This is a genomic window from Halopenitus salinus (genome assembly GCF_042662125.1).
GTDB lineage: Archaea > Halobacteriota > Halobacteria > Halobacteriales > Haloferacaceae > Halopenitus > Halopenitus salinus.
Genome location: NZ_JBHSXL010000003.1, coordinates 55,398 through 168,565, shown reverse-complemented (window position 1 = coordinate 168,565; position 113,168 = coordinate 55,398). Strand labels below are relative to the sequence as shown.

Genomic DNA, 113,168 nt, shown 5'->3' with positions numbered 1-113,168 from the left:
CGCCCGCAGGCTCCGGTACAGCTACGACCTCGAAGCGGATCATCGGGCGGGTCGCGAGCGCTTCGACCTGTACGGCCTCCTGGCCGTCGAGAACCAGCGGCAGTTCCTTCACCGGTCGATAAACTGGGCCAACCACGAATCGCGCGAACACGTGTTCGTTCGCCGGAGTTCGACCGTCTCGCCCGACGAGCTCGATCGCCTCGTCGAGACGGGACACGCGATCGCCGACGACCGCATCGAAGCCGACGAGACCCATCAGGTGACCGAGTTCACCTTCGTGACCGTTACGCCCGAGATTCCGGATGACGTCCGCTCGTACGTCGACGGCTTCAGGGATCGGACCCTGCTGCGCTTCGGATACTACGGCCACTACGAGGTGAACCTCGCCGTCGTCTCACCCGATCGAGAGGACGCCGTCGCGAGCGAACTCGCGGCCGTCGTCGAGGCGTTCACGCTCTGGGAGGACGGAACGTCCGCGGAACGAGGATCGTCGACGGAACCCCGAGGAACACTCTCCCGCGTGGCGAACTGGTTGCGAAACCGAAACTGAAAATGGGGACGTAAAAAACGGTGGGGACGTCCGCCGGTGGCGGACGAGATCGTCGTCAGTCGTCCTCAGTCGTCGCCCGGCTGCACCGAGGTGCCTCCCTTTCGCGCGCTCGTGATGTTGGCGTAGCCGATGCGCACGAGCGACAACGCGAGGAAGATGAGGACCAGTCCGAGCACGATCTGAACGCCCGAGGAGATCATCGACCCGAGGCCCTCGGCTCCGCCCTGGATGATGTTCAAAAGCAGGTTCTCATACAGCGTGATCCACGCGAGGCCGAGCACCGTGATCGTGACCATGATCGCCATCGGTGCGCCCGTGCTCACGAGCTGTTTGGAGCGGTCCCAGTTGGCGAGCCAGACGGTGCCGGTCAACAGCGCGAGCGCGGCGAGCAGCTGGTTCGCGCCGCCGAAGAGCGCCCAAAGCGTCGCCCACTGACCGGAGATGACGAGCAGGTACGCCAGCCCACACTGGATGACCGGATTCGTGTACCGCCCGCGAGCGAACGCTCCGATTCCGCCGGAGAGCCCGGTGTCGACGCCGCTTCCGGGGGTTCCGACGATCTCCTCCATCATGTATCGGCCGAGCCGTGCCGCCGTGTCCGTGGAGGTGAGGAGGAAGCTCACGAGCACGAGCGCCATGAACGGTGCCCCGTACGCTTCGGGGATCCCGAAGCTCGTGAGGATGATCCCGCCGCCGGCCGCGAAGTTCGGCAGCGCGCCGCCGATCCCGCCGGCGGCGGCGTCGGAGGCGAATCCGGCCACGGCGAGCGTGACGATGGCGGTCGTCGCGAGCAGTCCCTCGGCGAGCATGCCGCCGTAGCCGATGAGACGCGCGTCGCTCTCCTTGTTCAGCTGTTTCGCGGTCGTCCCCGAGGAGACGAGCGAGTGGAACCCGCTTATCGTCCCGCACGCGATCGTGATGAACAGTAGCGGGAACAGCGGGTAGACGCCGACCGCGTCGACGCCGAAGAACCCCTCGAAGGCGTTGATGCTGTCCGAGACCACGAGCGGCTGCGTGGACGTTCCGAGAAGCGTTCCCACGATCACCGCGAGGAGCGCACCGCCGACCCCCGCATACAGCAGGAACGACGAGAGGTAATCACGCGGCTGCAACAGCACCCAGACGGGAAGGGCGCTCGCGATCGCCGCGTACAGGAGGATCACCGGGATCCACGCGGCGGTGTTGCCGCCGAGCACGCCCGCACCCGGGATCCAGGTGCCCGTTCCGCCCAGCAGAACGATCGTTCCGGCGGGGTGGGACCCCTCGGCCAGCTCGAACAGCGCGAGGGGGTACTGAATGCCCACCCACACGCCGGCGAAGACGCCGGCGACGAAGAGGACCGTTCCGGGAATGAGCGGCCCGTCGAGCTGATAGAGGTACACGCCGAAGAGGAACGCCAGCCCGATGTACACGAGGCTGGCGGTCGCGGCCTGCGGATACGCGTTCAACACGATTCCGACCACGAGCGCGAAGACCCCCACGACCAGGATGATGGTGAGGAACGCGAACCAAAGCAGCATGTTCTTGCCCCCCTCGCCGACGTACTCGCCGATGATGTAGCCGATCGACTTCCCCTCGTGTCGCACGGAGCTCGAAAGCGACATGAAGTCGTGCACCGCGCCCATGAGCGGATTGCCGATCGCGACCCACGCCAGCGCCGGGAGCCACCCCCAGATCGCGCCGGCCGTTATCGGGCCGACGATCGGAGCACCGCCGGCGATGCTCGAGAAGTGGTGTCCCAGTAACACCGGCTTCTTCGAGGGGACGTACTCCTGTCCGTCCTCGTATTTATGTGCCGGCGTCTCCCGGTCGTCGTCCAGATCCACGAACTGCGCCAGATACCTCGAATACGCCAGATATCCGGCCGAGAAGGTCACTAACGACGCGACGATGAGCCACAGTATCTGTACCATAGGTGTACTCGCATCCTAATTGTGTGAAAAACCCTTATAATCATTATGGTGATGGTGAACACACACCGGTGTCGGATTTATCGATCCCGGTTCACCGGTATCGGGAGTTCTCGCCCGGATCCACGCCACCGAAACGCCGACCTCCCGTCACACGCTCGCCGTCGCCTCCGCGGTCTCCACCTCGATCCCGAGTTCGGCCGCGATCTCCTCGAGCAGATCGCCTTTGATCTCCGAGACCCGCTGTTCGATCGTGGCCGCTATCGGCTCCGAGAACTCCGATCGGATCCGCTCCAGCCGGTCGCGTTCGGTGCGGTGTCGCTCCCGGAGGTAGTCGGCGCCGGTCCCGGTCTCGTCGTCGTCCGGCTTGGGCGCCACCTTGTTGATGACGAGTCCGTCGACGGAGAGGCCGACCGCCTCGAGCTCGTCGATCGCTCGGCGGGACTCCTCGATCGACAGCTCGTCGGGGTTCAACACGAGGTGGAAGGCGGCGTTCTCACGGAGCGTCCGTCCCGCGAACTCGAACTTCTCCTTGCGGTCCGCGAGCCGGGCGATTATGGGGTCGTCCTCCAGTCGTGCCCTGGCCTTCCTGTCGCCGATCGCCGCCTTCTCGAAGAGGTCGACGCTCTCGCGGCGCTTGTCGGCGAGCCGGTCGATCCACGACTCGAGGAACTCCGGCAGCGCCAACAGCCGGAGCGTTCCCCCCGTCGGAGAGGTGTCGAAGACGACGCGGTCGTAGCCGTCGCTCTCGCGCATCACCTCGATGAACCGGTCGAAGAGCGCCGCCTCGTAGGCGCCCGGCGTTCGGTGGGCCAACTCGATCTGTCTGTCGATCTCGTTGACGATGGCCGGGCTCACCTGATCGCCCATGGACGAGCGGATCTCGTTCATGTGGCGTTCGATCTCGGCCTCCGGGTCGATCTCCATCGCGTGGAGGTTCTCGTGGCCCTCGACCGGCGTGGGCTCGTCGCCGAACTCCTGGTCGAAGACGTCGGAGGTGCTGTGGGCCGGATCCGTGGAGACGAGCAGGGTCGAGAGGCCGCGTTCCGCACACTTCAGTCCGTAGGCGCTCGAGACGGTCGTCTTTCCGACCCCTCCCTTGCCGCCGAAGAAGACGAACTTTCGCATCGTCAAAAGTGGTACTGTTGGCCCTTGCGTTCGATGAGCGATCCGCGGTCCCACATGCGACGCTCCCACGCAAGGAACTCCTCGGAGAGGTACGGCAGGAGCTCCGCCGTGTAGTACGATATCGGGCTCGGGATGCCGAACGCGTCCGCGAAGCAGGCGAACATGAACACGTCCGCCGCATCCTCGGCCTCCTTTTCGATCTTCTCGAAGGACGGGTGCTCGATCATTCCGTGATAGAGCCCGTGGAGCCACTCCTCGACCGTCTCGAGGTACGTCTCGATTCGTTGCTGTAGGGTCATGTGTGTCGTCCTCGCCCTCCGGCGGTGATCGCCTCCCCCGCCCGGCGGCGCAGTCAGCTATTCGTAGGCCGCTATCGTGGATAAACGTTCGTGTCGAATACCTCGTCGGTTCGACGACGATCGAAAGATCGTGGTCGATCGGAAGCTCGCGGACGATCGGAAGCTCGCGGACGACCGGAAGGGTCAACTTCGCGTCCGCGGATCGAACGGACGTGACAACGCGCTCGACCGCGGACGGTCCGGATCTGGGAATCGTCCTCGCGGGCACCTCCTCCGGCGTCGGCAAGACGGTGGCGACCCTCGCGACGATCGCCGCCCTCGAGGACGCGGGCCGCGAGCCGCTCCCGGCAAAGGCGGGACCCGACTACATCGACCCGAGCCACCACGCCGTCATCGCCGAGCGACCCTCCCGAACGCTCGACACGTGGATGCAGGGTACGGAAGGCGTCCGGCGAAACCTCGCTCGCGGGGACGGCGACGTGGCCGTTGTCGAGGGGATGATGGGCCTCTACGACGGCAGCGTCACCTCGACGGCGGCGACCGCGGCGGCGCTCGGCCTCCCGGTCGTTCTCGTCGTCGACGCGAGCGCCGGGATGGAAAGCGTCGGCGCGACCGCCCTCGGCTTTCGCGAGTACGCCGACCACCTCAGGCTGCCCGAGAACGTCCGAGACGCGACGGAAGCGCCGCGCGTCGAGGTGGCCGGGATCATCGCCCAGCGCGCCCACGGCGGCCGCCACGAGTCGGGGATCCGCGAGTCGCTTCCGGACGGGATCCGATACCTCGGGCGGATCCCGCCCGCGGAGGACCTCGAGATCCCCGATCGCCACCTCGGGTTGCGAATGGGTGACGAGGCGCCGATCGACGGGGAGACGCTTTCGTCGGTCGCCGCACATCTTGACGTCGAGGGGCTCCTGGAGGTCGCTCGCCGCCCGATCCGTCCGGATCCGGTCGGGGCCCCTGGTGTGTCCGGAACCGCTGGCCACGAGGGTGGTGAGAACGGAACCAACGACGGCGCGACGGAACGACCGACGATCGCCGTCGCCAGCGACTCGGCCTTCCGATTCGTCTATCCCGCGGTGCGCGAACGGCTCGCCACGAACGCGACGATCGCTCCGTTCGCGCCGGTCGACGGCGACGACCTCCCCGAGTGTGACGCCGTCTATCTGCCCGGCGGCTACCCGGAGCTCCACGCGGACGCGCTCGAGCGCTCGCCCGCGATGGAGACGATCGCAGCGCGGGCCGCGGAAGGCGTCCCCGTCCTGGGCGAGTGCGGCGGGTTCATGGCCCTGGCCGAGTCGCTCACCACGGCCGAGGGGGAGACCCACGAGATGGCCGGTGTCCTTCCGGGACGCGTTCGCATGTGCGACCGGTATCAGGCGCTCGATCACGTCGAACTCGAGGCGACGCAGGACGCTCCCACGGTGCGGGCGGGCGAGCGCCACCGCGGCCACGAGTTCCACTACTCCGACCACGCGCTCACGCCGGAGGGTGACTCGGCTACCGACGTCGACGTCGACGCCCGGTTCGCGTTTCGCGTACGGCGCGGGGACGGTATCGACGGCGACCACGACGGACTGACCGAGTATCGGACGGTCGGCACGTACGCTCATCGCCATGCGGCCTCCGGCGCGTTCGATCGCTTGATTGCAGCCGCCAAGGAGTGATCGAGACGTTCGTAGGGGTCGAGTGATCGGGACGGGTGCGAAACCGGAGACCGAGTGATCGATGCGCAAGGACCGACAGGACAAGGGATACAGTTATTTATCCGCTCGATCGATCATGGCATATGTTACACGCCGAAGGCCCGTTGCTCACGCTGGATCTGAACGAACGAACGGCGACGCGGACCGACATCGACGACGTTCTCGAGGAGTTCATCGGCGGTCGCGGCGTGGCGACCGCTCTCGCACACGACCGGATCCCGTTCGACGCCGACCCGTTCGGCCCCGAGAACCGTGCCTACCTCTCCATCGGCCCGTTCCAGTCCTCGACCACCTCCTTCACCGGCCGGATGTCGATGACGGCCGTCTCGCCGCTCACCGACGGGTTGGTTTCGACCAACGCCGGCGGCTACCTCTCGCGAAACTTCGCCGGGACCGGCATCTCGACGCTCGAGGTGACCGGCGAGAGCGACGAGCTCCTGATCGCCCACGTCACCGACGAGGGCGTCGAGTTCGAGGAGGTTCCGGAACTCGAGGGCGCGACGGTGCCGGAGGTCTCCGAACACCTCGACGAGACGCGCGGTCTCGGTCCCGAAAACTGCATCACGATCGGCCCGGCCGGCGAGAACCTGGTTCGGTTCGCCTGCGTGATGACCTACGAGTCGCGGGCGTTCGGCCGGGGCGGACTCGGCGCGGTGCTCGGCTCGAAGAACCTGAAGGCGGTCACCTTCGAGGGGGACTCCCACCCCGAGATCGAGATTCCCGACCCGCCGGCGATGGACATCCACCGCGAGGCTGCGACCTCCGACGACCTGTTCCGTCGCCAGGGGACGACGAGCGGCACGGAGTTCATAAACGAGAACTTCGGCCTGCCGACCCGGTACTTCGAGAGCTCCACCTTCGAGCACGCGGCGGACATCGGCGGCAACGCCGTCGAGGAGAAGAAGTACAAAAAGGAGGCGTGTTCGCAGTGCGCCTACGCCTGCAAGCTTCCCACCCGCGACGAGGAATCGAGCGTGGAGACGGAGGGGCCCGAGTTCGAGACGGTCTACTCGTTCGGCTCCTGTCAGGGAATCGGAAACATCGTCGACGTGATGCGCGGCAACGAGCTGTGTGACGTGCTCGGCCTGGATACGATCTCCGCGGGCGTCACCGTCGCGGCATACCTCGCCAGCGAGGACGAGTTCGGCAACGCCGAGTTGGCCCACGAGATGACGGAGAAGATCGCCTACCGCGAGGGGCTCGGCGACGATCTGGCGGAGGGCGTCCACCGCGTCCACGACCAGCTCGACGTCGGCGACTACACGGTCAAGGGCATGGAGTTCGCGGCCCACGACGGCCGCGTCATCCACGGCCAGGGACTCTCGTATGCGGTCTCGAACCGCGGCGGCGACCACATGTACAGCCAGATCCACGGCGAGGAGTACGACGGCGTCATCGACCACGAGGGGACGCTGGGCAAATCGGAGCTGCTCGTCGAAAAGGAGAATCGCTGTGCGATCCGCGATTCCGCCATCGTCTGTGCATTCGCCGACGACTACGTCACCGACGAGCGGCTCGCGAAGCTCCTCGGCGTCTCCTACGAGGAGCTCCTCGAGTTGGGTGCCCGCACCATCGAACGCGAGCGCCACTTCAACAACCAGCGCGGCAAGAACGTCGAGGACGACACGCTCCCCTACGAGATCCCCGACCTCGAGGAGGCCGTCCAGGAGTACTACGAGGAGCGCGGACTTCGCGAGGACGGAACCATCCCGAGCGACCGGATCGAGCCGGTCGCGGCCGATCTCGGCGACTCCTCGAGTCCGGCCCCGGCCGACGACTGATCGAAGCGGCGAATCACCGACTCACGTTCCTTTTCGATCGAACACGAGACAGTAGCAGTGGTCGTAGCCGTAGCCGTAGCGTCCCTCCTCGACGACCGCCTCCCCTTCCTCCTCCTCGAACCCGACGACGATCTCGGTTCGGAACCGGTAGCCGTCGGCGCGGTCGATCGCCTCGGCGAGGTCCCACGCGAGCGTCGTCACGGCGGGACCGGCTCGCAGGTTCGAGGCCTCGACGACGACCGTGGCGTCCGCGGCGAGGAGGTCGTTCACGGCCTCGAAGGCGTCGGTCATCGCCTCGAGGTACTCCTCGTAGGTTCCATCCCCGCGGTAGTTGTCGAGGGGATCGGTGTCCGTGCCCTCGAGCATGTACGGCGGGGCGGTGTACAACAGATCGGCGGAGGGCGGTACGACTCCCGAATCACGGAACGCCGCATCCCCGGCGGTCGCGTCGCCGACGGCGACGTGGAATCCCTCGTCGACGCCGGTCGCCGCGTCCTGATCGTGCTCTCTCGCCCGGCTCGACGGGCCTCGATCGCGATCCGTGGCGAGCCGATCGCGGACGTATTCGACGCGTCGCTCCTCCAGTTCGATCCCGTACGCCTCACGCTCGAGACGCCGGGCGGCTCGAAGCGTCGTTCCCAAGCCGGCGAACGGATCGAGGACGGAGTCGCCGGGATCGGAGAACTCCTCGATGGCCCAATCGGGGAGCGCCGGCGGCGAACGGACGTCGATCTCCGCCCACTTCGGTAGGGACTCCGGATCGCCGTGCGGAAGCGTCTGAACGGTTCGTGTTCGCACGAACGGGGATTCGCCGGCGAACCCCATAAACGTCTCCGAGGGCCCCGTGACGGCCGGACGATCGTGGTCGCTACGCCGTCGCCTGCTTCGTGGAGACGAGTTCGATCACGTCGCGGTGGGAGAGCGCGTGGTCCTTGCCGACCTGACGGTCGCTGCGGCAGTCGATCCCGTGCAGCAGTCCCTCCCCGATGTCGGAGTGGATGTGATAGGCGAAGTCCTCGGTCGTCGACCCCTCGGGCAGGAGAAAGCAGTCGCGGAAAACGCCCTTCTCGTCCCTGGGACCGTTCGCCGATCCGGGGAAGACGGCGATGCAGCCGAGCACGTCGAAGACCGCGGCCTCGAGACACGACTGGACGCCCGTCCCGCCGTACTCCTCGAGGAACGTTCCGATCCGATCGAGTCCCTCTCGCTGTTCGGCGGAGACGTCCGCGCGGATCTCGAAGTCGTCGTCGCCGGCGACGTAGTCGACCGCTCCGGCCTCGTCGGCGTTCTTGAGTGCTTTCTCCGCGTGCGCGCTCGCGGGTACGAAGGTGAGGTGATCGTAGTCGGGGTCGGACGTGATCTCCTCGAAGTTGCGCTGTGCTTCGGGAGTGTCCATCTTGTTGGCGGCGACGACCATCGGCTTGGTCCGCTTTCTGATCTCGCGGGCGAGGCCCTCCCGGTCGGCCGCATCCCAGCTGTCGGCGTCGAGTTCGAGCCCCTCGGCGAGGATCGTCTGTTTGACCCCGTCCGGCGTGATCCCGAACGCGGAGAGCTGTTCGGCCAGGTCCTCCTCGATCGCGGCCTCCGCGCCGTGGTACCTCGTGCCGTGTTTGTCGATCCCCTTCTCGAGGACGTCGAGGTACCACGCGTCGAGCTCCTCCTCGAGGAAGTCGATGTCCTCGCGGGGGTCGTGTCCCTCGGTCGGCTCGCCCTCGATGTCGGTGGTACCGGAGAAGTCGACGACGTGGACGAGCACGTCCGTCTCGTTGAGGTCGCTCAGAAACTGGTTGCCGAGCCCGCGACCCTCGTGGGCGCCGGGAACGAGCCCCGCGACGTCGACGAGTCGAACGGGAACGAAGCGCGTCCCCTCGGTACAGACGCCGACGCTCGGCGTGCACGTCTCGTCGAACTCCGGCGCCGCACACGGCACGCGGACGTACGCCTCGCCGACGCTCGGGTCGATCGTGGTGAACGGGTAGGCCCCCTCGGGCACGTCGTTCATCGTCGCCGCGTTGAAGAACGTCGATTTGCCCACCGAGGGCTTGCCGACGAGTCCGATCCGGTAGCTCATGGAATTCCTGCGGGGCGGTACGGTAAAAACGGCGCGAGAGCGACCGCCGCGTGGCAATCGCTCGCGTACACCCCGTGGCAACCGCCCGCATATCCCCATTGACGATCGGCTACGTACTCCCCTGTGACAACCGCTCGCGCACGCCGCGGCGAAGAACAATCGTTAAAAGTCGCGGTCGGGTTGATACGCGTATGGCTGGAACCATCGAAGTGCTCGTCCCCGGCGGGCAGGCCAACCCCGGCCCGCCGCTCGGCCCGGAGCTCGGGCCGACGCCGGTGGACGTGCAGGACGTCGTCAACGAGATCAACGAGGAGACCGCCGCCTTCGACGGGATGGAGGTCCCCGTCACCGTCGAGTACGACGACGACGGCTCCTTTAGCATCGAGGTCGGCGTCCCGCCGACTGCCGAGCTGATCAAGGACGAGGCCGGCTTCGAGACCGGCTCGGGCGAGCCGCAGTCGGAGTTCGTCGCCGACCTCGACGTCGAGCAGGTCAAGACGATCGCCGAACAGAAGTCCTCCGATCTGCTGGCCTACGACACGAAGAACGCCGCCAAGGAGATCGGCGGAACCTGCGCCTCCCTCGGCGTCACCATCGAGGGCGAGGACGCCCGAACGTTCGACGACCGCGTCGACGACGGCGAGTTCGACGACGTCCTCGAGGCCTGATCCGACCGACTCGATCACGTCCAACGCTTCCGTTTTCCGACCTCCCCGTACGTTTCCACACTTTTTCCGCACTTTCCTCGCACTTCCCTCGACGTCCGTCAACGCGGACGCCGACGTCGGGAGGTTCGGCCCGGTCAGCCCGGAAAGTAGAACACGAAGAGCAGAAAGAAGGTGATCGCGGCGGCGACGGCGACCACGACCGCGTACCAGATCGCGGCCAGAGCGAGGACGATCCGACCGTCGAGTCCGTCGCTCGAGGGGTCAAAACGACCGATCGCCGGCAGGACGACGGCGAGGATGACCCAGACGACCGCGGGATACCCGACGGCGACGAGGAACGTCCACCGGAACAGGGAGCGGCCGCCGATCCCGCCGCGAACGACGACCGCCCCGAGGAAGACGGCGGTCTGACCCACGACGACCGCAGCCATGAGGATCACGTAGTTCAGGACGTATCGGTCGGTCGGCCACTCGCCGATGGCGTCTCGAACGCTTGCGGCGGCGAGCACGGGCAGACACGCCGCCCCCGTGAGCAGCCAGACGAAGACCACTGCGACGATGGGACCGGTCCAGGAGGGCACGACCTCGGATCCGCCGACCCAAATAATCAATCTTGGGGCGCGCCCCATCCGGCCGGTCGATGGGCCTCCGAGCCTGTCGACGACTCCCACGCGCGCCCGCCCTTCGACGGGTTTAAACGACGCGTGGAGCAACGCTACGGTGAGACAGGCTTCGCCTGTTTCACTGACCCGTAGGAGCGTCCTGCGTACTACGGAGGTGAAAAATGGCAGACACAATAGAGGAGGCAGTTTCTCGCGCACTCGAGGAGTCACCCGAGCGGAACTTCCGTGAGACGGTGGACCTCGCGATCAACCTGCGCGATCTTGACCTCAACGATCCGTCGAATCGCGTCGACGAGTCCGTCGTGCTGCCGGCTGGAACGGGACAGGACACACAGATCGTCGTCTTCGCGGAGGGTGAAACCGCCGTCCGCGCGGCCGAGGTCGCAGACGAGGTTCTCGACTCCGAGGACCTCGAGGACCTCGGTGACGACGACGACGCCGCAAAGGACCTCGCCGATGAGACCGACTTCTTCATCGCCGAGGCAAGCCTGATGCAGGACATCGGTCGGTACCTCGGTACCGTCCTCGGTCCTCGCGGCAAGATGCCTACCCCCCTACAGCCGGACGACGACGTCGTCGAGACAGTCAATCGGATGAAGAACACGGTGCAGCTGCGATCGGGTGACCGGCGCACCTTCCACACCCGCGTGGGTGCGGAGGACATGGACGCCGAGGCCATCTCGGACAACATCGACGTCATCATCCGCCGTCTCGAGGCCGACCTCGAGAAGGGCCCGCTCAACATCGACGGGATCTTCGTCAAGACGACGATGGGTCCCGCAGAGGAGGTGCCCGTATGAGCTCCGCGCGGCGAACCGAGACCATCCCCGAGTGGAAAAAGGAGGAGGTCGACGAGCTCGTCGACTTCATCGACTCCTTCGCCTCGGTCGGGATCGTCGGCGTCGCCGGTATTCCGAGCCGCCAGCTCCAGGCGATGCGTCGCGAGCTTCACGGCTCCGCCGACCTGCGGATGAGCCGCAACACGCTCGTCGTGCGCGCGCTCGAGGAGGTCGACGAGGGCGTCGAGCAGCTCGCCGAGGACGTGAGCGGCCAGGTCGCCCTCGTGGGCACGAACGACAACCCGTTCGGGCTGTTCAAACAGCTCGAGGCCTCGAAGACGCCGGCGCCGATCAACGCCGGCGAGGTCGCCCCGAACGACATCGTCATTCCCGAGGGCGACACCGGGGTCGACCCCGGTCCGTTCGTGGGCGAGCTTCAGACGGTCGGCGCGGCCGCCCGGATCCAGGAGGGCTCGATCCAGGTCACGGAGGACTCGACCGTGCTCGAGGAGGGCGAGGTCGTCTCCGAGGACCTCGCGAGCGTCCTCACCGAGCTCGGCATCGAGCCCAAGGAGGTCGGACTCGATCTGAAGTCCGTCTACTCCGAGGGCGTGCTCTTCGAGCCCGAGGAACTCGCGATCGACGTCGAGGAGTACGCGGCCGACATCGAGTCGGCCGCCGCCGCCGCGCGCAACCTCTCCATCAACGCCACCTACCCGACGGCCCGCACCGCCGGAACCCTTCTCGCGAAGGCGTCCGGCGAGGCGAAGTCCGTCGCGTTGCACGCCGAGATAGAGAGCCCGGACGTCGTGCCCGACCTGATCGGGAAGGCCGACGCCCAGCTTCGCGCGCTCGCGGCGCAGATCGACGACGAGGAGGCGCTCCCCGAGGAGCTGCAGGGCGTCGACGCCCCCGCAGCTGACGCGGACGCCGACGAGGAGGAGGAACAGGCTGATGAAGGATCGGACGCCGAGGAGGCCGACGACTCCGACGCCGCCGACGTCGAGGACGATGACGACGGCGACGACGGGGACGCCGGCGACGGTCTCGGCGCCATGTTCGGATAACACACGGAGATTACACCAATGGAATACGTTTACGCTGCGCTCATCCTGAACGAAACGGGCGAAGAGATCAACGAGGACAACATCACGTCGGTGCTCGACGCCGCCGGCGTCGACGTCGAGGAATCCCGCGTCAAGGCGCTCGTCGCGGCCCTCGAGGACGTCGACATCGAGGACGCCATCGAGACGGCCGCCGCCGCACCCGCCGCACCCGCCGCGGGTGCCGCTGCGGGCGGCGCCGCCGAGACCGGCGGCGACGATGACGAGGACGCCGACGAGGACGCCGACGAGGCGGCCGAAGAGGAGGAAGCCGAAGCGGAGGAGGACGAGGACGAAGGCGACGGCGGCGAGGGCCTCGGCGAGCTGTTCGGCTGAATCTCCGAAATCCGGAACGCGCCTCCGCGGCGCCCGAACGTGCGGCTCGTTCCTCACGAAACGCGCATTTTTGTGCGATCGAACGACGAGCGACGCCGTCGTCGATCGAGAGTACGGCGATCGGGCTACGGTGAACGGACGGGACAGCTAGTACACGTACTCGTCGGCGGTGATCTGGGTGTAGTTGCCCCGTAGCTTGCGTTTGTGCCACTTGTAGGACAAAAGCAGCTTCGTGGCGCCCCAGCCGGCGGAGTAGCTCCGCTTCAACAGGTCGCTTCCCGTCTCGGCGGCCAACATGACGTCCGCGGTCTCGATGATCCGGTTCCAGTCGCTCGGCGTGTACTCGCCCACCATGTCGGCCATCGTGACGTTTCGCAACACCTCGTCGCCGATCGCCTCCTTCCAGCGTCGGTTGTACGCCGACAGATCCCCCTCGCCGGCGAGTTCCCCGGCGATCGCGCCCGTTCGGACCGCGACGTGGTCGCCGCCCTCGTGGAACGCCGAGGTGGTCCCCATCGCGCCGCCGGCGACGGCGATTCCGGCCTCCGTCGGCGAGTCGATCGGCCGCGTCGAGGAGATGGCGTAGGTCTCCGTGCCGCCGCGTTTCCCGGCGTCCTCGACGAGCGGGAAGTCCTCGAGGTCGTACTCGTCGCCGTACTGCCACTCGAGCAGTCGCTCGACGTATTCCGAGCCCTTCGGGATCGACTCGTCCGCCGGTCGGAGGAGCGTGTAGTCCTCGCGGTCCGCCACGTCGTCGATGTCGAGGCCGATGGGCATCGTGAGCCCGACGCGACAGACCCGATCCTGGTTCGGGAACACCCACGGATAGGCCGTCTCGCCGGGCATCACGCCCCACCAGAAGACGATGGCGTCCTCGAACTCCTCGTAGAGCTCCTCGGGGAAGCGTCGGTACTCCTGGTAGGCGATGTGGTTCGCGTCCCTGGAGGCGAGCCGCTTCGAGGCCGCCGACTCCTCGGGGAGATATCGATCGAGCACCCGGTTCGTCACCGTCCGCTGTGGACCGTCGGCGAGGATCAGGAAGTCGGCGCCGACGTCGTCCCCGGAGGCGAGTCGGACGACGTGTCGAGGATCCGAATCGGATCCCTGCCCGCCGCGACCGCCCCTGGAGGGATCGACGGACCGATCCGTCTCGACGTCCCGGACCGACGCCTCCACGCGGTAGGTCGCGCCGGCCGCCTCGGCGCGCTCCCTGAGGAAGTCGTCGAATCGGGCCCGGTGGAAGGTGTATCCGAAGGCGTCGTAGGAGGAATCGATCCCGGTGTGATACAGGCTACAGCTCGCATCCGGCCCGCGGAAGTCAGCCCGTTCGAGCTCGTTTTGGACGACGCCGTCGGGGAACTCGTCGGGATGGATTCCCATGATGTCGACCCAGTAATCGAGGATGCCGGCCGCGTCCGTCGAGTCGGGGCCGAGCCCCTCGCGGTCGGCGCGCGGGACGCCCTTCTCCAACACGAGCGCGTCCGCACCCGCGCTCGCGGCCGCGTGTGCCGCCGAGGCGCCGGCGGGGCCGCCGCCGACGATCGCCACGTCTACGCGTTCCATACTCGGAGAGGACGCGCTCGGGCTATTAAATCACCGGACGGAATCCGACCCCTGAACGAGGACGGATCGCCGATCGGCGTGGGAGTCCGGACGGGCACCACTCACAGTTCACTCGAGGCGTCGACGGACGCTCTCCGCGTGTGCCTCCAGCCCTTCCGCCTCGGCGAGCGTCGTGATCGTCTCCGAGAGGTCCGACAGCGCCTCGCGATCGAGCCGCTGAACGGTCGACGAGCGGAGGAAGGTCTCGGTCGACAGTCCGCCGTACCGCTTCGCGCCGCCGTTCGTCGGCAGGACGTGGTTCGGTCCGGCCGCGTAGTCGCCGGCGGCGACCGGCGAGTAGGGCCCCAGGAACGCCGATCCGACGTTCGAGATCCGATCGAGGAGCGCCTCGTCCTCTTCGGCCTGGATCGAGAGGTGCTCGGCCGCGTACTCCTCGGCGAAGAGCACGGCCTCCGACATCGAGCGGGCGAGGAGGACGCCGGAGGCGTCGCCGGAGAGTCCCTGCCGGATCGTTTCCGCGCGCTCGCGCTCGTCGATCGACGCCGCGAGCGCCGCCGTGATCGCCTCGGCGGTGTCGCGGTCGTCGGTCACCGCGACCACGGACGTGTTCGGATCGTGTTCCGCCTGTGCGAGCAGGTCGGCGGCGACGAACTCGGGGTCCGCGGTCGCGTCGGCGAGCACGAGCACCTCGCTCGGGCCGGCGAGGAAGTCGATCTCCACGTCGCCGCGCACCTCGGCCTTCGCGGCCGTGACCCACCGGTTGCCCGGTCCGACGACCTTCTGGACCGGGGTCACCGTCTCGGTGCCGTAGGCGAGCGCCGCGACGGCCTGTGCGCCGCCGACCTGATAGACCGCGTCGGCGCCGGCCTCGTGGATGGCCGCGAGCGTCACGGGGTTGATCTCGTCGGCCGGGGGGGTCGCAACGGCGACGTGATCAACGCCCGCGACCGTCGCGGGGACCACCCCCATGATCGCACTCGAGGGGTAGGCGGCGGTGCCGCCGGGGACGTAGACGCCGGCGTACTCGATCGGGCGGAACCGTCGACCCAGCTCTCGGCCGTCGATCGTCTCCCGCTCGTCCTCGGGCAGTTGGCGTTCGTGGAACTCGCGGACGTTCGCGGCCGCCTCCCGGATCGCCTCCAGTCGGGGATCTCCGGCGTCCTCGAGTTCGTCGTGGGCGCGCGCCGCCTGGTCGGTGACGTCGACGTTCCCGACCGCGACGTCGTCGAACTCCTCGGCGAACTCGCGAAGTGCGACGTCGCCCTCCGCTCGCACACGCGAGACGATCTCGCGGACGTCCTCGCGGACCGCCTCGACGCCGGCGTCGCGCTCGAAGAACGCCCGCCGCTCGTCGGGCGACAGCTCGGAGACCTCGCGGACGGCCACCGGCCGGTTCTCGGGGTCGTTCATACCGCCGCTGGGGGACGCGCCGAAAAAGGCGTTCCGGATGGGGGGATACCGTCGGGGCGAGTGTTCGGACGCCGTCCGGGCGCCGTCCGGGCGCCGTCGTTCCGTCCCGGCGCCAGCGTTTCAAAGCGGTTAGGCGCGAAGCCTTAACACGTATCGCGACCGATCGATCCACGATGGGCGTCCCCGACGGAGTCACCGATCGACGCGTGAGCCGGGCCGAGCTGGCCGTCTTCGTCTCGGGCGTCGCGAGCATGGGCCTCGAGATCCTCGCCGGACGGATCGTGGCGCCGCAGTTCGGCAGCAGCATCTACACGTGGGGGACCATCATCGGGGTGTTTCTCGCCGCGTTGAGCGCCGGGTACCTCCGCGGCGGGAAGCTCGCCTCCCGGCGTGCGGAGCCGGCGCGGTTGGCGCGACTCCTGGTGTGGACCGCCGTCTGGGTCGCCCTCCTCGTCTTCGCCGGCGACCTCCTGTTGCGCTCGACGGTGGCGTTCCCGCTGCCGAGCCGTGTCGCCTCGCTGCCCGCCGTCGTCCTGCTGTTCGGTCCCCCGACCTACCTGCTCGGGTTCATCAGCCCCTACGGGGCCGAGCTGTCGCGCAAGGGGGGCCTCGGCGAGGCCTCGGGCCACGTCTACGCGGTGGGAACGATCGGCAGCATCGTCGGGGCGTTCGGGACGACCTACCTGCTCGTCCCCACCCTCGGCGTCGACGCCATCGGGTTCGTATTCGGGGTGCTCCTCGTCGCGACCGCCGCGACGCTGGTTCTGCCGTCGCCCTCACGTGAGTCGATCGTCGCCATCGGCGGCGCGTTCGTTCTCCTCGTCGCCGCCGTATCGACCGGCGCGGCCGGCGTGGCTCCGGAGGGCGAGATCGTCTACCAGACGCAGACCCCCTATCAGCAACTCGAGGTCATAGACAGCGGTGACACTCGAACGCTGTATCTCGACGGGCAACGCCACAGCGCGATGGACCGCTCGGATCCGACCCGACACGTCTTCGAGTACACCCGCTATTTCCACCTGCCGTACCTCTTCGCCGAGGACCCCGACGACATCGACCGGGTTCTCTTCGTCGGCGGCGGCGGGTTCACCGGGCCAAAGCGGTTCGCGGAGGAGTACGACGCCACGGTCGACGTCGTCGAGATCGACCCGGAGGTGATCGACGTCTCGAAGCGATACTTCGCGGTCGAGGAGTCCGACCAGCTGCGGATCCACAACGACGACGGTCGACGGTTCCTCCGGGAGTCGAACGAGACCTACGACCTGATCGTCCTCGACGCCTACAAGAAGGACAAGGTGCCCTTCCAGCTCACCACGGTCGAGTTCATGGAGCTGGCCGACGACCGCCTGAGCGAGGACGGGATGGTCTTCGCCAACGTCATCTCCGCCCCGAGCGGCCCGGCCTCGAAGTTCTATCGCGCCGAGTACGCCACGATGGACGCGGTCTACCCGCACGTGTATTCGTTCCCGACCGCCGGAGGAACCGTCATCCAGAACGTCGAGATGATCGCAACGAAGAACGAGACGGTCGTCACGGAGGAGACCCTCCGCGATCGAAACGCCCGCCGTGACATCGGGATCGACCTCTCCTCGGAGATCGGGAACTACCGCCGCGAGGAGGACGTCGGAGACGCTCCGGTGTTGCGGGACGACTACGCGCCCGTGGACGCGCTCCTCGATCCGATGGTGGGCCAGCGGTACGTGATCGACGAGGCCGGCGCGGTCGAGAACGCCTCGAGCGACTCGGCCTCCTCGAACGATTCGGACGTCTCGAGCGGCGAGGATGATCCGGCACGAGTGGTGGTCAACGCCTCCCCGGCGGCGCTACGGGCACGTCCCGCCCACGATCAACGCGGACGTCCCGCCGAAGGCTGACCTCGGGGCGAGCGGGCTGCACTCGGTGCGGATCCGGGATTCGCGACGATCACGCTCAAGGCCGACCCGCTCGAACCCCGACTCGATGGACCACGAGCTGCTCGGCTGGCCCGAGGACGAGCCCGCGCTCCGGCTCGACTACCGGGCGTTCAGCTACGCGGGCAAATTCGCGACCGGGAACGCCGGCGTGGCCGTGTTGCGCGCGGCTGATCCGGGATCCGTCGCTCCCGGCTGGGAGCCGGACCCGTCGCTTCCCGACCCCGCCCCGCGTCGGGACGAGGACGAGGAGGGGAAGTCGGGCGAGTCCGCCGAACTGGCCGAGGACGTGATCGCCGCGGTCGCGTTCAACGCCGATCGGACGGAGCCGGGGACGCTTTGGATCCGATACGTCTCGGTCCACGCGGCGCGCCGCGGCGAGGGACACGCACCTCGTCTCGTCGCGTTCCTCGTCGATCGCGCATGCGATAGAGGCTACGAGCGGCTCCGGATCGGGGTGAACAACCCGTTCGCCTACGAGGCGCTCTACAAGGTGGGGTTCGCGTTCACCGGACGGGAGACCGGCGTCGCGGAACTCGTCCTGGAGCGACCGACGACCGAGCCCGCCGATCGCGATCCGGAGACCTACCGGTCGGGGCTGGACGTCTATCGCGACCGGCAGCGGGGCGATCCCGAGGCGTCGTTTCTCGAGGCACGCGTCGGGACCGATCCGCCGGCTCTCGTCTCCGAGGTTTAAGGCGTCGCGGCGATTCCCTCCGGTCGATGGGTAACGCCGACCTGCGTTCGCTGGCGTCGATCCGCGAGATCGAGTTCGCGGAGATCGAGGGCAGCGTCGTCGCCGTGGACGCGCACAACTGGCTGTACCGATACCTGACGACGACCGTCAAGTGGACCCGCGACGAGGTGTACACGACCGGGGACGGGACGGAGGTCGCGAACCTGATCGGGATCGTCCAGGGGCTCCCGAAGTTCTTCGAACACGATCTGGTCCCGGTCTTCGTCTTCGACGGCGAGGTGACCGAGTTCAAGGACGCGGAGATCGCGGACCGCCGCGAGAAGCGCGAGGCGGCCGAGAAGCGACGGGAGGCGGCCGAAGAACGCGGCGACGCGGTCGAGGCCGCACGCCTGGAGGCACGGACACAGCGGCTCACCGACGTCATCCAGGAGACGACGCGTGGGCTCCTCGAACGGCTGGACGTGCCGATCGTCGAGGCTCCGGCGGAGGGGGAGGCACAGTGTGCGCACATGAACGCGGTCGGCGACGTCGACTACGCGGGCAGCGAGGACTACGACACGCTGCTCTTCGGGGCGCCGGCGACCCTGCGACAGTTGACGAGCAAGGGGAACCCCGAACTGATGGAGCTGGAGGCGACGCTCGGGGAGCTCGGGCTCACGCGCGAACAGCTCGTCGACGTCGCGCTGCTCTGTGGGACCGACTTCAACGACGGGATCTCCGGGATCGGGCCGAAGACGGCGGTCTCGGAGATCGAGGAGCACGGCGATCTGTGGGGCGTCCTCGGGGCGCGCGGCGAGACGATGTCGAACGCGGCGGCCCTCCGGGAGCTGTTCCTCGATCCACCCGTCGACGAGGACTACGCGATCGACGTCGACATCGACCCCGACGTCGAGGCCGCGCGACGGTACGTCACGGAGCGGTGGGAGGTCGATCCCGATGAGGTCGAACGCGGCTTCGAACGGATCGAGGACACGTTGGTCCAGACCGGGCTCGACCGGTGGACCTGACGGTTAAGCCGGATTTAAAACGTCGTGTTACGCCCCACATAGCGTATATTCGGCTAAATCCGGGTTGAGAAACTCGACCCCTCATTACCCCTCCGGACACATGGTCGAGTGCAATGTTCGAAACCGATCCGACCCTGCTGGTAGCGTTGACGAACGAGTTCGCCGCGACGTGGACGAACGGCCTCGCAGACGCGGTCGCGCTCGCGGGACCGCCCTCGGATCTCCCGTCGGCGGTTCCCGACTTCGTGGGCGACATCCACGACGCGATCCGATCGTTCTCCCCCGGTGACGGCGGGCTCGGCGAGACCATCCGCGATCTCACGCCCGGCGGCGGCGAGGGCGGTCCGGCCGACGCCGGAAACGGATCGAGCGGGGCATCCGAGGCGGCGAACGGCGGCGATGGCCCCAGCGACGAATAGACGTCGGCGTAGCCGGTTGTTCCCGGTGTCGTTGACGAATGAGTCCCGGTGTCGTTGACGAATCCGGGCACAGCCGGTGATCGATACGGACTCGAACCGCAATCGTTCTACGTGCGACCCTCCGACTGCCGGGCGTGACGACGTGGATCGAAAACCCCGAGGGCGGACGCGACCGGGGGCCGCGCGGGCTCGCTCGCGCGTGGGTGGAGGTGCTCGTTCGGCCCGCGCGGTTCTTCCGACACGGGGTGAGCCCCGGCGATCAGGCGCCCGGATTGACCTTCGCGATCGTCGTCGCGGCGGCGTTCACGGGCGGTTGGATGGTCGCCGACCCGGCCGTCATCCCCTCGATCGCGGGATCGAATCTCGCCTCCGCGGCGGTCACGCTGCTCATCGTCGCCGTCCTCGGCGCGCCCGTCGGATTGCATCTGACGGCGGTTACGGCGGTCCTTTCCGTGATCCTCGCGAGCCTCCGGCGGACGGAGTCGGGGGGGATCGGGTTCGGCGATCGCGGCGGCGTGAGCGAGACCGTCCAGACGATCGCGTACGCCTCGGCACCGTTCGCGCTGGCCGGGCCGCCGATCCCGGCGGTGCGGATCGCGTGTGCGATCTACGCCACCGCGCTTCTCGTCGTCGGATTTCGGACCGTCCACGGGTTCTCGTGGGTTCGAGCCGTGCTCGCCTCCATCCCGCCGGCGCTGATCGGCTTCTGGGTGGGGTACCGCGCGCTCGCGTCCCTGCGGATCGTGTTCTAGAGCCGAACCGAAACGACGAGCCCGTCGCCGAGCGGCACGACCGCGGTCTCGAAGTCGGGATCCGAGCGAACGTGCTCGAGGTACGCGACCGCGCCCTCGAGCGAGGGGTGTTTCGACGTCGAACGTTCCGACTCCGAGACCCGACTTTCCCCCTCGAGGGCGTCGACCAGATCGTCCGGTCGAACGGCCCCCGTGTGGAGGACGTTGTCGGCGATCACGACGGCGTTCTCCGAGAGCTTTCCCCGAACCGCCTCGAACCCCTCGACGTATCTGCTGGTTTCGTGGTCGAGCAGGACCAGATCGAAGGGGCCGTCGTACCGCTCCACGATCTCGAGCGCGTCCCCGTGCTCGAAGGTCGCCCGGTCTTCGAGGCCGCCGCGCTCGAAGTAGTCGCGGGCCTGCTCGAGTTCGTCCGCGTCGAACTCCGTGAGAACGATCCGACCGTCGGACCCGATCGCGGGGGCCATCCAATAGGCCGAGTAGCCGAAGCCGGATCCGAACTCGATGGCCGAGGACACCCCCCGCATTCGAACGCAGAGCCGGAGGAACGCGCCGACCTCCGGACCGACGGTCGGGAACCTCTCGCGATCGGCACGAGCCTCCATCTCCTCGCGGACCGCGTCGGACTCGGGGGCCGTCAACTTGAGGATCCGGTCGACGGCCTCCGTGTGAAGGATGGACATGGAACGTCCGTCGTCGGTCGGCGATCGCCTTGGTCGTTTCGCCGGTTCGTCCCCCGATCGTCGGGGTATGTCGGATCAGCATTTGGACGGTGGGTGGCGACACGCGACGGGGACGAGCGGCGATCGCGTTCGTCCCGGCGTGCTTTCGACAACCGTTTTAGGCGGGAGGGGTTGTGTGGGAACAAATGGGAGCCTGCATCATCTGTGGCGCCTCCGTGGACGGCCACATCTGTGAGTCGCACCAGGAGGACGTCGTGTTCGACTTCCGCGGGGACGACCCGCATCAGCTCGTCTCGAACCGGTTCTACCGCGGCACGGTCGACGGCTACGCCGACTTCGGCGTCTTCGTGGACCTCGCGCCCGGCGTGACCGGCCTGTTGCACCGATCGGAACTCGACCGCCGCCTCGAGTCGCTGTCGTGGGAACCCGGAGACTCGGTGTTCGTCCGGGTCAAGAACGTCCGGGACAACGGCAACGTCGACCTCGGCTGGTCGATCCGCCAGTCCGACCGGGAGTTCCGCGGCACCCTCATCCAGGAGGGCGAGACGTCCCGGCTCCCCGAGTCGGAGGCGGACGAGGACGACGGGCAAGCGGACGAAGACGCCTCCGTGGAGGCGACGGCGGACGACGCGGGCGGGGACGAGTCGGGAAACGGTAACTCCGGTCGCGGCCCCGACGCGGGGTCCGCGGCCGAAGGGAACGCCGCCGAGGAGGTCGAATCGGAGACCGCCCCGGCCGCGCGAGCGGAACCGACGACCGACGGTTCGACGACCGCCGCCGTCGAACCCGATACGGACGCTGACGCGTCCGATGCCGCGGAGGAGGCCGTCGAGGCCGGCACGGACGCTACAGTGACCGATACCGATACTGATACCGATACCGATGTGGACGCTTCCGCGAGCGACGACGCGGGTTCGGAACCGATCGAGGACGAGCGCGAGCGCGTCGAGATCGGGACTCTCGATGACCGTATCGATGAGTCGGTTCAGATCGAGGGCGAGGTCGTTGGCGTCCAACAGACCGGCGGACCGACCGTCTTCGAGGTCCGCGACGAGACCGGCGTCGTCGACGTCGCCGCCTTCGTCGAGCCCGGTGTGCGCGCGTACCCCGCCGTCGAGCTCGGTGACGTCGTCCGCATTCACGGCGACGTCGAGCGCCGTCGCGAGGAGATCCAGATCGAGACCGAGGCGCTCGCGATCCTCGAGGACGAGGCTGCGGAGACGGTCGAACGTCGTCTCGCGAACGCCATCACGGAGCGTGCACGCCCGGATACGCTCGACGCGCTCGGGGACGACGCCACCGTCGAGGCGCTCTCCGAACCCTTGCTCGACGCCGCGGAGGCGATCCGGCGTGCCGTCATCGAATCGCGGCCGATCGTCGTTCGACACCCCGCGAGTGCGGACGGATACGTCGCCGGCGCCGCGATCGAGCGCGCGGCGCTTCCGCTCATCCGCGAGGAGCACTCGAAACGCGACGCGGTCTACCACTACTTCACCCGCCGACCGCTCGAGGGGTCGGTCTACGGGATGGACGCCGCGACGAACGACGTCACGCGCATGCTGCAGGACCGGGACCGCCACGACGAGAAGCTGCCGCTGTTCCTGCTCGTCGGCACCGGCTCGACCGTCGAGTCGGCCGACGGGATCGGGCTGCTCGACGTCTATGACGCCACCTCCGTCGTGATCGACGCCGCCGTCGCCGATCCCGAGACGCGCGAGTCCGCGGACACGCTCGTCTCGCCGGAGCTCGCGGACGTCGACGGGACGCTCTCGACGGGCGCGCTCGTCTCCTCGCTCGCGGCGACGGTCAACGACGAGGTCCGCGGGGACCTCACGCACCTCCCGGCGGTCAGCTACTGGGAGGAAACCCCGGGCGTCTACGTCGAACTCGCCCGGACGGCGGGCTACGACGCGGAGCGAGTGACGGAGCTGCGGGAGGCCATCGAGCTCGAGGCGTACTACCAGTCCTACGAGGACAAACGTGAACTCGTCACCGACCTCCTCTTCGAGGACGGCGGCGATCTCGCGGCCCACGTCGCAGAGCAGTTCCGCGAGAAGCTGGAGATCGAGGTCGAAACCGCCCGCGCCAACCTACGAACCGAGGACGTGGACGGGATCGAGTTCGCCGTCCTCGACACGGACGCCTACAGCCATCGATACGACTTCCCGCCGGAAGCGCTTTTGGTCGAGGAGCTCCACCGCCGGGTCAGGGACGGTCGGACGGTCACGCTCGGCATCGGAACCGACGAGCTGTACGTGCGCTCGACGTTCGATCTCGCGATTCGCGAGGTCGCGGCCGCGGCCGACGAGATCGCTCCCCAGGCCGACGTCGCGACGGCGAGCGTCCGCGAGGGGAAACTCGAGTTCCTCTCTGGCGCGCGTGACGCCGTCGAAAACGCCGTGATCGCCGCGATCGCGGATCAGGCGTAGGCCGCGGTCCGCGCGGAGAGCGGTACGGTCAACCCGGATCGGACCGGACCGGTTCCGGCCCGTTCCGTCCGGGTCGATCCGCCGAGAAACGACTCGCGTTCGGTCGATCCCCCGGAACGACACCCTTATCCTCGAAACGCGACGATCCACGCACCATGAGTACCGACGCATCCGGCGAGGGGGCGAACTCGGAGGCGTTCGCCGCCGCCTGCCGGGAGCTCGTAGACCGGATCCTCGAGGGCGAGATCGGCCGCGAGGATCTCGAGTCCGCGAAACTCGACGTCTGCGGGTCGGTCTCCTCGCCGAAGGTTCCGAAGAACACGGACATCCTCGAGTACGCGCCCGAGGACCGCCGCGAGGAGGTCATGGAGGTGGTCCGTCGCAAGCCGGTCCGGACCGCCTCCGGCGTCTCGCCGGTCGCGATCATGACCTCGCCGAAGCTGTGTCCCCACGGGAAGTGTCTCTACTGTCCCGGCGGGCCCGCCTCGGAGTTCTCCTCCGCGCAGTCGTACACCGGCCACGAGCCGGCGGCGGCGCGTGGCAAACAGAACGACTACGACCCCTACGGACAGGTCACCCTGCGGCTCGAACAGCTCCGCCAGATCGGCCACCCGGTCGACAAGGTGGAGCTCATCCTGATGGGCGGCACGATGACGGCCCGCTCACACGACTACCAGGAGTGGTTCGTAAGGCGGGCCCTGGAGGCGATGAACGACTACGACCTCGAGTCCGATCCCGACCCCGCGGAGGGCGAGTCGTTCGCCCAGGACCCCGACGAGTACGAGTTCAGATACCTCGAGGACGTCATCGCCGAAAACGAGACGAACGAGATCAGAAACATCGGGACGACCTTCGAGACGAAGCCCGACTGGTGTGACCCCGAACAGATCGATCGGATGCTCGATCTCGGCGGAACGAAGGTCGAGGTCGGCGTGCAGACGACCTACGAGCGGATCAACCGCGAGATGCACCGGGGACACGGCAACCAGGCCTCGCGGGACGCCAACCGACGGCTTCGCGATGCGGGCTTCAAGGTCGGCTTCCACATGATGCCCGGCCAGCCCGGGATGACCCGCGAGATGTGTCTCGAGGACTTCAGACAGCTCTTCGACAGCCCGGAGTGGCGCCCCGACTACCTGAAGATCTATCCGACGCTCGTCGTCCGCGGGACGCGCGTCTACGACAGCTGGCACAACGACGAGTACGAGCCGCTCGACAACGAGACGGCCGCCGACCTGATCGCCGAGGTCATGGGCGAGATCCCCGAGTACACCCGCCTCCAGCGCGTCCAGCGCGACATCCCCGCGGACTTCATCGACGCCGGCGTCTGGAAGTCCAACCTCCGACAGCTCGCCGAACAGCGCGCCGAGGAGCGCGGCATCGAGATACGGGACATCCGCTCCCGGGAGGTCGGCATGAACGACGCCGATCCCGATCCGGACGCGATCGAGCTGTCGGTCACGGAGTACGAGGTCGCCGGCGGCACCGAACAGTTCATCTCGTTCGAGGATCCGGTCCGCGACCTTCTCGTCGGGTTCTGCAGGCTCCGGTTCCCCTCCTACGCTGCGGGCCAGCCCGGCACGCCGGGCACGGAGACCGACGTCGTCCGCCGGGAGCTCGAGGACGCGGCGATCGTCCGGGAGCTTCACGTCTACGGCAGCGAGGCGGCGATCGGCGAAGCCGCCGGAGACGCAGGGGACGGCTGGCAACACCGCGGATACGGACGCCGGCTGATCGAACGCGCCGAGGAGCACGCGCGGGACGCCGGATTCCGGAAGCTGGCGATCATCTCGGGGATCGGCGCCCGCCAGTACTACCGCCGGAAGCTCGGATACCACCAGGACGGACCGTACGTCTCGAAGCGGCTGTGACGCACGTCGGACGATCTGTACGCATCACACGTTCGATCGGAGGGAAACACGGAAACCCGACCCGCCCGTTGGTCCCGCCATGGCAACCACCGACCCGATACTCGTCGCCGACGTGATGTCGACGCCGCTGGAGACGATTCCAGAGCATGCGACCCTCCGGGAGGCGGCAACGCGAATGCGCGATAGCGACATCAACGCGCTGTTCGTTCCCGGCGTCTCGGCCGGCATCGTCACCACGACGGACGTGGTCGAGGCGGTCGCGGACGGTTCCGATCCCGACGAGGTGACCGTGGGCGAGGCGATGACCGCCCCGGTAGAGCGGATCACGACGGCCGAGGAGCTGACCCAGGCGGCCGCGATGATGACGAACTTCGGGATCAAACACCTCCCCGTGGTCGACGGCGACGGCGACTACGTCGGGATGGTCTCGACGACGGACCTCGCCACGCAGTTCGACTGATTCGAACCGAGAGCGGGAGGCCCCGGAACGACACGCCTTTTCGGCCGCCGCGTGTTCTTCAGCCATGGAACCGAAACGGGAACTGTCGAGCATCGACCTGCGCGCGCTCGTCACCGAGCTCGGACGATACACGGGCGCGAAGGTCGACAAGGCGTACCTCTATCCCGAGAGCCTGCTGCGGCTCAAGCTCCGGGACTTCGATCACGGGCGCGTCGAGCTGCTGATCGAGGTCGACGAGTGCAAGCGCGCCCACGTCGCGGACGCGGCGCACGTCCCGGACGCGCCGGGTCGGCCCCCGAACTTCGCGAAGATGCTCCGAAACCGGCTGTCCGGGGCCGACTTCGCGGGGGTCGAGCAGTACGAGTTCGATCGGATCCTCACCTTCGAGTTCGAGCGGGGCGACGAGGACACCCGGATCGTCGCCGAGCTGTTCGGGCAGGGGAACGTCGCCGTGCTCGACGAGACCGGCGAGGTCGTCCAGGCGCTCTCGACGGTCCGATTGAAGTCCCGAACGGTCGCGCCGGGCGCCCAGTACGAGTATCCCGCCTCGCGGCTCAACCCCCTCGAGGTCTCCTTCGACGCGTTCGCACGCCACATGAACGACTCCGATACGGACGTCGTTCGGACCCTGGCCACGCAGTTGAACCTCGGCGGGCTCTACGCCGAGGAGGTCTGTTCGCGTGCGGGCGTCGAGAAGACCCTCGGGATCGGGGAGGCGGGCGAGGACGAGTACCGCGCCCTCCACGACGCGATCGACCGGATCGCAGAGCAGCTCCGCTCCGGGGCGGTCGATCCGCGGGTCTACGAGGAGGACGGCCGCGTCGTCGACGTGACCCCGTTCCCGCTCGAGGAGCACGAGGGGCTCGCGAGCGAGGGGTTCGACTCCTTCAACGCGGCCCTCGACGAGTACTTCCACCGCTTCGATCGCGACGGCGACGGGGAGTCGGTCGAGGGATCCGGCTCCGGAACCGGCGCCGGAGCGCCCGAAAAGCCCGACTTCGAGGCGGAGATCGCCAAACAAAAACGCATCATCGAACAGCAGGAGAACGCGATCGCCGACTTCGAGGAGCAGGCCGAGGCCACCCGCGAGCGCGCCGAACTCCTCTATGCCAACTACGACCTCGTGGACGAGGTGCTCTCGACGGTGCGGTCGGCCCGCGAGGAGGGCGTCGGGTGGGACGCGATCGCCGAGACGCTCGAGGAGGGCGCCGAACGCGGGATCGAGGCGGCCGAGGCGGTCGAGGACGTCGACGGGAGCGAGGGGACCGTCACGGTTCGGATCGACGAGACGACCGTGGAGCTCGACGCCACCTCCGGCGTCGAGGTGAACGCCGACCGGCTCTATCAGGAGGCCAAACGGATCGAGGGGAAGAAGGCGGGCGCCAGGGAGGCGATCGAGTCGACGCGCGAGGAACTCGAGGCCGTCCGCGAGCGCCGGGACGAGTGGGAGGCGGCGGACGGCGCCCCCGGCGAGGAGGGCCCGAACGCGGACGAGGATGACGGAGACGAATCGGAGCCCGAGATCGACTGGCTCGCCCGATCGTCGATCCCGCTTCGAACGACCGACGACTGGTACGAGCGGTTCCGCTGGTTCCGGACGAGCGACGGCTACCTCGTGATCGGCGGACGGAACGCGGACCAAAACGAGGAGATCGTCAAGAAGTACATGGACCGCCACGACCGCTTCCTCCACACGCAGGCCCACGGCGGCCCGGTCACGGTGTTGAAGGCCACGGGCCCCTCCGAACCGTCGGAGGCGGTCGAGTTTCCGGACGCGAGCGTGGAGCAGGCCGCGCAGTTCGCCGTCTCCTACTCGTCGGACTGGAAGGACGGTCGCGGCGCCGGCGACGCCTACATGGTCGAACCGGATCAGGTCTCGAAGACGCCCGAAAGCGGCGAGTACCTCGAGAAGGGCGGGTTCGCGATCCGCGGCGACCGGACCTACTTCGAGGACGTTCCCTGCCGCGTCGCCGTCGGGGTCCAGTGTGAACCCGTCACGCGGGTGATCGGCGGCCCACCCGCCGCGATCCGCGATCGGGTGGCCACGAGCATCGAGCTGGAGCCCGGAATGTACGCCCAAAACGACGCCGCGATGATGGTCTACCGCGAGTTCAAGCAGCGCTTTGGCGACCAGTCGTTCGTCCGAAAGGTCGCGAGCGCGGACCTGATCCAGGAGTTTCTGCCCCCCGGCGGGTCAGATATCGTGGAGTGAGGCCCCACGGCGGACGGACGTCGGCGAACGTGGACAGCATGTCGGCGGACGCGGGGAAGCTTCCGGCGTTGGACCGAAGGGCAAGAGTCACACGCCCGCCCGTCCATCGACCCGTATGAGCGACGACCCCGACCGAGACGACGAGGACGACCGGAGCGTGGACGCGTCCGGGACGTTCCGGTTCGAGACCCGGGCGATCCACGCCGGCCAGGAGCCGGATCCGGAGACCGGCGCGTTGATGACGCCGATCCACGCCAACACCACCTACGAGCAGGACGCGCCGGGCGAACACCGCGGCTACGAGTACTCCCGGACGGCCAACCCGACCCGGACGGACCTGGAGGCGAACCTCGCCGACCTCGAGTCGGGGACCCACGCCCGGTGTTTCGCCTCGGGGATGGCCGCGATAAACACGGTCCTCAACCTGCTCGAATCCGGCGACCACGTCGTCGCCGGCGACGACGTCTACGGCGGCACCCACCGCATTCTCACGCAGGTCTTCGAGGGGTACGACGTCGAGACCACATTCGTGGACACGACCGACCACGAGGCCGTCGCCGAGGCCATGCGTCCGGAGACGGAGCTCGTCTGGGTCGAGACGCCGACGAACCCGCTCATGAACGTCAACGACATCGAGGCGCTGTCGGCCATCGCCCACGAGGGCGAGGCGCTGTGTGCGGTCGACAACACCTTCGCGACGCCGTATCTACAGCGTCCCCTGGAACTCGGCGCCGACGTCGTCTGCCAGTCGCTGACGAAGTACCTCGGTGGCCACTCCGATACGATCGGCGGCGCGCTCGTCGTCGACGGCGACGGGCTCGACGAGCGGCTCGGCTTCTACCAGAACTCGGTGGGTGCGACGCCGGGGCCGTTCGACAGCTTCCTCGTCCTCCGGGGGACCAAGACCCTGCCGGTCCGGATGGATCGCCACTGTGAGAACGCCCGCGAGCTGGCCCGCTGGCTCGAAGCGCACGAGGCGGTCGATCGGGTCTACTACCCGGGCCTCGAGAGCCACCCCCAACACGAGCTCGCGAGCGAGCAGATGGACGACTTCGGCGGGATGCTCTCCTTCGAGCTGGACGGGACTCTCGAGCAGGGCTCGACGGTCGTCTCCGAGACGGAGGTGTTCACGCTCGCGGAGTCGCTCGGCGGCGTCGAGAGCCTGATCGAACAGCCCGCAGCGATGACCCACGCCGCGATCCCGCGCGAGGAGCGGCTCGCCGCCGGGCTCTCGGACGGGCTCATCCGCGTTTCCGTGGGCATCGAGCACGTCGACGACATGAAGGCGGACCTGCAGCGGGCGTTCGACGCCGCGCTGTAGGCCGCTCGTCCGGACCCCACAGCGTCGAGTCGGCCCTATACGCGGTTCTCGCGGCCGGGATCGACGTCGATCGCGTCGACCGGACAGACGTCGACACACAGCATGCAGTCGATACACTGGTCCTCGTCTGTCGGGTTGGCCTTCCGCTCGCTTTCGGGGTGGCCGGGCGTGTCGACCCACTCGAAGACGTCGACGGGACAGTCCTCCAGACAGGCGCCGTCGGCGAGACAGATGTCGAAATCGACCGCGACGTGGGTGCCGCGGACGCCGAGCTCCTCTGGAGGCTCGGTCGGGCCCCACACCGTCACGCCGTGTTCCTCGCCCACGTCCTCCATGTTGGTCTCGAAGTTCGGATCGATTGCCATTTGCATCGATCGAGTGCGCCTCCGCATATAAACTGACGGGAGGCGAGTCGAGAGTCGCGACGGTTGGCGTCACGTTACCACGACCGGCGTCAACGTCACGACGGTCGTCGCCAGGGTTTTTATCGTCGAACGCGAACACCTTCGCATGAGCACCGACGCGGCGGACGCCGAAACCGACCCGGGATCGACGATCGAGGTGACGCCGAGCGCCGCCGAGGAGGCGATCTCGTTGATGCGTTCGGAGGGAATGGACGTAGAGGAGGGCGGCCTCCGGCTGTTCGTCCAGCAGGGCGGCTGTGCGGGCCTCTCCTACGGGATGCGCTTTGACACCGAACCGGAGGACGACGACCTGATCGTCGAGCGCCACGGCCTGCGCGTGTTCGTCGATCCAGCAAGCGAGAACTACATCGGCGGCAGCACGCTCGATTACGAGAGCGGCCTCCAGGCCGCCGGCTTCCACGTCGAGAACCCGAACGTGGTCTCCGAGTGCGGCTGCGGGGAGTCCTTCCGGACGTGAGGTGAACGAATCAGATCGCCCGCGTCGCGGGAGACCTCCCGCGAGTCGACACGCCATCGTTTTTATATCGTTCCGAACTACCTCCGTGCATGGAACGCGAGGTCGTGACGTCGTCGGACGGCGATCGGGTCTACGTCGACCGGACCGAACGCGAGCGGGGCAGCGAGGGGCCGTTCTACGCGGTCTACGTGAGCGATCGCGGCGAGGACCGCTGGGGCTATCGCTGCGGGAACTGCGGCAGCCTCGACACCGCGATGGACACGATGGGACGCATCGAGTGTACCGTCTGCGGCAACGTCCGGAAGCCGGAGGAGTGGGACGCGGCCCACGAGTGATCGATCGGCGACGCCGCCCCGGGCGACGAACATTTAACCGCGCCGCCGCGTGAGGAACTCCCATGGCCGTCGAGCACACGGATGGCGCACGCCTGTCGGGACGCGATCGCAGCGAGTGGACGCTTCAAGACGAGGACGCGCGTCGCTACGTTCTCCGGGCCGTCGACGCGACGGTCGGGCTCGTCGAGTCGACGTACGGGCCTCGTGGCATGGAGAAGCTCGTCCACACGGAGGACCTCCAGAACCGTCCCGAGACGCTGCGGATCGACGACGCCGGACGCCTGCTCGAGGCCATCGAACGCGGCGGCGGATTCACCCATCCGATCGCCGCGCTGTTCGTCGATTCGGTCGCCGACATGCACGGCGGGCTCCACGACGGAACCACCACGGCCGTGCTGTTGGCCGGCGCGCTCGTGGACGAGGGCGTCGAACTCATAGAGCAGGGCGTCGCGCCGAGCAGCGTCGTCATCGGGCACGCGATCGCGCGCTCGCGGGCCGGCGAGGTGCTCGACGAGCTCGCCCGTCCGGTCGAACCCGACGATCACGAAACGATCGCCGACGTGGCCGCCACGACGATGACCACCGCGCTCGATCCGGCGGTTCGCGAGCGGCTCGCCGGCCACGTCGCGACCGCGATCGACCGTCTCGCCGCGGCCACCGAGGATCGGTGGATCAACACCGACGACGCGAAGGTGCTCGCCAGCCGGGGCGTCGAGGCCGGGATCCACGACGGGCTCGTCCTCTCGCGGCCGGCGGACGCGGATCCGACCGGGCGGGACCTGGAGGGGCCGATCGAGGACGCGACCGTCGCCATCCTCGATGCGGAGATCGATCCCGAGGAGACCGCGTCGGTGATCGACGACGTCACGCTGTCCACGGCGGAGGGCGCGGACCGATACACCTCCGAACTCGCCGCCTACCTGGAGTCGATGGCGACGGATCTCCGATCCGCGGGCGTCGACGTGTTGGTCTGTCAGGAGGCGCTCGAGGAGCCGATCGCGCGTGCGCTCGAGCGGGCGGGCATCGCGGTCGTCGACAAGGCGACCTATCCGAAGGAGGACGTCTACCGCCTCGCCCGCGCGACCGGCGGAACGGCGGTCTCCGACGTCGCCGATCTGAGCGAGGAGCGGCTCGGACGGGCGGGTCGAGTCACCCAGCGCGAGGTGGACGGGTCGGTCTGGACCGTCTTCGAGGACTGTCCGGGCGCCGTCTGTACGCTGACCACGGGCGGCGCCACGGCCGCGGAGACGGCCCGACGCGAGGAGGCGCTCGAGGACGCGCTCGAGACCGCGGGAACCGCGGCGATCGACGGGCAGGTCCTTCCCGGCGCGGGCGCCTCGGCCATGGCGGTGGCGACGGCGGTCGACGCGACCGCGCGATCGACGACGGGTCACGAGCAACTCGCGCTCTCGGGGTTCGCGGACGCGCTCGAACGGCTGCCGCGAGCCCTCGCCCGGAACGCGGGCCACGATCCGATCGACGCCGTGACCGCGCTTCGAACGGCCCACGCGGTCGAGGGACGCTCGACGGCGGGCGTCGATCCGGCGACGGGCGAGCCGATGGACGCCCTCGAGGCGGGCGTGCTCGAGCCGCGCCGCGTCTTCTCACAGGCCATCGAGACGGCGGCGGCCGCCGCCGAGCGGCTGCTCACCGTCGACGCGGTGTTGTACCCGAACGTCCAGTTACAGGGATACACGCCGCGTCCCGAAAACGAGTGATCGAGTGATCGGCGAAGCGAACCGGAGTCGTGTTTCGTTCGTCGTGTTGCTGCGTCAGTTCGCCCGATCGCTGCGTCAGCTCGTCGAGCCTGCCTATCAGCTCCCCGGCGCCGGCATGTCGACCTCCTCCGGGGGATCGAACTCCTCCTCGGAGAGATCGTTCGCCGGGAGCTGCTCGTCGATCCGGATCAGCTGAACGGCGGCGTCGGTGGCCGCCGACAGGATCGCGCGTTTGAGCGCGGTCGGCTCGACGATCGGGTCCTCGCCGAGCACGTTCGTCACCTCGCCGGCGAGCGCGTCGACCCCGATCGCGTCGCGACCCTCCGTCCGGGCGACGCGCATCCGGATGACCGCCCGGCCGGCGTCGACTCCCGCGGTCGCGGCGAGCGCGCGCGGGACGGAGACCAGCGCACGGCCGAACGCCTCGGCCGGGAGCTGGTGGCGGTCGTCGATCGACCGGGCCGCCTCCTCGACCGCCCGCGCCGCGGTGGCCTCGGCGGCGCCGCCGCCCGGAACCACGCGCTCGTCCTCGGCCACCGCCGCGGTCGCCGCGACCGCCGCCTCGAGGGAATCCTCGAACGCGGTAACGCTTCGTGGGTCCGGCGCGCGCGAAAACAGCGTATAAACGGGATCGCCGGCGGACGAGGAGACGACGGTCACGTCCCGGCCCGCCTTTCGTTGCACCTCGACGGTCCCGGTTCCGAGCGCTCGCTCGTCGATCTCGGCGAGCGCCGGAACGACTCGTGCGCCCGTCGCGCGCGCGATTCGGGCGAGAACGTCCTCGTCGACGCGCTGGATTCCCAGGATTCCGTGTGCTGCGAGCGCGGACTGGACGCGTTCGTTGACCGATCGCTCCGTGATCACCACCCGGCAGCCGGCGTCGACGGCCGCCTCCAGGATCTCGGCGAACTCCTCGGCCTCCCGGTCGGCGATCCGCCGACGCTCCTCGAAGGAGTCCGTCTCGAGAACGACGCGCTTGCTGACCCGCCCGGCGATGCTTCCGATGTGCGGGACGTCGACGGAGTCAGACAGAACCGCGATGCCGTCGGTGGCCGATCGCGGCATCGAATCGAGGATCGGGCCGCGATCGGTCACGACGCCGCGGACGAGATCGGTCTCCGCGACCGCGCCGCCGGTCCGGGAGAACACGGTCAGGTCGGTTCGCGCCCGCGGTCCGATCGTCTCGACGGCCTCCGCGATCCGGTCTGCCACCCGCTCTCTGACCTGTGGGTCGCGCGTTCCGGTCATGGCGGTCCGCGCGACCGCCGTCGATCCGACCGACGAGAGCGGTCTCGACGTGCGGTCGAGCGCGTCGAGCGCCGTCTCCAGGCTCTCGCGATATCCCCGCTCGATCGTGGTCGGGTGGAGGCCGAGCTCGGAGAGCCGCTCGGCCTCGCTCAACAGGGCGCCGACGAGCGTGATGACGGTTCCCGTGCCGTCGCCGTGTCGATCGCCGAACCCCTCCGCGGTCGACTCCAGGAGCGTCACCGCTGGGTCCTCGACGTCCAACCGTTCGAGCAGCTCCCGAGTGGAGGCCGTTGCGGTGACGTTTCCCTCCTTTTGGATCAGCAGTCGGCTCGCCCCGAACGGGCCGAGCGATCCACGGACGACGTCACACACCGTTCGAACGCCGGCGACGAGGTCATCGGATGTCACACGCTACCGAGAGTCTCGGCCAATAAATATGTGTCGCGCGGCCGTGTGAGTTGTTTCCAACACTCTCGCATTAAAAATTATGGATAATTATTTATCTGTATCGGTGTAAGGGACTTTCGCATGTCACGAAGTGACAGTGGAGGCGAGACGGAGATGGAGGAGACGCGTGCGGAGGCCGACGGGGCCTCACGCCGCGATTTCGTGAAATTAACTACCGGCGTAGCGAGCGTCGGCGCGATGGGTGCGTTAGCGGGCTGTAGCGGCAATGGAAACGGCGGCGGCAACGGAAACGGCGGCGGCAACGGAAACGGTGGCGGCAACGGAAACGGTGGCGGCAACGGAAACGGCGGCGGCAACGGTGATGGGAACGGAGACGGCAACGGCGGCGGCAGCGACACCGTCTCCGTTTCGTTCCTCTCCGCCAACGGCGTGGAGAACTCCGACATCCAACAGCACTTCCAGAGTTCGATGGAGGACTTCGCCTCGAAGAACGAGGGGTACGAGGTCGACCTCCAGACGGCGTCCTACGGTGACATTCAGCAGACGCTCACCTCACAGGTCTCCGCCGGTAACGCTCCGGCGCTCGCCGAATCGGGCGGGCTCGGGATCCAGTACCTCCAGGAGGGCCGGCTCGTCGATCACGGCGCCTTCATGGACGAGAGCGACGCGTTCCCGGACGACCTGACGAGCGCCAGCCAGCAGGTCGGGAACTTCCGCGACTACTGGTGGTCGGTCGGGGCGATCCGTCACACCACGAGCAATCTGGGCATCCGTCCGGCGACGTTCTCGCAGGCGGGCGTCGAGGATCCCTTCGAGGACCTGGCGACCTGGAGCCAGTTCTACGACGTCCTCCAGACGATCGACGAGGAACAGGACATCATCGCCTACGAGGAGACCGGCGTTCCGGGCGACCTCGAGTCCTACTGGGGCTATGCACGGACCGCCTACGAGGGCGGTACCGACCCCTGGATCCGCGGTTCGGGAGACGACCCCGACGTAGTCATCAACAACGAGGACATGGAGGAGGACCGCCAGAAGACCGACGGAATGATCAAAGCCTGCGTGAACCTCGCGGACGAGTTCAGCAGCGACGAGTCCGCACAGCGTGGCGACGAGGAGATCCCGGCGCTGATGATCAGCGGCCAGGTCGCCTCGTTCACCTACGCGACTCCGACGGCGAACCGGTGGTATTCCGTCTCCGAGGACGCCCAGATCGGCTGGCACGACGGCGAGGGCGACTTCATGCTGCTTCCGAACCCGAGCCTCGATCCGGACTTCGGCGACGCCATCGGCATCGACGACCTCAGCGGCCACTCCGGCGAACACGGCGGACACGTCTGGGGTCTCGAGCAGGCACACTGTATGTTCAGCGACGTCTCCAGCGACCAACAGGACGGCGCCTGGGCGCTCGCGCAGTACCTCTTCCAGGACGAGGACTTCGTGCTCCCAGCCTGGGGCGAACACTACGAGTCCATCCCGGGCTTCGCTCCCATGCGCGATCCTGTCTTGAACAACTACGAACTGCCACAGAACTTCGCGCAGTCCATCGAGAACTGGAACGAGTACGGCGATCAGTACTCCAACACCGGTGGCCCGTGGGACGTCTGGCCCAGCGACCCGATCCGCTGGACCGACATCAACGAGACGATCAGCGAGGCGATCGCCGGACAGCACACCGCCGAGGAGACGCCGAGTCTCGTTCGCGACCGAGTCCTCACCCGCCTCGAGGAGCAGAACCAGGGCGAGGTTCCCTCGTAGGGACCGCCCCTCACCTCCCACCCGCCTCACGAACGTGAGACTGGGTCCGGGAACCGGCGAACGGTCGTGCGGTCCGACGAATAGCTTTTGGTATCGAGAACGTGTCTCGTGGTAACTATGTACAAAGATTTATTTTACAGGAATCATTCCACCACCTTGTACCATGGCTCAACAGGAAGCCCGCTCCGATGAGGCGATCCGTGAGGAGTACGGGCTCAACGAACGGACGATCACGGATCGGCTCAAGGAAAACTGGGCGGGATACTTCTTCATCCTGCCGACGTTCATCGCCTTCACCGGCCTGTTCTACTTCCCGATAATCCGCGGTATCACGATGACGTTCACGAATACCCGTATCGGGGAGCCGGGGCAGTTCGTCGGCCTGGCGAACTATCAGTGGCTCGTGACGAACGACCTCTTCGTCTTCGCGTTCGGGTGGACGATCGTCTTCGTCGCCGGGACCACGTTCCTCCAGCTCGGGATGGGACTCGTCGCCGCGCTCCTGTTGAACGAGCTCAGGAGTGCCGCGAAGGACTGGGTCGGCGCGTTGATCATGTCCCCGTACTTCTCCGCGCCGCTCGCGGGCGGTATCATCTGGATGTGGTTCCTGGACAGCGACTTCGGGTTCGTCCACAAGCTGCTTACGGTCGTCGGGATCGAGGGGCCGTCCTTCCTGGCGACGGGCCTGTGGCCGTTCGTCTCGTTGATCGTCGCCCAGACGTGGCACGACTACGCCTACTCCGCGATCATCTACGCGGCCGCGCTCTCGAGCATCCCCTCGGAGCAGTACGAGGCGGCGGCACAGGCGGGCGCGGGACGGCTCCGACGCTTCCGCGACGTCGTGGTTCCCCGGCTCACCATTCCGACGATCGTCATCCTGGCGCTTCGAACCGCCTGGAACATCGCCGAGTTCGACCAGCCGTTCGCGCTGACCGGCGGCGGTCCCGGGACGCGAACGATGCTTCTCAGCATCCTCACCTATCGGGTCGCCTTCGTCAACAACAACTTCGCGCGGGCCTACACGGTCGGGCTCGCGATGGTGGTGTTGTCCATGTCCGCCGCGGTGGTCTACGTGAAGGCGATCGATCAGGAGGAGGACCTCTACGTCTGAGGTGACAGATACATGCTCAATGACAACAAACGTTCACGTGCGCTCTTGTACGCCGGGTTGATCGCCTTCCTGCTTTGGGCGATCATCCCCTACTACTGGGTGATCCGGACCTCGTTCCTGACCAACATCGCCGCGATCAGTCCGGACACCGGGTTCATCCCGGCGTTCGATCTGGTGACCCTCCAGTCGTACCTGGCGATCTGGGACCGGTTCGCCTTCGAGACCTACTTCGGGAACAGCATCATCGTCTCCATCGCGGCGACGATCATCTCCCTGTTCTTCGCGATCCCCGGAGCCTACGCCTTCGCGCGGCTCGACTTCCCCGGTCGACAGGCGCTGTTTTACACGGCGGTGTTCACGATCATGTTCCCGTGGATCGTCTTGACGATCCCGGTCTACGAGGTGTTCTACTTCATTGGACTCGTGAACACCTTACCGGGGATCATCATCGCGCTGTCGATCTTCGTGTTGCCACAGAACATCTGGCTGCTCCAGGGGTTCTTCAGACAGGGCATCCCGGAGAACATCGAGGAGGCGGCGCTGATCGACGGGCACAACGAGTTCACGGCGTTCCTCCGGATCGTCTTGCCCTTGAGCCTGCCCGCCGTCGCCGCGGCCGCGCTGTTCGCGTTCCTCACCGCCTGGAACAACTTCCTTTGGGTCTTCGTGTTGACCAGCGACGAGAGCGTCCGAACCGCGACGGTGGCCATCTACTACATCATCGGCAGCGACGTGCTGCGGGAGTGGAACGTCCTGATGGCGTCGCTCGTTCTGCTCGTCGCGCCGCCGGTGATATTCTACGGGCTCTCGCGCCGCTACGTCGGCGCCGGGCTCGGGGGGGCACCGGGTGGCAACTAACCTGCCGGCGGATCGCCGACTGAACGACCTTCGATTCCGCCACGAACGACCGACCAAACGCACACAGGACCGAGCGGCCGAACGCTCGCGCGACCGACCGACCGAACGCACGACGAACCCGAGACACGACACGCGACCGACCGAACACGACCCCAGGACACACGGAGGATAACAATGGCACGATTGGAACTCGACAACGTAACGAAGGTGTACGACACGCAGGCCGAGACGATCGTCGCGGTCGAGGAACTCGACCTCGACATCAAGGACGGCGAGTTCATCGTCGTCGTCGGACCGTCCGGCTGCGGAAAATCGACGACGCTGCGGATGATCTCCGGACTCGAGACGATCACGGACGGCGAGATCCGGATCGCCGGCGAACGCATCAACGAGAAGGCGCCGAAGGACCGGGACATCGCGATGGTGTTTCAGTCCTACGCGCTGTATCCCCACAAGACGGTCCGGGGGAACATGGCCTACGGCCTCCAGTTGAGTACCGACCTCGACGACGAGGAGATCGATCGCCGCGTCGAGAACGCGGCGGAGATGATGGGCATCGAGGACCTCCTCGAGAAGAAGCCCGGATCGCTTTCGGGCGGCCAACAACAGCGGGTCGCCACGGGACGGGCGATCGTCCGGGAACCGTCCGTGTTCCTGTTCGACGAGCCGCTTTCGAACCTCGATGCCAAGCTGCGAAAGCACATGCGGACCGAGCTGGCGCGAATCCACTCGGAAGTCGGGATCACGACGGTGTACGTGACCCACGACCAGGAGGAGGCGATGACGATGGCCGACCGGATCGTCATTCTCGAGTCGGGAACCCTCCAGCAGATCGGCACTCCGAAGGAGGTCTACCACGAGCCGACGAACCAGTTCGTCGCGGACTTCATCGGGAGTCCGAGCATGAACTTCCGGGACGTCACCCTCGAGCGCAACGACGACGGCACGGGAACGCTCGTCGGCGACGGGTTCGAATACGAGCTGACGGAGCGGTTCCTCGAGGGCGTCAGCGAGGATGCCCCCTCGGACCTCGTCTTCGGCGTCCGTCCCGAGAGCGTCGCGATAAACGCGGACGTTCCGGAGGAAAAGCAGATCAAGGCGGAGGTCGACGTCGTCGAGGTCGTGGGGTCGGACAACTTCATCTACCTGGATCTCGCGGACCAGGAGTTCCGCGCCCGCACGCCGACGGAGATCGAACCGGAGGAGGGCGAGATCGTGACGATGAGCTTCGACGAGGACGACGTTCACCTGTTCGACGCACGCTCGGGGGACGCCGTCGTCCACGGATACGCCGACGAGGACCTGACGACCGCACCCAGCCAGTGAGGATGGACTCCACCTGAGAGGGTCTCTACCGGAGATATTCTCCACTTCGACGATCGACGTCGTCCGGCGTCGTCCGCAGGGATGACGTTTCCACACGCGAGCGACACAACGCTTTTGCCGACGGGTTCACGATGGGTATCAATGTCCTATGAGATCGCGTTGATCCCGGGGGACGGCATCGGAAACACGGTCGTCGACGCCTCGCTTCCGCTTCTCGATGCGGTCGGCGACCGAGAGGGGATCACGCTCGAGTACACCGAGTTCGACTGGGGGAGCGAACGCTACCTCGAGCAGGGATCGATGATGCCCGACGACGGCGTCGATCGGCTCCGACCTCACGACGCCATCCTGCTCGGCGCGGTCGGCCATCCCGACATCCCCGATCACGTGACGCTTCGCGGGCTGATGTTGCCGATCCGAAAGCGGCTCAACCAGCAGGTCTGCAAGCGGCCGTCGATCCTCTACGAGGGCGTCGAGAGCCCGCTTCGCGGCTACGAGGGCGGCGACATCGACTTCGTCGTCTTCCGTGAGAACACCGAGGGCGAGTACGCCGACGTCGGGGGGCGCGAACACCGCGGGTTCGATCACGAACTCGCGATCCAAAGCGCCGTGTTCACGCGGGAGGGCACGGAGACGGTCGTTCGTGCCGCCTTCGAGGCCGCCCGCGAGCGCGACGGGAAGTTGACGAACGTGACGAAGTCCAACGCCCAGGCGTACGGCATGGTGCTTTGGGACGAGATCGTCGCGGAGCTCTCCGAGGAGTATCCCGACGTCGAGGTGGAACGGCTGCTCGTCGACGCCGCGGCGATGGACTTCATCCGCCGGCCCGAGGCGTTCGACGTCGTGGTCGCCTCGAACCTCTTCGGCGACATCCTCACCGACGTGGGGGCGATCATCGCGGGGAGCATGGGACTCGCCCCGTCCGCGAACCTCTGTGTCGACGGCGACGCCCCCTCGATGTTCGAGCCGGTACACGGCAGCGCCCCCGACATCGCCGGACAGGGGATCGCCAACCCGCTCGCGACCGTCCTCTCGGGCGCGATGCTCTTCGACGAGCTCGGCGAACCCGCCGCGGCTGGCCGGCTTCGACGCGTCGTTCGCGAACAGCTCGCCGATCCGAACGCGCCGCGAACCCCCGATCTGGGGGGCGATTCCGGCACCGAGGCGGTGGTTGCGGACCTTCTGGACCGGCTCGAGGACTGAACGCGACACGACCACACATCGAGCCAACGCCTTCGACGGGTCAAAACGCGACCGCTCGCGCGTGTGGGGCCAAACGCGTGACCCGTTCGGTCGTCGTCGCGTCTCCGTCGTCCCCGGAAGGTCGTTCCACGGATTCGAAGCGATCGCCGAGCCGCGAGAGCTTCGTCGCGTTCTCCTCGGGGATCGATCCGTCGGTGGCTCGCTCCGAGAGCGCCTCGGCGACCGACTGCTCGGCCGCCCTCAGACGACGCTCGATCCGGTCGGCCCGTTCGAGCTGCTCGCTCGTCGGCGACCCGGCGCGGGCCGACGCGAGGTACCGTCTGGCGTCGTTCGACGCCCGCAACGCGTTTCGTCCCTGCTGTGCGACGAGTTCGCTGTCGTTTTGCGCCCATCTGACCTCCGTTTCGCCCTCCGCGACGACGTCCGCGAGGAACGACGCCTTCGAGAGCTGCGTGTCGGTCTCGGAGACGCTCGGATCGACGTCCCCCTGCACGTCGATTCCCACGAGCACGACCCGCTCGGCGGGGTTGTACGCGTCGGTCGGATACGCCCCGGCGCCGACGGCCGCGGTGCCGGCGACGAGCAGAGTGAATATGAAGACCCCGAGGAACACCCGCGGGGCGCCCTTGATCGGTTGCAGCCCCTGAAACGGATTCTCACGCGTTCGATCGAACGTGAGCGAACAGGCGTCGCCGACCACGTCGCGGACGTCGGCCGTGCGCTCTGAGGCGCCGGTGACGACGACGCGTCCGCCCCGCGTGATCCGGACGAAGGTGTTGTGGAAGCCGCCGTGTCGGATCGACAGCCCCGGGCCCTCCTCGAAGGCCTCCCGTTCGGTCTCGTCGTACTCCTCGTCCCGTTTGACCGCGTCGCGAACGGTCTCGAGGGTTTCGACGGGGTCGTCGATCGACGATTTCGAGACGAAGACCGATCCCTTCTCCGCGCTTATCCCCGTCTCCGGGTCGGCGAGACGGCGGCGGAGCCTCGTGATCGCCCGGTTGAGCCGTGCGAGCCCGTACGGAAGCCCCGCGGCCACGATCCCCGTTGCGATCGCCGGAAGAAACCGAACGGGGGTACCGTAATGGATGACCCCCCAGAGGGCGAAGACGACCACGCCGGCTCCGCCGCCCCACGAGAGTCCGCGAAGCTTGTTCATCTCAACCGAAGAAGGTCCGTTTTACCCGACCGAGGATTCCGACCGTTCGGGCCTCGCTTTCCTCCCGGCAGACGGGCCCGAGCTTGCGCTCGAGGTCCGCTCGATCCTCGAAGCGGTCGACGTCGGCCTCCTGGAGGAGCTCCGAGAGCATCATCGAGTTCCCGTCCTCGTCGATGGCGACGTTCTCCATCGGCATCGATCGCTCGAGCCGCCGCGTGGACACCGGATACGACCACCCGGACTCCTCGATGAGCTCGTGTACCGCGTCGGGGCCGTGTCCCATGTTCCCACGACGGACATCGGCACGCATAAAGACATCGCCACGCGGTCCCCGCCGTTTTGAATCCCCCCGCCGTGGCCGTCATTCGACGTCCCGGACCCCCTCGTCGGTGATGACCCGGTCGACGAGTTCCATCGGCGTCGCGTCGTAGGAGGGGTTCTCGACCGCGACGTCCGCGATCGGCTCGCGCATCACCTCGACCGGCGCGCGGTCGTCGGTCTCGAAGTGGAACTCCTCGATGAGCTTGCTGCTCGAGCCGACCACGGTCACGGGTACCCCGAGGTGGGCCGCGGTCGCGGCCAACGGGAAGGTTCCGATCCGGTTGTAGTAGGTCTCCCCGCTGATGCAGGTCATTCCGAGGACGACCCGGTCGCAGTTTCGGAGGGCGTAGCCCATCGCGCCGTCGACGACGATCGTCGCCTCGACGCGGGGATTGCCCGCGAGCACCCGGGCCGTCCGGCGGCCGAGGAACCGTGGACGCGCCTCGGTGACGTACGTCGACAGCTCGATTCCGTCGGCGGTCGCGGTCTCGATCGCCTCGAGGACCGTCGTCGAGTAGTCGTGTGTGAGGACCGTCTCCCCGTCGGAGAAGGTCTCCGCGGCGTTGGCCGCGGCCTCCCGCTTGCTCGATTCGACGTCGGCGACGACGCGATCGATGGCGTCCTCGAGGAGCCGTTTTCCCTCCTCGATCGAGGCCGCCTCGCCGACGACGGACCGTTCGACCTCGCGGAGCGCGTTGTGCAGGCTCGCGTGGGAGGTGTCCGAACGACGGAGCACGCCCGCGTTCTGTTCGAGGTCCCGCTCGAACTCGTCGAGGGAGGCGTACTCGCGATCGAGCAGCTCCGCGAGCGCCTCGGTGGCCTTCACCGCGACGACCGAGGAGCTGTGGGTCTGCATCTCCCGGATCTCGGCGACGGTCTCGTCGATCATGTCCGATCGGTCGCGGGCCGATCAAAAAGGGGTTCCGGGCGCCGCTTCGGCGCGTCGATCGCGCGTCGCCGTGCGTTCGTTATAAATCGACGGCGGCCCTCGGCTCCCGCATGTCCGATACCGACCGATCGATGCGGCTGACCATCCTCGGGTCCGGTAGCGCGATGGCGGTCCCCGACCGCGCACAGACCGGCCTGCTCCTCGAGTCGGACGACCGCGCGCTGCTCGTCGACTGCGGCAGCGGCGTTCTCGGTCGGCTCGCCGGAACCGACGTGGGCTACGAGGGCGTCGGATCCGTCCTCTTGAGCCACCACCATCTCGATCACGTCTCGGACCTGATGGCGCTCCTCAAGGCCCGGTGGCTCGCCGGCGAGGAGCACCTCGAGGTCGTCGGCCCGCCGGGAACGAAGTCGCTCGTCGACGGGCTCCTCGACGTTCACGACTATCTGGAGGGACGCATCGATCTCGCGATTCGCGAGGTCGGCTCCGAACGCCCCGTCTCCGTGGCGGGCTTCGAGGTGGCCGCACGGGAGACCCGCCATTCGATGGCGGGTCACGCCTATCGGTTCGCGCCCGCGGACGGAGCGACGGATCCGGAGGACGGGCCGATCGTCTTCTCCGGCGACACGGAGGCGTTCGGGGGGATGGCCCGCTTCGCCGACGGCGCCGACGTCCTCGTTCACGACTGTTCGTTCCCCGACGAGGTCGACGTCTCGAACCATCCGACGCCGACGGGGCTCGGCAACGCGTTGGCGGACGCCGACGTCGACGTCCGTCGACTCTATCTCACGCACCTGTATCCCCACACGCGGGGGCGGGAATCGGAGATGAAGCGCGCGGTCACCGCGGCGGGGTTCGACGGCGAGGTCCGGATCGCGCGGGACGGACTCCGGATCTCCGTGTAGCGGGCTACGACGGAGCCGATCGAGAGAGGCGTAACCGAACTATTCCTCGAGGATCTCGCCGTCCTCGCGCGCCTCGCGATCCTGGTCGACCCGCTTTCGTACGTCGACGCGGTAGTCCGAGAGGATGTCACGGCCCAAGAGCAACGGGTAGTCCATGTGGCTGCGGTCCTCGACGCTCGCGGTCACGGTGTGTTGGGTGCCGCCGATGCCGATCACGAGGTCGACGACCGGTCGGGCCTTTCCGGACTTGACGCTGCCGGATTTCACCCGCGTCATGCTCTTTATCGGCCCCGCGCCGATCTCGGCGGCGAGCCCGGTGTCGATGCTGGTCCGCGTCGCGCCGGTGTCGGACTTCGCGAGCGCCTGGGCCGACCCCGAGGTTCCGGTCGCGACGACCTCCTCTATGTAGCCGATGATCGGCGTGTCCTCGGCGGTCGACCGCCGAACGTCGGGCGCACAGTCCGGTCGCGAATCGTCGAGCGTGTTCGAGAGCGTGGCCACGCGGTCGTCGTCGACCTCGCCGCCGGCCTCCTCGATCGCCAGCTTGGCGATGTGTGGCGCCGGCGAGACGCCGGTCGCCTGAAAGAGCCCCTTGAACCCGGCGGTCGGATTCACCTCGAGGACGTACCAGCCGTCGTACCCCTCGACCAGGTCGACCCCGGCGTAATCGAGGTTCATCACCTCGGCGGCGTAGAGAGCGGTCTCGGCGGCCTCCTCGGGCATGTCGTCGACGGCGTTCTCGACGGCGCCGCCGAGGGCGACGTTCGTCCGCCAGTCCCCCTCGGGCGCATAGCGGTACATGGCGCCGACGATCTCCTCGCCGACGACGTAGACCCGGAGATCGCGGTGTTCCTCGGAGTCGCGTTCGATCAGCTTCTGGAGGAACGCCTGCCGGTTTCCGACCTTCGGGTTGACCGGCTCCGTGAGGTCGACCTTCCAGGTTCCGCCGCCGTGCGTCCCGATCGCGGTCTTGTAGACGCCGACGTCGCCGAACCGCTCGCGCCCCTGGTTGAGCCGGTCGTTCGAGAGCGCCAACAGCGCGTCGGGGACCCGGACGTTCCAGTCGGCGAGCGTGGCGGCCGCGGCGAACTTGTGGACCGCCGCGAGGACCGCGTCCGGCGTGTTCAACATCGGTCGGATCCGCTCGAAGGTGGTGGCCAGTCCGAGCAGCTCCGCGGGTTGGTCCGTGTTCGAGAGCAGCAGTCGATTCACCACGACGTCGACGTCGGGCTCCATGCGGACCTCGCCGTCTTCGATCTCGACCGCGGAGTTCTCGCGTCTGACCCAGGCCGGCTCGTGGCCAAGATCCTCTATCGCGTTCAAGATCGCCTTCGTCTCCTTGCTGTTGTGCAGCGATAACACGCCCACCCGCGCGGTGTCCTCCGTCATCGTCCGATCATGCACCGGAAGTGGGTAAAAACGTCCGATATCGATCCCGATATCAGGGGAGATAATGACGTCGAAAATCGACGGACGTCGTCGACGGGTACGTGAGATGTCCGGCGGGAGCCACCGACGCCGACGTCGAGGTCGCCCGCGACATGGAGTCGGGTTCGCGTCGACGTCGTCACGGGAGTCGACGCCGAGCCCGCGCCGGCATATATATACACCCGCCGACGTTCGGTGGAGTATGGGAGACGGGGAGGCGTTCACCTACAACGGGGGTCGGGTCGGACCGGGGGAGCGACAGAACGTTCGGTACGGCATCTCCGAGACGTATCTCGGGGACCCGGTTCGCATCCCGGCCACGATCATCAACGGCGAGCACCCCGGGCCGACCGCGTTCCTGTCGGCCGCCGCCCACGGCGACGAGCTCAACGGCATCGAGGTGGTTCGGGAGGTCGCCCACGAGTGGGACCTCTCGAAACTGGCGGGCACCCTCGTGTGTCTGCCCGTGTTGAACGTCCCGGGGTTCCTGGCCCAACAGCGCTACCTCCCGGTCTACGACCGGGACCTCAACCGGTCGTTTCCGGGCAAGGAGGGGTCGACGAGCTCGAAGCGGATGGCCCACCGGATATACACGAACTTCATCGAGCCGTGCGACTTCGGATTGGACTTTCACACGTCCACGCGCGGGCGGACCAACATGCTCCACGTCCGCGCGGACATGGCCGATCCGGACGTCCACCGGCTGGCGCTCTCGTTCGGCTCGAACGTCGTGATAGACAGCGAGGGACCGGACGGAACGCTTCGCGGTGAGGCCACCGCGGGCGGGGTCCCGACGATCACCATCGAAATGGGCGAGGCCCATCGGTTCCAGCGGGGTCTGATCGACGAGGCGCTCGAGGGGGTGCGGTCGACGTTCGCGGAGTACGAACTGCTCGAGGAGACCGCGGTCCGCTGGCCGGGGTGGCGGACGATCATCTCCGGATCGAGCGAGAAGACGTGGATCCGCGCCGACGCGGGCGGGATCGTCGACATGCACCACGAGCGGGGCGCGCTCGTCCACGAGGGCGACCGGATAGCCACGATCACGAATCCGTTCAAGGACGACGACGCGGCGGTCGAGGCCCCCTTCACGGGGCTGCTCGTCGGCGTCCTCGAGAATCCCGTCGTCTATCCCGGAAACCCGCTTTGTCACCTGCTCGAACTTGACGTCGAGACCAGACGCATCCTCGAGCGCGAGCAGTCCGGGGGAACCGCCCGCGACTCCGAGGAAACCTAACCCGTCCCGATCGGCGGGCCGCACCGCGTCGGCGTGTCGACGACGCGGGGTTTATACGACCGGACGGCCTAGCGTGGCCGATGTCAGACCGGGAGGACGAGACGCCGCGTTCCGTCCCGCGACCCGAGGCGCTCGAGGCCTTCTTCCACCTCGTCGACGTTCGACGCGACGGCGAATCGATCCGCTACGTGGGCGAGTCGCTCGTCCCCGAGCGGGCGTTGCTGCGCCAGGTCACCCCGGCGTTTCACGAGGCGGGCTACGAGGTCGACCTGCGGACGGGCCGGGACGAGGACGTCCTCGTGGCCCGCCCCATCGGAAGTCGACCGGAGGGGATCCCGTGGCTCAACGTCGTGATGTTTCTCGCCACGGTCGTCTCGACGCTTTTCGTCGGCGCCTACGGGTGGTACTACGTGCCGATCTCCGCGATCCGGTCGAATCCGCTCGTCCTGCTTCAGGCGTGGCCCTTCACCGCCGCGGTCCTCGGCGTGTTGATGACCCACGAGCTCGGCCACTACGTCGCCGGTCGCTACTACGGGGTCAACGTCTCGTTGCCCTACGTGATCCCCTTCATCTTTCCGTTCGGGACGCTCGGAGCGATCATCCGGATGAAGGGACAGATGCCCTCCAGGCGCGCGCTCTTCGACATCGGCGCCGCCGGCCCCATCGCGGGGCTTTTCGCGACCGTCCTCGTGACGGCGATCGGGCTGTCGCTCGATCCGATCTCGGTCCCCGATCGCGTGATCAGCGAGTCGAGCGAGATGATCGTCTTCAACGACCCGCCGCTTCTCACGTGGATCGCCGAGGCGCTCGGCCGCCCCACGGCGTACGGGGACCCGACGCAGTCGGTCCACCCGGTCGTCATCGGCGGATGGGTCGGGATGTTCTTCACCCTCCTCAACCTGCTCCCGGTCGGCCAGCTCGACGGCGGACACATGATGCGGGCGATGATCGGTCGCCGTCAGGAGACGGTCGCCTCCCTCGTGCCGGGCGTGCTCTTCGTCCTCTCGGGGTACCTCTACTGGGTGCTCGATTACGGGCTGAACGAATCCGTCGGCCTGTGGGCGTTCTGGGGCGTCTTCGCCGCGTTCATCGCGGCCAACGGCCCGGCGAATCCCCTCGACGAGTCGGAGCTCGGCTGGCCCCGGCTGCTCGTCGGCGTTCTCACCTTCCTGCTCGGAGCGACCTGTTTCATGCTCGTCCCGGTGCAGATCGTCGGCGCGTGATCCGGTTCAGCGGGGCGTGGTTCGGATCGCCGACGCGTGAGACTCACTCGGTTCGCCCGTGCGTGTAGCCTCGGTCCGCGAGAGGGTCCCCGTCGGCGGTGACTCCGCGCTCCGCGGGAACGACCGATCCGATCCGGCGGATCGGTACCGGCGATCGATCGTTGACGACCGCGAACTCCTCGTCCGGAACCGTGACCACGAGCTCGAAGTCCTCCCCGAAGTGTGCCGCCAGATCCCACCGGTCCTCGGCGTCGACCGCGACCGACTCGACGGCCGGGTCGACGGGCACCGCCGATCGGTCGATCGCGAACCCCACGTCGCTCGCCTCGGAGAGCTGGTGGAGCGAGCGCGCGAGCCCGTCCGAGGAGTCCATCATCGCGGTCGCGTGCGGTCGGAGCCGCCGTCCGGCCTCCACGCGCGGCGGAAATCGGAACAGCTCGTTCGCGCGTTCACGGTCCGACGCGGCGTCCTCCGTTTCGCCCGCCGAGGCGGCCCGCTCGAAGAGCCGCACCGCGGCCGCGCTTCGACCGACCGTCCCGGTCACACAGACGGCCTCGCCGGCGCTCGCGCCCGAGCGCCGGATCGGATCGTCGGTCTCGCCGATCGCCGTCGTGGCCACCGTGAACTCCGAGTGGCGATCGAGATCGCCGCCGACGTAGTCGCCACCGACGAACTCACAGACGTCGACCGCGCCGTCGATGAACGCCTCGAGCGCCTCGGGGTCGAACGCGGCGTCCGCGTAGACGGCCACGGCCGCTGTCGCCTCGGCGCCCATCGCGGCCACGTCCGAAAGCGAGGCGCCGACCGACCGCCACCCGGCGGTATACCGCGTCGTTCCGGCCGGGAAGTCGCTTCGGTCGTGGAGCATGTCCGTCGTGATGACCGTCCCGTCGACGACGGCCGCGTCGTCGCCCGCGTGGGCCAGTCCGTCGGCGATCCGTGAGAGCGCCTCGCGTTCGTCCATCGGACGGGGTTCGAGTTCCCCCGATAAAAAACGTCGAGGCCGGCCGTCGAAGCGAGGGCGACCGCCGTGGCGGCGGCCGCTCGACGCGAGAGCGAGTCGCCGATGGCGGAGGGTGTCGGCGACGGCGGGGTTGTCACCGCCGCACAGGGAGTCCTCCAAGACGATGCCTTTAACCTTCACAGGGAAGAATTCGCCTCCAATGGTGAACATCTACGACGTCCCGGCGGACGCCCTCATCGAGGAGGCCGCCGAGCGACTCGCCGATCGGATCGAGGAACCGGAGTGGGTCGAGTTCGCGAAGACCGGCCCCGACCGCGAGCTGCCGCCCGAACAGGAGGACTTCTGGTACGTCCGCTCGGCGAGCCTGCTTCGAAAGGTCGCGAAGAACCAGCCGATCGGCCTCGAGCGGCTGGCGACCGAGTACGGCGGGAAGAAGCGCGGCACGAACCGATACGCGGTCGCCCCCGGCTCGCACGCCCCCGGCTCGCGAAACCTCATCCGAACCTCGCTGCAGGCGCTCGAGGAGGAGGGGCTCGTCGAGACCGCACAGGGCGAGGGGCGCCGCATCACCGACGAGGGACACACCTTCCTCAACGAGGCCGCCGAGGCCGCCTTCGAGGAGCTCGACCGTCCCGAGCTCGAGCGATACGCGTAATCGCCGATCGTCCGCTTTTCGGCCGTCGGCGTCCGCTGATTCGGCCCCGATCGTCGTCGATCGATCGCCCCCGATCGTTGTCGGCCGATCGGATCGCTCCCGACCGGATTCTCGCTCTTCGGGATCGATCCGTCGAGTTAAGTTCTCGCGACGGCCACTCTCGGGTATGAGCATCGGCAAGCTACTCGAGGGAGAGGATCTCACGCCGCGACAGATGGGCATCATCTCCGGCCTCTGGCTGGCGCTCGTGATCGTCACCGCGTTCGTCTTGGCCTTTTGGCCCTGAACGCGATCCGGTGGCTCCGATCACGGAATACCGTTCCTGATCGCGACCGCCGAAGCCCGATCTCGGCGGCGATCGAGTTCCTCCGCGACCGGGAGTCAAGACTGGTGGGTCCGTCAATCCGTCATTGCAGGACGACGCAAGAACCGAACGAAAAAAGACGGCACGTGGAGGTGAGACGAGATTTTCGTCGTGGAATCCGTCCTCGGAAACTCCGTTTTCAGAAGGTCTCGAGGTAGCGGTCCTCCTCCCACTCGGAGACCTGGGTGAGGTACTCGCTGAACTCCTGTGACTTCGCCTCGGGGAACTTCTCGGAGGTGTGGGGGCCGAGCGCGTCGAGGACGACGTCGTCGCTCTCGAGGGCCTCGACCGCCTCGCCGAGGTTCGGCGGGAGCGTCTCGATGCCGTACTCCTCGCGTTTCTCCTCGTCGAACTCGTAGATGTCCTCGCGGACCGGATCGCCCGGATCGGCCTCGTTCTCGATGCCGTCGAGGCCGGAGGCGATGAGGGTGGCCAGCGCGAGGTAGGGATTACACGACGGGTCGGGACTGCGGACCTCGAAGCGCGCGGAGACGCCCGCGGCGTCCGGAACCCGGATCAGCGCCGAGCGGTTCGTATCGGACCACGCGACGTAGATGGGCGCCTCGTAGCCGGGGACGAGCCGCTTGTAGGAGTTCACGGTCGGGTTCGTGACGGCCGTGAACGCGGGCGCGTGGTTCAACACGCCGCCCATGAACTGGTAGGCCGTCTCGCTCAGGTTGAACTCGTCCGAGTCGTCGGCGAAGGCGTTGTTGCCGTCCTCGTCGAAAAGCGAGATGTGGCTGTGCATGCCCGACCCGTTGATCTCCGCGATCGGCTTGGGCATGAACGTCGCGTGCAGGTCGTGTTGTTCGGCGACGGCGCGGACGACCGCGCGGAACGTCACGATGTTGTCGGCCGTCGAGAGCGCGTCGTCGTACTTGAAGTTGATCTCGTGTTGTCCCTCGGCCACCTCGTGGTGGCTGGCCTCGATCTCGAAGCCCATCTTCTCGAGCGTGAAGATGATCTCCTTGCGGACGTCGGAGGCGAGGTCCTTGGGCGCCAGATCGAAGTAGCCGCCGTTGTCGTGGGGGATCGTCGTCGCGTTGCCGTCCTCGTCCTTCTCGAAGAGGAAGAACTCGGGCTCGGGGCCGATCGAGACCGAATAGCCCATGTCGTGGGCCTTCTCGAGGACCGACTTGAGGACCTGACGCGGGCCGCCGACGAACGGCTCGCCCTCGGTGTCGACGATGTCACAGACGACGCGGGCGGCGCCGCCCTCGCCGTTGCTGCGCCACGGGAGCACGGCGAAGGTCTCCGGGTCCGGGATGAGCCGCATGTCCGACTCCTGGATCCGGACGAACCCCTCGATGGAGGAGCCGTCGAAGTAGATCCCCTCGGTCAGCGCCTTCTCGGCCTGGTGGGCCGGGATGGAGACGTTCTTGACGACGCCGAGAATGTCGGTGAACTGGAGGCGGAGGAAGTCGATGTTCTCCTCCTCGATGCGGTCGAGAACTTCCTGGTCTTCGGCCGTGAGGCCGCCGTCCGATATGGTGTGTTCGTCCGTCATGTTCTGGACACCTCCTTCGAATATCCCTAGTATAAAGGCCTTGTCGATTGGTGCATAAGACGCCGAGGGGGTTTCGAAATTGGATGTTCGTAAAGTTATTCACCCCCTAGGCCGTGGGTGAGTGTAATGACGTACGAAAACCTCGACGCCAAGCTGATAAACGCGCTCTTGGGCAACGGTCGAGAGAGCCTTCGAAGCCTCGGCGAGGAACTCGACGTCTCGGTCACGACGGTCTCGAACCACCTCCGCGACCTCGAAGAGGAGGGCGTCATTCGCGGATACACGCCGATCGTCGACTACGGCGAGCTCGGCTACGACGTCACGGCCATCATCCAGCTCAAGGTCGAAGGGGACGCGCTTCCCGACATCACGGACCGGCTTCGCGACGAAAAGCGGATGATCACGGTCTACGAGGTCACCGGCGACTACGACGTGATCGCCGTCGGGAAGTTCGAGGACACCGACGACATGAACGACCAGATCAAGTCGCTTCTCACCGACGCGAACATCCGCGAGTCCAACACCTCCGTCGTGTTGAACGCCGTGACCGAAAACGAACAGTTCGAGTTGGAACTCGACCCCGACGAGTAATCCGGGTCGAACCGGATATTCATCGCACCCGGCCGGGATCGTCCTCGCGTCCGATCAGAAGCCGTCCTCGAAGACGAAGGTGCCGTTGCGCTGGACGACCTCGCCGTCGACCTCGATGACCGAGTCCTCGCTCATGTCCACGATCATGTCGACGTGCTCCGCGGACTCGTTGCGCTCGTTCCCCTCGCCGACGCAGTCCTCGTAGGCCGATCCGACGGCCATGTGGACGGTGTCACCCATCTTCTCGTCGAAGAGCATGTTGTAGGTGAACCGGTCGATCTGTCGGTTCATTCCGATGCCGAGCTCGCCGAGGTATCTCGAGCCGTCGTCGGTATCGAGGATCGATGCGAGCAGGTCCTCGTTGCGCTCGGCCGAGTGGGAGACGACCTGCCCGTCATCGAACCTGAGCCGGACGCCCTCGATCTCGCGTCCGTAGCGATAAAGCGGCAGATCGAAGTACACCTCCCCGTCGACGCTCTCTCGAACCGGCGCCGTGAACACCTCGCCGCCCGGCAGGTTCGCCTCGCCGTAGTCGTTCAACGCCGTGTTGCCGGCGATCGACATTCGCACGTCCGTCTCCTCGCCCGACCGGATCCGGATCTCCTCGGCGTCGTCGAGGATCTCCACCAGTTGCGCCTGGAACTCCCGCTGGGCGTCCCAGTCGAGCGAGACGGCGTCGTAGACGAAGTTCTCGTAGGCCTCCGTGCTCATCCCGGCGAGCTGTGCGTGCCCGGACGTCGGCGCCTGCGTGAGACACCACGTCTTCGATAGCCGCTCCTCCTTGATGTCCCGCCTGGCCCGGTTGTAGGCCGCGTTCGTCTCGGGGTCGACGTCGGCGCCCTCGGTGACGTTCGCGCCCCCGCGGGCGATGATGAACGCGTCCGTCTCCTCGAAGAAGGCGAGCTCGTGGCTCGGCTCGTCGAAGGAGTCCGTCGCCCGCTTGAACGCCCGGCTCGCGCGGTCCGAGTTCGAGACCCAGATCGGGTTCGCGCCCCGGTCGCCACACAGCTCGTGGAGGGCGACCGCGAGGTCCTCGGCCTCCGGCGGCAGCTGGATGACGACGTTCTCGCCCGACTCGATCCCGGTCGAGTGGTCGACGATGACCTCCGCGTGTTCGCGGATTCGTGGGTCCATACCGACGACTCTCCCTCGGAGTGGAAACCGGTTTCGGACCGCCGGGAACGCGTTCCTCGTCCCGGGCTTAATCGGCCGATTCGGGCTCCTGTCTGGCGATCTCCGCCGAGAGTTCCTCGGCACCGACGCCCGTGAGCTGTTCGGTGAGTCGCCCCGTCACCGCGCGCGCCTCCGCGAGTTCCATGCCGGCGACGGCGCGAACGAGCGCGACGGCACGGTCGGTTCTGGCGCGCTGCCAGGACTCCTCGCGCGACTCGTAGGTTCGGACCGCCCGCAGGAAGTCGATCCGGGAGAACTCCGGCCAGTAGGGCGCACAGAAGTAGACCGCCGCCTCGTTGCCGTTGGCGTGCCACGGCAGGAAGTTCGAGGTCCGCTCGTCGCCGCCGGTTCTGACGATCAGATCGACGTCGCGGAGCGACCGTCGGTAGAGCCGCGATTCGATCTCCGCGACGTCGACCGCGTCCGGATCCAGGGTTCCCTCGGCCACGTCCGCCGCCACGTCGCGAGCCGCCGTGAGAAGCTCGTTTCGGCCGCCGTAGGCGAGCGCGACGTTGAGCCGGAACGACTCGTTCGAGGCGGTCCGGTCCTCGGCGTATCGGACGGCCTCCCGAACGCGAGCGGGGAGTCGTCCGACGTCCCCGATGGCGTGGATGCGGACGCCCTCCTCGTGGATCCGATCGGCGTCCGCGAACTCGCGGAGCTTCTCCTCGAGCAGATCGAAGAGCGGTTCGAGCTCCTCGTCGGGCCGATCGAAGTTCTCCGTCGAGAAGGCATAAAGCGTCAGCTCCTCGATGCCGAGGTCGCCACACCACTCGAGCACCTGTTCGGTCGTCGAGGCGCCCGCCTTGTGGCCCTCCGGAGCCTCCTCGCCCTGCTCGCGAGCGTACCGCCGGTTGCCGTCCTGGATGATCGCCACGTGGGTCGGCGGATCGCCGATCTCGCGGCGGAGCACCCGCTCGTAGGCCGACTCGAACCACGAGCGCGCACTCTCGATCACGTGCGGGTGGACGCAAGCCGCCGATATGTGTCTTTTGTGTCGACGTGCGGAGGGGCCGCGCCAACACTTAACAGAGAGGGGACCGACGCTCGAGACATGAGCGACGTACTGTCCGACGAGGAGATCGAACGAAAGCTCCCGGAAGGGTGGGAGCGCGACGGCGAGGAGATCACGCGCCGCTACACCTTCGACGACTACCTGGACGGCATCGCCTTCGCGAGCGCCGTCGGCGAGGTCGCGGAGGAGGAGTTCCACCACCCGGAGATCCGGATCGATTACGAGGAGGTCGAGGTCCGCTTTACCACCCACGAGGCCGGCGGCATCACCGACAGCGACGTTCGGCTGGCCCACCTCGTCAACGACGAGTACTGACCGACCTCGATGAACGGTACTGACCGACCTCGATGAACGGTACTGACCGACCTCGATGAACGGTACTGACCGACCTCGATGAGCGATCCGGCCGGCTCCGCCGAGTACGTCTTCGGCGTCACGGTACGTTTCAAGCCGACCGAGGTCGACGTGTCTCCGGACCGGTTCGAGACGACGATGTCGATTTCGGCACCCCGTCCCGGCTTCGAGGGATGGCGACTCTTCCGCGAGTGGCTCTGGCGTGGTGAACTCACGGACGACGATAGGTTCACCCGCGTCGCCGAGGAGCGGCTCGGGCTGGAGGCGGCCTCGGGCGTCGACGTCGTCGCCGTCGACTTTCGGGAGCTTCGAACCGATCGGCCGTACCTCGATCGGCTCCGTGAGGCGATAGCCGAGGACCTCGAGGCGTACAACGCGGACGACGTCGACTCGGTCCTCCACAAGTACCTCGGATCGTCGATCCACGTTCGCGAGTGAGTCGCACGACGAGCGATCCGACGGAACGTCGAGCCGCCACGGATCCGGGGTGAAGTGCCACAATACTGATACGGATGGGACGCGGATCCATCCCCAGTCCCCGCATGAACCTCGACATCGACGGCGGCAAGATCCTCTACGCGCTCGGCGTCGTCTTCGCGCTCGGCGCGTTCGCCTACTTCGTCCGCGACGTGGTGTTCGGCCTGTCGATCACGGTGAAAGCCGCCCTGCTTTTCGTGACCTTCCTCGCGTTCCTCCTCGTCGGCCTGTCCGTCGACCGGGGCGCGCTGGACGTCGTCGCATACGCCATCGCGGCGCTCGCGTACGTGGTCCTCCTCGCGTACCTCATCACCCGGTATGACCCCACGGAGACCGGCGTGTTCGGCCTGTTCGCCGTCTCCGCGGTCCTGTTCGTCGGACTCGGATACGTGGTCCGCCAGGGCGGCGTGGCGGTCCCGGCTCGAACGCTTCGATACGGCCTCCTCGCGCTCGCCGCCGTCGGACTGCTGCTCGTCGGCGCCGACGTCGCGACCGCCGGCGTCACCTACGACGCGGAACTCGACGAGGAGGTCACCCTCAACGTGCCCGAGGGTGCACTCGAGGGGGACGGCCCCCGAACCGTCCCCCTCGAGGGGCGGATCGGAACGCTCACCGCGACCAACGCCGGGCCCTTCACGCGCCCCGTCGAACTCCCCTCGATGGCCGGCTGCGTCGTCGGCACCGACGCCGTCACGGAGAACGACGCCTGGATCAGCTATCGACCGCGGAGCTACGAGCGCCCCGACCGGATCGCGGGCGGCGAGACGCGGGACCACGACGTCCATGCCGAGATTCCGGTGGCTTCGAATGCGACCGACGATGGATCGATGACGTTCGCGGTCGAACGCGCCGACGACTGCGACGTCTCGCGCGAGGAGCCGACGATCGTCGTGATCGTGGGCGGGGATTCGAGCGACGCGCGGCCGCCGCTCGTGGCGGACTGATCGGGCTCTTCCGATCTCCTCCGGTCAGGATCCCCCGCTCGCGGAGTCGCCCTCGTGTTCTCGAAGCGCCCCGTAGAGTACGGCAAGCGCGGAGTCGACCGTTCGGCGTTTGACCGCGTCGCGGTCGCCGTCGAGTACGAACCGATGCGCGCGCACGTACGACTCCCCGGTTCCCCAGGGGGCCGCGTACGCGACGCCCACGTACACGAGACCGACGGGTTTTCCGTCGCGTCCGCCCCCGGGGCCGGCGATCCCGGTCGCCGAGACGCCCCAGGTCGTATCCGACCGGTCCCGAGCGCCGCGGGCCATCGCCTTCGCGACCGGCTCGCTCACGGCGCCGTGCGCGTCGAGCGCCTCCCGGGGGACCGAAAGCTCCTGGCGTTTGGCGTCGTAGGCGTAGGTCACGAACCCGCGATCGAAGTAGTCGCTCGACCCCGGCACGTCCGTGATCGCGGAGCCGATCAGCCCGCCGGTCAGCGACTCCGCGGTGGCGAGCGTCTCGTCGCGTTCGCGAAGTAGCTCCCCGACGAGCGCCTCGATCGGCTCCTCGCCCGTCCACCGCCCGTCGACGAGCCGGTCCGGAAGGATCGCCCCCGCGGACGCGTCGGCTTCGCCGTCCTGGGTCTCGCTCATGGCCGTGGGTAGGTCGCGATCGGTGTTAAACGTCGGCGCTCCCGGAGCGTATCGACGGTGGCCGCGATCGACGGGTAAAAAGTCCCGCCGGGCCTATCGACCCCCATGCAGGTCGAATGCCGGTTCTTCGGACCGTTCCGCGAGGACGTCGGCGAGCGATCGGTTCAGCTCTCGACCGACGCGGAGACCTACGGCGACCTCCTCGCGGAGCTGGAGCGCGCACATCCGGCTCTCGAGGGACGGATCCTCGACGACGGATCGCTTTCGGGCGACGTCTCCGTGACGCGGGACAAACGGAACATCCGCCAGATCGACGGCCTCGAGACTCCGGTCGAGGACGGCGACGTGATCCGTCTGACCCCCTCGATAACCGGGGGATTGGACGGGCGACCGTGACTGCCTCGGGGATTGACTGTGACAGCCTCGGGGCTTGACCGTGACAGCCTCGAGAGGTGACCGTGATCACCCCGCGTCCTTTTGTCCTCGGGGATCCAACGTTTCGGCATGAAGCGACACGTCCACCTCGTCGTCGGTCTGTTCGGGTTGCTTGAGCTTCTGTGTCCGCGCCCGGTCGTCGCCGTTTTGACCAGACTCGCCTACCGCACTCCCGACTCGCTCGAGATCCGAGAGTGGGTCTACACCGCCGCGCGGATCGAGGGCGCGGCCTTCGTCCTCCTCGCGCTGGTGGGGCTGTACCGGTCGGCCGACCGACCGGCGGAGTCGGACGGCCGCGCGTCGACGTCCGGCGACGCGTCGGAAAGCGCGTCGGAAGCGGCGGCCGAATCCCGAGCCTGTCCGATCTGCCGGATCGCCGGCGGTTCTCGAGGATTCGGACGGTGTCCGGTCTGTCGAGTCGTCGACCGCGCGGCCGACCGATCCGGGAAGTGAGGCCGGGAGGTGACCGGCCGAATTCGTGGAGGCCGCTGAGAGCCGCGAACGTGGATCCGCCGGTCGAGCGCAGAGACGTCGGTCCGATCGTGGACCCTCGATCGCTCCCTTCGACATCAAAAACTGTGTATCTGTTGCGTGGATTTTGTAGACAAGATTTTTAATCGCGTTCCACGTGGACGTAGGTATGGACGTTCCGGCGATAGAGACGCTTCACTTCGAGGACGCACCGTCCGTCGATTCCGCTCCCGGCCCGCGAGCGCGCGAGCTGCTGGAGAAACAGCGACGGATCGACTCGAGCGCGGTCGCGTATCCCGAGGACATTCCGCTCGTTCCCGAAGCCGGCAGCGGGGCGACGGTTCGCGACGTCGACGGCAACACCTTCATCGACCTCTTCGGCGGCATCGGCGTGTTGAACGTCGGCCACTCGAACCCCTACGTGCTCGAGGCCGCCCACGAGCAGGCCGACGATCTCGTCCACTCGATCGACTTTCCGACCGAGGCGCGCCTCGATCTGATCGAGCGTCTCAACGACATCGCTCCCCCCGGGCTGAAGGATCAAAACCGGTTCGTCTTCGGCGGGCCGACCGGAACCGACGCGAACGAGGCCGCGATCAAGCTCGCGAAGTACAACACGGGCGGCGACGGATTCATCGCCTTCCGGGGCGCCTATCACGGAACGTCCTCGGGCGCGATGAGCATCACCGGCAACAAGAAGTTCAAGGGCCACTACACGCCGCTTTTGAGCGACGTCGTCCACGCGCCCTACCCCCATCCCCTCCGGCAGGACAAGGCGCCGGAGGAGGCCGTCGACCACGCCCTCGAGGAGGTACAGGCGATCCTCGAGGACCCCTACGGCGGGCTCGCGAACCCCGCGGGGATGATCGTCGAGCCGATCCAGGGCGAGGGCGGCATCATCGAGCCGCCGGAGGGGTTCCTCCAGGGGCTTCGCGATCTGGCGACCGACAACGACGTCCCGTTGATCTTCGATGAGATCCAAAGCGGGTTCGGCCGGACGGGCGAGTGGTGGGCCGGCGAGTGGTACGACGTCACGCCGGACGCGATGACCACGGCGAAGGCGCTCGGCGGCATCGGCTTCCCGCTTTCGGGGATGATGTACCACGAGGACCTCGACACCTGGGGATCCGGCGACCACGCCGGGACCTACAGGGGCCACGTCGTGGCGATGCGTGCCGGCGTTCGCGCCATCGAGTACATCGAGGCCACGAACCTGCTCGCACACGCCCGCGAACTGGGCGAGGCGATCCGCAAGCGGTTCCACGAGATCGCCGAGACCACCGACTCCATCGCCGAGATCCGGGGCAAGGGTCTGTTCATCGGCGTCGAGTTCCGCAACGAGAAGGGCGAGCCCGACGGCGATACGGTCGACGCAATCCAGGACTACTGTTTCGAACACGGCGTCCTCGTCTGGAAGGCCGGCCGCCACGGCAACGTCCTGCGACTCATCCCGCCGCTCGTGTTGACCGAGGCGCTCGCGGAGACGGCTCTCGAGATCATCGCGGACGCGATCGACGAACACGCCGACTGAGAACCTCGATACCCATGTCCGACACCGAACGCGTCACCACGGAGGAAGCACCGCGCACCGACAACCCGTACTCACAGGGCGTCCGAGCCGGGGAGACGCTGTACGTCTCCGGATACGGCCCGGTCGACCCGGACACGGACGGCGTCGTCGACGGGGACGTCGGCGACCGCACGGATCGCGTCCTCGAGAACGTCGCGTCCGTCGTCTCCGAGGCCGGCGGCGACGGCCTCGCGGACGTCGTGAAGGTGACCGTCTACCTGACCGACCTCGACGACTACGAGGCGGTCAACGAGGCCTACGGCGCCCGATTCGACGGCGACCCGCCGACGCGCGTCTGCGTCGAGGTCTCCAGGCTGCCCGGCGACGTCGACGTCGAGATGGACGCGATCGCGTATCTCGGTTAGGTCGGTTCTTTCACCCGCGTCCGCCGCTCGACCGACGACGCGCACGGTTAAGTGCCTCCGTGGTCTATCGGCTTCGAAGTGATGTCCCACGACGTACGCAACCGCCTCCCGGCGATCCGTCGGGCGTTCCACCGCCACCCCGAGCCCGGCTGGCGCGAGTTCCGAACGACCGCCCGGATCGTAGAGGAGGTCGAGCGGATCGGCGTCGACGGGCTCGCGATCGGCCGGGACGTGCTCTCGAGCGAGGACCGGATGGCGGTCCCCGATCAGTCCGAACTGGACGCATGGCTCGAGGGCGCACGCGAGGCGGGAGTCCGCCCGGACGTGCTCGAGCGAACCGCCGACGGTCACACCGGCGCGGTCGCCGTCCTCGAACGGGGGGAGGGACCGACCGTGGGACTCCGCGTGGACATGGACGCGATCTCGATGACCGAATCCGAGGAGGTCGGCCACCGACCGGCCGACGAGGGGTTCCGATCGGAACACGAGGGCTACATGCACGCCTGCGGCCACGACGCGCATCTCGCGATCGCGCTCGGCATCCTGGAGGCGGTCAAACACGGCTCCTTCGCCGGGACGTTCAAACTGTTCTTCCAGCCGGCCGAGGAGATATCCGGCGGCGGAAAGCCGCTCGTCGAGGGCGGGTACGTCGACGACGTCGACTACCTGCTGTCGTTGCACGTCGGACTCCACAACCCGACCGGAACGATCGTCTCCGGGGTGGTGAAACCGCTCGCGATGGCCCACCTGACCGCGACCTTCGAGGGGGCCAGCGCCCACGCGGGAAAGACGCCGAGTGCAGGGGCGAACGCGATGCAGGCCGCCGCCACCGCCATCCAGAACGCGTACGCGATCCCGCGCCACGCCGACGGGATGACCCGGATCAATCTCGGACGCATCGAGGGGGGCACCGCGAGCAACATCATCGCCGAGGAGATCACGATAGACGGCGAGGTACGCGGCGAGACGACCGCCCTCATGGAGTACGCGCGCACCGAACTCGAGCGGGTGTTCTATGCGGCCGCCGAGATGCACGACTGTGACGTGACCCAGCGGATGATGAGCGAGTCGCCGCGGATCGACAGCGACCCCGAGCTGCGTGACCTGATCGGATCGGTCGCCTCGACCGTCCCGTGGGTCGACACCGTAATCTCCGAACAGGAGTTCGGCGCGAGCGAGGACGTCACCTTCCTCATGGAGCGCGTCCAGGAGAACGGGGGACTCGCCTCGTATCTGATCGTGGGAGCGGATCACCCGACGAACCACCACACGCCGACGTTCGACGTCGACGAACGGTGCCTCGAGATCGGCGTCGACGTCGTCTCATCCGCGATCGAGGAGATATCGCGACGTCGGCCGTCGCGGGACGACCCCAAGCGTTAATTCGCGGTGTTCCCGTTATCCGTGTATGAGCGAGGACGTTCCGAAGGCTCTCGAGTCCGCTGCGGATTCCGATCGGGCCCGTGGCATCTTGACCCCGTCCGACCGCGATTTCCTCCTCGGCCGCAAGACCGACTACACCGAGCACTCGAAAAAACAGAAGCGAAACCGGATCCGGCGCCGCGTGCGCAACGCGATGATCGACTTCTCGATCCTCTTCGAGTGTCTCGAGTCCCGCGATCGCGAGACGATCTTCGATCCCGACGACGAGGATCGCGAGGCGTACACCCAGGGGATCGTCGACATGCTGGCGTTCCTCCATCTCGGTTCGAAGGGGTATCACGTCCCGTTCGAACGGATGCTCGCCGAGGGCGTCGGCAAGGCCGAACAGCGGATGGCCGACTCGGAGTATCGCATGGTGAACGTGGATTTCAGCGTCGAGCCGGTCGGCCGGATCGACGTCGACGAGGTCATCGCCAAGATCGAAAACGACGAGTTCGAAAAGCTGACCGACGAGGAGCTGCGGGCGTTCGTTCGCCTGTTGTCGATGTCCGAGGAGTTCTCGCCCGAGGAGACCCGCGAATCGATCAAAGAACACGTCGGCGAGCTCGTCCGGGAGGTCAACGAGAGCGAGGCGGCCCGGGAGCGAGCCGTCGACGAGTTGACACAGTGACACGGACGGGCCGACACCTCGTTCCGTCGTGTGTGCGTAACTCGCGACCGTTCCGCGAGTAGATCCTCCTCCTCACCTCCCGATTTTCGGTTTCCCGATCTCCGTCCGTCCAGCCGCGCAATTGTATATACACAATTCGTAGATGGTGGCTACGGATATGGGGAAACGTTTATGTGATAAACTACCAATCACTCGGGTATGCTACCACTCGACACGATGCATGGGGTGGCTGGAACCGACGCGTCGCACCGTGTTTCGACAGGATCGGGCGCCGTGTCCGGAGGTGAAGGGACGTGAGCGACGCCGGCGACGGGACGAGCGCTGTAGAGCGGTTTCGCGAGGAGCTCGATCCGATCGTCTTCCTGTTCGGCGCGGGTTTGACGCTCGGATTGATCCTGTTGTACTTCATCGATCCCGGGTTAGTCCAGCGTGGGATCACGCTCGGCGAGACGGTGATGTACACCTACCTCAACTGGGCGCTTTTGGTCATCGTCTTCCTCGTGGTGGTCTTTCTCGTCTACCTCATTCTCGGGCCGTGGGGCAGACTCCGATTCGGTGACGAGCCGCCCGAGTACAGCTACTTCTCGTTCTTCGCGATGTTGTACTCGGCGGGATTCGCCGCCGGCGTCGTCTTCTGGGGGCCGACCGAGGCGCTGTTCTACTACGCCGATCCCTCGCCGCTTTTCGACGTGGAGGCGGGATCGGCGGAGGCGATGACGATCGCCGTCCAACAGACGCTTTTCCACTGGGCGATCCCGCAACTCGCCGTCTTCACGATCATGGGCATCGGAATCGGGTACTTCGCGTACAACTACGAGGACGTCCCGCTTCGGGTCTCCTCGGCGTTGACGCCGCTCATCGGCCGAAAGAACCTCGACGGACCCATCGCGAAGGTCGTCGACGTCATGGCCGTCTTCGCGACGATCGGCGGCGTTGCGACCTCCCTCGGGTTCATCGGCAGCCAGTTCGTCGAGGGGCTTCGCTACCAGTGGGGCATCGACCTGGGCACGACCGGGATCATCCTCGTCGTGACCGCGATGACGCTCGCGTTCACCGTCTCGATGGTCCTCGGGGTCGATCGCGGGATCCGTCGGCTGTCGAACTTCAACATGATCCTCTTCGTGATCTTGATGATCGCGACGCTCATCGTCGGTCCGACGGCGTTCCTCGTGTTGATGGGAACACAGGCGATCGGCGGGATGTTCAACGACTTCGTCGCGATGAGTCTGTTCACGGGCGCCGGCGTCGACGGCGGCACGTCCTGGATGAACAGCTGGACGGTGTTCTACTGGGCGTGGGCGCTCTCGTGGTCCCCGTTCGCCGGGCTGTTCATCGCCCGCATCTCGCGCGGACGGACCGTTCGTGAGGTGGCGTTCACCGGGATCGCGGCGACCTCCGCGGCCTCCATCCCGTGGTTCATCTTCGTCGGCGGGACCGCGGTGTGGAGCCACCACAACGGCGTCGCCGACTTCGGCGCCGTCATCGCCGGCGACGCGGGCGCGGAGGTCTCCGGGTTCATCCTCTTCGAGACGTTCCCGTTGAGCACGGTCTTCATCCTCGCGTTCATGGTGCTCGTGACCACCTTCTTCATCACGTCGGCCGACTCCTCGACGCTGGCCGTCTCGATGATGACGACCGGCGGCAAGGCGCGTCCCTCGAACATCAACCGGATCTTCTGGGGCGTCGTGCTCGGGATGACGGCCGCCATCCTCATGACGCTCGGCGGCGTGAGCGCCCTGCAGTCGGCGGCGATAATCACGGGAACGCCCTTCGCGTTCGTCTGCCTGCTTGCGATGATCGGGCTCATCCGCGAGTTCGTCTCCGACGGCAGCCGAGTGCTGCTCCAGGAGGACTCCTGGCTGTTCGGCTCGGGTCCCGACGACGATCCGTCGGCCGCCGAGTTGAGCGACGACGATTGAGGTGTCGTTCGGGGGTCGCCCGCCGCTTTTGGGTCGCCACTTCCCGTCTTCCGGTTCCGGTCTTCACTCTCCGTCCCCGTGTTCCGCCGTAGTCGCCACGGAGCGCCCGTAGCGGCCATCTACCGGCGATCGATACCAACATTTAATGTACGTCATACACACTATTTGTGTATGGATAGGCACACGGCCGAACCCGACGTGGACGCCTTCCCGGGACCGAACGCCGAGCGGTGGGTCTCGTTCCACGGGGAGCACGCGGCGCCGAGCGAGTACTCCCACGAGTTCGTCTGGGATCTGAACGGGGGGGCCGACGGCCCGTTCGTCACCGACGTCGACGGAAACGTCCTCCTCGACTTCACCTGTCACATCGGCGCGGCCCCGCTCGGGTACGACAACGGGAAGGTACTCGGCAAGCTCCGGGAGTTCGATCTGGCGGAGCCGATGAAGATCGCCGGCCAGGACATGTACTTCGGGTCGGGACCCGACCCCGCCGAGGCCGACTTTCCCTCCTCGAGCCACCTGATGGACCGCCTCACCGACGTCTCGAGCCACTACGGGATGGACACGGTCTTCCTCTCGAACTCGGGCGCGGAGGCCGTCGAGAACGCGATGAAGATCACCCATAACGCGGCGCCCGCGGCGAAGTACGGCTACGCGTTCGAGGGGAGCTTCCACGGGCGGACGCTCGGCACGCTCTCCGTCACCCGATCGAAGGACGTCTACACCCGCCACTACCCCGAGATCGCCGGGATCCGGACGGTTCCCTTCTGTGGCGATCGCGGCTGTTCGCCCGCGAGCTGTGAGTGCGGGTTCTTCACCGGCGGGGGATCCGGGACCGGTGGCGGTTCCGTGGCCGGTGGCGGCTCCGGGAACGGCGAGACCGGCGGGGGCTCTGGGGGCGGCGGTTCCAGACTTCGCGACGCGCTCGCGCCCGAGGGCGGACACGTCGATCCCGCCGAGATCGCCTTCATGATCCTCGAGCCGGTCCAGGGCGTCGGCGGCTACCGGTTCCCGAGCGAGGCGTTCATGGCCGAGGTCGGGGCGGTCTGCGAGGAGTACGACGTTCCGCTCGTCGTCGACGAGATCCAGTCGGGGATCGGTCGAACCGGCGAGATGTGGGCCTCCGACCACTACCCGATCGAGCCGGACGTGATCGCGAGCGCGAAGGCGCTTCGGGTCGGCGCGACGATCTCGCGCTCGGAGCTCTTCCCCTCGGAGAAGAACCGCCTCGGGTCGACCTTCGGCGGCGGCGACGTGCTCGCCTCCATGATGGGCGTGTTCACCCTGGAGGCCATCGAGGAACACGACCTGCTCGCGAACGCCACGAGGCGCGGTCGACAGGCGAAGGAGCTGCTCGGCGACGGGGCGCCCGACCACGTCGTGGACGTGCGCGGCAAGGGGCTCATGCTCGCCGTCGAGTTCGACACGCCGGAGCGCCGGGACGCCGTGGTCCGGGAGGCACTCGAGCGGGGATTGCTCACGCTCGGGTGCGGCAAGAAGACGATCCGGCTTCTTCCCCCGCTCGACTCGACCGAACGCGAGATCGAACTCGGGACCTCGATCTTCCTCGAGGCGATCGAGGCCGCGGGCCCGACCGCGACGACGGCGTGAGTCGGACCGGGAACGTCACGGGTCAGGGCCGGTACCGCCCGCCAGTCTCTCCCAGCGATCCGAACGGCGCGCCTTCCTCACAGGTCTCGTACGGCACGCCTCCGTCACAGGTCCCGAACGGTCGCGCCGATCGCCTCGATCTCCTCGCGTGCGGCGTCCAGTTCGGGCTCGGCCAGGAACGGGACGAACCCGTGGATCATGTCCTCGTAGCGTCTGTGTTCGACGTCGACCCCCGCTTTCGCGAGCCGATCGGCGTAGGCGGCACCCTCGTCGCGAAGCGGGTCGAACTCCGCGGTGGTGACCGTCGCCGGCGGAAGTCCAGAGAGGTCGGGCGCCCGAAGGGGGGAGGCGTAGGGGTTCGCGCCGTCGAGCGGCGTCTCGAGGTGGTGGTCCCAGAACCAGCGCATGCTCTCTCTGGTGAGCAGGTATCCCTCCGCGTTCTCCTCGTAGGAGTCCGTCCCGAAGTCGTGGTCCACGACGGGATAGATCAACACCTGGTGGGCGATGTCTGGACCGTCCCGATCGCGGGCCAAAAGCGCGACCGCGGCCGTCAGGTTTCCGCCGGCGCTGTCGCCGCCGACCACGACCCGGTCCGGGTCGCCGGCGAGCGACTCGAGGTTGTTGGCGGCCCACTCCGTGGCCGCGTAGGCATCCTCGAGCGGGGCGGGAAACGGGTGTTCGGGGGCGAGCCGGTAGTCCACGGAGACGACGGTGCACGCGCCCGCGTTCGCCAGCGCCCGGCAGGTGTGGTCGTGGGCGTCGACGGTCTCGAGCACCCAGCCGCCGCCGTGGAGGAAGACGAACACCGGCCGCGGCTCCGACGCGTCCGCCGGGTCGTAGACCCGGATCGGGATCGGCCCGTTCGGTCCCGGGATCTCGAGATCTCGAACCCGGGAGACGGGATCGAGTTTCGCCTCGGGAACCGAGAGGAACTCCCGAAAGATCCCGCGCGCACACGCCACCGTGAGATCGGCGTAGCCCGGATTTCCCTGTTCCTCGACCCGATCGAGAAGCGATCGAACGTCCGGATGGAGTTGCCGTGTCACGCGGTAGGGTTCACCACGATCCGGTATAGAACTACCCCTCGTTGTATCCTCCAGCGTTCACCGACGTGTCCGTCGCCACCTCGATCCCCTCGAGTCCGGAGAGGGTCTCGAGAACCTCCCGCAGGTGCTCCGGGCCGCTGCCCTCGATCCCGACGGTCACGGGAACGCGGTTCGGCTCGTCGAGCGCGCTCCGGTCGGCGCGCTTGAGGGCGTCGAGTTCGCCGCCGTGGTCCTCGATCGCCTCCGTGACGTCGGCGATGGCGGTCGGCCAGCCGTCAACGAGGAGGCGCGCCTCGACGTACCGACCGAGTTCGATCAGGCCGGCCCGGGTCAGCTCCGCGTGCTCGGTGAGGTTCACGTTCCCGCCGGAGACGACCGCCGCGACGTGTTCGCCTTCGACGTCGAGGTCGTCGCCGAGCAGGGCGGCGACCGGCGCCGCGCCTGCGGCTTCGGAGACGATCTTCGCGCGCTCGGCGAGCAGGGTCACGGCGACCGCCAACTCGCGATCGGAGACCGCGATCACCTCGTCGACGCGCTCGCGGAGGACGGCCCAGGTCCGCTCGAGGAGCCGGGTGTCCGCGATCCCCTCGGCGACGGTGTCGACGTCGGACAGCTCGACGATCTCGTCTCGTTCGAGCGCGGGCTTCGCGTGGAGCGCTCCCTCCGGCTGGACGCCCACGACCCGGACGTCCCGGTCGACGGCCGCCTCCATCGCCGTGGCGATCCCCGAGATCAGTCCGCCGCCGCCGATGGACACGAGGACGGTGTCGACCTCGGGACGCTGTTCGGCGATCTCGAGGCCGACCGTCCCCTGTCCGGCCATGATCGCCTCGTCGTCGAACGGATGGACGAGCGTGCGCCCGGTCTCCTCGGCGCGTTCGAGCGCGTGCTCGTAGGACCGCTCGTAGATGTCCCCCTCGACGATCACGCGCGCGCCGTATCCCCGGGTCGCCTCGATCTTCGAGGCGGGCGTCACCTCCGGGACGACGATCTCGACGTCGATCCCGAGCAGGTCGCCGGCGAGTGCAACTCCCTGGGCGTGGTTGCCCGCGCTCGCGGCGATGACGCCGGCCTCGCGTTCCTCGGCGACGAGTTGAGCCATCGCGTTGTACGCCCCGCGGATCTTGAACGAGCCGGTCCGCTGGAGGGTCTCGAGTTTGAGCCCGACCGAGGCCGCCCCGCTGCGCTCGGCGAGCGTGGTCGACCCGTCGAGCGGCGTCCGGTGGACGACGTCCTCGATCCGATCGCGAGCCCCCTCGACGTCCGCGGCGGTGAGAACGTCGGCCGCCGTGAGGTCCTCGTTTGTGTGTTTGGTCACCGGGGCTTCCTCCGTTCCTCGAACGCCTCTTCGACCCCGAGAATCGAGTCGACGAGCACGTCGACGCCGATCTCGAGGCTCCGCTCGTCGACGTCGAACGTCGGCGTGTGGTGGCCGGTCGGATGGTCCGTTCCGACGATCAGATACGAGGCGAGCCCGCCGTTCTCCTGGACGCGCTCCATGAGGAAGGTGGCGTCCTCGCTCGCGCCGAAGTCGGCGGTCGGGACCACCTCCCGCACCCCGTCGACGCCCGCGGCCACGTTCGCGACGTGGTCGACGAGTTCCGGGTCGCTGTCGGCCCGCGGGCACTCGCTGACGACGTCGAACTCGAGCGAGCAGCCGTGCATCGAGGCGGCGCTCCGGAACGTCCGACGCAGCCGGTCCTTCATGTACTCCATCAGCTCCGTCGTCTCGCCACGCACCTCCGCTTCCATATACGCCTTCTCCGCGATCACGTTGCTCGCCGTCCCCGACTCCGCCTTGCCCACGTTGACCCGCGTCATGCCGTCCGCGTGCCGCGGGATCGCGTAGGCGTTCTGGATCGCCGTTCCGAGCGCCTGCATCGCGTTGTCCCCCTCGTTCGGCGTCTGTCCCGCGTGCGTGGAGGTGCCCTCCATCGTCGCCTCCACGTGACACATCGCGAGCGGCCGCTCGATGCCGGCGACGACACGGCCGGTCGGGTGATCGAGGCCGACGTGGACGGCGAAGAGGTACTCGAGGTCCTCCACGAATCGGCTCCGCGCCATCGGACGGCCGCCACCGCCGGCCTCCTCGGCCGGCTGGAAGAGGACGACGAACCGCCCCGAGAAGTCGCTTTCCGCGACGGCCTCGAGCGCCGCGAGTCCCCAGGTCATGTGGGCGTCGTGGCCGCAGGCGTGCATCGTCTCGCCGGTCGCGGAGCGGAACCCCTCGGCCGCCGGCCGGTGGTCGGGTTCGGTCGACTCCTCGATGAACAGCCCGTCGACGTCGACTCGCAGGCCGATCGACGGTCCCTCGCCGCGGTCGAGGACGGCGACACAGCCCGTGTTTCCGCCCGCGGTCGACTCGAGGACCTCCTCGTCGAGCCCCCGTTCGTGGGCACGATCACGCCACGTCTCCAGTTTCGACTCGGATGGAACCGCCATCCGGTCATCGGGATCGTACGCCTCGCGGCCGATGGCCAGCTCGTGGACGCCGATCGAGCGGATCTCCTCGACGAGCCGTCCCGTCGTGTGAAACTCCCGCCAGGCCGGCTCCGGGTGGCGGTGAAGCTCGCGTCGAAGCTCGACGAGCCGATCGGTGATCCGGGTGGTCATGGTCCGTCGTACCACACGGACGGACTTAATTATACACAATTCCCGTTGATGACGAATACATAAAAGGATAAGTTCGCGCCCGCGGAACCTCGCCACCATGAGCGGGAAACCCGACATCGTCGTTCTCCGCGAGGGAACGGAGGGGCTGTCGATGGAATCGTACGCCGACGCGATCCGCGAACGGCTGCCGGACCGGTCGGTGGCCCTCGCGCGGACGCCCGGACAGGAGCGCGAGTTGATCGCCGACGCGCGGGTTGTGACGGGCATCACGATCGACGAGGAGCTGCTCGATCGCGGCGAGCGGCTCGAGCTGTTCGCGTGCACCTTCGCCGGGACGGACCACGTCCCGATGGCGGCGCTCGGCGAACGCGGGGTCGCCGTCACGAACGCGGGGGGCATCCACGCGCCGGGGATCGCGGAACAGGCGATCGGCAACATGCTCGTCTTCGCGCGCCGGCTCCACGAGGGCTGGCGTCGCAAGTCGAACGGCGAGTGGCGCCACTTCCAGTCGACGGAGTTCACCGACAGCACCGTCACCATCGTCGGGCTCGGCTCGATCGGGCAGGCGGTCTCGAAGCGGCTGGCGGGCTTCGAGGTCGAGACGATCGGCGTGCGCTACACGCCCGAGAAGGGCGGACCGACCGACGAGGTCGTCGGCTTCGAGGAGGAGCCGGTCCACGACGCGCTCTCGCGGAGCGACTACGTCGTGATCGCCTGTCCGCTCACGGACCTCACGCGCGGGCTGATCGGCGAGGCGGAGCTCGCCACGCTTCCGCCGAACGCGGTCGTGGTGAACGCCGCCCGCGGCGGCATCGTCGACACCGACGCGCTCGTCGCCGCGCTCCAGTCGAACACGATCCGCGGCGCCGCCCTCGACGTCACCGATCCGGAGCCGCTCCCGCCCGAACACGTGCTGTGGGACCTCGAGAACTGCCTCATCACGCCCCACACCGGCGGCCACACGCCCAAACACTGGGATCGGCTCGCGGACATCCTCGCGGCCAACGTCGAGGCGCTCGAGTCCGGCGAGCCGCTCGAAAACCGCGTTCGAACGCCGTAGGGGACGCTTCGTGCCGGAGGGAAGTCGCTCGGCTTCGCTACCGGTCCGCCCACGCCAGCATTCGCTCGTAGAACGGCTCCGAGGAGAGCGCCTCCTCGTCGCCGACGAGGACGAGCCCGCGCTTCGCTCGCGTGAGCGCGACGTTGACGCGCCGGTGGTCCTCGAAGATCGGACCGTCGAGGTCGCCGCTCGCGACGAACGAGACCACGATCACCTCCTCGCTCGAGCCCTGGAACCGGTCGACGGTATCGACGGTCACGTCGGTCCGGCGGCCGATCTCCGCGACCTGCGCGCGAAACGGCGCGATCACGCCGATGTCGTCGGGATCGACGCCCGCCTCGAGGTACGCGTCGACGATCTCCGCGACCCGTTCGGCCTCCCGGACGTTCCGGTTGCCGTCGCGTCGCCCGTCCGGATCCACGAACGCCACGTCCTCGCGAAGCGCCGGGGGGAGTTCGTCCGGATCCGCGAGGAGATCCCGAACCGACCGCGTTGCGACCTCGGGGGTCGCCGGGCGAAGCGCCCCGTCGTAGAACTCCGCGGATGCGAACGCCTGGATGCGCTGGCTCATCCGGTACTGCCGGTCGAGCATCACGCTCGCGTCCGGATACTCCTCGACCAGCCGCTCGAAGAGCGACCGTTGGAGGTCGTTTTCGGCCCGCACGACCGGCGGAAGCTGTTCGTGGTCGCCGACGAGTACGAACCGGTCGGCGAGCGAGATCGCGGCGAGCGTGCTCGGCTCCGTGAGCTGTGAGGCCTCGTCGACGAGCGCGACGTCGAACTCCTGTTCGCGCATCACCCGGGAGCCGCAGGCCGCGGTCGTGGCCGCCACGACCGACGCGGATCCCAGTTCCCCCGCGCGGTCGTTCGGGTCGCCGCGCCGGATCAACCTGAGGTCCCGCATGTCGCCGCGGACGCCCGTCTCGGTGCCGACCCGGACGATCGCGTCCTCGCCGGCGCTCCCGACGAGGCCCTGCTCGCGAAGCGCCTCGAGCGCGTTGTCCACCGCCCGATTCGTGAACGCGGCGAGCAGCACCCGGTTTCCGTCCGCGACGAGCGCGCGGATCGTCCGCGCGATGGTGTGGGTCTTTCCGGTCCCCGGAGGTCCGTGGATCAACGCGAGGTCCTCGGCGGTGGTCGCCAGGTTCACGGCCTCGTTTTGTGCGTCGTTGTTGGGGACGTACTCGCGTTCGGGACCCGAGAACGCCGGCTCGCGGCGGCCGAACAGCACGTCCTTGCGGCGCTCGTCGCCCTTCAGAATGGCGTCGTGGACGGCAACGAGCATGCGGTCGACGGAGATCTCCGAGGGATAGACGTCGAGGCGTCGGCACTCGACCGGCTCGTCGGTCTCCACGACGACGCGGTCCCCCAGTTCGCGGATCCGGCCGAGTTCCGCGTCGCCGCCGACCGGATCGCCGTCCGAGACGAGCGCCACGTCGCCCTCCCGGAGCTTCGAGACCGCGTCATCCGGCTTTCGCGCCGCGAGGCGCCACCTGCCCCCGTCGAGTTCGGTCCGCGAGGCCGGCTCGAGATCGACGAGCGCCCTGTCGTCCGCGGCCCGCTCCGCGGCCGTCTGCTCCCAGAGCTTCCGATACTCGGCGTGGGTCTCGCGGCGCTCCTCCTCGATCGCCCGGTAGAGGCGGTCGACGTACTCGCGCTCCTCGGCGGGCAGTGCGGTTCCGATCGATCCGGCCTTCGACTCCTGGTCCAGCCGCCCCGAGACGACCATGCAGGTGTCCTGCTCGAAGCAGTACTCACAGGTTGCATCGGCCTCGTACCCGGTCGGGATGCCGGGCTGGTCGCCGGTCCCGTTCAGCGCGTGCCACTCCATCGCGGCGAGCTCGTTTCGGGTCCGGACGACGAACGCGAGCAGCCCCTCGCCGATCGAGAACTCCTTGGCCGGCGAGAGATCGCCGGTCGCCTCCGAGCGATCGAGCGCCGTGTTCTTCGTGTACAGCAGGGTTCCCGTGTCGGGACGATCGCCGCGGTCGGCGAGCATGAGCCCGTAGCAGGCCGCCTGGATCTTGTCGTGGAACCGCGGCTCCCGGCTCGTGTTCTTGCCGGTCTTCAACTCGACGGGCATCCCGCGCCGGAGGGCGTCGGCGCGCCCCTTGAGCCCGTAGGTCGGCGAGATGAGCGTCCGCTCGGAGCGCCACGCGTCCTCGCCCGAGAGGGTGCCCTGTGCGAGCCAGCCGTCGATCGCGGCGGCGTTGCGTCGGACCTCGTCTTCGACCTCGGACGCCTCGTACCCCAGGATTCCCAGCTCGAGTCCGGCCCCCTCGACCCGATCCGCGATCGACTCCTCGAGATCGACTCCGCGGAGGAGGTCCCCGAAGACCTCGTGGACGATCGTCCCCTTCACGACGGGGTAATTGAGGGGGACGCCCGACAGCTTGTTCAGGTAGTACATCCGTGGACACTGCACCCACGACCGGATCCCCGTGACGTCGACGAGGAAGTCCGGCTCCAGGACGACGGAGGAGTCGCCGGTCGTCGAGTAGGTCGTCTCGCCGCGGTATTCGTCCTCCTCGGCGTCGGTGACGAGCAGCTCCATGCCCGATTCGGCGTGCTCGGCCGTATGCGTCCACTTGCCCCACAGCGTGACCGAGACGGGATCGCCGGCCCCGCGGTCCGGGCGGACCTCGATCGTACAGCAGTCGCGCTCGCCGTACTTCGTCGAGACGGAGCGGACGTCCCCGACCTCGACTATCGGTCCCCGAAGGTTCACGGCCGCGTGTGGGCGGCGGCGGCGAAAAACGCTGTCGGTCGTCGGGAGTGTATGCGGGCGACTACTTCTTGCGGGCACCCGAAATCCGCGAGGGCGGCGGATCGCCGTCGTTGATCCGATCGCCGTCGAAGCGCCTCCCTGACCGCCACCGACACGCCTTTGCGTTCCGGCGGGGAACCGATGGACATGCGCGTTCGAGACTGGCAGGACATCCTCCAGGAGGTGACCGAGGAGTCGAACGACCCGGACGGCTGGCGGGCCGTCGCCGGCAGCCGCCGGGAGGGGCTCGGCGAGGACCTCTTCGTCGGCCACCCGAACGTGGGGGTCTACCAGCTCAAGACGTACGCGAAGAGTCCCCACGATCTCCGCGGCGTCGGTACCCGGGTCGCGAGGCGCGTCGACGACGGCCTGGAGCCGCTTTTTCCCCGCGAGGACGACCCGGGCCGGTTCGCGGTCCGGACGCCGCCGGAGGACGAGGACCACGCCGAGGACATGGCGACCCGCCTCGAGGAGACGCTGAAGGTGCACGCGGAGGCGCCGACCGACCCCGACCACCTCTTCGAGGACGTGATGGAGGCGGTCGACTCCCCGGCGTTCGGTCCCATGGACTACGAGTTCGACGGGCGACCGGACGAGCTCGAGGACCTGACGGACGAGTTCGAGGAGGCCGAGCGGCTCCTCTCGTCGGAGCTCGACGACCTCATCGAGGAGGACGAGGTCGGCCGCGGCTTCCAGTGATCGTCGGCCGTACACCGCCGCCGTCGCGGCCCCCGTCGCCGTAATCCTTTCTCGAAACCGCGGTCCACACCCGATTTTCGACGACTTCCGCAGATCGGCCTCTGGAGGGAATCGAGCCCGGTGAGAGCCACGTTCGTCTCCGAAACTGAGCGGGACCGCTCGTCCTCGAATTGGAAACGGGAACGTTCGTCTCCGAAGTCGGAGCGTTTCGGAGAGCGTGTGAATTAGACTACTCTAAATATTTTCTTAGAGTAGAAGAATTCATATACTGTCAAGGCCTATCTCGATGCGATCATGAACGACGTCGAACCGTCACGACGGCCGCACCTCTCCCGGAGGCGGGCGCTTCGCTCCGGGTCCGCGCTCGTCGCCGCCGGCCTCGCCGGCTGTATCTCCGGCGCGAGCGACCCCGGAAGCGACGACGATCCGAACGGGGAAGACGACCGGAACGACGGCGACGGTGGCGACGGCGCCGGATCCACGGACGGTCCCGTCGCAGTCGCCTCCTTCTTCAGCTTCTACGATTTCGCCAAAACCATCGCACGGGGGACGCCGATCGAGGTTCGAAACCTCGTGCCGACCGGACTACACGGACACGGCTGGGAGCCCAACGCGCAGATCACCCGGGAGATCATTGAGGCCGACGCGTTCGTCCACGTCGGGGAGGACTTCCAGCCGTGGGCCGACCGCGCGATCGAGACGATCGAGGCGGACGGCGTCGACACCCGGCTCATAAACGTCCGCGAGGGGATCGACCTCGTCGGCCTCGCCGCCAGCCTCGATCGGGACGAGGAGGGCGTCGGGGAGGAACGCGGCAGGGATCCCCACTTCTGGTTGGATCCCCACCGTGCGAAGCGATCGGTGGACAACATCCTCGAGGGGTTCCTCGAGATCGCGCCGGACCACGAGGACGTGCTCCGGGAGAACGCGGAGACGTACAAGACGGACGTCCTGGACCGGATCGACGCGGACTACCGGCGGATATTCGAGGCCGCCGACCGCGACGTCGTCCAGCTCGCGGCCCACAACGCCTTCCAGTACCTCGGCGTCAGATACGGCGTCGAGATGCGTCCGCTCGTGGAGAACCTCGCGGCGAGCGGCGACATCAAGCCCTCGGACATCACCGAGGCGAAGGCCGTCATCGACGAGAACGACATCCGCTACGTCGCCGCGGCCGTTTTCGAGACGCGACGACCGGCCAGACAGCTGCTCGAGGAGACGTCCGTCGAGGCGTACTTCCCGGTGACGCCGTACGCCGGCGTCCGCGAGGATTGGGTCGAGGAGGGTTGGGGGTACGAGGAGATCGCCTACAACATCAACATGCCCACCTTCGAGGTCGTGCTCGGGAACCGGACGCCCGAGGAGGCCGGTCCGGACGGGTGGGCCGAGACGTGGAGGAACTTCGAATGAGCGTCCCGCCGTCCGCATCCACCTCGAACGCGTCCGCCGACCGCTCGGGGACTCCCGCCGACAACTCATCGGCGCCCGTCGTCGAACTCGAAGACGTCACGTTCGGATACGCCTCTACTCCGGTGGTTCGGAACGTGTCCCTCCGGATCGACGCGGGGGAGTACGTCGCCGTCGTCGGCCCGAACGGCTCGGGCAAGTCGACGCTGATGCGGCTCGTGCTGGGGCTCCTCCGGCCGGACCAGGGGACGGCCCGGACGTTCGGCGAACTCGCCCACGACTTCGACGACGGCTCCCGGATCGGCTACGTTGCACAGCGATCCGGCGCGGAACGCGAGATGCCGATCACGGTCCGTGAGGTGGTCAAGATGGGACGGTTCCCCCACGTCCGCTTCGGGCTGCTCTCCGCCGAGGATTGGCGGATCGTCGATCGGGCGCTCGAGACCGTCGGGATGGGCTCGTTCGCCGACCGCCGCATCACGCAGTTGTCCGGCGGCCAGCGCCAACGCGCGTTCATCGCTCGCGCGCTGGCCGGCGAGGCGGATCTGCTCGTGCTCGACGAGCCGACCGTCGGCGTCGACGCCGAGTCCGTCGAGGCGTTCTACGCCCTGCTGGAGTCGCTCAACGACTCCGGGATCACCGTGCTGCTCGTCGAGCACGATCTCGGCGCCGTCACGGACCACGCCGAACGCGTCGTCTGTCTCGACGGCGGGATCCGCTTCGACGGGGACAGCGAGGCGTTCCTCGAGAGCGAGGCGCTCGTCGAGGCCTTCGGACTCACGACCCGCCCCGGGAGCGACCGGCGATGATCGAGACGCTCACGCTCGCGCTCCAGATCTCCCCGATCGAGGCGGTTCTCGCCCCGTTTTATCTGATCCTCGATCTGTGGTACTGGCTGATGGTACAGCTCTATCGAGCCACCGGCCTGGAGCTGCTCGATCCGAGCTTCCGGTTCATGTACCGCGCGCTCCTCATGGGACTTTGTATCGGCGTGATGGCGCCGCTCATCGGGACGTTCCTGGTTCACCGCCAGCTCGCGCTGATCGGCGACGCGCTCGCGCACACGGCCTTCGCCGGCGTCGCGGTCGGGCTGTTCCTCAACGCCGTCATCGATCTCGGCGTGTCGCCGTACCTGACGGCCGTGATCGTCGCCGTGATCGCGGCGCTCACCATCGAACTCATCTCGGAGGCGACGGACGCCTACAACGACGTCTCGATGGCGATCGTGCTCTCGACCGGATTCGCGCTGGGGTCCACGCTCATCAGCCTCAACGCCGGCGGGCTCGCGGTGGGGATCGACCAGTACCTCTTCGGCAACCTCTCTACGGTCTCGCCGTCGAACGCGGTCGTCCTGCTCGTCCTCTTTACCGTGATCGTCTCGACGGTCGGGGTGACGCGCAACCAGCTGCTCTACGTCACGTTCGACGAGACCGCCGCCGCGGTCGCCGGGATCCCGGTCCGGTGGTACAACCGGATCACGGTGATGTTGACCGCGATGGTCGTCGTGGGCGCGATGCAGATCATGGGCGTGATCCTGGTCGCGGCGATGCTCGTCGTCCCGGTCGCGGGGGCGACGCAGGTCTCGCGAAGCTTTACGGAGTCGATCGTCGTCTCGATCCTCCTCGCGGAGCTGGCGGTGGTCCTCGGGATCGGCGTCGCGTACTACGGCGGCGTGACCGGCGGCCCCGCGATCGTACTCGTGGCCGTCGCGATCTACGTCGTGGCCGTCGCGGTCGGTCGCGTACAGACCGCCGTGGGGGACCCCGAATCCGCGGAGACCGAGCGCATCGATCCGGAGGACGGTACACCCCGCGTCGAGTGATCGACAGTATTGTGACGACCATACAAATACATAAGTCGATGGAGCCCGTACGTCGGATCGATGAGCGAGGAGATAGAGGAGATCCGACGGCGAAAGCTGGAGGAGCTTCGAACCCGGGAGGAAACGGGCGACGGCTCGGCGTCACCGACGCCGTCCGAACCGGTTCCGATCGACGGGGAGGCCGAGCTGGACGACGTCGTCGGCGAGCACGGCGTCGTTCTGGTCGACTTCTACGCCGACTGGTGTGGGCCGTGTCGGATGCTCGAGCCGATCGTCGAATCCCTCGCGGCGGAGACGGACGCGGCCGTCGCGAAGGTCGACGTCGACGCGAACCAGCAGCTCGCCACCGCCTACGGGGTCCGGGGCGTTCCCACGCTCGTCCTGTTCTCGAACGGCGAGCAGGTCGAGGAGGTCGTCGGCCTCGAGGGGGAAGCGGAGCTTCGAGCGCTCGTCGAATCCCACACGGCACGATGACCGGGGGACACGTTTCCATGGGCACCATCTCGGGGGTCACGTCCCCGCCATCGGTCGCTCCGGACGAACGTTCACGGAGGCCGTAGCCCGATGGGATCGACGGAGCCACGGAACGGCGAGAAACAGGCAGATGGGGACGGCGGGAAACAGGCGGATCGAGTTCTCCTCTCGTTCCGGTCGCCAGAGGCCGATCAGGACGGAAACGACGGCTGGTGGGTCGCGGACGACGAATGGCTCGCCGAGGGCATACGGGAACCCATTTTCCGCCGTTACCTCCGACGGGCCCACGCCGGAGCGATCGCCGTCGGTGACGAGTGGGAGGAGTTCGTGAGCTGCGGGTGTGCCAGTCCGGAGGACGTGGTTCTCCGCGTGGAGTCGGTCGAATCCGGGACCGAGATGGGCCCGGAGACGACGATCGACGTGGTCCCGCGGGCGACCGTCGTCGAGGACGACGTCGGAACGGAAGCCGCCTAGGACTGCGGCCCCAGATAGCCCCACGCCTGCAGCCTGTCGCCGTCGCCGTCGATCCACCGCTCGCCGATGTCGTCGCGGTAGTACATGTTGGGCATCACGATGTCGTCGATCCGGTCGTATGCTTGTTCACGTGCGGCCTGCATCGTGTCGCCCTTCCCGGTCACGACGATGGGCATTCCGTTGTCGCCCGCCGCGCGCCACTGACCATCAACCTTCTTCGCATCTTCGAGATGGATCCCGTCGCGACTGTCCGTCTCGAACACCACAGCTGCATTCCGAGAGTTCTCATCGTACGTCTTCTCGTCGTCGAACGGGAACGGCGGCAGGACGATCCGCACGCCGATCTGGTACCCGTTGTGCACCTCTACTTCTGGGTCATTACCATGTGCGAGGTCGTAGAAGAACTTGCCAGTCGATGACTCGATGGACTCTTCCTGCAGCGCAATCGTCGGGTACCCGAACCGGGGTGTGAACTCCAGCGGGTAAATGCCGTTCTCGTTCACGATGCAGTTGATGTCGATGCTCCCAACGTATCCTTCGCTGGCGAGCCAGTCCTCCAGTTTGCCGAAGGTCTCTTTGAATAATTTGTTCTGGCTTGCCCAGAACATCGACGTCCCCATTTCGCCGGTCTGGGGCCCGATGTTCCCTGGGAATAATTTCTTATGCTCAAAATTAAAATTGACCTGGTCAATGAACTCGTTGCCGTTGAAGAACCCGCAGATAGCGACTTCGACGCCCTCAACTTTCCGCTGCAGTTGGAATCCCTTCATTCGGTGCCCCCATGCCTTCTTGTAGGCTTTCAGCACCTCAACGACGTCACTACCGTCATCCTCATTCCCAACGTACAGTAGCCGCTTGACGTTCTGAACCTCTCCGAGCGGCTTGATGACGTACGGTGCAGGGTTCTCTTGGACGTGCTGTATCCCCGCGTCGAAACTATCGAAGATGTGGTGTTCGACGGTATTCACACCGTGTTCTTCGAGAATCTCCATCGCATACCCTCGATCCTCTTCGAGATGATCGGTGTTTGGCGTCCCGCCGACGACGGCTTTCCCGTCTTCGCGGAGTTCCTCAGCGAGCGCGCCAGTCCCGATGTCGGAGCCGACCCAGATGTCGTCGAAGATGATGACGTCCGCCCACTCCACTTCTGCGCGCCAGTCGTCCGTCTTGGGAACGAATCCATCGCCGATCTCCCGGTCGCTTTCGGCCTCGATGTGGTACTTGACGTCGTGGCCCTCGCGGTGGACCTGCCAGGCGAGGTCCGTGATGAGCGCCGCGTCCGCGGAGACGAACAGGAAGCGTTCGGATGCCATGGGTGGCTATCGCCCAGCAGCGACTTGAACTCTGTCCTCCGATCGACGAGTCCGTCCCCCCGATCGATCGACAGGTCTGCCCCCGAACGAACCGCGTGGGCGTACCCGGCGTACGAACCCCGGTTCGGGTCGAAATATCGCCACGATCGACCCGACGGTGTTCGCGGATCGACGCCCGACGATTCGGGGGAAGACAACCTTAAGAGGCTAACCACGCAACCAGTAGTCGTATATGACCTGGTCCAATGAGGACTGGTGGCCGAACCTATTGCGACTGGACGTTCTCGACGACAACGCTCGGGACGTCAGTCCGTACGACGAGGACTTCGACTACGCGGAGGAGTTCCAAACGCTCGACCTCGAGGCGGTGAAGGCGGACATCGAGGACGTGATGACGGACTCACAGGAGTGGTGGCCGGCCGACTACGGCCACTACGGGCCGCTTTTCATCCGAATGGCGTGGCACAGCGCCGGGACGTACCGAACGAGCGACGGACGCGCCGGCGCGTCCGGGGCCCTTCAACGTCTCCCGCCGGAGAGCAGTTGGCCGGACAACATCAACCTCGACAAGGCACGCCGGCTGCTCCAGCCGGTCAAACAGAAGTACGGCCGCAAGCTCTCGTGGGGCGACCTGATCGTCCTGGCCGGAAACGTCGCTCTCGAGTCGATGGGATTCGAGACGTACGGCTTCGCCGGGGGTCGCGTGGACGAGTTCAAGTCCAACGAGGCCGTCGAGTGGGGCCCGGAAACGGAGTGGGAAACGACCTCCCCCGAACGGTACGAGGACGGCGAGGTTGGCAACCTCAAGGACCCCCTCGCAAACACCGTCATGGGGCTCATCTACGTGAACCCCGAGGGACCGGACGGCGAGCCCGACGTCGAAGGCTCCGCGAAGAACATCCGCGAGGAGTTCGAACGGATGGCGATGAACGACGAGGAGACGGTCGCGCTCATCGCCGGCGGCCACACCTTCGGGAAGGTCCACGGGGCGGACAACCCCGAGGAGCACCAGGGCCCCGAACCCGAGGCGGCGCCCATAGAGGAGCAGGGCCTCGGCTGGAAGCACGACTTCGACGACATCGGCGGAATGATCACGAGCGGCATCGAGGGGCCGTGGACCGACGCGCCGACCCGGTGGGACATGGGCTACATCGACAACCTGCTCGAACACGACTGGACCTCCGTCAAAGGTCCCGGCGGCGCCTGGCAGTGGCATCCGGTCGAGGCGGACGAGATCGAACACGCCCCGGGCGCACAGGACTCCTCGAAGACGGAACAGCCGATGATGCTGACGACCGACGTCGCCTTGAAACACGATCCCGACTACCGGGAGATCCTGGAGCGCTTCCAGGAGAACCCCGACGAGTTCCAGGCGGCGTTCGCGAAGGCGTGGTACAAGCTCATCCACCGCGACATGGGCCCGCCGGATCGGTTCCTCGGCCCGGAGGTCCCCGAGGAGGCGATGCTCTGGCAGGACCCGATCCCGGACGCCGACTACGATTCGATCGGCGACGAGGAGGTCGAGGAGCTCAAGGCGTCGATCCTCGAGTCGGACCTCCCGGTCTCACGGCTCGCGAAGACGGCGTGGGCTGCGGCATCGACGTACCGCGACAGCGACAAACGCGGCGGCGCGAACGGCGCCCGGATCCGACTGGAGCCCCAGCGGAGCTGGGAGGTCAACGAACCCGAGGAGCTGGAGACGACCCTGGCAACCTACGAGGAGATCCAAGAGGAGTTCAACGGCTCACGCTCCGACGACGTGCGCGTCTCGCTGGCCGACCTGATCGTGTTGGGCGGCAACGCGGCCGTCGAGCAGGCCGCCGCCGAGGCCGGCTACGACGTGGACGTGCCGTTCGAACCCGGCCGGACGGACGCCACTCAAGAACAGACCGACGTCGAGTCCTTCGAGGTACTCGAGCCGAAGGTCGACGCCGTCCGGAACTACCTCGGTGAGGGTGACTTCGACGACCTGTACGACTCGCTCGAGGAGCGAATGGTGGACAAAGCGGATCTCCTGAACCTGACGGTCCCCGAGATGACGGTTCTGGTCGGCGGCATGCGTGCGCTGGGTGCCACCTACGGTGACTCCGACCGCGGCGTTCTCACCGATCGGCCGGGGGCGTTGACCAACGACTTCTTCGTGAACCTGCTCGACATGGACTACGAGTGGGAGCCGGTCGACGAGGACGGAGAGGTCTTCGAGATCCGCGACCGCGAGACCGGCGACGTCGAGTGGGAGGCCACCCGATTCGACCTCATCTTCGGCTCGAACTCCCGGCTGCGGGCCGTCGCCGACGTCTACGGCGCCGCCGACGGCGAGGAGCAGCTCGTCGAGGACTTCGTCGAGGCGTGGAGCAAGGTCATGACGCTCGACCGCTTCGAACTGAAGTAGGGCCGCCTCGATCACCGCGATCGTCGACGGCCGCGGTCGAATCGTCCGAACCCGGGTCGACGTTCCTTCGTCGCGATCCTCACTCGTCGACGAGCGTCGCGTCCAGCCGCTTCTCGAGCGCCCGGATCACGGACCCGCCGACGTTCGCGCGTGCCGCTCGTCCCTGTTCGACCGCCAGCACGTCGTCCTCCTCGAGGCCCAGCTCCTCGGAGAGCTCCTCGACGGTCAGTCCCGCCTCCTGTCTGGCCGCCTCCGCGCGGGCCCCGTATCCGGAGACGAGGTACGGGAGCTGGTCGTCCTCGTAATCGGTGCCGTGTTCCTCCCAGTGGCTGGCGTCCCCCTTGCCGGCGTCGTACAGCTCCGCCTGCTTTCGTGCGAGTTCCTGCTTCCGGCTCGGCGAGTCGCTCGAACGGTCCTGATCGTCGCTTTTCCCCGCGTTCGTGTCGTCGTGAGGGCTGCAGTTCGAACAGACGAGGAGCTTCGCGCCCGCGACGTTCGCCCGCCGGAGGTCGCTCGTCTCGCGTCCACAGAGCTCGCAGGAGTCGCCGTCGTCGCCGCCGCCGCGCGACCCCGTCGAGTATTTGGCCATATCCCGGGTATCGCCCGCAGGGGTTTAAAACAAACGAGCGATGCGCTCCGGCGAGCTTCGACGATCGACACCGTGGCGAATGCGGTCGCTCGTCGACGTTGCCTTCGGAAGAATTGTGCGTGGGTGCTGTCGTAGAGACAACACCGTGCATCGACGTGGCGGGTGTGCCGCCTGCGATGCGTGGGACCGGATTTGAACCGGCGGACCTCTACAGGACAGCGCCCTCAACGCTGCGCCGTTGGCCTGGCTTGGCTACCCACGCTCGCGTCGTTTTCTCGCATTCCTCCCTATCCGGTCCCCGATTAAAAGCCCTTCCATTCGATCGGATCGTGTGCGGACGTGCCGAACCGGGATCGGAACTGACCTCGGAATCGGCATCGGAGCGGGTGCGACCGACGTTCGAGCGGATCCCCGACCGACAACCCCTTTCCGCGCGTCCCCGTACCGCCGGTATGGCGCTCCGTCCTCGCGATCACGTCCCGCTCACGACGGCCGTCCTGTCCGTCCTCGCGCTCGCGCTCGTCTTCGGCGCGGTGACGCGGTCGATACCGACGACCTACGTGCCGGATCCCGGCCCGGCGGTGCTCGCCTCCATTCCGCACCTCAACGCCGCCCTCTCGCTCGCGGCGGTCGCGACCATCTCGCTCGGCTGGCGGGCGATCCGACGCGGCGACGTCGACCGTCATCGAACGTTCATGGCGGCGTCGACCGTCCTGTTTGCGGCGTTTCTCGCCGGGTATCTGTGGCGGCTGACCCTCGTCGGAACCGCGTCGTTCCCCGGCCCCGAACGGTATTACCTCTACGTCTACCTGCCCGTCCTCGCCGTTCACATCCTGCTCGCGATCGTCTGTATCCCGCTCGTGTTCTACGCGCTCGTTTCGGCGCTCACGCGTCCGATCGCCGCGATCCCCGAGACGAACCATCGGCGGATCGGCCGGCTCGCGGCCCCGCTTTGGATCGTCTCGTTCGCGATGGGCGTCGCCGTCTACGCCATGTTGTATCACGCCTTTTGAGTTCGAGGCGGACGGGGGCACGAACGGGGACGGGAACGGCCCCGTTCGGGGGCCGGCGGCAGCGTCAGTCTGACCACGGATCCCCGCGGCTCGTTGTCGACTATCCGGAAGGTCCCGCCCATGTGAACGACGAGCGTTCTCGCGATCCACAGTCCGAGCCCCTGTGAGTGGAAGAGGGGCGCCTCGAAGCCCTTCTCGAGGACCTGACGCTCGATCTCGGGGATCCCGGGTCCGTCGTCGGCGACGTCGATCACCACCTTCCCGCTGCCGGCCGATCGCACCTCGACTCGGACGGTCGGACGATCGGCGTCGTTGTGCTCGAGGGCGTTCTCGAGGAGTTCGTCGAGCGCATCCCCGATTCGGGGGTCCGTCTCGACCTCGAGCCGGTCGGGGAGGTCCGCCTCGACGGTGGCGTTCGGATTCGCCTCGCGAAGCGCCGCGAGCCGATCGTCGATCAGGGAGACGAGGTCGACGTGCCGTCGCGGCGGCGAGTCCTCGAAGACGACGTCGCGAAGCCGTTTGGACTTCTCGCTCAACTCGACGAGTCGCTCGTTTTGGGCGGCGATCGTCTCGGCGTACTCCTCGGGCTCCCCGGAGAGTTCTCCGGAGAGGAGTTCCGCGTTCCCCTGGATCACGTTACACGAGTTTCGGAGGTTGTGCCGGAGGATCCGATGGAGGATGTTGATCTGCTGGAGCGCCGTGTTGAGCCGCTCGTTCGTCGCCTGCAGGTCCCGCTGGCCCGACAAGACCAGTCCGTAGACGACGATGGAGGAGAGGCCGACGAAGATCCACCCCTTTACCGTCTGGACCCGAGCCGCCTGCATCGACGTCTCGGCGAAGGCGGCCACCAGTCGGTCGGTGACGACGATCCAGACGACGCCGAAGAGCCCGTAGGCCGCCGCCACGTTGAACGGCGCGCCCGCGAAGAATCGCCGAAGGGATCTCATGTCGGACCTTGGAATGATAACATGTCACACTCAAGGTAGCTCTTTCGTTGGCCGATCGACGACGTCGGCTCCCCACACGAGAACGGTCGAATCCTCGATCCACGCGACTCCATGGCCTACATCCCGGCGATCCTGAAGCGGGCCATGGCCTTGGAGCCGCTCCGGATCCTGGAAGCGATCCGAACTCCGGAGTCGCTTCGGATCCTCACTCCTCGGGATCGATGTTCCCGAACGCGAGGGCGAACAGCACGGCCGAAAAGCCGAGGGTCAAGCCGATCCCGACGAGGTCGTTCCCGGAGAGCGTCACGCCGCCGGAGGCGGGAGCGGAGGCGTTCCCGCCGTCGCCGCCTCCCGACCCGTTCGCCGAACCGGAACCGCCACCCGAGTCGCCGTTTGAGTCGCCGCCGCCGGAACCTCCCTCCCCACCGCCGCCTTCGGGCTCGACGAGGTCGTCGTCGGTGCTTCCGACGGCGACGACGCCCTTCATTCCCACCGTCTCGTGGGGTTCACAGCTGTACGGGAAGGTTCCCTCCTCCTCGAAGACGTGTTCGAAGGTGTAGCCCGCCTCCTCGGTCAGCTCGGAGCCGAAGGCGTCCCCGTCGGCGTGGACGACGTTGTGCTGGCCGCCCTGTCCGCTCCACTCCCAGACGACCGTCGTGCCCGGATCCACGAGGATCGCGGGCGGATCGAACAGCAGGCCGTTTCCGGCCCCGACCGTCACCGTCACCTCGTCCTCGCCGGTGTGGTCGACCGTCCCCTCGTAGTTGCTCACGTCCTCGAGCCAGCCGTCGTAGGCTGCCGCGACCGTGCCGGAGCCGGCCGCGATCCCCGCCGTGGCGGCCGCCGCGCCCGCCCCCACGCGGAAGAACTCGCGCCGACCGAGGGTCGCCCCGCCGTCGGCGCCCGATGCGTCCCGTGAAACCGCGTTCGTTTCGGACATGTTCGAACGTCGGAGCCCCACGGGGGTATATCCCCGCGCCCGTTCCCGCCGAGTGGGACACACCACACGAACATGTGCGGCCGAGACGGGTATCCGGAAAAGATCGCGTATCGATCACTGATCGATCTCGATGACGCGACGTAGACCATGACGATGACGGTGGCTTCCGGTCCCTCAGCCGTCGTCGATCGTTCCCATCGCCATGATCGCCCGCGATCAGTCGCCCGCGATCAGTCGTCCGCGATCAGTCGTCCGCGAGGGGCTCCCCGCCGATGGCCGGCCGCTGCACGTCGCGATCGGTCGTTTCGCCCTCGACGTCGAAGGGATACTCCCCGGTCACACAGCCCAGACAGAGGTCCCCATGGTCGGAATCGAGCGTCTCGGCGATCGCGTCGATCGACAGATACGACAGGGAGTCGGCCCCGATCGCCTCGCGGATCTCCTCCGTCGACCGGTCGGAGGCGATGAGTTCCTCGCGAGTCGCCATGTCGATCCCCAGATAACACGGCGCGACGATCGGCGGCGCGCCGATCCGCATGTGGACCTCCTCGGCGCCCGCCTCCGAGACGAGGTCGACGAGCTGTGTGGAGGTCGTCCCGCGAACGATGGAGTCGTCGATGATCGTCACCGTCCGCCCCTCGACCGTCGATTTGATCGGATTGAGCTTGAGCCGAACGGCCCGCTCGCGTTCGTCCTGGGTCGGCATGATGAACGTCCGGCCGACGTAGCGGTTCTTCATCAGCCCCTCGGCGAACTCGACCCCGTCGTCCCCGTCGGGGCGGGGCTCTCCGTCGGCGGTCGTCTCGTTGGCCGCGTCGGCATAGCCCGAGGCGAACGCCCGCCCGGAGTCGGGAACCGGCATGACGACGTCGGTCTCCACGCCCGCCTCCTCCCAGAGCTTCCGGCCGAGGTTCCGGCGAACCTCGTAGACGAGCTCCTCGTCGATGACGGAGTCGGGCCTGGCGAAGTAGACGTGTTCGAAAAAGCAGTGGGCGGTGTTGTCCTCCTCGACGAGCTGGTAGGTGTCGTAGCCGGTCCCGTCGGGATCGAGGACGACGAGCTCCCCCGGCCTGACGTCGCGGATCAGCTCCCCGTCGAGGGTGTCGATCGCCGCCGACTCGGAGGCGAGCACGTAGCCGTCCTCCAGCCGCCCGATACAGAGCGGCCGGTTGCCCTTCGGGTCCCGTACGCCGAGAACGGTGTCGTCGTGCATGATCGAAAGCGAGTAGGAGCCGTGGATCCGCTCCATCGTGCGCTTCACCGCGCGAACGAGGTCGCGATCGAGGAGGTTTCGCGCCAGGTCGTGGGCGATGACCTCCGTGTCCCCGTCGGAGGTGAACGCGTGACCCTGGTGTGCCAGATCCTCTCGGATCTCGTCGGCGTTTACGAGGTTACCGTTGTGCGAGAGCCCCAGCGATCCGGACTTGAACGACACCGAGAAGGGCTGTGCACAGCTCTTGTCGAGGCTGCCCGCGGTCGGATACCGGACGTGGCCGATCCCAGTCGTCCCGTTCAGCGACTCCAGGTCCTCGGGATCGAAGGCGTCGCCGACGAGTCCGCGTTCGACGTGACCGTGCTGTTGGAAGCCGTCGTGGGTGACGATCCCCGCGGACTCCTGGCCACGGTGTTGGAGCGCGTACAGCGCGTAATAAAGCGGTCGCGACGCCGAACGGTCCTCGAGTGCGACCCCCACGACGCCGCACTTCTCGCGCGGGCCGGAGGCGGTCCCATCCCCTCGGGGTTCCATATCGATCGGTCCGTGATCGACTCGTAAAAAGACTCGTGTTTGTGCGTCTTCGGTGTCGAGAGCAAACAGATCGATCCATAATTCTGGATCGTCACGCGCTCGCTGCCGATCGATCCCCTCCCGCGTTCGCGATCAGACGTCGACCGCGAACTCGTCGTATTCGCCGGCCGCCTCCGCCACCGCGGCCAACAGGTCGGGGACGTCCGTCAGGTCCGCCGTGTCGATCACCTCGACGGGCGTGTGCATGTATCGATTCGGGATTGAGACGATGAGCGAGGGGATGCCGGACCGCGAGGTGTAGAAGGCGTCGGCGTCGGTTCCGGTTCGGGTTCCGGCCGCCTGCAGCTGGACGTCGATCCCCGCGTCGTCCGCCGATTCGCGCGCGAGATCGACGAGCACGGGATGGTTCACGCTGCCGCGGGTGACGACCGGTCCCTCGCCGAGCTCGACGGGACCGCGTCGCTTGGCCTCGACGCCGGGCGTGTCCGTGGCGTGTGTCACGTCCACGGCGAGGAACGCGTCGGGATCGAGGCCGTGACCGACCATTCGCGCGCCCTGGAGGCCGATCTCCTCTTGGACCGTCGAGACGGCGTAGACGGTCGCGTCGACGTCGGCCTCGGAGACGCGCCGCAGCGTTTCGGCGGCACACCACGTCCCCGTCCGGTTGTCCATGCCCCGGGCCGCGAGGCGATCGCCCGCAAGCTCACGGAGCGTCGTCGAGAACGTCACCGGATCGCCGACCTCGACGAGTTCGTGTGCCTCCTCCTCGTCGTCGGCGCCGACGTCGACGAACTGCGCGGAGACGTCCTCGTACTCCTCCTCGCCGCCGTTCCGCAGGTGGATAGCCGTCTGTCCGATGACGCCCTGGACCGGCTCGTCGGCGTGGATCGTCACGTGTTGGCCCTTCGAGACGGTGCGGTCGGCCCCGCCCACCGAGGCGATCCGGAGGTAGCCGTCCTCCAGCACGTCCCGGACGATGAAGCCGATCTCGTCGGCGTGGCCGGTCACGGCGATCTCCGGGCCGTCGCCGCTCCCCTCGTGGACCGCGATCGCGTTTCCGTAGGCGTCGACCTCGATCTCGTCGGCGAATCGCTCGACGTAGTCGATCCACACCCGCTGGCCGTCCGTCTCGAACCCCGAGGGACTCGGCGTCTCCAGTAGGTCCTCCAAGAACTCCCGCCGTCGTTCGTCCATGGGCGATCCATCGTGAGCGATCCGTATCAAACCGACGACCCGAACCGGATCGCCGCGATCACGGACCTAAAACGGTGTGGGGCCATCCCGGACACGGACGCGTTCGATCGGCGAGCGCGAGCGGATGTGGCAGTGGTTGGACGCAAACGCTTTCCCTTCGGCACCCCGACCACGGCCATGAACCTCCTCCGTAGCGTTCGGGCGGTGGCCGACGCCTCCGGCACGGGAGTCGTCGACTGGGAGAACGCGGCGACCGCCGCCAAGGAGGGAACCGATCCCGGCTCGTTGGATCTCTCGCGGGCCGATCGAGAGGGGTACGCCGGCGACGTGCGGGCGGCGAGAGACCGGATCCGCGACGTCTCGAAGCTGTCCTTCGACGTCCCGGCGACCGCACAGATCCAGAACCGACACCACTGGATCGACGCCAACGTCGAGACGTTCCGGACGGTGATGGCGCCGATCGAGTCACACGCCTCGACGTGGTTCCCCGAGTTCTCGCGGATCGCGAACACCGGAACGATGTCCGTCCTCCTCGGCTTCCTCGCGCGCAACGTCCTCGGACAGTACGATCCGCTCCTTTTGGCCGACGATCCCGACGGCGACCACGGGCTCTACTTCGTCCATCCGAACGTCGTCGAGGCGGCGGACGCACTCGAGGTCGACTACCCCCGGTTCCGCCGCTGGATCGCGTTCCACGAGGTGGCCCACGCCGCGGAGTTCGGCGCGGCGCCCTGGCTCTCGGAGTACCTCGAGTCGCGCATGGAGGCGGGCGTCCTCGCGATGGCCGACGGCGAGCTCGACAGGGAGGCGTTCCGGGAGCTGGACGCGGCGATGACCGCCGTCGAGGGATACGCGGAGCTGCTCATGGACCGAGCGTTCGACGACACCTACGTCGACCTCCGGCGCAAGCTCGACGAGCGCCGACGGGCCGCCGGTCCGATCGCGCGGGTCGTCCGGCGGCTCCTCGGGTTCGGACTCAAGCGCCGCCAGTACGAGCGCGGGTCGGCATTCTTCGAGCACGTCGCGGACGCACGCGGGATCGAGGCGGCCACGGCGGCCTGGGACGGACCGGAATCGCTCCCGACGTCCGCCGAACTCGACCGGCCGGACGCGTGGATCCGTCGCGTCGATCCGTGATCGGCTCGGCCGACTCGATCTACCGTCGATTTCGATCCGCGCTCGGGCCGGTCGAAAGCTCCCCGAGGGTGCGGACGACGTACCACAGAAGCACCGCGGAGAAGACGAACCCGCCGCCGACCGCCGCGAGCAGCTCGCCCGTCGTCGCACCCGCCTGAACGGCGATCATTCCCGCGGACATCGTGATCACGGCGACGAAAACCATCTTGAGCAGCCAGTTGCCGCTGTCGCGTTCCTCCTGGGACATCGGATCGACCATCATCGATCCTCCCCCGGTCCCGTCCCGACGCGACCCGGCACGTACCCGTCCGTGTCCATGCGACGGGGTTGTCGCCGAACGGGCATGAATGGTCCGGACGCGATCCGGATCTCACACACCACGTTCGGTGTTGAGGTTCACCTCGGCGACGTTTGCGGCCCGGACGACCCGCTCCGCGAGTTCGCCGTGGATCCGACCGTCGTCCATTCGACTCGCCGGGCCGGAGACGCTAAGCGCCCCCGCGACGCGACCGTCGGAACACACGATCGGGGCGCCGACCGCGCGGATCCCGACCATCTGTTCCTCGTCGGCGATCGCAAAGCCCCGATCGCGGATCCGTCCGAGCTCCTCGTGGAGCTCCTCGAGGTCCGTGATCGTGTTCTCGGTCCTGTGTTCCATGCCCTGCTCGTCGACGATCGCTTCGACGCGATCGCGGGGGAGTTCGGCCAAAAGCGCCTTTCCGGAGGCCGTACAGTGGAGGTGACGGAGGCTCTCCTCGCGTTTTCGCGCGTGGTAGCGCTCGCCGACGGCGTCGTCGCCGAACACCTCGTACAACACGAGCACGCGGCCGCGGTGTTCCATGATGAGGTGGGCGCTCTCGCCGGTCGTCTCCGCGAGATCCTCGATCTCCTCCTTTGCAGCCCGATAGAGGACGTCGTTGTTCCGAACGTGCTCGCCGAGCGTGAGGAACTCCGGACCGAGCCGGTAGGTACCGTCGGCCTTGCGAACGTATCCGTGATCCATGAGCGTCGCGAGGTGCGTGTGAGCTGACCCCGGGGAGAGATCGACGGCCTCCGCGACCTCCGAGACCGTGGCCTCGTTCGCCCGCCGGAGGTACTCGATGATGGTACAGGAGACGTCGACCGACTGGATCTTGCGTCCGCCGCTCTCTCGTGACATTGTGGGCCTTCGCGGACCTGTCCGTAGGGCTGACGGCCGTATAAAGACTGCGAGGCGGTCGATCCGACCGTACGTGCCCGATCAGCCCGTATGGAACACATATCAGTGCAATATCATCGAGTTTGAACATGCCAGCACATCGAACGCCGTGGACGTTCGATCGATGAGCTGCGACCATTCCGAGGCGCGCACTGAGACCGATCGGGATCAAAATCACGTGATCGAGATCCGGTATCTCTCCGAAAACGTCTGCTCGACGAGAGTAACGTCTCGGGCCTACGAGAGGAGCGATTCGGGCGACTCGAGGAGGGATTTGACCTCCTGGAGGAAGCCGACCGCCGTCGCCCCCTCGACCACGCGGTGGTCGTAGGTGAGCGTCAGGTGCATCATCTCCCGCGGCTCGACCTCGCCGTCGACGACGCCGGCCTCCTCGAAGATCGTACACATGCCGAGGATCGCCGTCTGCGGCGGGTTGATCTGCGGGGTGTTGATGTAGGCGCCGAGGCTCCCGGCGTTCGAGACCGTGAACGTGCCGTTCTCGAGGTCCGATCGTTCGAGCGAGCGCGTCCGTGCACCCTCGGCGAGGCGGTCTATCTCCCGGCTCAGATCCCGGACTGGCCGGTCGTCGGCGTCGTAGATCGTCGGAACGAGCAGGCCGTCGTCGGTGTTGACGGCGATGCCGACGTTCACGTCCTCGTAGACGCGCAGGCTCTCGTCGTCGGTCACCTCCGCGTTGAGCACGTCGTATCTCGGCAGCGTCCGGCCGACCGCACGGATCACGAAGGCGGTGAGCGACAGCGGGGCTCCCCCGTTCCCGTCGGCGTCGTCCTCGACGGTCGCGTCCCACGCCGCAGAGAGGCGGTCGTACAGGCCGAGGAGATCGGTTACGTCCACGCGGGCGACCGTCGTCGTGCTCGCGTACTCGTTCGTGACCCGGCTCATCCGCTCGAACATCACGCCCGCGGTCCCGGCGAGCGGGTCCTCGCGCTCGATGGCCGGCCCCTCGTCGGGTTCCTCTACCCCCGTTCCCGCACCGGCGGACTCCGTCTCCGCCGTTGCGCCCTCGACTGCCGATCCGGGCGTTCCGTCCGCCGCCGATCCGGCCGTCCCGTCAGTCACCGCACCCGCCTCGGCCGTCCCGACGGGTTCATCCAGGGTGCGATCGAGGTACGCCTCGACGTCGGCGGCGCGGACGCGGTCGGTTCCGGCGTCCTCCGCGACCGCCGCGATCGACACGCCGTGGTTCGACGCCAACACGCGCGCCCACGGCGTCGCGAGCGCGTCCGCGTCCGTCGGGTTCGCCACGGGCTCGACCTCCAGTTCCGTCTCGTCCAGGATCGCCGGTTCGCTCGCGCGCTCGCCGCTCGTGGCGTCGGCAACCGATCCCTCGGCTCCGGCTTCGGCTCCGTCTCCCCCGCCTTCGAGGTACGCCTCGACGTGGTCCCGCGTGAGGTGTTTCGCGCCGGTCGCGGCCGCGACCGCGTCCGGATCCACGTTCGCCTCGCGGGCGGCGCGGCGCGCGGACGGCGTCGATCGGTAGGTTCCCGGTTCGACTCGCCGCGTGACCGCGCTCTCGCGACTCGAGGCGGGAGACGGCGACGGATCCGGGGACGATTCGGGCTCGCCGCCGCTCCCGGTCGTCGCTCCCCCTTCGGCCGTCGAGCCCTCGTCGGCGGACTCGCCCGCGGACGTCGCCTCGCTCCTTGCCTCCTCCGTCAACTCGCCGGGATCGCCGACGTATCCGAGCTCGGTTCCGACCGACACGGTCTCGCCCTCCTCGACCAGCCGCTCGAGCAGGACGCCGTCGGCCTCCGCCGCGATCTCGCTGGACATCTTCTCCGACTCGAAGGACAGGACCGGATCGCCCTCCTCGACCGGATCGCCCACCTCCGCGTGCCACTCGAGGATGGTTCCCTCCTCGACCGTCTTCCCGCTCTTCGGAAGCGTGATCGTGTACATGTTCACTCACCGAGGGTGGATCGGACCGCCTCGATCACGTCGTCCTCGTCGGGGAGGTACGCCTCCTCGAGGTTCTCCGCGAAGGGAACCGGCGTGAAGGGGGCGCCGACGCGCTCGATCGGCGCGTCCAGGTGGAACAGCGCCTCCTCTGCGACCTCGGCCGCGATCTCCCCGCCGAACCCGCCGAAGGTCGCCGCCTCGTGGACGACCACGAGCCGGTGGGTCTTGCGGACCGACTCGAAGATGGGCTCCTTGTCGAGCGGGACGACCGTCCGCGGGTCGACGATCTCCGCGTCCACCCCGTCCGCGGCGAGCGACTCGGCGGCCTCCCGTGCCACGTCCACCATCCCACCGATGGCGACGATCGTGACGTCCTCGCCCTCGCGTTTCACCTCCGAGCGACAAAGCGGCACGGTGAACTCCTCGTCGGGGACCGTCCCCTCCTCCTCGTAGCGGAGCTTGTTCTCGAGGAAGATCACGGGGTCGTCGTCGCGGATGGCGGACTTCAACAGGCCGGCGTAGTCGTGGGCCGTCGACGGCGCCACGACCTTGATCCCCGGCACGTTCTGGAACCACGCGATCGGGCTCTGGCTGTGGTGGAGCCCGAACTGGTCGCCGGCCCCGTAGTTGGTCCGGATCACGAGCGGGACGCTCGTCCCGTCGCCGTAGTTGAAGTGCATCTTCGCCGCGTAGTTCGTGACGTGGTCGGCGATGATCGCGAGGAAGTCGCCGAACATGATCTCCATCACCGGGCGGGTGCCGGTCAACGCGGCGCCGACGGCGGTCCCGCCGAGCATCGTCTCCGAAAGCGGCGTATCGAAGACGCGCTCCTCGCCGAACTCCTCTTGAAGTCCCGTGGTCACCTGATAGAGGCCGCCGTAGTCGCCGACGTCCTCGCCGTAGACGAACACGCGCTCGTCGCGCTCGAGCTCCTCGGCCAGCGCCCGGTTGATACTCTCCCTGACGGAGAGTTCGCTCGTCGTCATCGGACGACACCCCCGTTGCGATCGACTTCGACGTCCTTGTAGACGTGGTACATCGCCTCCTCGTCGGGGAGCGGATCCTCGGCGGCGAACGCGAACGCCTCGTCGATCTCCTCGCGGATCGACTCGTCGATCTCCTCGAGCCACTCCTCGTCCGCGATCCCGTGGTCGAGCAGGCGCTCGCGGTAGATGTCGACCGGATCCCGGCGCTTCCACTTCTCGAGTTCCTCTTTCGGACGCCGCTCCTGGATGACCTCCGCGTGTGGCCGGTACCGGTACGTCTTCGCCTCGATGAGGGTCGGACCGTCGCCCCTGCGGGCCCGGTCGACCGCCTCCGTGGCGACGTCGACGACCTCGTCGGCGTCCTGGCCGTCGACGATCACGCTCGGCAGGTCGTGGCCGGCGAAGTCGACGAGGTCGTCGACCGCCGCGACCTCGCTGATCGGCGTCTCCTCGGTCCAGAGGTTGTTCTCGATGACGAAGACGACGGGGAGGTCCTCGACCGCGGCGTAGTTGAGCGCGGTGTGGAACTCGCCGCGGGTCGTCGCGCCGTCGCCGAAGAAGACCATCGAGACCCGGTCGATCCCGAGCTGACGGCTGCTGAGACCCGCCCCGACGGCGGCGTTGAGGTGGCTCCCGACCATCCCGGTCGTCCCGAGAATGGCGTGTTCCGTAGAGCCCATGTGGTGTTGGGTCGTCCGCCCGGAGGAGGGCCCCGACCGCGTCCCGAACATGCCGGCCGTCACCGTCTCCAGGGGAACCCGCATCAGGATCGGCGCGCGCGTTCGAAGCGAGGGGGCGATCCAGTCGTCGTCGGCCAACGCGTAGGTCGCCCCGACGCCGACCGCCTCCTGTCCGATGCTCAGGTGTGGCAGCTCGGGCACCCCGCCCGACTCGTAGGCGTCGAGGACCCGCTCCTCGAACCGACGCACGAAGAGGAGGTGCTCGTACACCTCCCGCCGTTGTGTGTCACTCGAACCCATGTCGAATTCGTCGGTATCGGAGGTGTATTAAGCTTCCCCTCCGAAGACGTAAAATACGGAGAGATACTTCTTTAGATTTCCTCGAGAAGTTCGTCGGCCGTCGCCAGCGCGTCCGCCGCCATCGACGGCGTGACGTCCATCGGTTCGTTCGACATCGTGGTGTCGTCGCGACACGACTCGGTCGCGACCGCCTCGAGGTCGGCGTCGATCCCCAGCTCCGAAAGCGCGTTGTCGATCCCGACGGATCCGGCGACCCGGAGCGCCTCCTCGAGGACGTCGGCGTCGCGGTCCTCCAAGACGAGCTGTGCGATCGTCGCGAAGGCGATCGTGAGTCCGTGTGGGGCCTTCGCGCCGACGCGCGAGAACCCCTTCCCGAAGGCGTGGGCCGCGGCCAGGCCGCCGCTCTCGAAGCCGACCCCGGAAAGCAGCGTGTTCGTCTCCACGATCCGCTCGACGGCCGGCGTCACGGCGTCTCGACGAACCGCGGCGAGCGCCGCCGGACCGTGGTCGGCGACGTTCCGAAAGCTCCGTCTCGCGAGGGTCGACGCCGCGTCCGTGGGGACGCCGCCGGCGTGGGTCCCGTTCCACGATCCCGCGACGGTCTCCGCCTCGAATCGGGTCGCGAAGGCGTCGCCGAGCCCGTACCGCAGAAACCGCTCCGGGGCCTCGGCGACGATCGCCGTGTCGACGAGAACGAGCTCCGGATTGCGACGCCTGTGAACGTATTCGTCGAACCCGCCGTCGGCGTCGTAGACGACTGACACGGAGCTACACGGGGCGTCCGTGCTCGCGATGGTCGCGACGATCGCCAGCTCGGTGCCGCTCCGTTCGGAGACGGCCTTGGCGGTGTCGAGCGCCACGCCGCCGCCGACCCCGACGACCAGGTTCGCACGCGCCGTCTCGACCCGCTCTACGAGCTCGTCGATGCGGTCGAACGTGCACGTGTCGACGCCGCGTTCGACCGCGACCACGTCGATACCGGCCGCCTCCAAGCCCGATCGGAGGTCGGACTCGGCGGTCGAGAGCGCGGTCTCGCCGCCCAGAAGCAGCGCCCGGTCTGCCGAGAGCGCCGCGAACGAATCGGCGTTCGAGAGCACGTCGCGGCCCTGCACGTAGGAGGCGGGAGCGATGAGACGCCTCATGGTCTCAGACGCCGCCCGGGTGGATGGTCGCCCGGTAGGCCTCGCCGCTCGCCTGTCTCTCGTAGGCCGTTTCGGCGTCCTCGAAGTCGGTCTTGCAGTTGAACAGCTCCCTGAAGGGGACCTCCCCGCCGAGCTGGTCGAGGAGCGAGATGGCCGTCTCGAACTGAATGGGCGGGTACGCGAGGCTGCCGTGGACGTCGAGGTCCTTCTGGACGATCCGGGTCGGGTTGAGGTCCGTCTCGCCGTTGTAGGCGTAGTGACCGACCTCGACGAGCGTGCCGCCGTCGCGGGCGATCTCGATGCCCTGGGTCACGGCGTCGGGGACGCCGGCCGCCTCGATGACGAGATCCGGGCCGACGTGGCCGCTCGTGAGCGACTTCACGCCGTCGATCAGGGCCTCCTCGCCCTCGTAGTCCGTGAAGTTCACGGTCTCCGTCGCGCCGAACCGTTCGGCGAGTTCGAGCCGCTCCTCGACCGCGTCGACCATGATCACCTCTCCGGCGCCGCCCGCCTTCGCGGCGCTGGCGGCGAGCAGTCCCACGGGACCGGCCCCCTGGATGGCGACCGACTTGCCGATCCCGAACCCCTCGCGTGCGTCCGGGACGCCCGGAGCGAACCCGCGCTCGAAGGCCCGGGTGGCGACCGAAAGCGGCTCCGCGAGCGCGCCCAGCTCGACGTCCATGCCGTCGGGGAGGCGGTAGAAGCTGGCCCGGTCGTCGACGAGGACGTACTCGCTGAACCCGCCGTGGATCCCCTGTCGGTAGTCGACGTTCAGGAAGCCGTAGACGTCGCGGTCCTCACAGGTCGTCGGGCGGGCCGGAACGTTGTCGCAGTACCAACACTCGCCGCAGACGATCCCGGGCACGACCGTGATCGGGTCGCCCTCCGCGATCGGGTCGCCCTTCGAGTCGCTTTCGACCGACTCGCCCACGCCGGCGACCCTCCCGGCGAACTCGTGGCCGGGAACGACCGGGAACTCGAGATCCATCCCGCCGTCGTTCATGTGCACGTCCGACCCGCAGATGCCGCTCAGCTCGACCTCGACGAGGACGTCGTTCGGGCCGAGATCCGGGACCTCGAGCTCGCGCTGTGCGAGGCTGCCCGGCTCCTCCATGACGAGTGCGCTCGATTGCATTCGATCGGATACTCGCGAGTTCGATACTTATCTTTTGGGTGTAGCTACCACGTCCCGCGAGGAGGGACACAGAACCCTTATACTCCATCCTCGGCAATGGACGGTACGATGTCAGAACAACGCTCGAAGCCAACCGGGCTGTACGTTGCGGGCGAGTGGATCACCGACACCGACGAGTCGATCGTCTCCACGGATCCGAGCGACGCCGACGAGGTCGTCGCCGAGGTCGCAAAGGGCGACCGCGCGGACGCGCAGGCGGCGATCGACGCCGCGGTCGAGACCCAAGACGAGTGGGCGTCCCTGACGACCCACGAGCGCGGCGCCTACCTCCACGAGACCGCCTCCATCATCGAGGACCGAAAGGAGGAGCTCAGCCGGCTCGTCACCCGCGAGATGGGCAAGACGATCGGCGCGGCGAGCGGCGAGCTTCAGCGCACGATCGACCTGCTCAACTACTACGCCGAGGTCGCACGCGACGCCGGCGGCAACGCGCCCCCGAGCGCCAGCGAGAACACGCTCACCTACACCCAGCGCGAGCCGTGGGGGACGGCGGGCGTCATCACGCCGTGGAACTACCCGATCGCGATCCCGACCTGGAAGATCGCCCCGGCGCTCGTCGCCGGCAACACGATCGTCTTCAAGCCGGCCTCCCAGACGCCGGCCATCGCGGCCGAGCTCGTGCGCGCATTCGAGGAGGCGGGCGTTCCGGAGGGCGTCATCAACTTCGTCCCCGGCTCCGGCAGCGACGTGGGCGACGAGATCACGACGAACGACGACGTCGACATCGTCACCTTCACGGGCAGCTACCAGGTCGGCGACCACGTCCACACCGCGGCCGCGGAGGCCGGCAAGCGCGTCCAGTGTGAGATGGGCGGCAAGAACCCGATCATCGTCGACGAAAGCGCGGACATCGACCTGGCCGTCGAGTTGACGATCAACGGCGCGTTCACCGGCCTCTCCGGGCAGGCGTGTACCGCCACGAGCCGCGCCGTGGTTCTCGACGAGGTCCACGACGAGTACGTCGATCGCCTCCTCGAGCGCGTCGAGTCGCTCACCGTCGGACATCCCCTCGAGGAGGGCTCCGACCTGGGACCGAAGTCCTCGGCGGACAGCCTCGAGGGCGACCTCGAGTACGTCGAGATCGGCGAGTCGGAGGGCGCCACGCTTCGCACCGGAGGAAGCCGGATCGAGGACGGCGAGTTCGCCGGCGGCCACTACATCGAGCCGGCCGTCTTCACCGACGTCGAGCCCGACATGCGGATCGCACAGGAGGAGATCTTCGGACCCGTCCTCTCGGTCATCGAGGTCGGGGACTACGAGGAGGCCATGGAGGTCGCGAACGGCGTCGAGTACGGCCTCTCCGCGTCCATCTGTACGAACCGTCTGGACCACGCCAAGCAGTTCGCCCGCGACATCGAGACGGGCATCGTGAAGGTGAACCAGACCTCGACGGGCGTCGAGATGCAGATGCCCTTCGGCGGTCGCAAGAACTCGAGCACGGAGACCTTCAAGGAGCAGGGTCGCCAGGCGCTCGACTTCTACACCCACGAGAAGGCCGTCTACGTGACGCACAACGAGTAACTCCCCCTTCGGGGAGCCGGACTGCCGTCCCGCCCTCGTAGTTCGCGTTTCGAATTTTTTCCTCGTCCCGTCGATCGAACGTCCCGTCGATCAGGTCGGAACGAGGGCGCTCGACTGGTCGGTTCGGCGCCGTTCGCCTGGTCGGGATGGGACCGTTCGATCAGACCGGCTCCAGACCGTTGTCCCGCCTGAGCACGTTCACGTATCGTTTGACGCCCTTCCGCAGGTCGTCGTAGTCGGGGTCGTAGCCGAGGTCGGCGCGCGCCGCCGAGTCGTCCATCGTGTGGGTCCAGGGACACTCGCCCTCCGCCGTCACCTCGATGTCGGCGTCGGGAAGCAGGTCGCGGACGACGTCGGCGACGTCCGCCAGGGTGGCCTGGGTCCCGCAGACGTTGTAGGCCGGCCACGAGATGACCTCGTCGGGCACGAACGCCGCCGTCGCGAACGCGTGTGCCGCGTCGGTGGCGTACTGCCAGTCGAAGACCGCGTCAGCGGGACCGATCTCGACGGACTCGCCGAGCGCCGGCCCCTCGATCACGCGGGTGAATGAGGTCGCGCTTCCGCTCTCTCGATAGGGTCCGTAGACGAGCGTCGGGCGCAACCCGACGTGGGAGACCCCGTGGTCCTCGCGATAGACCTCCGCCTGCCGCTCGTTGTAGGCCTTCGCGGCGCCGTAGAGCGTCGCCGGACGCACCAGGTCGTCCTCGGTCACCTGACGGCCCTCGTAGTGTTCGGGGGGCGCATAGACCGCCGAGCTCGAGGCCCACACGACGCGCTCGATCCGGTCGAAGGTTCGTGCGGCCTCGAACATCGTGTTCGTCCCGGTGACGTTCACGTCGATCGCGGCCCGCGGATCGTCCCGGGTCCGGTTCGTCAAAAGCGCGGCGAGATGGACGATCCGCGTTGCGTCCGTCTTCTCGATCGCGCGAAAGACCGCGGTCGCGTCCGTGATGTCCCCACGGATCGTGTGTACGTCGTCAGCGATGTCGAGCCGCGAGAGCGGCTCGGAGTCCGTTCGAATGTCGAAACTGACCACCTCGTGGCCGCGATCGAGGAGGTCGGCGGCCGTGTAGGCCCCGATGAAACCGGTACCGCCGGTAACGAGGACCGTCTCTCCTGTCGTCATCCCCTGGAGATGGTTCCGAGGGGGACATAATCGTTGTGCCCGCGGGCGGGGTCGCAGCGACCGCGGCCCGGGCGAAAACGGGGTCCGACCCTACCGGCCGGTGAGCGCCTCGCTCGCCGGCGAGAGCTCGATGAACGTTCCGAGGTCCTGTTCGACCGCACGGTCGTAGAGGAGCTTCGCGGCGGCGACGGTCTCGACGCCCGTTCCCCCGCTGTCGAAGACGGTGATCTCGTCGTCGGACCGGCGACCCGGCGCCTCGCCCGCGACGACCTCGCCCAACTCGGCGTGGACGTGGTCATCGTCGACGAGCCCCTCCTCGAGCGCGTGGAGGAACGATCCGGCGTCCTGGAACGCGCGCTCGCGGAGGTCGGGGACGTACGTCGCACGCGCGATCGTTTCGGGCTCGAGTTCGCGGACGCCGGGGTCGTACTGACCCATCGCCGTGATGTGTGTCCCCGGCGTGACGTCCTCGTCGTCGACGACCGGCTCGGAGGCGTTCGTCGCCGTGACGACGACGTCGACGGGCGCGACCGCCTCGCGGCTCGTCTCGACGGGAACGATCTCGACGTCGACGAACTCCGCCATCTCCTGGGCGAACGCCTCGCGACTCTCCGGCGTCCGCGAGTAAACCCGGACCGTCTCGAAGTCGCGCACGGTCGCGATCGCGCGAAGCTGGCCGCGCGCCTGCGGACCCGCGCCCACGATCCCCAGCTCGGTGGCGTCCTCACGCGCGAGCGCGTCGACGCCGACCGCGCCCGTGGCGCCGGTCTTAAAGGGATTCATGCTGGCGCCGTCGAGCAGCGCCTTCGGCGCGCCCGACTCCGCGTCGAAAAGCGGCGTCACGAACCAGGCGTCGCCGGCGCCGAACCCCGCGGAGTACATGTATCCGCCCATCACGCCGGAGTCGGGCAGGATCGAGAGGTAGCCGGTCATCATGCCGGCGGGGTCCTCGTTCTTCAGCTTCGTTCGCGGCTTTGCGGGCGCGCCCTCGCCGCGCTGGCGATAGGCGTCGCGAACCGCGTCCACGTATTCGGTCACCGTTGCGAGTCCGGTCACGTCCTCGCTCGTGAGGAATCGTACGTCAGTCATCGGTCTCCTCTCGAGCAGTGGGCTCCGACCGTGATGAAAAGTTCGGTGCGGCCGACTCGATCCGGTCGCCGACGAACCGGAGGCGTTCGACGAGCCCCTCGGGCGCGTAGATGATGAAGAGGATCAACACGACGCCGTAGCCGATGTAGCTGAGCGCGCCGTACTGGCCGCCGAGGACCGTCGTCGCGTACTCCTCAAGCGGGATCAAAAGCAGCGTTCCGACGATCGGGCCGGCGATCGTCCCGATCCCGCCGATGAGCGTCGCGAGCGCGAACTGAATGGAGAGATCCAGCGAGAACGTCGCGCCCGGCGAGAGGAACTGGATGTAGACCGCATACAGGCTGCCGGCGATGGAGGTGATGACCGCGCTGATGATGAAGCCGTATATCTTCGACCGCGTCGTGTTGATCCCGATCGACTCGGCGGCCTGCTGGTTCTCGCGGATCGCGAGCAGGTAGTACCCCAGTCGGGAGTAGCGGATGTAGATGGAGACGGCGATGCTCCCCAGGAACAGCGCGTACGCCAGGTAGAAGTACGGAGCCCGGTTCGGGAAGATGAGCGTCGTCCATCCCGGGTCGCCGTAGACGGAGAGACCGGCGGATCCGCCGGTCAGGTCCGAAAAGTGGATCGCGAGGTACCACAGCCCTTCCACGACGGCGATCGTCGCCAGCGCGAAGTAGTGGCCGGTGAGCAGGAAGGAGGGATAGCCGACGACGATGGCGGCGAGCACCGCGAGGAGGATCCCGACGCCCATCCCGACCCAGGCGCTCATCCCGTGGGTCATGATCAGGATGCTGGTCGCGTAGGCGCCGATGCCCAGAAACATCGCGTTCCCGAGCGAGAACTGGCCGCCGAACCCGCCGATGATGTTCCAGGCCACCGCACACGATCCGATGAGGAAGACGAGGATGGAGATGTGTACGTAAAACGACGGAACGAACCGCGGGAGCGGAAGCAGCCCAACCGCGAGCAAAAGCGGCAGGTACACCCGCGGGTGTCCGAGCGCGTCGAGGACGCCCTCGAAGCCGAACCGGCCGCGCGAGTCGGTGCTCATCCGGAGACACCTCCTGACTTCAGGCTACGAAGTCTCGCGGTGAACGAGTCCATGTGGCCGGTCGCACGAAGCACGAGGATCGCGATGAAGATGGCGTAGTAGATGGGCGGACCCATCGAGGGGCTCAGGTACAGCCCGGCGAGCGACTCGATGATCCCGATGAGCGGTCCCGCGAGCAGGGTGCCGGTGACGTTTCCGAGCCCGCCGAGGACGACGATGACGAACGCGATGAGCACGTAGTAGGACCACACGGTCGGCTCGGCCGAGTCGAGCTGGACGGTGATCGTGCCGGCGACGCCGACGAGCGCGATCCCCAGCCCGAAGGTCAACATGTAGATGCGGTCGACGTCGATGCCCATCAGCTCCGCGATGTCGGAGGACTCGGCCGTGGCGCGGATGTTGAGTCCGGTCGTGGTTCGATACAGGAACGCGTACAACAGGATCGTGGTCACCACGGCGATCGCGAACCCGTAGACACGGACCTCCTCGAAGGGAACCCCGGCGAACTCGAGGCGCCCGTATAGCCCGCGGACCCGGACGGGGGTCGGGCTAAAGACGTAGAGCGCGACGTTCTCGAAGACCCAGATCATGCCGACGGTGACGAAGATCTGCGCGAACATCGATCGGCCCATTATCGGGTGGATGAGCACCCGATAGCTCACCGCGCCGAAGACGAAGAACAACGGCGCGACGACCAGTATGGCCACGAACGGATTGAGATCGAAGGTCGACCACAGAACGTGGGTCGCGTACATCGCGAGCATGAGGTACGCCCCGTGGGCGAAGTTGACGACGTCCATCACGCCGAAGATGAGCGTCAGCCCGACGGCCACGAGCACGTAGATCCCACCGGTGAGGATGCCGTATGACACCGCCCGTATGAGTAAATCTACCATAGGGGTAGATTCAGACGGCCGCTTAAATAAATTGCCGTTACGTCGGCGCCGATCGCGACGCGCCGTCACGTCCGCGGCGATCACGACGGCGTTGGCGTCCTCGATCGGATGTCCATTCGATGCCGATCGCCTCCTCGATCCCGAACGATCCCGGTTTCGCGTCGCCGTCACCGACCGCTCGTCACGTCCAGTGCGATAACTATATGTATTGTGGGTTAAGAATTATGTGGTATGCCAAACCCCAACAGTAGTAGGCGTACGTTCGTGAAGACGATCGGTGGTGCCGGCTTCGCCGTCGGCCTCGCGGGATGTACAGGAAACGGCGGGAACGGCGGAAACGGCAACGGCGGTGGCGGCAACGGGAATGGCGGAAACGGCGGAAACGGCAACGGCGGGACGAGCGGCGGAAACGGCAACGGCGACGCCGACGGCGTTCGCGTCGGCGCGCTGTTCCCGCTTTCGGGCGGCCTCGCACAGCTCGGCGAGGAGAGCCTTCGGGGCGTGGAACTGGCCGTCAAGGAGCGGAACGCGAACGGCGGCATAAGCGGCGAGGAGGTCTCGCTCGTCACCAAGGACGCGCCCGACGCCGACGCGGGCGTGAGCGCGGTCGAGAGCCTCGCCACGGTCGAGGAGGTCCCGGTCACGGTCGGAAGCTACTCGAGTACGATCTCCGCGGCGTCCTCGCGCCGTGCTTCGACCTACGATCTGCCCTACTGGGAGCTCGGCGCCGTCGCCGACAGCATCACCGAGGAGGGGGCGGACAACACGTTCCGAACGTGTGCGCCCGCGAGCTTCTTCGGGCGTGACGGGATGGACCTCACGGCGAACGTCATCGCGCCGGCTCTGGATACGGATCCGTCCGACCTCAACGTCGCGATCATGTACGAGAGCGGCGAGTACGGCAACGCCGTCGGTGACTCGGCGCGCAGCGCGGCCGAGGACCTCGGACTCAACGTCGTCGAGGACATCGAGTACGAGGCCGACACCTCCGACCTCTCCTCCGCGGTCCAGCGGCTCGGCGAGGCGGACGTCGACGTCCTCAACCACACCGGCTACGACGCCGACATCGACCTGCTTTGGACCCAGCTTTCGAACCTCGACGTGTTCATCCCGGCTGCCGTCGGTAACGGCGGCGGCTACTCGCTCACCACCTACCGCGAGAACGTCGGCGACAACACGGCCCTCGGCGTGTTCAACGAGGACTTCACCCAGTACAACACGAACCCCGAGTTCGCGCCCGGCATCGAGGAGTTCGTCCAGCTGTACGCCGACGAGTTCGGCGACCCGCCGCTTTCGGGCCACTCGCTCGCGAACTACTTCGGCGCCAACGTCCTCTTCGACGTGATGGAGAACGCCGACTCCTACGACCTCGACACCATCCGCGAGGAGGCGTTCGCCCTCGATCGCGAGCTGAACACCAGCGCGACCTCGTGGGGCGTCAGCTTCAACGAGGAGACCCAACAGAACGAACGCATCAGCGTCGTCGGCCACCAGTGGCAGGAGGACACCTACGACGACGACATCTGGCACCCGGAGGTCACCGACGGCACGCCGGACCTCTACTCCATCTTCCCCGAGGAGGCGCGCCTCGAGGGCATCGACGTGACGAACATCCCCCAGCCGGACTACACCGAGGAGTAACGCCTCGAGGGATTCTCGACGTTCGGTCTTTTTTGCGGCTTCAGTCGACGTCGTCGCGAGCGACCGGAGCCACGTTTGGCGACGGTCGGCGTGGACGCCCAACGTGAGAAAGCGTGATGTCGAAGCAGCCGAAATCCCGACCGCGAACCGGATTTAGATGCCGAGATACAGGTCGATCAGCTCGTCCTCGTTCGTGAGGGAACTCGGCGTCCCCTCGAACTGGAGGTCGCCCTGCGCGAGGATGTAGACGTAGTCGGCGATCCGCATCGCGGCTCGCACGTTCTGTTCGATGAGGATGACGTGGGAGCCCTGGTCGACGAGGACCTGCACGAGATCGAAGACGTCGTCGACGAGGGAGGGCGCGAGCCCGGCCGTCGGCTCGTCGAGCAGGTAGACGTCGGCGTCGAGCATCATCGCGCGCCCGAAGCTGACCATCATCTGCTGGCCGCCCGAAAGCGAGCGCGCCTTGTCGTCGAGCTTCTCCTCCAGGATCGGGAACTCCTCGAGCACCGTCCGGTAGTTCTCCTCGATACGTTCGTCGTCGTCGAGGACGTTCAACGCCCCGACCCGCAGGTTCTCCTTGACGGTCAAGTCGCCGAGCACGCCGCCCTCCTGGGGTAGCGTGGCGACGCCCTTTCGGGCGATCTCACGCGGGGCCAGTTCCGTGAGGTCGACGTCGCCGTACTCGACGCTGCCCGACCAGGCCGGAACGAGCCCGTTCAACGACTTCAGCATCGTCGACTTCCCGCTCCCGTTCGGACCGAAGATGCAGGTGACGCCGGGGCGGCTCTCCATCGAGATGCCGTGGACGACCTCGTGTTTGCCGTAGCCGGTCACCACGTCCGTGGCGACCAGTCGGTCGCCGGTATCCGCCGGAGTCGCCGTCCCCTCGTCCGCGGACGCATCCTCGAGGATCGACTCGGCGCTTTCGGACTCGTCGGCGCTGCCGAGATACGCCTCACGGACGCGTGGATCGCCCTTCACGTCGTCGAAGGCTCCCTCGGCGATGACCCGTCCCTGGTCGAAGACGGTGACCGTGTCGGCGATCTGCTTTATCATGTCCATGTCGTGCTCGACGATGACGAACGACGTCCCCTGCCGGTTCATCTCGCGGATGTGATCCAGGATCCGCTCTTGGAGGGCGGGATTGACGCCGGCGGTGGGCTCGTCGAGCATGATGCAGTCGGGGTCGAGCATCAGGATGCGCGCGAGCTCCAACAGCTTCTGTTGGCCGCCGCTCATCTCGTCTGCGAGATCGTCGGCGAGGTGGTCGATCTCCAGGAACTCGAGGATCTCGGCGGCGCGCTCGCGCGAATCGACGTCGTCGTCGTTCGGGACCGCGAGGAGGTTGTCCCGCACCGTCATCTCCTCGAACGGCGTAGTGATCTGGAAGGTTCGCGCGAGCCCCTCGCGGGCGATCGCGTACGGCTTCCACCCGGTCACGTCGGTCCCGTTGAACCGGACGGTGCCCGACGTCGGCTTGTAAAAGCCCGAGACGGTGTTGAAGAAGGTCGACTTCCCGCTCCCGTTCGGACCGATCAGTCCGCGGATCTCCCCGTCCGTGACCGAGAAGTCGATCCCGTCGTTGGCGACGAGCGATCCGAACTTCTTCGTCAGATCGGTCGTCTCCAGGATCGGCTCCGACTCGCGCTCCCGGGACTCGGATCTGGGTGTCGAATCAGCCGTACTCATTGATACCTCCCGATTCTCGGCCATCCTATATAAACCCTGGCCGACAGGCGCGCGCCTGTCGTCAGATCCCGGGGCGTTCCCGGTTCCGCCTTCTCGAGGACACGACGTGTGAGTGATCTTTCTCGACCGAGAACCGCGACACGTGTTTTGGGAGAGTCAAATTAGATATAAAACAGATTTATTGGTTATCTATTGAATCAAAATCGTATATGCTGGAAAAATACAATATATACACAATATCTCCGGGTATAGCTGATTTATATTGAACGATAATACGAAATCGGCTTTTTGTAACGATCGATCGAACACTCGAACCTGGAGATCCGGGTCGCTCGTGGGACGACCGATACGGTGCGCCTCCGGGTACGGAGACGCACGAATCGACGAGATGCCCCGGAAGGCGATGGGAATTACAAAAATAGTTCTGTAAGTATCTGGAACGAGATCGAACGCTCCCGTCGAAGTGAATCGATTACGAATGGCTTTTTTCGTCATTAACAAATACTATTGATCGCCCGGTAGTTCGTTGATCGACGTAATATATTGCATGTGTAGATAGTTAAAATAACATGAGTATGAGTGGTATTCGGTTTTTTCGCCGGATGAGGACCTATAAACCCACTATTGACGTCGACCTCCCGAACGGTGAACGAGTCTCCCGTCAGAATTATTACGACGTTCGTCGATCAGTAGTGTAAAGGTGGGTATCGACGTCGAACCCGATCAGTCGGACTGCCAGATGCGATCGGTCGGATCAACGGGCGCGATCGGTCGGAAGGTCGAACCCCGGTCGATCGGAAGGTGGAACGTCGATCGGTGGAACGCCGATCGCCCGGATGCGTCAATTTCCGGTCACTCGTTCGGCGATGAACGGCGAGAACAGCGAGATCACCGACAGGCCGAGGATGGCCATCGCGATGGGGCTCGCGAGGAAGATGTCGATGGAGCCGTCCGACAGCTGTAGCGATCGACGCAGGTTCTGTTCGGCGATCGGACCCAGGATGAGTCCAAGAACCATGGGTGCCAACGGGTAATCGTCCATCCGTATCACGAACCCGAGCAGTCCGGCGAGCGCCATCGTCCAGACGTCGAAGATCCCTCCACGAAGGGCGAACGAACCGACGACACACAACACGATGATCACGGGCCAGAGGTACTGCGGCGGGAAGTTGATGATCCGAACCCACATGTGTGCGCCGAGCAGTCCGAGGATGAGGATACAGACGTACACCAAGAAGAACCCGATGAAGATCGAAAAGACCAATCCGGTCTCCTGTTCGAAGAGCCCCGGTCCGGGACGGATCCCGTGTACCAAAAGCGCCCCGATCAGGATCGCCGTCACCGAGTCGCCGGGAATTCCGAGCGTGAGCGTCGGCACGAGCGCGCCGCCGGTGCTCGCGTTGTTCCCGGCCTCCGCGGCCGCGACGCCGCGGATGTTCCCCTCGCCGAACGGGGGCGTCGCGTTCCTCGCCCACCGTTTGGCCTCGTTGTAGGTGACGAAGGAGGCGATGTCCCCGCCGGCGCCCGGCAGCGCCCCGATGAACGTGCCGATGATGCTGGAGGAGAACACCACGTTGCGGATCTCCGTGAGGTCACCCATGCTCGGCATGATGTTCGAGACGTCCTGTTCGACGTCGATCTCGTCGAGCCCCTCGCGGTACCGGTTGAACGCCTCCGCGAGCCCGAACAGGCCGATCATCACGGCGATGAACTGGACGCCGGAGGTCAACACCGGAATGCCGAACGAGAAGCGGGGATAGCCGGTCGTCGGGTCGAGCCCGATCGTCGCGATGAACATCCCGAGCAGCCCGGTGATCATCCCCTTCGCGATCGAGTCGCCGCTGACGCTCGCGATGATCGTCAGCCCGAAGAACGCGAGCGCGAAGTACTCCGGCGACCGGAACCGGAGCGCGAACTCCGCGATCTGCGGCGAGATGAACGTGATGAGCACGACGCTCGTCGCGCCCCCGACGAACGAGGCGACGGTCGCGATCCCGATCGCGTTCCCGCCTTTCCCCTGTTGGGAGAGCGGGAACCCGTCGAATATCGTGGCCGCCGCGCTCGGGGTCCCGGGCGTCCGGATCAAGATCGCGGGGATTGACCCCGCAAAGAGCGCGCCGCCGTAGATCCCGAGAAGGAGCATCATCCCCTCCGTCGGGTTCATGCCGAAGGTGAACGAGACCAGGACGGCGACGGTCATCGTCGCGGTCATGCCGGGGATCGCGCCCATGGCGATCCCGATCAGGACGCCGACGACGATCAGGATCAACGGGAGCGGCTGGAGGACCAGCGACAGCCCCTCCATGATCCCGCCGACGACCGTCATCGGTGCCTCCCGTGTTGACCGTTCGTCCCATCCCGGCTCATGCCAGTCCCACCCCGCCGTAGAGGTATGGAAGCAGCCGGCTGATCGGAACGAACGGGTTCTCCGGAAGCGGCACGCGGAGGAACCGATCGAAGATGTAGAACAACACAAGGGTCACGATCAGGGCCACCGGAACGGAGCGACGGGTCCGTTCGACCCCCGAAAAGTGCATGCTGACGATCAAAAACGCGATCGTGGCGATCAGGAACCCGAGGAACGGGAGTAACACCACGTATCCGAAGACCAAGCCCGCCGCGGCGGCGACCGTCACGAGGACGGACCGCTCGATCTCGCGAGTCTGGACCGTCTCGGAACGGATTCCCCTCACGATCTGGGCGATCGCAAAGACGGCGATCAGTCCGCCGATGACCCGCGGGAAGAACGCGGGAGAGGTGCTTCCGAACCCGGACGGGAATCCCTCGGTGTAGAGGTACATCACGGCGACGAAGAACAGCAGGATTGCGCCGCCGATCTCGTCGGTATATCTGATGTTCAGCGTCATGTCATATCGTGTAGTGTCATGGGTACGGTAAAGAAGACGGCGGTCGCCGGATCGGCCCCGCCGTCGACGGTCGTCGGGCTATCCCTGCAGATCCAGGTTGTCGATGAGTTCGCCGAAGTCCTCGTAGGACTGCTGCATGAACTCGCCGAATTCCTCGGTGTCGCGGTGGATGAGTCCGAACCCGCTGTTGTCCATGAACTCCCGGAAGTCGTCGGACTCGTAGACGTCGTAGAACGTCTCGTACAGCGTGTCGATTCGGTCCTCGGGCGTGTCGTTCGGGACGCCGAGGCCGCGCCAGGCACCCATCGTGAAGTCGACGTCCTCCTCGATGAGCGTCGGTACCTCGGGCATGATGTCGAGACGCTCCTCGCCGAAGGTGGCGAGCGTCTTGAGCGGGCCGTCGAGCACCTGCGGGGCGACCTCCGCACCGCTCGAGGTCGTCGCCTCGACCTCGCCGTTGAGGACGGCTTCGGTGGCGGGTGCGGCGCCGTTATAACCGACGTGGTCCAGCTCGATACCCGCTTCCTGGGCGAAACCGGCGGCCGAGAGGTGCCAGATGCCGCCGGGTCCGGAGTTCGAGACGCTGATCTCGCCCGGGTTGTCCTCGGCGTAGTCGATGAACTCCCCGAGGGTGTCGTAGGGGGCGTCCTCGGGGACCGTGAGCGCCGCCGGATCGAAGTTGTACTGCATGATCGGCATCACGTCCTCGTGGTTGACGTCGGCGACCCCGAGATGCTCGATCGTGACGAGCTCGACGGTCAGGATTCCGACGGTGTGACCGTCCGGCGTGGCGTTCGCGGTCGCGTTGAACCCTACGCTCCCGGTACCACCCGTCTGGTTGCTCACGAACACGGAGACGTCGAGCTGTTCCTCGGCGCCGCTCGCCAACTGGCGTCCCGTCTGGTCCGTTCCGCCGCCCTCGGACCACGGGCAGATCATCTCGATGTCCTGATTCGGGAACTCCTCTTCCCCGCCCGGAATCGCGTCCGTACACCCGGCGAGACCGGTCGTCGCGAGCGCGGCTCCGGTTCCCGTCGCCTGGATGAATCTTCGACGATCTATTATGGTGTTATCGACCATATGGGATCCGTTATCGTGGGGGGTACTTATTCTTTCCTTCGTACGTGGGTCCTTTCCCCCGTACGGGAAACGCTTCGACAGCGTTCGTCGAGAAGCGTGATCGAACGCGTATCGATCGACGGATCGTGGACCCTCCCGATAGTTTATATATTTGCTATCCGAGAGGACGGTATGACGATCATCGCAGCGATCGACCGGTCCGACGACGCCGAGCACGTCGTCGCCGAGGGAGCCAAACTCGCCGAACGGTTCGGAACGGAGCTGCACGTCGTCCACGTCGCCGGACAGTACGAGACGACGAAGCGAGTTCGTCTCGATGCGTCCGAGGGCTCCAGAGACCCCCTCGAGATGGATGACGACGAGCGCGCGCGTGTTCACGCCGAAAGCGTCGGGACGGCCGTTACGGACGAGTTCACGGCGGTCGGACTCGTCGGGTTCCCCGCCGACGAGATACTCCGGTACGCCGACGAGCGGGACGCGAGGTACATCGTGGTCGGCGGCCGGCGGCGATCGCCGATCGGAAAGGCGCTCTTCGGGAGTACCGCCCAGGAGATCCTCCTCGAGTCGACTCGACCGGTGGTGACGGTCGCGAGGTCGAAGGCGGCGGACGATTCCGTGTCCGAGGAGTGAGCCATCGTTCGGCAGGTGGTTCCGCGACGTTTTTGAGCCGTCCGCAGAAACCGTAGCGCAATGGACGAGGACCTTCGCGAGCGCGTGGCCGCGGCCGCCGAGGAGGCTGCGCTGTTCAACGCGCTCAAACACGAGAGCGACCCGGACGTGGGCGCGATCATGGGGCCGCTCATGGGATCGAACCCCGACTTCCGGCCGCATGGCGACGAGATCCCCGGCGTCGTCGCGCCGATCGTCGACCGCGTCGCGGCGATGGACGCCGCCGAACGCCGCGACCGCCTGTCGGAGCTGGCTCCCGAGCGCCTCGACGAGCTCGAGGCCGAGGACGAGACGGACGATCACGCGCTTCCGGACCTCCCGAACGCGGAGGACGGCGAGGTCGTGATGCGGGCGGCCCCCAATCCGAACGGCCCCTGGCACATCGGCCATGCTCGGATGCCCTCGGTGATCGGCACCTACGCCGAGCGGTACGACGGCGAGTTCATCGTCCGGTTCGACGACACGGACCCCGAGACGAAGCGTCCCGACCTCGAGGCCTACGACGCGATCCTCGAGGACGTCGAGTACCTCGGGTTCGAGCCCGACGTCGTGCTCAGGGCCTCCGACCGCGTCGAGACCTACTACGACCACGCCCGCGAGCTGATCGATCTGGGCGGGGCCTACACCTGTTCGTGTCCGGCCGAGACGTTCAGCGAGCTGAAGGCCGACGCGGAGGCGTGTCCCCACCGCGGAAAGGACGCGGAAACGGTCCACGAGGAGTTCGAGGCGATGATCGCGGGCGAGTACGAGCCGGGCGAGATGGTCCTTCGCGTCCGGACGGACATCGAGCACAAGAACCCCGCGCTGCGCGATTGGGTCGCCTTCCGTCTCGTCGGGGCCGCACACCCCCGCGAGGAGGCGGCCGACTACGACTGCTGGCCGATGCTCGACTTCCAGTCGGGCGTCGACGACCACCTCACCGGCGTCACCCACATCATCCGCGGGATCGACCTCCAGGACTCCGCGAAACGCCAGCGGTTCGTCTACGACTACTTCGGCTGGGAGTACCCGGAGGTGCTCCACTGGGGCCACGTGCAACTCGACGAGTACGACGTCCGGATCTCCACCTCGACGATCAAGGGGCTCATCGAGGCCGGCGAGCTGACCGGGTGGGACGACCCGCGTGCGCCGACGCTCCGATCGCTTCGACGTCGCGGCATCCGCGGGTCGGCGATCGTCGAGGCGATGGTCGAACTCGGGATGTCGACCTCCGACGTGGACCTCGCGATGTCCGCCGTCTACGCGAACAACCGCGATCTGATAGACGACGAGGCGGACCGCCGGTTCCTCGTCCGCGACCGTCCCGAGGCGCCGGCGGTCGAACTCGACGTGCGGGGCGGCCCGGACGCCGGCCATCCCCCGTTGCACCCCGACCACGACGACCGCGGGACGCGCACCATCCCCGCGGGCGCCGTGTACCTCGAGGAACCCGACCTCCCCGAGGACGGCGCACGCGTCTGGTTGAAGGGGTTCGGCTGCGTCCGATACGACGCGGACGAGGAAGCCCTCGAATACGCCGGCGACGACATCACGGCCGTCCGCGAGGAGGGCGTTTCGGTCGTCCACTGGGCGCCGGTCGCTGAATCGCTCGAGACGACGATGCGAACGATGGACGGAGACGTTGCGGGGTATGCGGAACCCGGCGTGGCGGAGTTGTCGATCGACGACGTGATCCAGTTCGAGCGCGTCGGATTCGTGCGGATCGACGAGTTCGATCCCGACCCTGCACCGGAGGAGTACGGTCCTAACGGGGGGGAGGACCTGGTCGTCTACTACGCGCACCCGTAGCGGTGTCGCGTGTCGGAAGGGACCTCGTGTTCGCTCCCGTCCCGGTTCACTCGAAGTATCGTTCCGGCACCCACTTGCGGGCGGACGCCGGCACTCGTGCCGCAATGGCCGAGGCGATGTCCGGAAGCCGGCGACGCACCGCGACGTAGACGGCCGAGACGCCGAGAAGCACGGCGGCGATCGCGGCGAAGACGCCCTCGGCGACGAAGAGGACGGGAACGGCCGCCGCCGTCGCGATCCCGAGATCCTCGGGCGATCCGTCGTATCTGATCCACCGCCGCGGCGCGATCCACCGGCCGCGGACGTGGTCGTAGACGCCCCGATCGTCGCGCCCCTCCCAGGGTCTCAGCTCAAGCCCGCCGCCGAGGACGTCCATCAGACAGTGAGCCGCGGCGGCCGCGAGGAACACCGCAAGCGCGACCGCCGTCGGCGTGGCCGACACGACCGCCGCGACCGCCGCGATCCCGGCCGCGATCGGGTATCCAACCGGGTAGTGGAGCGCGCGTCGGTGGCCCCTGTAGAGGTCGAGGTCCGGCGCCGCCCCGCCGACGAGCCCCGCGAGGAGGACGATCCCCGCGAGTTCGGGGGCGATCACGGCGATCGGTGCCGCGATCGCCATCCCGACGATCGCGTGGGTCGTCTGCATCATTACGTCCTTATGGACACGACAGATATGTATGAATCTGTCGGGACCGATCGTCGTCATTCATCGGATCGACGGTTCCGTCTCCGGGTCGATGGCGACGCCTCCCGACCGGCGCCGAGCCTTATAAGCGATGGCGACGAAACGCGCGTATGGTCACGATCAAGGACAGCGTCCACGACCACATCCGGATCGAGGGCGTGGCCGCCGACCTCCTCGATACGCCCGCGATCCAGCGCCTCCGGCGCGTCTCCCAGCTCGGGACCGTCACGCTCGTGTATCCCTCCGCGAACCACACCCGGTTCGAACACTCCCTCGGGGTGTATCACCTCGCCAGCCGCGCGCTCGACCACCTCGGCATCGAGGGGGTTCGGGCCGACCGGATCGAGGCGGCCGCGATCCTCCACGACGTCGGCCACGCGCCCTTCAGTCACAACGTCGAGTCGCTGCTTCATCGACACACCGGCAAGTACCACGACGACGTCGACGAGCTGCTCGCGGCGGGCGACGTCGGTGACGTGCTTCGCGATCACGGCCTCGATCCGGATCGCGTCGCCGGCCTCGTGGCGGGTGAAGGACGATACGGCGGGCTCGTCTCCGGCGAGCTCGACGTCGACCGGATGGACTATCTCGTTCGCGACGCTCACCACACGGGAGTCCCCTACGGAACCATCGACACCGGCCGGCTGGTCCGGGAGTTGACCTTCCGCGACGACACCCTCGTGCTCGACGAGGGAAACGTTCAGACCGCGGAGAGTCTACTTCTCGCGCGTGCGCTCATGAACCCGGTCGTCTACACCCATCACGTCGCCCGCATCTCGAAGGCGATGTTGCGCCGGGCGACGGCGCGGCTCCTCCGGGCGCCGGACGTCACGGCCGAGGCAGTCCGCCGGATGGACGACCCCGAACTGCTCGTCGCGTTGCGCGCCAACGACGGGACGCGTCCCCTCGTCCGCCGGCTCGACGAGCGCGACCTCTACAAGCGGGCCATGTGGGCGGAATACGACGACGTCCCGGAGGAGATACACGACGCCGATCACGAGCGCGTCCGAGAGCTCGAGACCGAGATCGCGTCGATCGCCGGAGTCGAGCGGGAACGGGCGGTGATCCTCGACGTTCCGCCGGAGCCATCGATGCGCGAGTCGACCTCGCGCGTCACGGTCAACGGCGAGATCCGACGTCTCGAGGAACAGTCGCCGCTCGTCTCGGCGCTGCGGACGGCCCAGCACAACCAGTGGCGCCTCGGCGTCTACTG

The 113,168-nt window shown here is 67.3% G+C and carries 102 protein-coding genes and 1 tRNA gene (2 of these 103 cut by a window edge); 56 read left to right on the top strand and 47 right to left on the bottom strand.

The window, feature by feature from the left end:
* On the top strand, positions 1 to 550 hold the 3' portion of the coding sequence (locus ACFQE9_RS03595) for a DUF8052 family protein (protein WP_379740447.1). 248 nt of this gene lie to the left of the window's left edge; only the last 550 of its 798 coding nucleotides appear in the window; its start codon lies beyond the left edge, outside the window; the stop codon is at positions 548 to 550.
* A 65-nt stretch (positions 551 to 615) separates the two neighbouring features.
* On the opposite strand, the gene ACFQE9_RS03590 is transcribed toward ACFQE9_RS03595, so the two are convergent.
* The 3 genes from ACFQE9_RS03590 to ACFQE9_RS03580 form a co-directional block, all read right to left on the bottom strand.
* Positions 616 to 2,463 carry a carbon starvation CstA family protein gene (locus ACFQE9_RS03590; RefSeq protein WP_379740444.1) on the bottom strand — a complete coding sequence of 616 codons (1,848 nt, stop codon included), beginning with the start codon at positions 2,461 to 2,463 and terminating at the stop codon, positions 616 to 618.
* Positions 2,464 to 2,610: 147 nt separating this feature from the next.
* The gene (locus tag ACFQE9_RS03585) at positions 2,611 to 3,588 is read right to left on the bottom strand and encodes an ArsA family ATPase (protein WP_379740441.1); all 978 of its coding nucleotides are present in this window, start codon (positions 3,586 to 3,588) and stop codon (positions 2,611 to 2,613) included.
* A gap of 2 nt (positions 3,589 to 3,590) precedes the next feature.
* Positions 3,591 to 3,887: a DUF7990 family protein gene (locus tag ACFQE9_RS03580; protein WP_379740438.1), complete on the bottom strand. Its 297-nt coding sequence runs from the start codon at positions 3,885 to 3,887 to the stop codon at positions 3,591 to 3,593.
* Positions 3,888 to 4,099: 212 nt separating this feature from the next.
* Here ACFQE9_RS03580 and ACFQE9_RS03575 point away from each other — a divergent pair, with 212 nt between their 5' ends.
* Together ACFQE9_RS03575 and ACFQE9_RS03570 are read left to right on the top strand one after the other, a co-directional pair.
* Positions 4,100 to 5,551, top strand: a complete 1,452-nt coding sequence (locus ACFQE9_RS03575) for a cobyrinate a,c-diamide synthase (RefSeq protein ID WP_379740435.1) — start codon at positions 4,100 to 4,102, stop codon at positions 5,549 to 5,551.
* A gap of 122 nt (positions 5,552 to 5,673) precedes the next feature.
* Entirely contained in the window at positions 5,674 to 7,371 is a 1,698-nt protein-coding gene (locus ACFQE9_RS03570; protein ID WP_379740432.1) for an aldehyde ferredoxin oxidoreductase C-terminal domain-containing protein, read from the top strand.
* A 21-nt stretch (positions 7,372 to 7,392) separates the two neighbouring features.
* Here ACFQE9_RS03570 and ACFQE9_RS03565 read toward each other — a convergent pair whose 3' ends face one another.
* On the bottom strand, positions 7,393 to 8,169 hold the full coding sequence (locus ACFQE9_RS03565) for a DNA methyltransferase (RefSeq protein ID WP_379740429.1): 777 nt from the start codon (positions 8,167 to 8,169) through the stop codon (positions 7,393 to 7,395).
* Between the two features lie 70 nt (positions 8,170 to 8,239).
* Complete coding sequence (locus tag ACFQE9_RS03560; protein WP_379740426.1) at positions 8,240 to 9,442, bottom strand: redox-regulated ATPase YchF; 1,203 nt, start codon at positions 9,440 to 9,442, stop codon at positions 8,240 to 8,242.
* 191 nt (positions 9,443 to 9,633) lie between these two features.
* Here ACFQE9_RS03560 and ACFQE9_RS03555 point away from each other — a divergent pair, with 191 nt between their 5' ends.
* Entirely contained in the window at positions 9,634 to 10,110 is a 477-nt protein-coding gene (locus tag ACFQE9_RS03555) for a 50S ribosomal protein L11 (protein ID WP_379740423.1), read from the top strand.
* A gap of 134 nt (positions 10,111 to 10,244) precedes the next feature.
* Here ACFQE9_RS03555 and ACFQE9_RS03550 read toward each other — a convergent pair whose 3' ends face one another.
* Positions 10,245 to 10,691 (bottom strand): hypothetical protein, encoded by a 447-nt coding sequence (locus tag ACFQE9_RS03550; RefSeq protein ID WP_379740420.1) that lies wholly within the window; start codon positions 10,689 to 10,691, stop codon positions 10,245 to 10,247.
* 203 nt (positions 10,692 to 10,894) lie between these two features.
* On the opposite strand from ACFQE9_RS03550, the gene ACFQE9_RS03545 reads away from it, so the two are divergent.
* From ACFQE9_RS03545 to rpl12p, 3 genes are read left to right on the top strand one after another with little or no spacing between them, the layout of a single operon-like run.
* Positions 10,895 to 11,533, top strand: coding sequence for a 50S ribosomal protein L1 (locus tag ACFQE9_RS03545; protein ID WP_379740417.1), 639 nt, complete (start codon positions 10,895 to 10,897; stop codon positions 11,531 to 11,533).
* On the top strand, positions 11,530 to 12,579 hold the full coding sequence (locus ACFQE9_RS03540) for a 50S ribosomal protein L10 (protein WP_379740414.1): 1,050 nt from the start codon (positions 11,530 to 11,532) through the stop codon (positions 12,577 to 12,579). Before ACFQE9_RS03545 ends, ACFQE9_RS03540 begins: the two co-directional genes overlap by 4 nt.
* 18 nt (positions 12,580 to 12,597) lie before the next feature.
* Complete coding sequence (gene rpl12p / locus ACFQE9_RS03535) at positions 12,598 to 12,951, top strand: 50S ribosomal protein P1 (protein WP_379740411.1); 354 nt, start codon at positions 12,598 to 12,600, stop codon at positions 12,949 to 12,951.
* A 147-nt stretch (positions 12,952 to 13,098) separates the two neighbouring features.
* Here the strand turns inward: rpl12p and ACFQE9_RS03530 are convergent, their stop codons facing one another.
* Positions 13,099 to 14,514: an NAD(P)/FAD-dependent oxidoreductase gene (locus tag ACFQE9_RS03530; RefSeq protein WP_379740408.1), complete on the bottom strand. Its 1,416-nt coding sequence runs from the start codon at positions 14,512 to 14,514 to the stop codon at positions 13,099 to 13,101.
* 108 nt (positions 14,515 to 14,622) lie between these two features.
* Positions 14,623 to 15,924 (bottom strand): histidinol dehydrogenase, encoded by a 1,302-nt coding sequence (hisD, locus tag ACFQE9_RS03525; protein ID WP_379740405.1) that lies wholly within the window; start codon positions 15,922 to 15,924, stop codon positions 14,623 to 14,625.
* A 173-nt stretch (positions 15,925 to 16,097) separates the two neighbouring features.
* Here hisD and ACFQE9_RS03520 point away from each other — a divergent pair, with 173 nt between their 5' ends.
* The 5 genes from ACFQE9_RS03520 to ACFQE9_RS03500 all read left to right on the top strand — a co-directional run bounded on the left by ACFQE9_RS03520 (position 16,098) and on the right by ACFQE9_RS03500 (position 20,709).
* Positions 16,098 to 17,798: a spermidine synthase gene (locus ACFQE9_RS03520; protein WP_379740401.1), complete on the top strand. Its 1,701-nt coding sequence runs from the start codon at positions 16,098 to 16,100 to the stop codon at positions 17,796 to 17,798.
* A gap of 85 nt (positions 17,799 to 17,883) precedes the next feature.
* Positions 17,884 to 18,531 (top strand): GNAT family N-acetyltransferase, encoded by a 648-nt coding sequence (locus ACFQE9_RS03515; protein ID WP_379740397.1) that lies wholly within the window; start codon positions 17,884 to 17,886, stop codon positions 18,529 to 18,531.
* Between the two features lie 26 nt (positions 18,532 to 18,557).
* A complete protein-coding gene (gene fen, locus ACFQE9_RS03510) occupies positions 18,558 to 19,538 on the top strand; it encodes a flap endonuclease-1 (RefSeq protein ID WP_379740394.1) in 981 nt (326 codons plus the stop codon).
* Between the two features lie 113 nt (positions 19,539 to 19,651).
* On the top strand, positions 19,652 to 19,957 hold the full coding sequence (locus tag ACFQE9_RS03505; RefSeq protein ID WP_379740391.1) for a hypothetical protein: 306 nt from the start codon (positions 19,652 to 19,654) through the stop codon (positions 19,955 to 19,957).
* Positions 19,958 to 20,091: 134 nt separating this feature from the next.
* Positions 20,092 to 20,709, top strand: a complete 618-nt coding sequence (locus ACFQE9_RS03500) for a YIP1 family protein (protein WP_379740388.1) — start codon at positions 20,092 to 20,094, stop codon at positions 20,707 to 20,709.
* Here ACFQE9_RS03500 and ACFQE9_RS03495 read toward each other — a convergent pair.
* Positions 20,706 to 21,392 carry an O-methyltransferase gene (locus ACFQE9_RS03495; RefSeq protein ID WP_379740385.1) on the bottom strand — a complete coding sequence of 229 codons (687 nt, stop codon included), beginning with the start codon at positions 21,390 to 21,392 and terminating at the stop codon, positions 20,706 to 20,708. The genes ACFQE9_RS03500 and ACFQE9_RS03495 overlap by 4 nt on opposite strands.
* A 185-nt stretch (positions 21,393 to 21,577) precedes the next feature.
* Here ACFQE9_RS03495 and ACFQE9_RS03490 point away from each other — a divergent pair, with 185 nt between their 5' ends.
* The 5 genes from ACFQE9_RS03490 (at position 21,578) to ACFQE9_RS03470 (ending at position 29,685) form a co-directional block, all read left to right on the top strand.
* A complete protein-coding gene (locus ACFQE9_RS03490; RefSeq protein WP_379740382.1) occupies positions 21,578 to 23,821 on the top strand; it encodes a DHH family phosphoesterase in 2,244 nt (747 codons plus the stop codon).
* A 155-nt stretch (positions 23,822 to 23,976) separates the two neighbouring features.
* Positions 23,977 to 25,692, top strand: a complete 1,716-nt coding sequence (locus tag ACFQE9_RS03485; protein WP_379740378.1) for a tRNA uridine(34) 5-carboxymethylaminomethyl modification radical SAM/GNAT enzyme Elp3 — start codon at positions 23,977 to 23,979, stop codon at positions 25,690 to 25,692.
* A gap of 79 nt (positions 25,693 to 25,771) precedes the next feature.
* Positions 25,772 to 26,152, top strand: coding sequence for a CBS domain-containing protein (locus ACFQE9_RS03480; RefSeq protein ID WP_379740375.1), 381 nt, complete (start codon positions 25,772 to 25,774; stop codon positions 26,150 to 26,152).
* 64 nt (positions 26,153 to 26,216) lie between these two features.
* Positions 26,217 to 28,364 carry a ribosome rescue protein RqcH gene (rqcH, locus tag ACFQE9_RS03475; protein ID WP_379740372.1) on the top strand — a complete coding sequence of 716 codons (2,148 nt, stop codon included), beginning with the start codon at positions 26,217 to 26,219 and terminating at the stop codon, positions 28,362 to 28,364.
* A gap of 115 nt (positions 28,365 to 28,479) precedes the next feature.
* Complete coding sequence (locus ACFQE9_RS03470; protein WP_379740369.1) at positions 28,480 to 29,685, top strand: cystathionine gamma-synthase; 1,206 nt, start codon at positions 28,480 to 28,482, stop codon at positions 29,683 to 29,685.
* Positions 29,686 to 29,720: 35 nt separating this feature from the next.
* On the opposite strand, the gene ACFQE9_RS03465 is transcribed toward ACFQE9_RS03470, so the two are convergent.
* The gene (locus ACFQE9_RS03465; RefSeq protein WP_379740366.1) at positions 29,721 to 30,050 is read right to left on the bottom strand and encodes a 4Fe-4S dicluster domain-containing protein; all 330 of its coding nucleotides are present in this window, start codon (positions 30,048 to 30,050) and stop codon (positions 29,721 to 29,723) included.
* A gap of 145 nt (positions 30,051 to 30,195) precedes the next feature.
* Here ACFQE9_RS03465 and ACFQE9_RS03460 point away from each other — a divergent pair, with 145 nt between their 5' ends.
* From ACFQE9_RS03460 to ACFQE9_RS03450, 3 genes are all read left to right on the top strand, one after another.
* Positions 30,196 to 30,567, top strand: coding sequence for a HesB/IscA family protein (locus tag ACFQE9_RS03460; protein WP_379740363.1), 372 nt, complete (start codon positions 30,196 to 30,198; stop codon positions 30,565 to 30,567).
* Positions 30,568 to 30,656: 89 nt separating this feature from the next.
* Positions 30,657 to 30,902, top strand: a complete 246-nt coding sequence (locus ACFQE9_RS03455; RefSeq protein WP_379740360.1) for a DUF5816 domain-containing protein — start codon at positions 30,657 to 30,659, stop codon at positions 30,900 to 30,902.
* A 62-nt stretch (positions 30,903 to 30,964) separates the two neighbouring features.
* The gene (locus tag ACFQE9_RS03450; RefSeq protein ID WP_379740357.1) at positions 30,965 to 32,620 is read left to right on the top strand and encodes a TCP-1/cpn60 chaperonin family protein; all 1,656 of its coding nucleotides are present in this window, start codon (positions 30,965 to 30,967) and stop codon (positions 32,618 to 32,620) included.
* A 96-nt stretch (positions 32,621 to 32,716) separates the two neighbouring features.
* On the opposite strand, the gene ACFQE9_RS03445 is transcribed toward ACFQE9_RS03450, so the two are convergent.
* Positions 32,717 to 34,276: a TCP-1/cpn60 chaperonin family protein gene (locus tag ACFQE9_RS03445; protein ID WP_379740355.1), complete on the bottom strand. Its 1,560-nt coding sequence runs from the start codon at positions 34,274 to 34,276 to the stop codon at positions 32,717 to 32,719.
* Positions 34,277 to 34,396: 120 nt separating this feature from the next.
* On the opposite strand from ACFQE9_RS03445, the gene ACFQE9_RS03440 reads away from it, so the two are divergent.
* The 5 genes from ACFQE9_RS03440 (at position 34,397) to ACFQE9_RS03420 (ending at position 40,532) form a co-directional block, all read left to right on the top strand.
* Positions 34,397 to 36,034, top strand: coding sequence for an ABC transporter substrate-binding protein (locus tag ACFQE9_RS03440; protein ID WP_379740352.1), 1,638 nt, complete (start codon positions 34,397 to 34,399; stop codon positions 36,032 to 36,034).
* 163 nt (positions 36,035 to 36,197) lie between these two features.
* A complete protein-coding gene (locus ACFQE9_RS03435; RefSeq protein ID WP_379740349.1) occupies positions 36,198 to 37,145 on the top strand; it encodes a carbohydrate ABC transporter permease in 948 nt (315 codons plus the stop codon).
* A 12-nt stretch (positions 37,146 to 37,157) separates the two neighbouring features.
* Entirely contained in the window at positions 37,158 to 38,003 is an 846-nt protein-coding gene (locus tag ACFQE9_RS03430) for a carbohydrate ABC transporter permease (protein WP_379740346.1), read from the top strand.
* Between the two features lie 174 nt (positions 38,004 to 38,177).
* Positions 38,178 to 39,329 carry an ABC transporter ATP-binding protein gene (locus ACFQE9_RS03425; protein ID WP_379740343.1) on the top strand — a complete coding sequence of 384 codons (1,152 nt, stop codon included), beginning with the start codon at positions 38,178 to 38,180 and terminating at the stop codon, positions 39,327 to 39,329.
* 141 nt (positions 39,330 to 39,470) lie between these two features.
* Entirely contained in the window at positions 39,471 to 40,532 is a 1,062-nt protein-coding gene (locus ACFQE9_RS03420; RefSeq protein ID WP_379740340.1) for an isocitrate/isopropylmalate dehydrogenase family protein, read from the top strand.
* Positions 40,533 to 40,572: 40 nt separating this feature from the next.
* Here the strand turns inward: ACFQE9_RS03420 and ACFQE9_RS03415 are convergent, their stop codons facing one another.
* The 3 genes from ACFQE9_RS03415 to ACFQE9_RS03405 form a co-directional block, all read right to left on the bottom strand.
* The gene (locus tag ACFQE9_RS03415; protein WP_379740337.1) at positions 40,573 to 41,688 is read right to left on the bottom strand and encodes a hypothetical protein; all 1,116 of its coding nucleotides are present in this window, start codon (positions 41,686 to 41,688) and stop codon (positions 40,573 to 40,575) included.
* Between the two features lies 1 nt (position 41,689).
* Positions 41,690 to 41,971: a hypothetical protein gene (locus tag ACFQE9_RS03410; protein WP_379740334.1), complete on the bottom strand. Its 282-nt coding sequence runs from the start codon at positions 41,969 to 41,971 to the stop codon at positions 41,690 to 41,692.
* Positions 41,972 to 42,049: 78 nt separating this feature from the next.
* Positions 42,050 to 42,898, bottom strand: coding sequence for an eIF2B alpha/beta/delta subunit family protein (locus ACFQE9_RS03405; RefSeq protein ID WP_379740331.1), 849 nt, complete (start codon positions 42,896 to 42,898; stop codon positions 42,050 to 42,052).
* A gap of 131 nt (positions 42,899 to 43,029) precedes the next feature.
* Here ACFQE9_RS03405 and ACFQE9_RS03400 point away from each other — a divergent pair, with 131 nt between their 5' ends.
* The gene (locus ACFQE9_RS03400) at positions 43,030 to 43,803 is read left to right on the top strand and encodes an MBL fold metallo-hydrolase (protein WP_379741323.1); all 774 of its coding nucleotides are present in this window, start codon (positions 43,030 to 43,032) and stop codon (positions 43,801 to 43,803) included.
* Between the two features lie 39 nt (positions 43,804 to 43,842).
* On the opposite strand, the gene ACFQE9_RS03395 is transcribed toward ACFQE9_RS03400, so the two are convergent.
* On the bottom strand, positions 43,843 to 45,192 hold the full coding sequence (locus ACFQE9_RS03395) for a RimK family alpha-L-glutamate ligase (RefSeq protein WP_379740328.1): 1,350 nt from the start codon (positions 45,190 to 45,192) through the stop codon (positions 43,843 to 43,845).
* A 241-nt stretch (positions 45,193 to 45,433) separates the two neighbouring features.
* On the opposite strand from ACFQE9_RS03395, the gene ACFQE9_RS03390 reads away from it, so the two are divergent.
* Both ACFQE9_RS03390 and ACFQE9_RS03385 read left to right on the top strand, forming a co-directional pair.
* Complete coding sequence (locus ACFQE9_RS03390) at positions 45,434 to 46,468, top strand: succinylglutamate desuccinylase/aspartoacylase family protein (protein WP_379740325.1); 1,035 nt, start codon at positions 45,434 to 45,436, stop codon at positions 46,466 to 46,468.
* An 80-nt stretch (positions 46,469 to 46,548) separates the two neighbouring features.
* Positions 46,549 to 47,691 carry a site-2 protease family protein gene (locus ACFQE9_RS03385; RefSeq protein WP_379740322.1) on the top strand — a complete coding sequence of 381 codons (1,143 nt, stop codon included), beginning with the start codon at positions 46,549 to 46,551 and terminating at the stop codon, positions 47,689 to 47,691.
* Positions 47,692 to 47,734: 43 nt separating this feature from the next.
* Here the strand turns inward: ACFQE9_RS03385 and thiL are convergent, their stop codons facing one another.
* Positions 47,735 to 48,655 carry a thiamine-phosphate kinase gene (gene thiL / locus ACFQE9_RS03380; protein WP_379740319.1) on the bottom strand — a complete coding sequence of 307 codons (921 nt, stop codon included), beginning with the start codon at positions 48,653 to 48,655 and terminating at the stop codon, positions 47,735 to 47,737.
* Between the two features lie 199 nt (positions 48,656 to 48,854).
* Between thiL and ACFQE9_RS03375 the strand changes: the two genes are divergently transcribed.
* Positions 48,855 to 49,310 (top strand): 30S ribosomal protein S19e, encoded by a 456-nt coding sequence (locus tag ACFQE9_RS03375; protein WP_379740316.1) that lies wholly within the window; start codon positions 48,855 to 48,857, stop codon positions 49,308 to 49,310.
* 503 nt (positions 49,311 to 49,813) lie between these two features.
* Here ACFQE9_RS03375 and glnA read toward each other — a convergent pair.
* A complete protein-coding gene (glnA, locus tag ACFQE9_RS03370; RefSeq protein WP_379740313.1) occupies positions 49,814 to 51,181 on the bottom strand; it encodes a type I glutamate--ammonia ligase in 1,368 nt (455 codons plus the stop codon).
* A gap of 126 nt (positions 51,182 to 51,307) precedes the next feature.
* Here glnA and lrp point away from each other — a divergent pair, with 126 nt between their 5' ends.
* The gene (gene lrp, locus ACFQE9_RS03365; protein ID WP_379740310.1) at positions 51,308 to 51,772 is read left to right on the top strand and encodes an HTH-type transcriptional regulator Lrp; all 465 of its coding nucleotides are present in this window, start codon (positions 51,308 to 51,310) and stop codon (positions 51,770 to 51,772) included.
* Positions 51,773 to 51,826: 54 nt separating this feature from the next.
* Here the strand turns inward: lrp and ACFQE9_RS03360 are convergent, their stop codons facing one another.
* Both ACFQE9_RS03360 and uppS read right to left on the bottom strand, forming a co-directional pair.
* Entirely contained in the window at positions 51,827 to 52,906 is a 1,080-nt protein-coding gene (locus ACFQE9_RS03360) for an aminopeptidase (RefSeq protein WP_379740307.1), read from the bottom strand.
* Positions 52,907 to 52,973: 67 nt separating this feature from the next.
* Positions 52,974 to 53,903 (bottom strand): polyprenyl diphosphate synthase, encoded by a 930-nt coding sequence (uppS, locus tag ACFQE9_RS03355; protein WP_379740304.1) that lies wholly within the window; start codon positions 53,901 to 53,903, stop codon positions 52,974 to 52,976.
* 96 nt (positions 53,904 to 53,999) lie between these two features.
* On the opposite strand from uppS, the gene ACFQE9_RS03350 reads away from it, so the two are divergent.
* From ACFQE9_RS03350 to ACFQE9_RS03340, 3 genes are all read left to right on the top strand, one after another.
* Complete coding sequence (locus ACFQE9_RS03350; protein ID WP_379740301.1) at positions 54,000 to 54,275, top strand: 4a-hydroxytetrahydrobiopterin dehydratase; 276 nt, start codon at positions 54,000 to 54,002, stop codon at positions 54,273 to 54,275.
* A gap of 78 nt (positions 54,276 to 54,353) precedes the next feature.
* Positions 54,354 to 54,752 (top strand): LWR-salt protein, encoded by a 399-nt coding sequence (gene lwrS, locus ACFQE9_RS03345; protein ID WP_379740298.1) that lies wholly within the window; start codon positions 54,354 to 54,356, stop codon positions 54,750 to 54,752.
* A 104-nt stretch (positions 54,753 to 54,856) separates the two neighbouring features.
* Entirely contained in the window at positions 54,857 to 55,735 is an 879-nt protein-coding gene (locus ACFQE9_RS03340; RefSeq protein ID WP_379740295.1) for a hypothetical protein, read from the top strand.
* A gap of 24 nt (positions 55,736 to 55,759) precedes the next feature.
* Here the strand turns inward: ACFQE9_RS03340 and ACFQE9_RS03335 are convergent, their stop codons facing one another.
* Complete coding sequence (locus tag ACFQE9_RS03335; RefSeq protein ID WP_379740292.1) at positions 55,760 to 56,368, bottom strand: CinA family protein; 609 nt, start codon at positions 56,366 to 56,368, stop codon at positions 55,760 to 55,762.
* 105 nt (positions 56,369 to 56,473) lie between these two features.
* Between ACFQE9_RS03335 and ACFQE9_RS03330 the strand changes: the two genes are divergently transcribed.
* From ACFQE9_RS03330 to ACFQE9_RS03295, 8 genes are all read left to right on the top strand, one after another.
* Positions 56,474 to 56,764, top strand: a complete 291-nt coding sequence (locus tag ACFQE9_RS03330) for a ubiquitin-like small modifier protein 1 (protein ID WP_379740289.1) — start codon at positions 56,474 to 56,476, stop codon at positions 56,762 to 56,764.
* A gap of 108 nt (positions 56,765 to 56,872) precedes the next feature.
* A complete protein-coding gene (locus ACFQE9_RS03325) occupies positions 56,873 to 57,256 on the top strand; it encodes a hypothetical protein (protein ID WP_379740286.1) in 384 nt (127 codons plus the stop codon).
* Between the two features lie 187 nt (positions 57,257 to 57,443).
* Positions 57,444 to 58,805, top strand: a complete 1,362-nt coding sequence (locus ACFQE9_RS03320; protein WP_379740283.1) for an aspartate aminotransferase family protein — start codon at positions 57,444 to 57,446, stop codon at positions 58,803 to 58,805.
* Positions 58,806 to 58,819: 14 nt separating this feature from the next.
* Complete coding sequence (locus ACFQE9_RS03315) at positions 58,820 to 59,209, top strand: Rid family detoxifying hydrolase (protein WP_379740280.1); 390 nt, start codon at positions 58,820 to 58,822, stop codon at positions 59,207 to 59,209.
* Positions 59,210 to 59,290: 81 nt separating this feature from the next.
* Positions 59,291 to 60,592, top strand: coding sequence for an amidohydrolase (locus tag ACFQE9_RS03310; RefSeq protein ID WP_379740277.1), 1,302 nt, complete (start codon positions 59,291 to 59,293; stop codon positions 60,590 to 60,592).
* A 25-nt stretch (positions 60,593 to 60,617) separates the two neighbouring features.
* Positions 60,618 to 61,262, top strand: a complete 645-nt coding sequence (locus ACFQE9_RS03305; RefSeq protein WP_379740274.1) for a hypothetical protein — start codon at positions 60,618 to 60,620, stop codon at positions 61,260 to 61,262.
* Positions 61,263 to 61,555: 293 nt separating this feature from the next.
* A complete protein-coding gene (locus tag ACFQE9_RS03300; protein ID WP_379740271.1) occupies positions 61,556 to 63,181 on the top strand; it encodes a BCCT family transporter in 1,626 nt (541 codons plus the stop codon).
* Positions 63,182 to 63,352: 171 nt separating this feature from the next.
* A complete protein-coding gene (locus tag ACFQE9_RS03295; protein WP_379740268.1) occupies positions 63,353 to 64,792 on the top strand; it encodes a class-III pyridoxal-phosphate-dependent aminotransferase in 1,440 nt (479 codons plus the stop codon).
* Between the two features lie 104 nt (positions 64,793 to 64,896).
* Here ACFQE9_RS03295 and ACFQE9_RS03290 read toward each other — a convergent pair whose 3' ends face one another.
* The 3 genes from ACFQE9_RS03290 to ACFQE9_RS03280 are packed head-to-tail and all read right to left on the bottom strand — an operon-like array spanning position 64,897 to position 68,451.
* Complete coding sequence (locus ACFQE9_RS03290) at positions 64,897 to 65,838, bottom strand: alpha/beta hydrolase (protein ID WP_379740265.1); 942 nt, start codon at positions 65,836 to 65,838, stop codon at positions 64,897 to 64,899.
* Between the two features lie 31 nt (positions 65,839 to 65,869).
* Positions 65,870 to 67,156, bottom strand: a complete 1,287-nt coding sequence (gene ilvA, locus ACFQE9_RS03285) for a threonine ammonia-lyase (RefSeq protein WP_379740262.1) — start codon at positions 67,154 to 67,156, stop codon at positions 65,870 to 65,872.
* The gene (locus ACFQE9_RS03280; protein ID WP_379740259.1) at positions 67,153 to 68,451 is read right to left on the bottom strand and encodes an amidohydrolase; all 1,299 of its coding nucleotides are present in this window, start codon (positions 68,449 to 68,451) and stop codon (positions 67,153 to 67,155) included. The genes ilvA and ACFQE9_RS03280 overlap by 4 nt, the downstream gene beginning before the upstream one ends.
* 97 nt (positions 68,452 to 68,548) lie before the next feature.
* Between ACFQE9_RS03280 and ACFQE9_RS03275 the strand changes: the two genes are divergently transcribed.
* Positions 68,549 to 69,511, top strand: coding sequence for an NAD(P)-dependent oxidoreductase (locus ACFQE9_RS03275; protein ID WP_379740256.1), 963 nt, complete (start codon positions 68,549 to 68,551; stop codon positions 69,509 to 69,511).
* A 37-nt stretch (positions 69,512 to 69,548) separates the two neighbouring features.
* On the opposite strand, the gene ACFQE9_RS03270 is transcribed toward ACFQE9_RS03275, so the two are convergent.
* A complete protein-coding gene (locus tag ACFQE9_RS03270) occupies positions 69,549 to 72,239 on the bottom strand; it encodes an AAA domain-containing protein (protein WP_379740253.1) in 2,691 nt (896 codons plus the stop codon).
* A 186-nt stretch (positions 72,240 to 72,425) separates the two neighbouring features.
* Here ACFQE9_RS03270 and ACFQE9_RS03265 point away from each other — a divergent pair, with 186 nt between their 5' ends.
* The 6 genes from ACFQE9_RS03265 to ACFQE9_RS03240 all read left to right on the top strand — a co-directional run bounded on the left by ACFQE9_RS03265 (position 72,426) and on the right by ACFQE9_RS03240 (position 77,154).
* The gene (locus ACFQE9_RS03265) at positions 72,426 to 72,977 is read left to right on the top strand and encodes a hypothetical protein (RefSeq protein ID WP_379740250.1); all 552 of its coding nucleotides are present in this window, start codon (positions 72,426 to 72,428) and stop codon (positions 72,975 to 72,977) included.
* Between the two features lie 294 nt (positions 72,978 to 73,271).
* The gene (locus ACFQE9_RS03260; RefSeq protein ID WP_379740248.1) at positions 73,272 to 74,387 is read left to right on the top strand and encodes a metal ABC transporter substrate-binding protein; all 1,116 of its coding nucleotides are present in this window, start codon (positions 73,272 to 73,274) and stop codon (positions 74,385 to 74,387) included.
* Positions 74,384 to 75,193 carry a metal ABC transporter ATP-binding protein gene (locus ACFQE9_RS03255; protein WP_379740245.1) on the top strand — a complete coding sequence of 270 codons (810 nt, stop codon included), beginning with the start codon at positions 74,384 to 74,386 and terminating at the stop codon, positions 75,191 to 75,193. The genes ACFQE9_RS03260 and ACFQE9_RS03255 overlap by 4 nt, the downstream gene beginning before the upstream one ends.
* A complete protein-coding gene (locus ACFQE9_RS03250) occupies positions 75,190 to 76,206 on the top strand; it encodes a metal ABC transporter permease (protein ID WP_379740242.1) in 1,017 nt (338 codons plus the stop codon). The genes ACFQE9_RS03255 and ACFQE9_RS03250 overlap by 4 nt, the downstream gene beginning before the upstream one ends.
* Before the next feature lie 60 nt (positions 76,207 to 76,266).
* A complete protein-coding gene (trxA, locus tag ACFQE9_RS03245) occupies positions 76,267 to 76,680 on the top strand; it encodes a thioredoxin (RefSeq protein WP_379740239.1) in 414 nt (137 codons plus the stop codon).
* Positions 76,681 to 76,770: 90 nt separating this feature from the next.
* Positions 76,771 to 77,154 (top strand): hypothetical protein, encoded by a 384-nt coding sequence (locus ACFQE9_RS03240; RefSeq protein WP_379740236.1) that lies wholly within the window; start codon positions 76,771 to 76,773, stop codon positions 77,152 to 77,154.
* On the opposite strand, the gene ACFQE9_RS03235 is transcribed toward ACFQE9_RS03240, so the two are convergent.
* Positions 77,151 to 78,467: a phosphoribosylamine--glycine ligase gene (locus ACFQE9_RS03235; protein WP_379740233.1), complete on the bottom strand. Its 1,317-nt coding sequence runs from the start codon at positions 78,465 to 78,467 to the stop codon at positions 77,151 to 77,153. The genes ACFQE9_RS03240 and ACFQE9_RS03235 overlap by 4 nt on opposite strands.
* A 232-nt stretch (positions 78,468 to 78,699) precedes the next feature.
* On the opposite strand from ACFQE9_RS03235, the gene katG reads away from it, so the two are divergent.
* Positions 78,700 to 80,859, top strand: a complete 2,160-nt coding sequence (gene katG, locus ACFQE9_RS03230; RefSeq protein WP_379740230.1) for a catalase/peroxidase HPI — start codon at positions 78,700 to 78,702, stop codon at positions 80,857 to 80,859.
* A 79-nt stretch (positions 80,860 to 80,938) separates the two neighbouring features.
* On the opposite strand, the gene ACFQE9_RS03225 is transcribed toward katG, so the two are convergent.
* Positions 80,939 to 81,448, bottom strand: coding sequence for a transcriptional regulator (locus ACFQE9_RS03225; RefSeq protein WP_379740227.1), 510 nt, complete (start codon positions 81,446 to 81,448; stop codon positions 80,939 to 80,941).
* Between the two features lie 177 nt (positions 81,449 to 81,625).
* Positions 81,626 to 81,710 (bottom strand) — tRNA-Leu (locus ACFQE9_RS03220).
* Positions 81,711 to 81,900: 190 nt separating this feature from the next.
* Between ACFQE9_RS03220 and ACFQE9_RS03215 the strand changes: the two genes are divergently transcribed.
* Complete coding sequence (locus ACFQE9_RS03215) at positions 81,901 to 82,461, top strand: DUF420 domain-containing protein (RefSeq protein WP_379740224.1); 561 nt, start codon at positions 81,901 to 81,903, stop codon at positions 82,459 to 82,461.
* Here the strand turns inward: ACFQE9_RS03215 and ACFQE9_RS03210 are convergent.
* The 4 genes from ACFQE9_RS03210 to ACFQE9_RS03195 form a co-directional block, all read right to left on the bottom strand.
* A complete protein-coding gene (locus ACFQE9_RS03210; protein WP_379740221.1) occupies positions 82,449 to 83,408 on the bottom strand; it encodes a sensor histidine kinase in 960 nt (319 codons plus the stop codon). The two genes, ACFQE9_RS03215 and ACFQE9_RS03210, sit on opposite strands and share 13 nt — an antisense overlap.
* 205 nt (positions 83,409 to 83,613) lie before the next feature.
* Positions 83,614 to 84,348 carry a halocyanin domain-containing protein gene (locus ACFQE9_RS03205; RefSeq protein WP_379740218.1) on the bottom strand — a complete coding sequence of 245 codons (735 nt, stop codon included), beginning with the start codon at positions 84,346 to 84,348 and terminating at the stop codon, positions 83,614 to 83,616.
* A 244-nt stretch (positions 84,349 to 84,592) separates the two neighbouring features.
* Positions 84,593 to 86,095 carry an amidophosphoribosyltransferase gene (purF, locus tag ACFQE9_RS03200; RefSeq protein WP_379740215.1) on the bottom strand — a complete coding sequence of 501 codons (1,503 nt, stop codon included), beginning with the start codon at positions 86,093 to 86,095 and terminating at the stop codon, positions 84,593 to 84,595.
* Positions 86,096 to 86,227: 132 nt separating this feature from the next.
* Positions 86,228 to 87,289, bottom strand: coding sequence for a M20/M25/M40 family metallo-hydrolase (locus tag ACFQE9_RS03195; protein ID WP_379740213.1), 1,062 nt, complete (start codon positions 87,287 to 87,289; stop codon positions 86,228 to 86,230).
* A 177-nt stretch (positions 87,290 to 87,466) separates the two neighbouring features.
* On the opposite strand from ACFQE9_RS03195, the gene ACFQE9_RS03190 reads away from it, so the two are divergent.
* The gene (locus ACFQE9_RS03190; RefSeq protein ID WP_379741320.1) at positions 87,467 to 88,426 is read left to right on the top strand and encodes a zinc-dependent metalloprotease; all 960 of its coding nucleotides are present in this window, start codon (positions 87,467 to 87,469) and stop codon (positions 88,424 to 88,426) included.
* 19 nt (positions 88,427 to 88,445) lie between these two features.
* Here the strand turns inward: ACFQE9_RS03190 and ACFQE9_RS03185 are convergent, their stop codons facing one another.
* The 7 genes from ACFQE9_RS03185 to ACFQE9_RS03155 all read right to left on the bottom strand — a co-directional run bounded on the left by ACFQE9_RS03185 (position 88,446) and on the right by ACFQE9_RS03155 (position 95,787).
* On the bottom strand, positions 88,446 to 88,685 hold the full coding sequence (locus tag ACFQE9_RS03185) for a hypothetical protein (RefSeq protein ID WP_379740210.1): 240 nt from the start codon (positions 88,683 to 88,685) through the stop codon (positions 88,446 to 88,448).
* Positions 88,686 to 88,796: 111 nt separating this feature from the next.
* Positions 88,797 to 89,585: an IclR family transcriptional regulator gene (locus tag ACFQE9_RS03180; RefSeq protein WP_379740207.1), complete on the bottom strand. Its 789-nt coding sequence runs from the start codon at positions 89,583 to 89,585 to the stop codon at positions 88,797 to 88,799.
* A gap of 276 nt (positions 89,586 to 89,861) precedes the next feature.
* Positions 89,862 to 91,544 (bottom strand): dihydrolipoamide acetyltransferase family protein, encoded by a 1,683-nt coding sequence (locus tag ACFQE9_RS03175; protein WP_379740204.1) that lies wholly within the window; start codon positions 91,542 to 91,544, stop codon positions 89,862 to 89,864.
* 2 nt (positions 91,545 to 91,546) lie between these two features.
* On the bottom strand, positions 91,547 to 92,530 hold the full coding sequence (locus tag ACFQE9_RS03170) for an alpha-ketoacid dehydrogenase subunit beta (RefSeq protein WP_379740200.1): 984 nt from the start codon (positions 92,528 to 92,530) through the stop codon (positions 91,547 to 91,549).
* Entirely contained in the window at positions 92,527 to 93,510 is a 984-nt protein-coding gene (locus tag ACFQE9_RS03165; protein WP_379740197.1) for a thiamine pyrophosphate-dependent dehydrogenase E1 component subunit alpha, read from the bottom strand. Before ACFQE9_RS03165 ends, ACFQE9_RS03170 begins: the two co-directional genes overlap by 4 nt.
* Positions 93,511 to 93,581: 71 nt before the next feature.
* A complete protein-coding gene (locus tag ACFQE9_RS03160) occupies positions 93,582 to 94,652 on the bottom strand; it encodes a glycerol dehydrogenase (RefSeq protein ID WP_379740194.1) in 1,071 nt (356 codons plus the stop codon).
* A 4-nt stretch (positions 94,653 to 94,656) separates the two neighbouring features.
* Positions 94,657 to 95,787 (bottom strand): zinc-dependent alcohol dehydrogenase, encoded by a 1,131-nt coding sequence (locus ACFQE9_RS03155; protein WP_379740191.1) that lies wholly within the window; start codon positions 95,785 to 95,787, stop codon positions 94,657 to 94,659.
* A gap of 108 nt (positions 95,788 to 95,895) precedes the next feature.
* Here ACFQE9_RS03155 and ACFQE9_RS03150 point away from each other — a divergent pair, with 108 nt between their 5' ends.
* On the top strand, positions 95,896 to 97,368 hold the full coding sequence (locus ACFQE9_RS03150; RefSeq protein ID WP_379740188.1) for an aldehyde dehydrogenase family protein: 1,473 nt from the start codon (positions 95,896 to 95,898) through the stop codon (positions 97,366 to 97,368).
* 160 nt (positions 97,369 to 97,528) lie between these two features.
* Here ACFQE9_RS03150 and ACFQE9_RS03145 read toward each other — a convergent pair whose 3' ends face one another.
* The 4 genes from ACFQE9_RS03145 to ACFQE9_RS03130 form a co-directional block, all read right to left on the bottom strand.
* Complete coding sequence (locus ACFQE9_RS03145; protein ID WP_379740184.1) at positions 97,529 to 98,494, bottom strand: NAD-dependent epimerase/dehydratase family protein; 966 nt, start codon at positions 98,492 to 98,494, stop codon at positions 97,529 to 97,531.
* Positions 98,495 to 98,584: 90 nt separating this feature from the next.
* A complete protein-coding gene (locus ACFQE9_RS03140; RefSeq protein WP_379740171.1) occupies positions 98,585 to 99,583 on the bottom strand; it encodes an ornithine cyclodeaminase family protein in 999 nt (332 codons plus the stop codon).
* Positions 99,576 to 100,637, bottom strand: a complete 1,062-nt coding sequence (locus ACFQE9_RS03135) for a branched-chain amino acid ABC transporter permease (RefSeq protein WP_379740168.1) — start codon at positions 100,635 to 100,637, stop codon at positions 99,576 to 99,578. The genes ACFQE9_RS03140 and ACFQE9_RS03135 overlap by 8 nt, the downstream gene beginning before the upstream one ends.
* Positions 100,634 to 101,533 (bottom strand): branched-chain amino acid ABC transporter permease, encoded by a 900-nt coding sequence (locus tag ACFQE9_RS03130; protein ID WP_379740165.1) that lies wholly within the window; start codon positions 101,531 to 101,533, stop codon positions 100,634 to 100,636. The genes ACFQE9_RS03135 and ACFQE9_RS03130 overlap by 4 nt, the downstream gene beginning before the upstream one ends.
* Before the next feature lie 231 nt (positions 101,534 to 101,764).
* Here ACFQE9_RS03130 and ACFQE9_RS03125 point away from each other — a divergent pair, with 231 nt between their 5' ends.
* Positions 101,765 to 103,174, top strand: coding sequence for an ABC transporter substrate-binding protein (locus tag ACFQE9_RS03125; RefSeq protein WP_379740162.1), 1,410 nt, complete (start codon positions 101,765 to 101,767; stop codon positions 103,172 to 103,174).
* A 153-nt stretch (positions 103,175 to 103,327) separates the two neighbouring features.
* Here the strand turns inward: ACFQE9_RS03125 and ACFQE9_RS03120 are convergent, their stop codons facing one another.
* The 4 genes from ACFQE9_RS03120 to ACFQE9_RS03105 form a co-directional block, all read right to left on the bottom strand.
* A complete protein-coding gene (locus ACFQE9_RS03120) occupies positions 103,328 to 104,866 on the bottom strand; it encodes an ATP-binding cassette domain-containing protein (RefSeq protein ID WP_379740159.1) in 1,539 nt (512 codons plus the stop codon).
* An 841-nt stretch (positions 104,867 to 105,707) separates the two neighbouring features.
* A complete protein-coding gene (locus ACFQE9_RS03115; RefSeq protein WP_379740156.1) occupies positions 105,708 to 107,192 on the bottom strand; it encodes a tripartite tricarboxylate transporter permease in 1,485 nt (494 codons plus the stop codon).
* Positions 107,193 to 107,229: 37 nt separating this feature from the next.
* Positions 107,230 to 107,733 carry a tripartite tricarboxylate transporter TctB family protein gene (locus ACFQE9_RS03110; RefSeq protein WP_379740153.1) on the bottom strand — a complete coding sequence of 168 codons (504 nt, stop codon included), beginning with the start codon at positions 107,731 to 107,733 and terminating at the stop codon, positions 107,230 to 107,232.
* Positions 107,734 to 107,811: 78 nt separating this feature from the next.
* Positions 107,812 to 108,813 (bottom strand): Bug family tripartite tricarboxylate transporter substrate binding protein, encoded by a 1,002-nt coding sequence (locus ACFQE9_RS03105; RefSeq protein WP_379740150.1) that lies wholly within the window; start codon positions 108,811 to 108,813, stop codon positions 107,812 to 107,814.
* A 171-nt stretch (positions 108,814 to 108,984) separates the two neighbouring features.
* Between ACFQE9_RS03105 and ACFQE9_RS03100 the strand changes: the two genes are divergently transcribed.
* Both ACFQE9_RS03100 and ACFQE9_RS03095 read left to right on the top strand, forming a co-directional pair.
* Entirely contained in the window at positions 108,985 to 109,443 is a 459-nt protein-coding gene (locus tag ACFQE9_RS03100; RefSeq protein WP_379740147.1) for a universal stress protein, read from the top strand.
* A 60-nt stretch (positions 109,444 to 109,503) separates the two neighbouring features.
* The gene (locus ACFQE9_RS03095) at positions 109,504 to 111,270 is read left to right on the top strand and encodes a glutamate--tRNA ligase (RefSeq protein ID WP_379740144.1); all 1,767 of its coding nucleotides are present in this window, start codon (positions 109,504 to 109,506) and stop codon (positions 111,268 to 111,270) included.
* Positions 111,271 to 111,316: 46 nt separating this feature from the next.
* Here the strand turns inward: ACFQE9_RS03095 and ACFQE9_RS03090 are convergent, their stop codons facing one another.
* Entirely contained in the window at positions 111,317 to 111,916 is a 600-nt protein-coding gene (locus ACFQE9_RS03090; RefSeq protein WP_379740141.1) for a metal-dependent hydrolase, read from the bottom strand.
* Positions 111,917 to 112,065: 149 nt separating this feature from the next.
* On the opposite strand from ACFQE9_RS03090, the gene ACFQE9_RS03085 reads away from it, so the two are divergent.
* Positions 112,066 to 113,168: the 5' portion of an HD domain-containing protein gene (locus ACFQE9_RS03085; protein WP_379740138.1), read on the top strand. It continues 127 nt past the right edge of the window; 1,103 of the gene's 1,230 nt are visible here — the first part of the coding sequence; its start codon is at positions 112,066 to 112,068; its stop codon lies off the right edge, out of view.

Bases quoted from the DNA above. Each gene is read 5' to 3' on its own strand.
- ACFQE9_RS03110 (WP_379740153.1), bottom strand. From the start codon at position 107,733: ATGACGCTGAACATCAGATATACCGACGAGATCGGCGGCGCAATCCTG.
- ACFQE9_RS03350 (WP_379740301.1), top strand. From the start codon at position 54,000: ATGAGCGACGTACTGTCCGACGAGGAGATCGAACGAAAGCTCCCGGAA.
- ACFQE9_RS03580 (WP_379740438.1), bottom strand. From the start codon at position 3,887: ATGACCCTACAGCAACGAATCGAGACGTACCTCGAGACGGTCGAGGAG.
- ACFQE9_RS03485 (WP_379740378.1), top strand. From the start codon at position 23,977: ATGAGTACCGACGCATCCGGCGAGGGGGCGAACTCGGAGGCGTTCGCC.
- ACFQE9_RS03430 (WP_379740346.1), top strand. From the start codon at position 37,158: ATGCTCAATGACAACAAACGTTCACGTGCGCTCTTGTACGCCGGGTTG.
- ACFQE9_RS03145 (WP_379740184.1), bottom strand. From the start codon at position 98,494: ATGACGACAGGAGAGACGGTCCTCGTTACCGGCGGTACCGGTTTCATC.
- ACFQE9_RS03100 (WP_379740147.1), top strand. From the start codon at position 108,985: ATGACGATCATCGCAGCGATCGACCGGTCCGACGACGCCGAGCACGTC.
- ACFQE9_RS03530 (WP_379740408.1), bottom strand. From the start codon at position 14,514: ATGGAACGCGTAGACGTGGCGATCGTCGGCGGCGGCCCCGCCGGCGCC.
- ACFQE9_RS03150 (WP_379740188.1), top strand. From the start codon at position 95,896: ATGTCAGAACAACGCTCGAAGCCAACCGGGCTGTACGTTGCGGGCGAG.
- katG (WP_379740230.1), top strand. From the start codon at position 78,700: ATGACCTGGTCCAATGAGGACTGGTGGCCGAACCTATTGCGACTGGAC.
- ACFQE9_RS03115 (WP_379740156.1), bottom strand. From the start codon at position 107,192: ATGACGGTCGTCGGCGGGATCATGGAGGGGCTGTCGCTGGTCCTCCAG.
- ACFQE9_RS03125 (WP_379740162.1), top strand. From the start codon at position 101,765: ATGCCAAACCCCAACAGTAGTAGGCGTACGTTCGTGAAGACGATCGGT.
- purF (WP_379740215.1), bottom strand. From the start codon at position 86,095: ATGGAACCCCGAGGGGATGGGACCGCCTCCGGCCCGCGCGAGAAGTGC.
- ACFQE9_RS03360 (WP_379740307.1), bottom strand. From the start codon at position 52,906: ATGGACCCACGAATCCGCGAACACGCGGAGGTCATCGTCGACCACTCG.
- ACFQE9_RS03480 (WP_379740375.1), top strand. From the start codon at position 25,772: ATGGCAACCACCGACCCGATACTCGTCGCCGACGTGATGTCGACGCCG.
- ACFQE9_RS03090 (WP_379740141.1), bottom strand. From the start codon at position 111,916: ATGCAGACGACCCACGCGATCGTCGGGATGGCGATCGCGGCACCGATC.
- ACFQE9_RS03395 (WP_379740328.1), bottom strand. From the start codon at position 45,192: ATGACGGAGGACACCGCGCGGGTGGGCGTGTTATCGCTGCACAACAGC.
- lwrS (WP_379740298.1), top strand. From the start codon at position 54,354: ATGAGCGATCCGGCCGGCTCCGCCGAGTACGTCTTCGGCGTCACGGTA.
- ACFQE9_RS03190 (WP_379741320.1), top strand. From the start codon at position 87,467: ATGAACCTCCTCCGTAGCGTTCGGGCGGTGGCCGACGCCTCCGGCACG.
- ACFQE9_RS03375 (WP_379740316.1), top strand. From the start codon at position 48,855: ATGGTGAACATCTACGACGTCCCGGCGGACGCCCTCATCGAGGAGGCC.
- ACFQE9_RS03405 (WP_379740331.1), bottom strand. From the start codon at position 42,898: ATGATCGACGAGACCGTCGCCGAGATCCGGGAGATGCAGACCCACAGC.
- ACFQE9_RS03590 (WP_379740444.1), bottom strand. From the start codon at position 2,463: ATGGTACAGATACTGTGGCTCATCGTCGCGTCGTTAGTGACCTTCTCG.
- ACFQE9_RS03340 (WP_379740295.1), top strand. From the start codon at position 54,857: ATGAACCTCGACATCGACGGCGGCAAGATCCTCTACGCGCTCGGCGTC.
- ACFQE9_RS03280 (WP_379740259.1), bottom strand. From the start codon at position 68,451: ATGACCACCCGGATCACCGATCGGCTCGTCGAGCTTCGACGCGAGCTT.
- ACFQE9_RS03105 (WP_379740150.1), bottom strand. From the start codon at position 108,813: ATGGTCGATAACACCATAATAGATCGTCGAAGATTCATCCAGGCGACG.
- ACFQE9_RS03495 (WP_379740385.1), bottom strand. From the start codon at position 21,392: ATGTCCATCCTTCACACGGAGGCCGTCGACCGGATCCTCAAGTTGACG.
- ACFQE9_RS03315 (WP_379740280.1), top strand. From the start codon at position 58,820: ATGTCCGACACCGAACGCGTCACCACGGAGGAAGCACCGCGCACCGAC.
- ACFQE9_RS03295 (WP_379740268.1), top strand. From the start codon at position 63,353: ATGGATAGGCACACGGCCGAACCCGACGTGGACGCCTTCCCGGGACCG.
- ACFQE9_RS03205 (WP_379740218.1), bottom strand. From the start codon at position 84,348: ATGTCCGAAACGAACGCGGTTTCACGGGACGCATCGGGCGCCGACGGC.
- ACFQE9_RS03385 (WP_379740322.1), top strand. From the start codon at position 46,549: ATGTCAGACCGGGAGGACGAGACGCCGCGTTCCGTCCCGCGACCCGAG.
- ACFQE9_RS03585 (WP_379740441.1), bottom strand. From the start codon at position 3,588: ATGCGAAAGTTCGTCTTCTTCGGCGGCAAGGGAGGGGTCGGAAAGACG.
- ACFQE9_RS03225 (WP_379740227.1), bottom strand. From the start codon at position 81,448: ATGGCCAAATACTCGACGGGGTCGCGCGGCGGCGGCGACGACGGCGAC.
- ACFQE9_RS03460 (WP_379740363.1), top strand. From the start codon at position 30,196: ATGAGCACCGACGCGGCGGACGCCGAAACCGACCCGGGATCGACGATC.
- ACFQE9_RS03180 (WP_379740207.1), bottom strand. From the start codon at position 89,585: ATGTCACGAGAGAGCGGCGGACGCAAGATCCAGTCGGTCGACGTCTCC.
- thiL (WP_379740319.1), bottom strand. From the start codon at position 48,655: ATGGACGAACGCGAGGCGCTCTCACGGATCGCCGACGGACTGGCCCAC.
- trxA (WP_379740239.1), top strand. From the start codon at position 76,267: ATGAGCGAGGAGATAGAGGAGATCCGACGGCGAAAGCTGGAGGAGCTT.
- ACFQE9_RS03470 (WP_379740369.1), top strand. From the start codon at position 28,480: ATGAGCGACGACCCCGACCGAGACGACGAGGACGACCGGAGCGTGGAC.
- ACFQE9_RS03520 (WP_379740401.1), top strand. From the start codon at position 16,098: ATGGGCGTCCCCGACGGAGTCACCGATCGACGCGTGAGCCGGGCCGAG.
- hisD (WP_379740405.1), bottom strand. From the start codon at position 15,924: ATGAACGACCCCGAGAACCGGCCGGTGGCCGTCCGCGAGGTCTCCGAG.
- ACFQE9_RS03160 (WP_379740194.1), bottom strand. From the start codon at position 94,652: ATGAGGCGTCTCATCGCTCCCGCCTCCTACGTGCAGGGCCGCGACGTG.
- ACFQE9_RS03505 (WP_379740391.1), top strand. From the start codon at position 19,652: ATGTTCGAAACCGATCCGACCCTGCTGGTAGCGTTGACGAACGAGTTC.
- ACFQE9_RS03120 (WP_379740159.1), bottom strand. From the start codon at position 104,866: ATGAGTACGGCTGATTCGACACCCAGATCCGAGTCCCGGGAGCGCGAG.
- ACFQE9_RS03170 (WP_379740200.1), bottom strand. From the start codon at position 92,530: ATGACGACGAGCGAACTCTCCGTCAGGGAGAGTATCAACCGGGCGCTG.
- ACFQE9_RS03265 (WP_379740250.1), top strand. From the start codon at position 72,426: ATGCGCGTTCGAGACTGGCAGGACATCCTCCAGGAGGTGACCGAGGAG.
- ACFQE9_RS03155 (WP_379740191.1), bottom strand. From the start codon at position 95,787: ATGCAATCGAGCGCACTCGTCATGGAGGAGCCGGGCAGCCTCGCACAG.
- ACFQE9_RS03400 (WP_379741323.1), top strand. From the start codon at position 43,030: ATGCGGCTGACCATCCTCGGGTCCGGTAGCGCGATGGCGGTCCCCGAC.
- glnA (WP_379740313.1), bottom strand. From the start codon at position 51,181: ATGACGGACGAACACACCATATCGGACGGCGGCCTCACGGCCGAAGAC.
- ACFQE9_RS03440 (WP_379740352.1), top strand. From the start codon at position 34,397: ATGTCACGAAGTGACAGTGGAGGCGAGACGGAGATGGAGGAGACGCGT.
- ACFQE9_RS03165 (WP_379740197.1), bottom strand. From the start codon at position 93,510: ATGGGTTCGAGTGACACACAACGGCGGGAGGTGTACGAGCACCTCCTC.
- lrp (WP_379740310.1), top strand. From the start codon at position 51,308: ATGACGTACGAAAACCTCGACGCCAAGCTGATAAACGCGCTCTTGGGC.
- ACFQE9_RS03215 (WP_379740224.1), top strand. From the start codon at position 81,901: ATGGCGCTCCGTCCTCGCGATCACGTCCCGCTCACGACGGCCGTCCTG.
- ACFQE9_RS03185 (WP_379740210.1), bottom strand. From the start codon at position 88,685: ATGGTCGATCCGATGTCCCAGGAGGAACGCGACAGCGGCAACTGGCTG.
- ACFQE9_RS03390 (WP_379740325.1), top strand. From the start codon at position 45,434: ATGGGAGACGGGGAGGCGTTCACCTACAACGGGGGTCGGGTCGGACCG.
- ACFQE9_RS03260 (WP_379740248.1), top strand. From the start codon at position 73,272: ATGAACGACGTCGAACCGTCACGACGGCCGCACCTCTCCCGGAGGCGG.
- ACFQE9_RS03455 (WP_379740360.1), top strand. From the start codon at position 30,657: ATGGAACGCGAGGTCGTGACGTCGTCGGACGGCGATCGGGTCTACGTC.
- ACFQE9_RS03330 (WP_379740289.1), top strand. From the start codon at position 56,474: ATGCAGGTCGAATGCCGGTTCTTCGGACCGTTCCGCGAGGACGTCGGC.
- ACFQE9_RS03560 (WP_379740426.1), bottom strand. From the start codon at position 9,442: ATGAGCTACCGGATCGGACTCGTCGGCAAGCCCTCGGTGGGCAAATCG.
- ACFQE9_RS03545 (WP_379740417.1), top strand. From the start codon at position 10,895: ATGGCAGACACAATAGAGGAGGCAGTTTCTCGCGCACTCGAGGAGTCA.
- ACFQE9_RS03235 (WP_379740233.1), bottom strand. From the start codon at position 78,467: ATGGCATCCGAACGCTTCCTGTTCGTCTCCGCGGACGCGGCGCTCATC.
- ACFQE9_RS03425 (WP_379740343.1), top strand. From the start codon at position 38,178: ATGGCACGATTGGAACTCGACAACGTAACGAAGGTGTACGACACGCAG.
- ACFQE9_RS03490 (WP_379740382.1), top strand. From the start codon at position 21,578: ATGGGAGCCTGCATCATCTGTGGCGCCTCCGTGGACGGCCACATCTGT.
- fen (WP_379740394.1), top strand. From the start codon at position 18,558: ATGGGTAACGCCGACCTGCGTTCGCTGGCGTCGATCCGCGAGATCGAG.
- ACFQE9_RS03515 (WP_379740397.1), top strand. From the start codon at position 17,884: ATGGACCACGAGCTGCTCGGCTGGCCCGAGGACGAGCCCGCGCTCCGG.
- ACFQE9_RS03250 (WP_379740242.1), top strand. From the start codon at position 75,190: ATGATCGAGACGCTCACGCTCGCGCTCCAGATCTCCCCGATCGAGGCG.
- ACFQE9_RS03410 (WP_379740334.1), bottom strand. From the start codon at position 41,971: ATGGGACACGGCCCCGACGCGGTACACGAGCTCATCGAGGAGTCCGGG.
- ACFQE9_RS03435 (WP_379740349.1), top strand. From the start codon at position 36,198: ATGGCTCAACAGGAAGCCCGCTCCGATGAGGCGATCCGTGAGGAGTAC.
- ACFQE9_RS03210 (WP_379740221.1), bottom strand. From the start codon at position 83,408: ATGAGATCCCTTCGGCGATTCTTCGCGGGCGCGCCGTTCAACGTGGCG.
- ACFQE9_RS03415 (WP_379740337.1), bottom strand. From the start codon at position 41,688: ATGAACAAGCTTCGCGGACTCTCGTGGGGCGGCGGAGCCGGCGTGGTC.
- ACFQE9_RS03275 (WP_379740256.1), top strand. From the start codon at position 68,549: ATGAGCGGGAAACCCGACATCGTCGTTCTCCGCGAGGGAACGGAGGGG.
- ACFQE9_RS03540 (WP_379740414.1), top strand. From the start codon at position 11,530: ATGAGCTCCGCGCGGCGAACCGAGACCATCCCCGAGTGGAAAAAGGAG.
- ACFQE9_RS03570 (WP_379740432.1), top strand. From the start codon at position 5,674: ATGTTACACGCCGAAGGCCCGTTGCTCACGCTGGATCTGAACGAACGA.
- ACFQE9_RS03310 (WP_379740277.1), top strand. From the start codon at position 59,291: ATGTCCCACGACGTACGCAACCGCCTCCCGGCGATCCGTCGGGCGTTC.
- ACFQE9_RS03320 (WP_379740283.1), top strand. From the start codon at position 57,444: ATGGACGTTCCGGCGATAGAGACGCTTCACTTCGAGGACGCACCGTCC.
- ACFQE9_RS03140 (WP_379740171.1), bottom strand. From the start codon at position 99,583: ATGACTGACGTACGATTCCTCACGAGCGAGGACGTGACCGGACTCGCA.
- ACFQE9_RS03450 (WP_379740357.1), top strand. From the start codon at position 30,965: ATGGCCGTCGAGCACACGGATGGCGCACGCCTGTCGGGACGCGATCGC.
- ACFQE9_RS03095 (WP_379740144.1), top strand. From the start codon at position 109,504: ATGGACGAGGACCTTCGCGAGCGCGTGGCCGCGGCCGCCGAGGAGGCT.
- rpl12p (WP_379740411.1), top strand. From the start codon at position 12,598: ATGGAATACGTTTACGCTGCGCTCATCCTGAACGAAACGGGCGAAGAG.
- ACFQE9_RS03135 (WP_379740168.1), bottom strand. From the start codon at position 100,637: ATGAGCACCGACTCGCGCGGCCGGTTCGGCTTCGAGGGCGTCCTCGAC.
- ACFQE9_RS03255 (WP_379740245.1), top strand. From the start codon at position 74,384: ATGAGCGTCCCGCCGTCCGCATCCACCTCGAACGCGTCCGCCGACCGC.
- ACFQE9_RS03195 (WP_379740213.1), bottom strand. From the start codon at position 87,289: ATGGACGAACGACGGCGGGAGTTCTTGGAGGACCTACTGGAGACGCCG.
- ACFQE9_RS03305 (WP_379740274.1), top strand. From the start codon at position 60,618: ATGAGCGAGGACGTTCCGAAGGCTCTCGAGTCCGCTGCGGATTCCGAT.
- ACFQE9_RS03325 (WP_379740286.1), top strand. From the start codon at position 56,873: ATGAAGCGACACGTCCACCTCGTCGTCGGTCTGTTCGGGTTGCTTGAG.
- ACFQE9_RS03240 (WP_379740236.1), top strand. From the start codon at position 76,771: ATGGGATCGACGGAGCCACGGAACGGCGAGAAACAGGCAGATGGGGAC.
- ACFQE9_RS03465 (WP_379740366.1), bottom strand. From the start codon at position 30,050: ATGGCAATCGATCCGAACTTCGAGACCAACATGGAGGACGTGGGCGAG.
- rqcH (WP_379740372.1), top strand. From the start codon at position 26,217: ATGGAACCGAAACGGGAACTGTCGAGCATCGACCTGCGCGCGCTCGTC.
- ACFQE9_RS03175 (WP_379740204.1), bottom strand. From the start codon at position 91,544: ATGTACACGATCACGCTTCCGAAGAGCGGGAAGACGGTCGAGGAGGGA.
- ACFQE9_RS03130 (WP_379740165.1), bottom strand. From the start codon at position 101,533: ATGGTAGATTTACTCATACGGGCGGTGTCATACGGCATCCTCACCGGT.
- ACFQE9_RS03555 (WP_379740423.1), top strand. From the start codon at position 9,634: ATGGCTGGAACCATCGAAGTGCTCGTCCCCGGCGGGCAGGCCAACCCC.
- ACFQE9_RS03335 (WP_379740292.1), bottom strand. From the start codon at position 56,368: ATGAGCGAGACCCAGGACGGCGAAGCCGACGCGTCCGCGGGGGCGATC.
- ACFQE9_RS03420 (WP_379740340.1), top strand. From the start codon at position 39,471: ATGTCCTATGAGATCGCGTTGATCCCGGGGGACGGCATCGGAAACACG.